Source organism: Ancylobacter tetraedralis (assembly GCF_014195655.1).
Taxonomy (GTDB): domain Bacteria; phylum Pseudomonadota; class Alphaproteobacteria; order Rhizobiales; family Xanthobacteraceae; genus Ancylobacter; species Ancylobacter tetraedralis.
Genome location: NZ_JACICD010000006.1, coordinates 57672 through 173014, shown reverse-complemented (window position 1 = coordinate 173014; position 115343 = coordinate 57672). Strand labels below are relative to the sequence as shown.

The window sequence follows — 115343 nt, the reverse complement described above, 5'->3', positions numbered from 1 at the left end:
CGGACCCTGGTCGCCTTCAAGTTCCGCAATGCCGGGCAGGTCTGCACCTCGCCGACGCGGTTCTTCGTGCACGAAGCGCTCTACCAGCCCTTCGTCGAGCGCTTCGTCGAGCTTGCCTCGGTGCTCAAGGTGGGCAACGGCCTGGAGCCCGGCATCCAGATGGGCCCGATGATCGCCCGCCGCCGGCTGGCGGTGATGGAGGAACTGGTCGGCGATGCCGTGGCCAAGGGTGCCGAATTGAAGCTCGGCGGCCGTCGCATCGGCAATCAGGGGCATTTCTTCACCCCGACCGTGCTGGCCGACGTGCCGGAGACGGCGGCGATTATGTCGAGCGAGCCGTTCGGCCCGATCGCGCCGATCACCCCGTTCGCCGATTTCGACGACGTCATCGCCCGGGCGAACGCGCTGCCCTACGGGCTGGCCTCCTTCGTCTTCACCCGCTCCGGCGCGCTTGCCGCCCGGACCGAGGAAGCGCTCGACGCCGGTCTCGTGGGCGTCAACCACATGGCGGTCTCCACGCCGGAGACGCCGTTCGGCGGGGTCAATGAATCCGGCTACGGCTCGGAAAGCGGCATTGAGGGGCTCGACGCCTTCCTGCGCACCAAGTTCGTCACCGAACTCGCCGCGCTCTGAGCGCAAACGACACGCAGGCGCACACCACCGGTGCGCGCCTGCGATCTGCCGCTGTTCAGCGCAGGCGGGCGACGATGCTCTTGGTGCGGCAATAGCTGCGCAGGCCTTCCATGCCCTTCTCCCGGCCAAAGCCGGATTTGCGGTTGCCGCCGAACGGGACTTCGATGCCGCCGGCGAAATACTCGTTGATGTAGACCTGCCCCGCGTCGACCCGCCGGGCGAAGCGCTGCGCCTTGTCGAAACTGGCCGTGTAGATGCCGGCCACCAGCGCGAACTCGGTGGCGTTGGCGACATGGATGGCTTCATCGAGGTCGCCGACGATCTGAACCGCCAGCACCGGGCCGAAAATCTCCTCGGTCACGATCGGATCGTCGAGGCCGCGCGCCAAAACGATGGTGGGCGCGAAGAACCAGCCGCCTTCCGCCCCGGCCGGATGAACGATGCCGCCGCCGGCGAGGATCCCGTTGCCGGCCGCCTCGGCGCGCCGCACATGGGCGTCGATGCGCTCAAGTTGCAGGGCGGAGTTGACCGGGCCGACATCGACGGCGTCGAGCCCATGGCCCAGCCGCAGCTTCTCGACCCGGGCAACGAGCCGCGCCAGGAATTCATCGGCGATCGGCCGCTCCAGCACGAGGCGCGAGCCGGCCGAGCAGATCTGCCCGGCATTCTCGTAGATCGCCTCCAGCACGCCCTCCAGCGCGATGTCGAGATCGGCATCGGCCAGCACCACCAGCGGCGACTTGCCGCCGAGTTCCAGCACCAGCCGGGTGACGTTTTCCGCCGCCGCCTGCATCACGCGGATACCGGTCGGCACCGAGCCGGTGAAGGTGATGTGATGGATGCCGGGATGGGCGACGAGCGGCGCGCCGGCCCGCGCGCCGGTGCCGGTGACAACGTTCAGCGCGCCGTCCGGCAGTCCCGCGCGGGTGGCGAGTTCGGCCAGCATCAGCGCGGTGAAGGGGGTCTGCTCGGCCGGCTTGGCGACGATCGCGCAGCCGGCCGCCAGCGCCGGGGCGATGCCGCGCGCGGCGGTGGAGAGCGGGTAGTTCCACGGGATGACCTGCGCGCACACGCCGACCGGCTCGTCGAGGGTGAAACCCAGATAATTCCGGCCCAGCGGCAGGCTGGCGCCCTCCAGCTTGTCGGCAGCGCCGGCATAATATTCGAAGGCGCGGATGACGCCGCGCACATCGCCCTGCGCCTCGCTCAGCCGCTTGCCGCTGTCGAGACACTCCACCAGCGCGAAGCGGTCCGCCTCGGCACGCAGGAGGCTGGCCATGCGCTGGAGCACGCGGCCGCGCTCGGCGGGGGAGGCGTCGCCCCACGCCCCGGTGAAGGCGGCGCGGGCCGCGGTGACGGCGCGGTCCACGTCCTCGGCGTCGCCATTGGCGAAGGCGGCGAAGGGCGCGCCGCGGCCGGGATCGGCGCTGTCCATGCGGGCGCCGCTGGCCGGCGGGGTCCAGCGGCCGGCGATGAAATGATCGCGCGGCAGACCGGTGAGCGTGCCGGTGGCGCGGATCTCGGCCATGCCCTCGGCGAGGGTGGGGGCGGCGAGGGTGGGGTTGGCCAGGGAGGCGCTCATGCCTCCACCTCGCTCACCTGATAGGTGGCGGCTTCCAGCCAGGCGGGTTCGATCTCCATCCCCCAGCCGGGCCCGGCGGGGATCTCGACCTTGCCGTCCCTGGCCTGCAAGGGGTTGCGCAGCACGCCCGCTTCCCAGGGGTAGTAGTCCGCGCCCTCGATGGAGAATTCGACATAGGGGCCGGCATTGGCCAACGCGCCCATGATGTGCAGGGTGAAGCACGTCACCATGAGCTGGTTGGCGGAATGCGGCGTCACCTGGATGCCGGCCTCGGCCGCCATCTGCGCCACCTTCAGGAAGCGCTCGACGCCCCCGACATAGCTCACGTCCGGCTGCACCACGTCGACCACGCGGTTCTCGATCATGTAGCGCCACAGCATCAGGTCGCAATCCTGCTCGCCGCCGGTCACGTCGAGGTCGAGCGCGGCGGTCACCTCCCGCGTCCAGTGGTGCTCCCAATAGGGGCAGGGCTCCTCGAAATGGACGACGCCGTGATCCTGCAAAAAGCGGCCGACCGCGATCGCCTTGCCCGGCGAATACGCGCTGTTGCCGTCCACCAGCAGCCGCGCCTCGTCGCCCAGCGCCTTGCGCACCATCGGCACGATCGCCTCGGTGCGGCCCGGCCATTCGTCGAGGTCGTGGCCGCATTCCCGGCCGACGCGGAACTTGAAGGCGGTGTAGCCACACTCGCCCTGCAGGCGCTTCAGCCGCTCGGCCTCGGCCTCGGGGGTGATCTCGCCGCGCTTCATGCTGGAGGCATAGACCGGGAAGGGGCGGGGCGTGCCGCCGAGCAGCTCGCACACGCTCTTGCCCTCGACCTTGCCGCGCAGGTCCCACAGAGCCGTGTCGAGCCCGCCGAGCGCGCGGAACAGGTAGGAGCAGGGGAACTTGTGCTCGCGCTCGGGGATCCGCTCCACCAGCCCGCGAATGTCGTCGGCCTCCGCGCCCAGCGCATGCGGGGCGATCTGGCGGTGGAAAACCTGGGCGGTGATGTCGGCATTGTAGGTCGACATCTGCCCCCAACCCTGACGGCCGTCCTCGCGCGTCACCCGCACGAAGCCGACGGCGCGATTGGAGAAGGTTTCCAGACGTTTGATCTTCATGAGGCTGACGCTTTCCCGCGAGTGGTCACCTTGGCAAAGCCGAAGGCATGGCGGATATTCGGTCGTAAATGGTCTGGAGCTAAGGGCCATTCTGGATATTGGGGCAGACCACTTGAGCGCAGCGACAGCCGGCGCGGGAGCCGCGTCATGGTGAAATGGGCCGAAGGCGTGCTGCTGCAGGCGATCCCGATCGACCGCGACAGCGAACAGCCGCTGACGCTGCAGATCGCCGCCGGCCTGCGCGAGATGATCCTCGGCGGCGCGCTGAAGCCCGGTGAGCGGCTGCCCGCCACGCGTACGCTGGCCGAGGAACTGGGCGTGGCGCGGGCGACCATCGTCGAGAGCTTCGAGCGGCTGGTGGCGGAGGGGCTGCTGGAGACGCGCATCGGCTCGGGCACCTTCGTCAGCCTGGTGGTGGATGCCGAGCGTCCGCGCCCGCCACCGCGCGCGCCGGTGGTGCCGATCCAGAGCGCGCGGCTCGCCCGCTCGATGACGCAGGCGGCCGAGCGCTTCGTCGCCCGGCTGCCGCACGAGCCGCGCCCCTTCACCACGGCCCTGCCGGCCTATGACGCCTTCCCCATGGGGGAATGGACGCGGCTGGCGGCCCGGCACTGGCGCAACCCCCGCCATCAGGTGCTCGGCTATCCCGACCCGAGCGGCTACCGCCCGCTGCGCGAGGCGATCGCCGCGCATCTGCGCACCAATCGCGGCATCCACTGCGACTGGAACTGCATCTTCATCGTCGCCGGCGCGCAGCACGCCTTCCAGCTGATCGCCGGAGCTTTGATCGATCCGGGCGACACGGTGTGGTTCGAGGATCCCGGCGCCATCGGCGCGCGCAACTCGCTGGTCATGCAGGGCGCGGGACTGGTGCCGGTGCCGGTGGACGATGGCGGGCTGAACGTGGAAAGGGGGCTGGAACTGGCCCCGCATTTCGCGCTGGCTTTCGTCACACCCTCGCACCAGCAGCCGCTCGGCGCCAAATTGAGCCTGGAGCGTCGCTTCGCCCTGCTCAAGGCCGCGGCCGCCTCCAGCGCCTTCGTCATCGAGGATGACTGGGACGGCGAATTCTGCTTCGAGGGCCAGCCTTTGCCGACGCTGAAGGGCGTGGATGCCGCCGAGCGGGTGATCTATGTCGGCACCTTCTCCAAGTCGCTGTTTCCCGCGCTGCGGCTCGGCTACCTGCTGGCGCCGCCCTCGCTGGTGCCGACCTTCGAATCGAGCCTGGCCGCGACCTCGCCGGGCGTGCCGACCGCGCTGCAGGCGACGGTGGCGGACTTCATCGCCGAGGGCCATTTCGCCACCCATGTGCGGCGTATGCGCCGGCTCTATGGGGAGCGCTACCAGACGCTGGTCGAGGCGGCGCAGACGCTGCTGGGCGACTGGCTGGACATCGTGCCGACCACGACCGGCATGCACACGGTCGGCTTCTTCAAGCAGGGGCTGGACGCCGAGCGCGTCTGCGCGGAGGCGGCGCGGCTGGGGCTGACGGTGGCGCCGATCAGCCGCTTCTGCATCGCGCCCTATCCGCGCCAGGGCGTGGTGCTGGGCTTCTCCGGCTTTTCGCCGGCGCAGATCCGCGCCGGGATGCCACTGCTGCGCCAGGCGGTGCTGGCCTGCGCGGGCGCGGCGGGGGCCGCCGGAATCAGCTGACTGGACTGGACGTTTTTCCCACAATGGACCTGCCGGGCATGCCAATCACACCGTAACGTCGCCATGAGACGATCCGCGGCCAGGGGGCCGCCAGAAGATCGATCCAAGAACTTTCGGAGATGAACATGCGCGACGTGAAAGGGATTATCGTCGGTCTCCTCGCATCGGTGATGCTGACGGCGGCGGTACCGGCGCGGGCCGAGACGCTCCGCCTGCTCACCTGGGGCGACTATGCGCCCGAGGCGGTGATCAAGAAGTTCAAGGACGCGACCGGCATCGATGTCGAGGTCACGATCTCGAACAACGAGGACATGATTTCCAAGCTGCGCGCCACGGGCGGCGCCGGGTTCGATCTCGCCCAGCCCAGCCAGGACCGCATCCTCGGGCCGCAGACCGATTTCAGCATCTACAAGCCGATGGACCTCTCGAAGATCAAGGCTGAGCTGTTCCTTCCCGAATTGCTGGACGCCTCCAAGAAGAACACCGCCATCGACGGCAAGGTCTATGGCGTCGCCCATCTGTGGGGCACGTCCGGGCTGGTGGTGGACGCCAGGAAGGCGCCGGATATCAAGAGCTTCCTCGATCTGTGCAAGAGCGAGTACAAGGGCCGGGTGTCCATGCGGCTGAAGCGCCCGGCGCTGCTCGGCATGGCCTTTGCGCTCGGCGAGGATCCCTTCGCCGCCTATGGCGACAAGGCGAAGTACCAGGCCATCATCGACAAGGCCGGCGCGGCGCTCGCCGCCTGCAAGGCCAATGTGAAGGCCTATTGGAGCGGTTCCGACGACCTGCTCAACATGATCCGCTCCGGCGAGGTGGTGGCGGCCGAGGCGTGGGATTCCACCGGCTTCAAGCTGAATGCCGAGAACCCCGACATCAATTTCGTGGCGCCCTCCGCCGGCGCGCTGGGCTGGATCGACACCTTCGCCCTGCCGGCCAAGGGCAAGAATGACGACGCCGCCTACAAGTGGATCAACTTCGTCATGCAGCCGGAAATCGCGGCGATGATCGTCGATTCCGCCGGCAGCTTCTCGGCCTCCAAGGGCTCGGACCAGTTCGTCTCGCCCAAGCTGCGCGCCGCCTTCCAGCAGGCCTTCCCGCCGGAAGTCATCGCCAAGATCAAGTGGTTCCCCGCCGTGCCCGCCGGTCTCGAGGAGATGGAAGGCAAGGTGCTCGACAAGGTGGCCGCCGGCAACTGACGCCGCCGACCGCTGTTCCGGCCGGGCGCGTCCCGGCCGGGGCATCCACGCGAGGGCAGGCCGACCGGGTCGGCTGCAAGGTGCCGGGCGCGTTCCGGCCGAAGGGCGAGATTTTCGGATAAAAGCGCATGGCCAATGATCTGGAGTGCCGCGCACTCGTCAAATCCTACGGGGCCTTCACGGCGGTGAACGGCGTGTCGCTCGCCGTGCCCAAGGGCTCGTTCTTCTCCATTCTCGGCCCGTCCGGCTGCGGCAAGACCAGCCTGATGCGGATGATCGCCGGCTTCATCGAGCCGACCGCCGGCGAGATCCTGATCGGCGGCCGCTCCATGCGCGGCGTGCCGCCCAATCGCCGGCCGGCCAACATGGTGTTCCAGCACCTGGCGCTGTTCCCCATGATGAACGTGGCCGACAATATCGGCTACGGCCTGCGCCGGCGCGGCATGGCGAAGGCCGAGATCGCGCGGCGGGTCGGCGCGGTGCTGGAGCGCATCGATCTCGCCGATTCCGGCCCCAAGCGCATCGACCAGCTCTCGGGCGGGCAGAAGCAGCGTGTCGCCATCGCCCGCTGCATGGTGCTGGAGCCGACCGTGCTGCTGCTGGACGAGCCGCTGGGCGCGCTCGACCTCAAGCTGCGCGAGCACATGAAGGTCGAGCTGAAGCAGCTGCAGCACCAGTTCGGCACCACCTTCGTCTACATCACGCATGACCAGTCGGAAGCCCTCGTCATGTCCGACCAGGTGGCGGTGATGAATGCCGGCCGCTTCGAGCAGGTCGGCACGCCGGAGGATCTGTACTACCGCCCGGCCACGCCCTTCGTCGCCGGCTTCGTCGGCGACAGCCACCGCTGGGGCGGGCGCGTCACCGCGCAGGCGGGAAGCGACCTGCGCGTCGCCACCAGCGCCGGGCTGGCGCTGCGGGCGACCGCCGTTGTCCCGCTGGCGGAAGGGGCGGCCGCCAGCGTGTTCGTGCGGCCCGAGGCGATCGAGGTGCGGGTGGCCGACGGGCGCTCCGATCCGGCGCCGGCCTCGGCCGACGTCAACGTGTTCGCCGGCCGGCTGGAAAGCCTTCTGTTCAACGGCGCCAACAGCCGGGCGATGATCCGGCTGGAGCGCGGCGACCTGATCGGCGCCGTGCTGCCGCAGAACCTGCTCGGCACGCGGCTGGGCGAGGGCGCCGCAGTGGAAATCCGCTTTGCCGCCGCCGCGACGCTGGCCTTTCCCGCCGGAGGGGACGCGCCATGAATGCGCCCCTGAATCCGGCGGCCTCGGGCGCCGCGGCGCCGCGTGAGGAAGGCGCGGCGGCGCGGCGCCTGTCCTTCATCCTCGTCTTCGCGCCCTTCGCCTTGTGGATCGCGCTGGTGATCCTGGTGCCGCAGCTCAACCTGTTCTTCCTGTCGCTGCGCGAGAAGGTCGGTCCGCAGGTCTACGCGCTGGGCCCGCGCAACTACACCGAGCTGTTCGGCGAGAGCGTCTATGTGCTCACGCTGGTACGCACGGTGGTGATGTCGCTGCTGGCGACGTTTGCCACGCTGATCATCGGCTTTCCCATCGCCTATTACATCGCCAAGATCGCCCGCGGACGGGCGCGCACCATGCTGTTCATGAGCTGCCTGCTGCCCTTCTGGGTCAGCGAGCTGGTGCGGGTGTTCGGCTGGATGCTGATCCTGCGCGAGACCGGGCTGCTGTCGCGGCTGCTGCAGGGCCTCGGTCTCGTCGATGGCCCGGTGGAACTGCTCTATAACGACGTCGCCGTCATGGTTGGCCTCATCTACACTTCCATGCTGTTCATGGTGGTGCCGCTGGTCTCCACGCTCGACAGCCTCGACGATGCGCTGGTGGAAGCGGGCTATGACCTCGGCGGCAACGGCTTCGTCGTGCTGTGGGAAATCGTCATTCCGCACGCCAAGCCGGGCATTGTCGCCGGGGCGATCATCGTCTTCATGCTGAATCTCGGCAATTATCTCACCCCGACCCTGCTCGGGGGCAAGAACAGCCAGTGGTTCACCGCGCAGATCTATTCGCAGTTCATCACCCGCTTCAACTGGGAGTCGGGCTCCGCCTTCGGCTTCGTGCTGCTCGTCACATCGAGCCTCATCGTGTGGCTCGCCCTGCGCGCCAGCGGCCAGACCCTCTCGGGCACGATCGGAAAGGGCTGAGCCATGCTGCCGTCGATTCCCGCGCCCCGCCTCGTGACCTTCGCCTACCGGGCCTATGTGGCGCTGTTCTTCGTCTATCTCGCCGTGCCGCTAATCGTGGTGGCCGTGTTCGCGTTCAACGATTCGCTCTATCCCTCGCTGCCGTGGAAGGGCTTTACGCTGGACTGGTTCTTCGGGGCGAGCGCGCCGAAGATCGGGCTGTTCCATGATCGCGCCATCCTGCGCGGGCTGGTCAACTCGCTGCTGGTGGCGTTCGCCACCACGGCCGCCTCGGTACTGGTGGGCACCACCACCGCCTTCCTGTTCGAGCGCTACGATTTCCGCTTCAAGGGCGTGTGCTACATGCTGATGCTGGCGCCGCTGGTCATTCCCGGCGTCATTCTCGGCATTTCGATCCTCGCCTTCTCGTCGCAGATCGCCAATGCGGCGGATGACGCGTTCGGCCTCGAGCTCAACGCGCTGCGCCCCGGCCTCCTGCTGGTCGCGCTCGGCCAGTTCTCCTTCATCGCCACCATCGCGACGCTGGTCATCTCCTCCCGGCTGCGCAAGTTCGATCGCTCGCTGGAAGAGGCCGCGCTCAATCTCGGCGCCAGCCCGTTCATGGCCATCGTCACGGTGACGCTGCCCTATCTGGCGCCGGCGCTGATCGGCTCGGCGCTGGTGGCCTTCCTCATGTCGTTCGAGAACTTCAATACCACGCTCATGCTGGTCGGCTCCGACGCGCCGCTGACCATCACCATGTTCGACCGCATGAAACAGGGCTCGACGCCGGTGCTGAACGCCGTCTCGGTGTTCCTCATGCTGGGCTCGGCGCTGCTCGGGCTCGTCTCCGTCATGGCGCAGCGCGGCGGCAAGGGGACGGCGGAATGAGCGGGGTGAGCGAGGACGAGGTCGACTACATCGTCGTCGGCTCGGGTTCGGCCGGCTCGGTCGTCGCCGGGCGGCTGGCCATGGACGGGCGTTTCCGCGTGCTGCTGCTGGAGGCTGGCCCACGCGACCGCTCGCCGTGGATCCACCTGCCGATCGGCTACGGCATGTCGTTCTACAATCCGCGCGTCAACTGGATGTACCGCACCGAGCCGGTGCCCGGGCTCGACGGGCGGGTCATCTACCAGCCGCGCGGCAAGGTGATCGGCGGGTCCAGTTCGATCAACGCCATGGTCTATTCGCGCGGCCAGCCGAGCGATTTTGAGGCCTGGGCGGCGATGGGCAATCCCGGCTGGGGCTGGGACGAGGTGCTCGCCGCCTATCGCCGCATCGAGAGCCATGCGCTGGGGGGCAGCCGCTGGCACGGCGGCAGTGGCCCGCTGGCGGTGAAGGACATATCGCGCGAGGCGCATCCGCTGGCGCATGTCTTCGTCGACGCGGGGCAGCAGGCCGGCCATGCCTTCAACCCCGATCTCAACGGCGGCAGCATCGAGGGGGTCGGCTACTACCAGATCAACACGAAGGGCGGTTTCCGCATGTCCGCCGCCCGGGGCTGGCTATGGCCGGCCATGCGCGCCAGGGCGCTGCGGGTGGAGACCGGAGCGCTGGTGACCCGCATCGATCTCGAGGGCCGGCGCGCGGTCGGCGTCACCTATGAGCAGGGCGGGGCGACGCACGCGGTGCGGGCGCGACGCGAGGTGGTGCTGTGCGGCGGCGCCATCAACACGCCGCAGCTGCTCATGCTTTCCGGCATCGGGCCGGGCGAGCCGCTGCGCGCCCTCGGCATCCAGGTTCGGCACGCGCTGCCGGCGGTGGGCGCGCATCTGCAGGATCACCTGTGCCACGACCATGTCTATCGCTCGCGCCTGCCGAGCCTGAACGACGACCTGTTGCCGCTCGCCGGCAAGATCCGCGTCGGCCTGCGCTACCTCATGACGCGGAGTGGTCCGCTGGCGCTGAGCGTCAACCAGGCCGGCGGCTTCGTGCGCTCCACGCCGGACGCGCCGCAGCCGGACATCCAGCTCTATTTCTCGCCGCTCTCCTATGAGCGCGCCGTGCCGGGCGTGCGGGCGCTGATGAAGCCGGATGCCTTTTCCGGCTTCTCCATGAGCATCTCTCCCTGCAACCCCACCAGCCGTGGCGCGATCGTGCTCGCCTCGCCCGATCCCTATGCGGCCCCCGAGGTGCGGGCGCGCTATCTCGATACGGAAGAGGACCAGCGGGTCGCCCTGATCGGCGTGCACATGCTGCGCCGTCTGGCGGCGACGCCGGCGCTCGCCGCGATTATCGCGCAGGAGATCAAGCCCGGGCCCGAGTGCATGGAGGAGGCGGACCTGCTCGCCGACATACGCGCGCGGGGCTATTCGGTGTTCCATCCCTGCGGCTCCTGCCGCATGGGCCCCGATCCCGCCAGCTCGGTGGTCGATGCGCGGCTGCGCGTGCACGGGCTCGCCGGGCTGCGCATCGTCGATGCCTCGATCTTTCCGCTCGTCACCTCCGGCAACACCAACGCCCCGGCCATGATGGTGGGCGAGCGCGGCGCCGACTTCCTGCTTGAGGAGGCGCGCTGACGCGCCCACGGGGCGGGAGCCGGCGCCGCCGGTCAGGGCGTCTCGCGGTCAGGCGGCCTCGCGCCAGGTCTGGCGAAGCACTCGCAGCCAGTTTTCCCGGCAGATCTTCGCGAGCTCGTCATCGGTGAAGCCATCGGCGGCGAGCGCGGCGATGAGTGTCTGCTGGCCCGCCGCGTCGCCGATATCGGCCGGGATGGTCGCCCCGTCATAATCCGAGCCGAGGGCGACGCAGTCGATGCCCATGCGCTCGACCATGTGGCGGATATGGGCGACCATCCGGGCGATCGGCGTATCGGCATTCTCCTGCCCGTCCGGCCGCAGCATGGTGGTGGCGTAGTTGAGGCCGACCACGCCCGCACTTTCGCGCACGGCATCGAGCTGGCGGTCGGTCAGGTTGCGCGCCACCGGGGTGAGCGCGTGGGCGTTGGAATGGCTGGCCACCAGCGGCTGGTCGGTGGTCTTCGCCACGTCCCAGAAGCCCTGCTCGGTGATGTGGGCGAGGTCGACGACAATGCCCAGCCGGTTGCATTCGCGTACCAGTTCGAAGCCGGCCGCCGTCAGGCCCGGTCCGGTGTCCGGGCTCATGGGATAGGCGAAGGGCACGCCATGGCCGAAGATGTTGTGGCGGCTCCAGACGGGCCCCAGCGAGCGCAGGCCGGCGGCGTGGAAGCTCTTCAGCACCGACAAGTCCGCGCCGATCGGCTCGCAGCCTTCCAGATGCAGCACGGCGGCGAAGGTGCCGGCCGTCATGGCGCCACGGATATCGGCCGTGCTGCGGCAGATCTTCCACAGCCCGGCCTGTTCCAGCTGGAAGGCGATGGTGCCGATCTCCAGCGCGATATCGAGCGCCCGCAGCCGGTCCAGCGGGCCGGGCATGGGGGTGATATAGTGCCCGTCGGCGTCGGGCGTCTTCAGGATCAGTTCGCCCGAGGGAATGTAGATCGCGCAGAACCCGCCGGCCAGCCCACCGCGCTGGGCGCGGGGTCGATCGATATGGCCGGCGCTGGTGCCGTCGGCGAATTCGCGCAGCGGGTCGAGGCCGCGCGCGGCGTGGCTCCACAGCCGCAGCAGGACATCATTGTGACCGTCGAAGACCAGTTGTTTGGGAAAGGACATGCTGAACCCATTGCCGCGAAATGCCCGACCGACCTCGGCTCGGATGCCGCCGGCCGCGAATCGTGGGGCGATTTGAGCCACGCCGCTGTGGCTTTTGCCAGGCGTTTTGCGCGAGGTCGGCCCCGCATGCCGCCTTGAACCCATGTCGGGGCGGATCCGGCTCTAGACGGCGGGCGCCAAAAGGTTAAGTTCGCGCCGCCCGCGGCTCCCCGCGCCGCCGGGCGGCGGGTCGAGCCGGGCCATGGCGCTTGTCGCGCACCGGCCGCACCGCCCGTGAGCCTATCTGCCGACGAAGGACACCGCGATCGTGCTCGATCTTCTTCCCGCTTTGCCGCAACTCTCGCTCGCCAAGGACAAGATCCGGGTGCTGCTGCTCGAAGGCGTCAATGACAGCGCCGTCGAGACCCTGACGGTGGCCGGCTATTCCAATGTCACGCGCCTGCCCAAGGCGCTCGACGGCGATGCCCTCAAGGATGCGATGAAGGGCGTGCACCTCCTCGGCATCCGCTCGCGCACCCAGATCACCGCCGACATTCTCGAGGCGGCGGACCGGCTGATCGCCATCGGCTGTTTCAGCGTCGGCACCAATCAGGTGGATCTCGGCGCCGCGCGCGCCCAGGGCATCCCGGTGTTCAACGCGCCCTTTTCCAACACGCGCAGCGTCGCGGAACTGGTGATCGGCGAGATCGTCATGCTGCTGCGGCGGATTCCCGAGCGCTCGCGCGCCGCCCATGACGGGCTGTGGGACAAGTCCGCGCACAATAGCCACGAGGTGCGCGGCAAGACGCTGGGCATTATCGGCTACGGCAATATCGGCACCCAGCTGTCCAACCTCGCCGAGGCGATGGGCATGAAGGTGATCTATTACGATCACGTCTCCAAGCTGCGCCACGGCAATACCGAGTCGGTCGGCAGCCTGCACCAGCTGCTGGCGCAGAGCGATGTCGTCAGCCTGCACGTGCCGGAGACGGCGGCGACGCAGAACATGATCGGCGCGGCGGAATTCGCGGCGATGAAGGACGGCGCCTATTTCATCAATAACAGCCGCGGCACGGTGGTCGATCTCGCCGCCCTTGCCGAGGCGCTCAAAGCCGGCCGGCTGCGCGGGGCGGCGGTGGATGTGTTCCCGGTGGAGCCCGGCTCCAACAAGGAGCGCTTCGTCTCGCCGCTGCAGGGTTTGGACAATGTCATCCTCACCCCGCATATCGGCGGCTCCACCGAGGAGGCGCAGGAGCGCATCGGCTCGGAGGTCGCGCGCAAGATGGTGGATTACAGCGACAGCGGCACGACCCTGGGCGCGGTGAATTTCCCCGAGGTGCAGCTTCCCGCGCGCCCGCTCGGCACGCGCTTCATCCAGGTGCAGCGCAACCTGCCGGGCATGCTCGGGCGGCTCAACGAGGTGCTGGCGCGCCACCAGGTGAACATCGCCGCTCAGTATTACGAGACCTATGCCGATGTCGGCTATGTCGTGCTGGACGCGGACGCCTCCGCCGCCGACAGCGAGCGCGTGCTGGCCGATATCCGCAAGCTGGAGGGCACGATCCGCGCCCGGCTGCTCTACGAATACAAGGTGTGAGCGGGGTGCCCGCCGCCCGGTTGATCGGGCGGCGGGCACAGCCTCACGGCTGCGGCTCGAAGTCGCCGGGCCGCCACGACTGGTCGAACCACGGCTCCAGCGGGCCATAGAGCCGCAGCAGCACGTTGTAGCCCTTGCCGGGCAGGGTCTGCACCCAGTTGCCCTCGTGGCCGGCCGGCGCGGTCGGGCCGAACCAGACGGTGGCACCGCCGTCGGCGTTCTTCTTGAGGTTGGGCAGCGTGCTGTCGACGCCGGCCAGCTTCTGGTCGGTGGGCAGCAGCGAACGCGTGTTGTTGTCATAGGCGGTGAAGGCCCAGAAGGCGTTCACCGGCACCGGGCCCGGCAGCGTGACCGAATAGGTGCGGGCGCCGTCGAGATACTCACCTTTGGCGTCGCGCAGGCCCACCGCATAGGCCGAGCCGGTGCCGGGCTGCGCCTGGGTCATCGCCGGGGTGATGCCGGTCGCGTAGTAGAAGAACAGGGTGCGTGCGTCGAGCAGGCGCGCGGCGCCGTCGAGGAAGCGGTAGCTGCCGCCGATGAAGGCGGTGAGCCATTGCCGGTCGGTGTAGATCTTCGCCGCCGGGTCGCGCGAGGCGAACAGGTCGGCGCGGGCGATGCCGTTCGCCACGGCCACCGAATCGGTGAGGATCGCCTTCAGCCGGGCGTCCGGCGCGAAGGGCTGGCCTTTTCGGATGCCGATTGCCGCGTAGAGGCCGACCTCGTCGGGATCGACCCAGTTGGCCGGCTCGTTCTGCACCACGCTGTTCAGCTCCTCGAAGAAGCTGAAGTCATTGGCGCTGATGGTGTTGAACCGGACGCCGGAGAGGTTGACGAAGGTGGTCGCTGGCGGCTTGGCGGCCTCGGCGAGCGGAAACACTGCCGCCTCCGCCTTCACCCCGGCCACGGCCGCGGCGATGTCGCCCTTCTCGACGAAGGCGCGGTAGAATACGACGATCCGGTTGGTGCGCGGCTTCGCGATGTGGAAGCCCATCTTCGGCAGCGGGCCGGTGTAGCCCGGCGGCACGAACAGGTAAGTGCCGCCGCGCCCCTGGTCGGGCCCGGTGAGGCCCACATCGGTCACCCAGCGGAAATCGGCGTCGTCGGCCGGTCCGAGCACGCGCGGGGGCACCCGCACCACCATCGGCCCCGCGTTCAGATCGAGGCAGAACAGAGTGTAGACCGTCGTCGTGTTGGCGGTGAGGAAGAGCGAGCGCGCGTCGAGCAGGTCCTCGGCGATGCCGATGCCGCCATTGGGTTTCACGCCCGCCTCGTCGAGGCCGCGGCAGATGGCATGGACCGAGGTTGCGGAGATGCCCTTGAGGAAGGCGTCGATGCCGCGGGTGAAGTCCAGCTGGTCACGCAGCAGCTGGACCGTGGGCGCGTCGGGCGCGCCATCCTTGAAGCGCAGCGTGCCGATGCGGGTTTCGACCGTGTCCGGCGTGGTGATCTTCGCCGGCACGTCGGGCGCATAACGCGGCGCGGCGCTGCCGCTCGCCGTCTGCGCCCGGCCGAGGCCCGGCGCGAGCGCGAGAAGCACGGCGGCAAGGCCGGCTGACAAAAAGTGGCAACAGCTTTTCATGTCTGGCGAATCCCCCCTGTTTCCCACCGCCGGCGATTGGCCATGCGCCTCCTTTGCAGGCGCCGCCGGGTGTGGGCTATCGATCATTGTACATCAGGAAGGGGGCCGGCGACTTGATAACGCGCAACGATTGGTTGACGGAGCGGGACAGAAATCCTCGCCCGCAGCGCTCAGCGCCGCTTGAAGGCGTCCAGCAGCGCGGCGCCGAGCGCACCCTGCGGCTCGCGCTTCATCCAGGTGCAGCGCAACCTGCCGGGCATGCTCGGGCGGCTCAACGAGGTGCTGGCGCGCCATCAGGTGAACATCGCCGCTCAATATTACGAGACCTATGCCGATGTCGGCTATGTCGTGCTGGACGCGGACGCCTCCGCCGCCGACAGCGAGCGCGTGCTGGCCGATATCCGCAAGCTCGAAGGCACGATCCGCGCCCGGCTGCTCTACGAATACAAGGTGTGAGAGACGGGGCGAGAGGCCGGCGCAGGTTCGGCCTCTCGCGGACTGTCCGGTTGCCCGAGACGGGTGCGCATTCTTCAGGGCGCGTGCCTGGCCGTTTCGGCGGACGTTTTCTGTCAGGGCACTGCCGCGTGGTAGATCCGGCCGCCTTTCAGATGGCCGTGCCGTTGCGTCAAGGCCGGAACGCCTGACGGGATCCTCCTGGATCCGGCTCGCGAGAGCCCCCGGGAAACGACCAATAAGCTGCCATCCGATGCCTTTCCGGCTTGCCCGCAGGCCGTCTCCCACGGCGATTGCGGGAAGGTCGTTGCATTCCGCAACGGTGTTGCCGAAATCTGTGCGCTCATCCGTTTGCTGTCGGTCATCATGATCAGGCGGCTGTTCCGAAGCCGTTCTTCAGGACCCTGACCCGCCTGCGCATCCCTGTGGGATGGCGGATGGCGACGGATCCGGAGAGGTCCACCGCACCTGCCCCTCCGACATCCGCAAAATAGGGAAATCACCATGCACCCGCTCCGAAGCCTGCGCGAGGCTGGATCTCCCACGCCCGAGCAGGTCGCCAAATTGCTGGCCGAGAACGTGGTTTTCAACAGCCCGGTTCTCATTCGCGCGATCGAGGGGCGTGATGCCGTCTCTTTCGCCATCGCGAATTCGTCCCGCAGCCGGGACAGCGTCGGAAAATACGTTCTCGAATCCAAGCTCGACGCTCGAACGACCTTTCTCAGATGGGAAGGCACGATCGACGGCCACAAGCTGGAAAGTCTTGAAATCCTTGTCGACGATGAGAATGGGCAGCTCGTGGAGCGAACCATCGCCTACCGGCCATTTCCGGCCGTGCAGATCTTTCGCGACCGTATGCGTGCCAATGCGGGCGGCAAGATCCCCGATGACATGTGGGACTATCCGGTCTGATCGTTCGTCCGCGCCCGCGCGTCGCGGGGAACCGCCCGGCACGGCCGGGCGGCCGGTGGATTAGCGCTTCTTGAAAGCGTCCATCAACGCCGCCCCGAGCGCACCCTGCGCCTCGCGCGGGGCCGGCTTCCCTGCCGCCGGCTTGGGCGGGGCGCCGCGACCGGGTGCGACCTGGTTGTCCCTGTTGTCGCGCGGTGCGCGCTCTAGCTGTCGCGATGCACTGCCCGATGCGCTGCCCGGCCCCGCATCGCGCCGCATCGATAGCGAGATGCGCTTGCGCTTGATGTCGATCTCCAGCACCCGCACCTTCACCACATCGCCCACCTTCACCACCTCATGCGCGTCCTTGATGAAGCGGTCGGCGAGCTGGGAGACGTGCACCAGCCCGTCCTGATGCACGCCGATATCGACGAAGGCACCGAAGGCGGCGACGTTGGTCACGGTGCCTTCCAGCTCCATGCCGGGCTTGAGGTCCTTCATGTCGTCGATGCCGTCCGCGAAGGTGGCGGTCTTGAAGGCCGGGCGCGGGTCGCGGCCGGGCTTGTCCAATTCGGCGATGATGTCACGCACCGTGGGCAGGCCGAAGCGCTCGTCGACGAACGCGCGGGGGTCCAACTGGGAGAGGGCGGCGCTGTCGCCCATAAGCGTGCGCAGGTCGCGCCCGCAGGCCTTCACGATCTTGCGCGCGACGCCATAGGCCTCCGGATGCACCGAGGAGGCGTCGAGCGGCTCGGCGCCATCCCGGATGCGCAGGAAGCCGGCGCATTGCTCGAAGGTGCGCGGCCCGAGGCGGGTGACATCCAGCAGCTGCTTGCGGCTGGCAAAGGGGCCGTTGGCATCGCGATGGGCGACGATGGCCTCGGCCAGCGCGGTGCCGAGGCCCGAGACGCGCGCCAGCAGCGAGGCGGAGGCGGTGTTGAGATCGACTCCGACCGCGTTCACCGCATCCTCCACCACCGCGTCGAGCGCGCGGGCGAGGTGATACTGGTCCACATCATGCTGGTACTGGCCGACGCCGATCGACTTCGGCTCGATCTTGACGAGTTCGGCCAGCGGATCCTGCAGCCGGCGGGCGATGGAGACGGCGCCGCGCAGCGAGACGTCGAGAGTGGGGAATTCCATCGCCGCGGCCTCGGAGGCCGAATAGACCGAGGCGCCGGCCTCCGACACCACCACCTTGATCGGCTTGGGCGACGGCAGGTCGCCCAGCATCTCGGCCACCAGCTTCTCGGTCTCGCGGCTGCCGGTGCCGTTGCCGATGGCCACCAGCTCCACCTTGTGCTGGCGGATGAGGCGGGCAAGCTCGCCCTGCGTGCCGCGCACGTCGTTCTTGGGCGGGAAGGGGTAGACCGTGGTGGTGGCCACCAGCTTGCCGGTGCCGTCGATAATGGCGACCTTGACGCCGGTGCGGATGCCGGGATCGAGCCCCATGGTGGCGCGCGAGCCGGCCGGCGCCGTGAGCAAGAGGTCCTTGAGATTGCGGGCGAACACATTGATCGCCTCGGTCTCCGCCTTCATCCTGAGGTCCGTCATCAGGTCGAGCGAGAGGTGCAGCGCGAGCTTCACCCGCCAGGTCCAGCCGGCCACCTCCATGAGCCACACGTCGCCGGGCAGGTTGGCGCCGATCGAATAGGCCTCCGCGATCATGCGCACCACGGGCTTGAGCGGGCGCGGATCCTCGGCGTCGACCTCGATCTCCAGCGTCAGCATGTCCTCGTTGCGCCCGCGCAGCATGGCGAGCGCGCGGTGGCTGGGCACGGCCGCCCATTTCTCCACATGGTCGAAATAGTCGGAGAACTTGGCCCCGGCCTCCGCCTTGCCCTCGACCAGCCGGGACCGCAGGCTGGCATTCTGCCTGAGATAACCGCGCAGCCGGCCCAGCAGCTCGGCATTCTGCGCGAACTGTTCGGAGATAATGTCGCGCGCGCCGTCCAGCGCGGCTTTCACATCGACCACCTCGTCGGTGAGATAGGCCTGCGCCAGCTCGGCCGGCACCGGCGCTCGGTTGGCGAGAATGGCTTCCGCCAGCGGGCCGAGCCCGCGCTCGCGGGCGATCTCCGCCTTGTTGCGGCGCTTGGGCTTGTAGGGGAGGTAGATGTCCTCCAGCTCCGCCTTGGTCGTGGCACCGACAATGGCGGCTTCCAGCTCGGGGGTGAGCTTTTCCAGCTGGCGGACGGCCTGCAGGATGGCCCCGCGCCGGGCTTCCAGCTCGCGCAGGTAGATCAGCCGCTCTCCCAGCTGGCGCAGCTGGGTGTCGTCCAGCCCGCCGGTCGCTTCCTTGCGGTAGCGCGCGATGAAGGGGACGGTCGCGCCCTCGTCCAAGAGGGCGATGGCGGCCAGCGCCTGCTGCGGGCGCGCGCCGATCTCGCTGGCGATCTGCCGGGCGATGCGGTCGGCGAGGGAAGAGGTATCGGTGGTCATGCGGCTCACGGAATCGCTGGCAGGGCCGGGCAGAATAGCCAGCCGCGCCGGCAAACGCCACGCCGGTCGGCCGGATCGCCGCACGAGCGATACCCCGGCACCGCTCGACGCGCTGCCCCCCGGCGCGCCGGGGGATCCGTGCGGCCGGATGGGGCCAGGGCCCGCCGGCCCGCCGGCGCAAGCGTTCGCCAAGGCGTTTGCCGGGCGTTACGGCCCGTGATTTGCACGCTGGCGGGCGGGTCCGGCCTTGCGCTATGGCTGGCATTGTCCACAGCCGCCAGAAATCGGGGAGGCCGCCCGTCGTGCCTGATATCGACCTCATCGTCCGGGAAATCGCCGAGGAAATGCGGGCCCGGCCCGATCGCGGCGACGTCGCCACCTATATTCCCGAACTGGCCCGCGTCGACCCGGCCGGGTTCGCGCTCGCGGTGGTGGATGTCGATGGCCATGTCGCGGTGGGGGGCGATGCGGATGTCGCCTTCTCCATCCAGAGCATATCCAAGGTGTTCACCCTGACGCTGGCCCTGGGCAAGGCGGGCAACCGGCTGTGGGAGCGGGTGGGGCGCGAGCCCTCGGGCAGCCCGTTCAACTCCATCGTGCAGCTGGAGAACGAGCGCGGCATTCCGCGCAATCCGTTCATCAATGCCGGGGCGATCGCGGTGACCGACGTCATCCTGTCCGGCCACCAGCCGAAGGAGGCGCTCGGCGAGATCCTGCGCTTCATGCGCTTCCTCGCCGACGATCCCACCATCTCGATGGACGATGCGGTGGCGGCGTCCGAGCAGCGCACCGGCTTCCGCAACCGGGCGCTGGCCAATTACATGAAGGCGTTCGGCGTGCTGGAGAACCCGGTCGACTACACGCTGGGCGTCTATTTCCACCACTGCGCCATCGCCATGTCCTGCCGGCAGCTGGCGCTGGCGGGGCGTTTCCTCGCCCATGGCGGGCGAAATCCCGCGACGGGGCATTCCGTGGTCTCGCCCGAGCGCGCCCGGCGCATCAACGCCATCATGATGACGTGCGGCCATTATGACGGGTCGGGCGAGTTCGCCTATCGCGTCGGCCTGCCGGGCAAGAGCGGGGTGGGGGGTGGAATTCTGGCCATCGCGCCGCGCAAGGCCTCCATCGCGGTGTGGTCGCCGGGGCTGGACGCCAGCGGCAACTCGCATCTGGGGCGGATCGCGCTCGAACGGCTCACCCAGCGGCTGGGCTGGTCCGTGTTCGGCTGATCGCGGCACGGCAGGACCGACAGCGGAAATCGGGCCGAGGGGAGGGAAGAGGGCCGGGCGTACGGGACGCTGGTCCTCTTCAGTGCTCAAAAACAGGGCGCGTCGCGCATACGGATGTCATCGGCTGCGCGGTCAGTTCTTCGGGTTGCGTTCTTCCTTCATGGCTTCCTCATGGTACCAGCTGCCAAAGGCCACGCTGGCGAGGTTGGCCGGCATCTCGGCCGTCTGACGGGCCACCGCCTGACGCGCGGCAAGGCCGGCGCGGCCACCGGTGGGGAACGGAACGATCTGGGCGCTCTCGCGCTGGGTCGGGGTATTCATTGTGTTTCTCCTTATTGGGCTGCGCGTTCCCGCGTCAGCCGCCAATGGCAATATAGCATCTTATGCATGGCGTTTGCGCAATATGCATATTTTGAGATCACAAGAAGATCAAAATTTGTGCAGTGCCGAACGCGTCTGCGATGGGCGTTGGTTCAACGCGGGATGAGCCATGCGGGTTCCTCCGCCCGCTGCGGTGCACCCGGCGCATGGGGACCGCCGGGCTGCGCCAAGCCGCGTGAATTCAGGCGAATCGCCATGGCACGGGATCCCGGCGCGCGCCGCCGCCGGCTGCCGCCCGGGCGAATGGAAGGCCCCGCGCGACCGGTTGGGGCGAATTGGCACGCGGCATGCTTGTAGGATGGATAGCCGTTGACGGTCGATCCTTCCTCACGCGGCCGGCAGAGCGACGTGGGTTCTTCGGCACCCGGTCACAAGCTATGAGAGACACGCAATGACGAAGTACAAACTCGAGTACATCTGGCTCGACGGTTACAAGCCGACGCCGAACCTGCGTGGCAAGACGCAGATCAAGGAATTCGACCACTTCCCCACGCTCGAGGAACTGCCTCTCTGGGGTTTCGACGGTTCGTCCACCATGCAGGCCGAGGGTCGCAGCTCCGATTGCGTGCTGAAGCCGGTCGCGGTCTATCCCGACCCGGCCCGCAAGAACGGCGCTCTGGTGATGTGCGAAGTCATGATGCCGGACGGCGTCACCCCGCACGCCACCAATGCCCGCGCCACCATCCTGGATGACGAAGGCGCCTGGTTCGGCTTCGAGCAGGAATATTTCTTCTACAAGGACGGTCGCCCGCTCGGCTTCCCCGAGCATGGCTATCCCGCGCCGCAGGGCCCGTACTACACCGGCGTCGGCTTCAAGAATGTCGGCGACGTCGCCCGCGAGATCGTCGAGGAGCACCTTGAGCTCTGCCTGGAAGCTGGCATCAACCACGAAGGCATCAACGCGGAAGTCGCGAAGGGCCAGTGGGAATTCCAGATTTTCGGCAAGGGCTCCAAGAAGGCCGCCGACGAAGTGTGGATGGCCCGCTACCTCCTGCTGCGCCTTACCGAGCAGTATGGCGTCGACATCGAGTTCCACTGCAAGCCGCTCGGCGACACCGATTGGAACGGCTCGGGCATGCATGCGAACTTCTCGACCAAGTACCTGCGCGAAGTCGGCGGCAAGGACTATTTCGAGGCGCTGATGGCCGCCTTCGAGAAGAACCTCGATGACCACATCGCCGTGTACGGTCCGGATAACCACCTGCGCCTGACCGGCAAGCACGAGACGGCGCCGTGGAACAAGTTCAGCTATGGCGTCGCCGATCGCGGCGCGTCGATCCGCGTGCCCCACTCGTTCATCAAGAACGACTACAAGGGCTATCTTGAGGATCGCCGCCCGAACTCGCAGGGGGACCCCTATGCGATCGCCTCCCAGATCCTGAAGACGGTCTCGGAAGTCCCGACCAAGGCCGCCGTCGCGGCGTGATCTTCCAGCGGGGTGCCGCGCTTGCGCGCGCCCTCCGCTTCTCCCGAACTCCCGGACGGGCTGACCGTCTGCCTCAAGCCAGTCCCGGAAACGGGGCTGGCTTTTGTTTGTTCAGGCAGATCCAGTTGTCGGCCCGGCGCCGGCCCTTTATCCGCATGCCGCGTCAGGGCTGGCTCTATCCGGGATTGCCTCCGGCGCGGGAGCGAGGGGCGCGCGCTCGCCTCACAGATAGGGCGAGGCCAGCCAGATGGCGCGGTTGCGCAGCCGCTTGAGGAAGGGACGCGCGCGCAGGGTCTGCAGCGTCTCCGGCGTGGCCGAGCCCATCATGGCGGTGATGCGCGCCTCCACCGCCCCGGCAATGGCGGGGTCGTAGAGTTCGAGGTCGAGCTCGAAATTGAGCCGCAAGCTGCGCGGATCGAGGTTGGAGGAGCCGACATAGGCCCAGACCCCGTCCACCGCCATCAGCTTGGAATGGTCGAACATGCCGCCGGCGCGCCATACCCGGCAGTCGCCCTCCAGCACCTGGTCGAGCTGGGCGGTCATGGCGTAGTCGACCAGTTTCAGGTTGTTGGCGGAGGGGATGACGATGTCCACATCGACCCCGCGCCGTCCGGCCACGGAAAGGCTGCCGATCAGTTGCAGGTCGGGCAGGAAATAGGGTGAGCAGAGCCGCACGCGGTTCTGCGCCATGGCCAGCGCGCCCATGATCACGCTGTGCGCGGAGGCAAGGTTGAGGTCGGGCCCCGAGGGCACCACGCGCACCGCCACGTCGCCGCAAGGCGGCCCCTCGGGCGCTTCCGCCCAGGCCGGGCCTTCGAGAATTTCGGCCGTGGTGAAGGTCCAGTCCTCGGCGAACACCGCGAGAAGCTGCTCCACCGCCGGGCCCTCGACGCGGAAATGCGTGTCGCGCGCGGCATCGGCGCCACCATAGCGGCGGGTGAACTGGGCACGAATGTTCATGCCGCCGGTGAAGGCCAGCGCGCCGTCGACGATCAGCATCTTGCGGTGGCTGCGCAGATTGGCATAGGGCAGCCGCAGGCCGATGAGATTGCCCATGAACAGGTCGACATTCACTGCGCCATCCTGCAGCCGGCCGACGATCGGAGGACGCGAATAGCGCGCCCCGATGGCGTCGATCAGCACCCGCACGGCAACGCCGCGCTGGTGCGCCTCGATCAGCGCGTCGGCGAACTCGGCGCCGACCGGGTCATTGTCGAAAATGTAGGAGGAGAGCGCGACATGCCGCCGGGCGCCGCGTATGGCGGCGAGCATCTCGGGGTAGGCCTCATCGCCGCTGTCCAGCAGCCGCACCGCGTTGCCGGTGGTCAGCGGAAAGGCGCTCACCCGGTCGCCGAGCCGCTTCATGGCGGAGAGGCTGGGCGACAGGGCGATGGCGATGGGCGGACGCTCATGGTGCCGGCGCCGGTCCTGGCTGGCGCGGCGGCGCTTGGCCGCGGTGCGGCGGATGCGGTTGATGCCGGCGACGAGATAGAGGAATGCCCCGATCACCGGCGAGAGCAGGATGACGCCGACCCAGCCGGTGGCCGCGCGCACATCGTCCTTGGTCATCGCCGCATGGATGGCCGCGACGAGGCCGATGGCCGTGCTGATCACCAGCGCGATATGCGGCCAGTAGGTCGACAGGAAGCTGTACGTCTGGCTGTTCAAGACCCGGTCCTGCGGCTCCGTGCGGGGGTGCGATCATGCGCGCGGAGTTTGAACAATTCGGCAACGGGGGCCGCGCCGGGCGCGGGGCTCCCGCCGCAGGAAAGCCCCGGGGCGCGAACCCCGGGGTTTTTGATGCAGGGCGCCGGGCCTCGCGTTCAGACCGCCTCGCGTTCAGACCGCCTCGCGTTCAGACCGCCACCCGTTCAGACCGCCGCGCGGAGGGGAGCGGCGGGCGTGTCGGCCGCCGCGTCCGTCGGCTCAAGTGCGTTGGCGATGGCGTCGTCCACCCGCTCCAGCCAGACGAAGTCCAGCCGCTCCCGCGCGTCCTGAGGAATGTCCTCATAGTCGCGCCGGTTGCGGGCGGGCAGCATCACGCGGGTCAGCCCCGCCCGCGCCGCCGCCACCACCTTCTCCTTGATGCCGCCGACCGGCAGCACGAGACCGCGCAGGGAGATCTCGCCGGTCATCGCCGTGTCCTTGCGCACCGTGCGGCCGGAGAGCAGCGAGACCAGCGCGGTGAACATGGCGACGCCCGCGCTCGGCCCGTCCTTCGGCGTCGCGCCGGCGGGCACGTGAACGTGCACGTCGTTGGTCGCGAACACCGCCGGGTCGATGCCGAACTCGGCGGCGCGGCTCTTCACCAGGCTCATCGCCGCCTGCGCGCTTTCCTTCATCACGTCGCCGAGCTGGCCGGTGAGGATCAGCCCGCCGCGCCCCGGCACCTTGGTCGCCTCGATGAACAGGATGTCGCCGCCGACCGGCGTCCAGGCAAGGCCGGTGGCCACGCCCGGCACGCTGACACGCAGGGCCACCTCGTCCTCGAAGATCGGCGGGCCCAGCAGGTCGGGCACGCCCTCGGCCGTGATGTCGGCGTGCGTCACGCTGCCCTCGGCGATGCCGACCGCGACGTGACGAACCGCGCGTCCCACTTCACGCTCCAGGTTGCGCACGCCGGCCTCCCGCGTATAGGCGCGGATGATGGTCTGCAGCGCGTCGTCGGCGACGGTGACCTGCTCGGGGCTGACGCCATTGGCCGCCAGCTGCCGGCGCACGAGGTAGCGCTTGGCGATCTGCAGCTTCTCGCTGTCGGTGTAGCCCGACAGGGTGATGATCTCCATGCGGTCGCGCAGCGGGCCGGGGATGGTGTCGAGCATGTTCGCGGTGGCGATGAACACCACGCGCGACAGGTCGAACGGAACGCCGAGATAATTATCCCGGAAGGTGCCGTTCTGCTCGGGGTCGAGCACTTCCAGCATCGCCGCCGACGGGTCGCCCTGGATGCCGGAACCCATCTTGTCGATTTCGTCCAGCATCATCACGCAGTCGCGGGTGCCCGCCTTGCGGATGCCCTGGATGATGTTGCCGGGCAGCGCGCCGATATAGGTGCGCCGGTGACCGCGGATCTCCGCCTCGTCATGCACGCCCCCTAGGCTGACGCGGATGAACTTGCGGCCAAGCGCGCGGGCGATCGACTGGCCGAGCGAGGTCTTGCCGACCCCGGGAGGGCCGGCGAAGCACAGGATCGGCGCCTTGCCGTTCGGCGCGAGCTTGCGCACGGCGAGATATTCGATGATGCGCTGCTTGATCTTGGGCAGGCCGAAATGGTCTTCGTCCAGAACCCGGCGCGCCTCGCCGATGTCGATCGGCGCTTCCTCGGGGAGCTTCCACGGCAGGGCGATCAGCCAGTCGAGATAGGTGCGGATCATGCCGTATTCGGGCCCGGCGTCGGACATGCGGCGCAGCCGGCCCAGCTCCTTGCGGGCCATCTGCTCCACGTCGTCCGGCATGCCGGCCTCCGCGACCTGCGTCTCCAGCTCGGCGATTTCCTGGCTGTTGCCGCCATCCTCGCCCAGCTGCTTCTGGATCGCCGCCATCTGCTCGCGCAGCAGAACCTCGCGCTGGCGCTCGTCCAGCGATGCCCGGGTCTGCCGGCCGATCTCCTGCGACAGGCGCAGAACCTCGATGCGGTGGGCCAGCAGCCGCGAGACCTTGTTCATGCGCGCGACGATGTCGACCGTCTCGAGCAGCTCCTGCTTCTCGTCGGAGGAGATGTCGATATAGGCCGCGACGAGGTCGGTGAGGGCGCCGGGCGATTCCGCCCCGCGCACGGCCGCGACCAGTTCGCCCGGCACCTGCGGCAGCAGTTCCAGCGCCTCGGTGGCCTGCCCCTGCAGGTGGACGAAGCGCGCCTCGATCTCGGACGTGCTCTCCTCGACCTCCTCCACCCGTGTCACGCGGGCGGTGACGAAGGGGCGTTCCTTGACGAATTCTTCCACGCGGAAGCGCTGCTCGCCCTGGCAGACGAGGTGATGCGTGCCGTCCTGCGCGGTGACGTAGCGCAGGATGTTGGCGACGACGCCCATGCGGTGCAGGTCGCCGCTCGCCGGCTCCTCCTGCTGCGGATCGCGCTGCATCAGGATGCCCACCGGGCGCCCCTCGCGGATCGCCTGCTGCACGGCCGCGAGCGAGGCCGGCCGCTGCACCGCCACCGGCATGACGACGCCGGGGAACAGCACGAAATTGCGCACGGGCAGGATGATCAGCTGGTCCGCGGGCACGCTGCCATTGCCATTCGCGGCGCCGCCGTTTCCGCCGGCATCGGCCGCATGGACGGGCGCGATCGTCTCATAAATGGGGTGTGTCATGATTCTATCCCCGCTCTCAAACCTTGCGCAGCACGACGGCGAGGCAGCCGTTCACGACACGCGGATGGGCGACCTCGTAGCGGCCGGGCGGCAAGGCCAGCTGGCGCTCGAAACGACCCTGCGGCAGTTCCATGCGGTGGATGGTGGCGCGATGGAGCTCCGGCGGCAGCACGCGCTCTCCGGCAATGGTGAGCACGCCGCCATTGATCGCCACGGTAATGCGATCGGGGTCGACGCCCGGCAGCGCGGCGAGCACGAGCAGTTCGCGTTCCGTCTCCAGCACATCGACCGGGGGCTCCCAGCGAAGCGCACCGGGACGGCGCGCGGGCTCCGGCGCCGGCTGGAACATCTGCCGGTGCATGCGCTCGGCGCGGTTCAGCATGTCGAGCGCTTCCGACCACATCCAGGCGCGGGGGTCAGTCTTCTTCATGGGGTTCTCCTGGGCAGGCCGGGGGACGCCGCCCTCGGCTTGCGAGGCTCATATGGTGACGGTTCGCCGTCGCGCCAGAGAGCCGAACAGCGCCCCGTCCGCCTGTCGGGCGCTCTCGAAATAGGCATGCGATTTCGCTGGGCGGGCAGCTCTCCCCGGGCGCGCCACCGCGTTCTCCGCATGTCTGCCCCCGGCAGCGAAAAAATGTCGCGGCCTGGAGATTCATGACCCGTGAGCGTGCGGCGGCCTTGCGCGGGCACGATCCGGTGGCATCGGTCATCCGGACGGTGCATACCGGCCCGAGAGGCATTGTCGCAGCGGCATTAATGAAATATTACCTAAACAAATCTAGGGTCGACGCGTTCAGCGCCGCCAACCGGCCGGAAAAGAGCCGGGATCTTGGGGGACTGTTCGAAGGAATGGACTGCCCGTACAGTTCGGGTCTCGGCTCGGGCTGCTGACGCATCCGTTTGATTCGCCACCTATGTAGAGACGCCTATGCGCTTTGTCGGAACCTTCCTCATCGGCTCAGCGAGTTTCGTCGCGATGGCGGTGGCGGCAGCTTGGGTCTCCAACGCGTTCCTTCCGACCCGCGCCGATGCCGCCCGTGTCGACCCCGAGCTGCAGCTGCGGCCGGCGGTGCCAGCCGTGACCACCGAAGTGGTGGACGGGCCGGCGCCCGCCCCGGTCCACACGGTGATGGATGTCCGCAATTTCCGCGCCGCCGGCGAGATCGGCCAGCCGGATGGCTGGCTGTTCAACCCCGCGCTGACGCCGACCCGCCCGACCGTCATGGCCGCCCTGCCGGCGGCGCCACCCACATCGCCGCCGACGGTGGAGACGGTGAGCGCGGTGCCGCTGCCCATGGCCAATCCGCTCTATGCCGGTCGCGTGATGCCGGGCGATGAGCCCGAGGACACGCTGACCCTCGCTCCCCTTCCGCCGAAGAAGCCGCTTCTGCCGCTCGCGGCCGCGCCGACCGCAGCTTCCACCTCCGCCTCGGCTTCTGCCGAGCTGGCGATGCTGCCGCCGACCATGGAGGAGGACATCGCGCCGGACGAGCCGTCGACGCCTCCCGCCGCCGCGCCGCCGGAAGTCTCCGATGAACTGCGCCTGCCCACAGCCGGGGACAAATACGCGATCTACGATATCCGCGCCAAGAAGCTCTACATGCCGGGCGGCAAGAAGCTGGAGGCACATTCGGGCTATGGCGACAAGTTCGACGACCCGCGCCATGTCGCGGTGAAGATGCTCGGTCCCACCCCGCCCAACCGCTACAAGCTGACCATGCGCGAAGCGCGCTTCCACGGCGTCGAGGCCGTGCGCATGACGCCGATCGGCGATGGCAAGATGTATGGGCGCAACGGCATCCTGGTGCATCCCTACATGCTCGGCCCGCGCGGCGATTCCAATGGCTGCGTGTCGGTGGCCGAGTACGAGACCTTCCTCGCCGCCTTCAAGCGCGGCCAGGTGAACGAGATGATCGTGGTCGAATCCATGCCCAAGACCTCCACCCCGAGCAACTCGCTCATCTCCTGGCTCACCGGCAAGCGCGGCTGAGCGATGGCCGCGGCGCGGCGGCCGGCCGGCGGTGCCTCTGCGCCTTAAGTCGGGGGCGCCCGGCGCAGCGGGTGACTTGAATCGTCTGCCGCAGGGCTGCGATGCTCGCGTGTCCAGCCATGTGGAGGAACGCGTGCCCGATCGGGATTTCAGCCAAGGTGCGGCCTATGTGAAGGGCCGGTTCGTCCCGCTCATGGAAGCCGCGGTGCCGGTGACGGATTGGGGCTTCACCCGCTCGGACGTGGTGTATGACGTCGTGCACGTCTATCACGGCGGTTTCTTCCGGCTTGCGGACCATCTCGACCGTTTCGAGCGCGCCATGCAGGCCCGTCATCTCGCCCCGCCGGAGACGCGGGCGCAGATGGAAGACATCCTGCACGCCTGCGTCGGGCTTGCTGGGCTCAATGATGCCTATGTCTCGATGATGGCGCTGCGCGGTCGTCCGCGCGTGCGCGGCTCCCGCCGCCCCGCCGATTGCGACAATCATTTCATGGCCTATGCCGCCCCGTGGATCGACGTCATCCCGCCCGAAGTGCAGGCGCGCGGCGCGCATGTGCTGATCGCCTCGGTGCCGCGGGTGCCGGATGGCAGCGTCGATCCCACGGTGAAGAACTTCCAGTGGGGCGACCTGACCACTGGCCTGCTGGAGGCGCATGGGCAGGGTTTCGACACCGCCGTGCTGTGCGATGCCGAGGGCTTCCTCACCGAAGGGCCTGGCTTCAACGTCTTCGTCGTCAAGGATGGGCGCGTGCTGACGCCCGATCGCGGCAGCCTGGAGGGCATCACGCGGCGCTCGGTGCTGGAAATCTGCGCCGATCTCGGCATTGAGGCGACGATCGCGCCCATTCCGCGCGCGCTGCTGGAGAGTGCCGACGAGGTGTTCGCCACCACGACGGCGGGCGGGGTGATGCCGATCGCCCGGGTCAGCACCGGCCACACGACGCATATTCTCGGCAATGACCGGCCGGGCCCCATCTCGGCCGCGCTGCGCGAGGAATACTGGCGGCGCCACGAGGCCGGCTGGCACCTGACGCCGGTGCGCCGCGACCTCGCCGAGACGGCGCTTGCCCGCTAGGCTGCGCGGCCCTTTTTTACTTCCCCTGTCCCGTTTCCCGCGAGTGCCATGTCCACGCTTCACGCCGGCTACTTCACGCAAGGCCTCGACGCCGATCCCGAACTGGCCGCCGCCATTCGCGGTGAACAGGGCCGCCAGCAGGACGGCATCGAGCTGATCGCCTCCGAGAACATCGTCTCGCGCCTTGTGCTGGAAGCGCAGGGCTCGGTGCTGACCAACAAGACCGTCGAGGGGCTGCCCTATGGCCGCTATTATGGCGGGGCGGAATTCGCCGACGCCATTGAGGCGCTGGCGGTCGAGCGGGCGAAACAGCTGTTCGGCTGCCGCTTCGCCAATGTGCAGCCCCATTCCGGATCAAACGCCAATGCCGGCGTGTTCCTCGGCTTGCTGAAGCTGGGCGATACCATCCTGTCCATGGATACGGCGGCGGGCGGGCATATCAGCCACGGCCACCCCGCGACGCTGACCGGGCGCGACTACACGATCGTGCGCTATGGGGTAAGCCGCGAGAGCGAGCGCATCGAGCTGGAGGAACTGCGCGCGCTGGCGCTGGCGCATCGGCCCCGGCTCATCGTCGCCGGCGGCTCGGCCTATCCCCATGCGCTGGACTTCGCCGGCATGCGGGCCATTGCCGACGAGGTCGGCGCGCTGTTGATGGTCGACATGGCGCATTTTGCCGGGCTGGTGGCCACCGGGCTCTATCCGCACCCGTTCCCCCACGCGCATGTGGTGACCTCCACCACCTACAAGTCGCTGCGCGGCGCGCGCGGCGGCATCGTGCTGTGGAATGACGAGGCGCTCAGCGACCGCATCCAGTACGGCATCTTCCCCGGCGTGCAGGGCTCGGTGATGATGCATATCGTCGCCGGCAAGGCGGCCTGCTTCGGCGAGGCGCTGCGGCCGGAATTCACCGCCTATAACCGCGCCGTGCTGGAAAATGCGCGGGTGCTGGCCGACCGGCTCGCCGGGGCGGGGCTGCGCATCGTCGGCGGTGGCACCGATTGCGGGCTGATGCTGGTGGACCTCTCGGACGCCGGCACCACCGGCGACATCGCCGCCAAGGCGCTGGAGAAAGCCGGGCTGGCGGTCAACAAGAACCTGATCCCGTTCGACCCGCGCCCGCCGGAGGCGCCCTCGGGCCTGCGCCTCTCGTCCAATGCCGGCACGGCGCGCGGCTTCGGCACGGCCGAGTTCGCCACCATAGCGGAATGGATCACCCGTATCATCCGCGCCCCGGCGGATGCGCAGGTGATCGCCGAGGTCGGCGGGCAGGTGCGCGCGCTGTGCGCCCGCTTCCCGATCTATCGCTGAGGCCGGGCCAGGGGCGCGCGCAGGTCAAGTCCGTGCGAAGCCGAGGACCGGGCGTTGTGCGCCGGGCACGGGGCGGCTAGACCACGCGCTCGCCATCCCGCACCGCGCGAGCCGCTCCATGACCGATGACAGCCCCGCCGCCCGCCTCGAACAGCGTCTCGCCGCCCGCCGCGCGCGCATCGGCGTGATCGGGCTCGGCTATGTCGGCCTGCCGCTGGCGCTGGTGGCGGTGGAGGCCGGCTTCCCCGTCACCGGCTTCGACATCAATCCCCAGCGTGTCGCCGACATCGCCAGTGGCCGGCAGGTGATCAAGTACATTCCCGCCGCGCGGATGGCGGCCGCGCTCGCCACGTCGCGTTTCGCGGTGACGCAGGATTTCGCGCCGCTCGCGGATTGTGATGCCATCCTCATCTGCGTGCCGACGCCGCTCACCCGCCAGCGCGAGCCGGACCTCTCCTTCGTGGAGGAGACCGCCCGCGCCATCGCCCACACGCTGCGGCCCGGCCAGCTGGTGGTGCTGGAATCCACGACCTGGCCGGGCACCACGGTGGAGGTTGTGAAGCCGATCCTGGAAGCCGGCGGGCTGGTGTGCGGGCAGGATTTCTTCCTCGCCTTCTCGCCCGAGCGCGAGGATCCCGGCAATGCGCATTACTCCACCGCCACCATTCCGAAAGTGGTGGGCGGCGAGGGGGAGGCGGCCGGCCGGCTGGCGAGCGCGCTCTATCGCGATCTCGTCACCCGCGTGGTGCCGGTATCCTCGACCCAGGTCGCCGAGGCGGCGAAGCTGACCGAGAACATCTTCCGCTCGGTCAATATCGCGCTGGTGAACGAACTGAAGACCGTCTACGGCGCCATGGGCATCGATATCTGGGAAGTGCTGGAGGCGGCGGCGACCAAGCCGTTCGGCTTCATGCCGTTCTATCCCGGCCCGGGGCTGGGCGGGCACTGCATCCCGATCGACCCGTTCTATCTCACGTGGAAGGCGCGCGAGTTCGACATCGAGACGCGGTTCATCGAGCTGGCCGGGCAGATCAACACGCGCATGCCCTATCTCGTGGTCGACAAGCTGGCGGAAGCGCTGGATCGGCTGGCCGGGCGCGGGCTCTCGGGCGCGCGCATCCTCGTGCTCGGCGTCGCCTACAAGAAGAACGTGGACGACGTGCGCGAGAGCCCGGCGCTCAAGCTGATGGAACTGATCGACGAGCGCGGCGGGGACTGCGAGTTCCACGACCCCTTCGTCGCGGCGCTGCCGCCGACCCGGCGCCATGGCCGGCTCAGCGGCAAGCGATCGGTGGCGCTGACCGCCGAGCTGCTGGACAGCGTCGACGCGGTGCTGGTCGCCACCGACCATGACGAGGTCGACTACGCGCTGGTGGCGGCCCACGCGCGCGTGCTGGTCGACACCCGCAACGTGTTCGCGAAGGCGGGGCTCTCCCCCGCCGGTCTCGTCAAGGCGTGAGGGCCGACTTTACCCCCGCCCCCAGCGTGGCGCAGAGTTCGGCGCTGGCGACATCGGTGCAGGCCGGCCCGCGGCGGAAATCGTCGTACCAGAGCTTCCAGATGCCGTCCTGGCCGGCCCTGTAGGGGCCGAACTTGAAATACATGTGCTCGCCGAGGCCATCGCCCTCGTGGCCGATCTTGCCCTCCACCGTGACGATCCATTGGCCGTTGGCCACGATGTCGATGCGCCCGTCGCCGCCGGGGCCGGGCTTCACCTGGAACACGAAGTCGATCCAGCCCGAATCCAGTGCCGGCAAGGTGCCCCCGCGCGGGGTGATGACGAGGTCTGGCGAGCAGCCGGGAAAGCCGATCTGCGCCGGTGCATGCTCGCCCGGCGCGGCGGCGACCAAGGTACGGAACTGCCCGAATTCGTCGGGCGTGCCGGCCGGCGCCTCGCCGGGCCGGCACGCGGTCGGCCGCTCCGCCGTGCCGGTCGGCTGGAACGTGCCGGTGTCGGTGTCGACGGTGGCGACGAGACGCCCGTCGACCAGCCGCAGTGCCAGAAGCGGTGAGTAGTCGCCATGCGCGCCGGGAATGATCTCGCGCTTCCACTGCGCCATCACGTAGCGATGCGGCTCGGTGGGGATGGGCGTCGCCATGCGCATGGACAGTGCGTACCAGACCGGCTCGCCATAGAGCACGAGCACTTCCGGCTTCTCCCACACCTCGGCGCGCTCGCTGCACAGCCCGTTCTGCTTCTTGCACTGCGAGCGCACGGAGAGTTCGATGGCCTGCTTGCCGCTTCGCACGATCTCGGACTCAAACGCGTAGCTGCCGGCCTCCTGCTCGTGGTTGTCCTTGTAGTAAAGTCCGCCGCCCGGCGCGAAATCCGTGCCCTCGAAGCCGTCGAACAGCACGAGGTCGCGCCCGTCCTGCCCGGCTGAAGCGGGGAGCGCGGATCCGGGCGCCGCGACAAGCAGCGCGAACCCGCAAAGAGCGAGCCGCTTCAACGCACTGCGCCGGCCGGGGTAGAGCGGAATGGTTGCGATCATGATAGCCTTCTCAGGATTTGGTGATCGTGCATGCGCGTGGGTGGTCGGCTGCCTATTTATGACGATCGGAATTTTAGGTTCTGCCAGCGAAGGGCGCAAAGGCCTTGTCCCTCAATTTCTTCAGTTATGTCTGGCACCACAGCCGGCGGGAGCAGTTGATCGTCCTGATCTTCGTGGTGGCGTCGCTGCCCTTCTACTGGTGGTCGCTCGACGTGCCCAAGCGCATCGTCAACGAGGCTATCCAGGGTAACGTCTTCAAGCACGGCGAGGCGGGCGCGCGCCTGTTCGACTATTCGCTCTCGCTGCCCGATTTCCTCGGCGGCGCCACCTGGCAGATCACCGATGGCCTGCTGCTGGCGCAGGTGCCCTACCTGTTCGCGCTGAGCATGGTCTTTCTCGTGCTCACGCTGATCAACGGCTGGTTCAAATACGTCATCAACATCCGCAAAGGCGTGCTCGGAGAGCGGATGCTGCGGCGGCTGCGCTTCGAACTTTTCGAGCTGGTCATGCGCTTCCGGCCGGAGGATGTGCGCACCACCAAGTCCGCCGAGGTCACCTCGATGATCAAGGACGAGGTGGAGCCGATCGGCGGCTTCTTCGGCGAGGCCTTCATCACGCCGGCCTTCCTCGGCACCCAGGCCATCACCGCGATGGCCTTCATCCTGGCGCAGAACATGTGGCTGGGCACGCTGTCGCTCTCGCTCATCCTGGTGCAGGGCGTGGTGATCCCCTATCTGCGTCGCGAGCAGATCCGCCTCGGGCGGATGCGGCAGATCGAATCGCGCCGGCTGGCCGGGCGCATCGGCGAAATGATCGATGCGGCGCCGGCGCTGCACGTGTTCGGCGTGGCGCTCTACAGCGCGGCCGAGATCGGCCAGCGCCTGGGCACGCTGTTCCACATTCGTCTGCAGCTCTACCGCCGCAAGTTCGCGGTGAAGTTCCTCAACAACCTCCTGTCCCAGCTCACCCCCTTCATCTTCTACACGCTGGGCGGCTATCTCGCGCTCAAGGGGCGGCTCGACATCGGCCAGCTGGTGGCGGTCATCGCCGCCTATCGCGACCTGCCCGGCCCCATCAAGGAACTGATCGACTGGGACCAGCAGCGCGCGGACGTGACGGTGAAATACGAGCAGGTGGTGGGAGCCTTCTACAAGGATACCCTTCTGCCGCCCGATCCGGTGCGGGAGCCCGAGCCGATCCCGCGCGACGCGCCGATCACCATCGTGGGGCTGCGGGTGATGAACGGGCGCGGCCTCGTGCAGATCGACCGCATGTCCGCCGCCATCGGCCGGCCGGGCCGCGTCGCGCTGGTGGGCGCCGCCGGCAGCGGGCGCGATATCCTGCCGAAGGTGCTGGGGCGGCAGATCACCGACTACCAGGGCAGCGTCACCATCGGTGGGCACGAGGTGGGGGCGATGTCGGACCGCGAGGCGAGCGCCGTGATGCTCTATGCCTCCGGCGAACCCTTCATCATGTCCGGCTCGATCCGCGACAATCTGTGCCTCGCGCTGCGCCGGGCGCTGCCGGTGCCGGACGAGCCGAAGGATGCCGATGCCCGCTACTGGCGGGAGGAGGCGCTCGCCACCAACAATCCGATCGTCTCGCCCGATGCCGACTGGATCGACTACCATGCCAGCGGCCTTTCCGGTCCGGCCGATCTCGACGCCGCCATCATCCAGGCGCTGCGCACCGTGCGCGGCTATGACGACATCTTCCGCGTCGGCCTGACCAGCAAGCTGGGCGACGACCTTGGCGAGGATCTGGCCGAGCGCCTGCTGGGCGCGCGAGGCGCCATTTACGCGCGCTATGAGCAGCTGGGTCTGGCCAGCTATGTCGAGACCTTCCAGCCCGAGCGCTTCAACGCCAATGCCACGATCGGCGAGAACCTCTTGTTCGGCGTGTCGATCGGCAAGCGGTTCGAGGCGGAGAAACTGGCCCACGATCCGTTCGTGCGGTCGATCATCGCCGCCGAGGCGCTGGTGGCCCCGCTCACCAATATCGGCCTCAAGATGGTGGAGACGGTGGCGGAGGCCTTCCAGGGCCTCGCCGCGGACAACCCGCTGCGCGAGCGCTACTCGTTCATCGACGAGGCCGAGCTCAGCGAATTGTGGCCGCAGTTGCAGGGCACGTGGCAGCGTGGCCAGCGCCGCCAGTTCTCGCCGGAACTGCGCGACAAGCTGGTCGGCTACGCGCTCATGTATGTGGAGCCGCGCCACCGGCTCAGCCTGATCGACGAGCACCTCGTCGCCCGCGTGCTGCGCGCGCGCGGCAGTTTCCGCGACTTCCTGCCGGCCAAGGATGCCGGCGAGATCGAGTTCTACGATCCCGAGCGGCTGATGCCGGCGGCGACGATCCGCGACAACCTGCTGTTCGGCCGCATCCGCTACGGCAAGATGCACGCGCGCGACAAGCTGCTGGACGCCGCCCATGCGGTGCTCGACGAACTGGGGCTGGAGAGCTTCGTGGTCTCCAAGGGCCTTGAGCAGGATGCCGGCCCGGGCGGCCGCCTGCTGTCGGTGCAGCAGCGGGTGACGGTGCATCTGGCCCGCGCTCTGCTGCGCCAGCCCGACATTCTCATTCTTGACGACGCTCTCTCTAGCTTCGGAGCGAGTGAGGCGCATATGATCATGGAGAATATCTTCGAGGCGATGGCGGGCCGGACCGTCATCGTCGCGCAGTCGAACGATGATGATCTCGACGCGTTCGATCTGGTGTTGACATTCGAGGGAGCCAAGCTGGCGGGAGCCGAGCGAAAGGGCTCCCCGTCCGGCACGCAAGCTCAGGAGGGTCGGCCAGTGGCGCCGGTTCGCGAGCCACAACCGCAGGAGGCTGTGAAATGACCATCGAGGACGAAGTCCGGTCGCTTCAGAAGTTCCGCATGTTCCGCGATGTGGAGGGCGCCAAGCTGAAGCTGCTCGCCATGATCAGCGACCGTGTCGTGTTCCAGCCCGGCGAGGTGATCTACGCGCAGGGCGATGCGTCCGATGCCGTCTACATCGTGCTGGACGGCCAGTTCAAGGTGTCGCTCGTCACGGCCCACGGGGTGATCGACTTCGCCGAGCATGTGCGCGGCGTGCTGCTCGGCGAGGCCGGCGTGCTGTGCGACCAGAACCGCATGGCCACCATCACGGCGGAGACGCCGGTTGTCGCGCTCCGGGTCGATCGCGAGCCGTTCCTCCAGCTCCTGAAGGAATCGCGCCCGTTCAACCATGCGGTCGTGCGCGAACTGGGCCGCCAGATCATGGAACTCAACAATATCTGTGCCCAGCTGGTGGAACGTCTTCCCAAGGGGACGCCGGCCGTCGATGCAGGCCACAAGGTCGCCCTTACGGCGACTCATGAACAGGTGCATTGACGGTCACCCATGTCGCTGAGTTCGACGACCAGACCGGATGAGGATACCGGGCACAAGCGGACGCACCTGCGCGACGTGCCATGGGCGTGCGGGGCGCGGCAATGGTCCGGCATCATCCTGTTCGCCTTCGTGCTGACCCACCTGCTCAACCACGCCGTCGGCGTGTTCGGGGTCGAGGCGATGCAGCATGTCCAGCAATGGCGCTGGTTGATCTGGCAGTCGCTGCCCGGCACGCTGCTGCTATACGGCGCGGCGCTGGCGCATATGGGCCTCACCGCCTACCGGGTCACGCTGCGGCGCACCTGGCGCATGCCGCGCGACGAGGCCTGGCAGATCATGTCCGGCCTCGCCATTCCGCTGCTGGTCGTCAACCACGTTGTGCAGACGCGCATCGCCCATACCTGGTTCGGCGTCGATACCGGTTACCAGGCGGTGCTGTACAAATTGTGGCCCGGCGCGGTGTTCTCGCAGAGCCTGCTGCTGGTGGTGGCGTGGAGCCATGGCGTGATCGGGATGCATCACGCCATGCGTTACCAGAACTGGTACACCGCGCGCTGGCGCATTGCCGGGCTCGTGCTCGCCGTGCTCATTCCCTGCCTGGCGCTGATGGGGTTCATTGCCGGCGGGCGCGAGGCGGCGCTGGGGCCCGCGCCGGAAGCGCTGACCGCCGCGCAGGCTGGGCGCCTGGCCATGGCCGGGGGCACGCTCTACTGGGGCGTGGCGGGCTTCGTCGCCGCCTTCGCCGGTCTCATCGGCGTGTTCTATATCCGCCGGCGGGTGGGGGCGATCGTCACCATCACCTATCGCGGCTTCGGCCGGGTGGAGGTTCCGCGCGGCACCTCGGTGCTGGAGGCGAGCCGCATCAACCATATTCCGCACCCCTCCTCCTGCCGGGGGCGTGGGCGCTGCGCGACCTGCCGTGTGCAGGTGCTCTCGGGCAGCGAGCATGTCGCCGAGCCGTTCGGCGGCGAGCGCATGGTGCTGGCCAGCCTCGGTGCGCCCGAGAATATCCGCCTCGCCTGCCAGCTGCGCCCGACGCAGGACCTTGGCGTGCGCATCCTGATGCCGGTGCTCGGCCGGCGCTTCGATGTCGACCAGGACGAGGCGGCGATGGAATGGGCGCTGGAGCGCGAGGCCACGATCCTCGTGCTCGATCTTCGCGCGTTCACCACCTTGACGCACAACCGGCTTCCTTATGAGATCGCCGTGCTGGTGAACCGCTTCTCCTCGGAGATGCGGCAGGCGGTGGAGAGCCATGGCGGTCGTGTGGATCAGATGTATGGCGACGGGTTGATGGCGGTATTCGACACGTCGGACAAGAAATCCACGGGCGCCCGTGCCGCGCTGCGGGCGGCGCGGGACATGTCGCGCGTGCTGGAACTGCTGAATGGCGAGATGCGCGGAGCGCTGCCCATCCCGATCCGCGCCGGCATCGGCATTCATACCGGCCGCGTCGTGCTGGCGCGCGTGAGCGACGGGCTCGGTGCCAATGAACTGCACGCCATCGGCGACACGGTGGCGGTGGCGGCGACGCTGGAGAGCGCCTCCAAGGAATTCCTGTCCGACTATGTCGTCTCGAAGGAGGCGGCGGAGGCGTCGGGCTTCGATTTCTCCCGGCTGACCGCGCGCGAGGTGACGATGGACATCAGCGGGGCGAGCATTTCGGCCTATGCGATCGCCGATGCGGCCACGCTCGGCGAGGTCATGGCGGGCAAGGCGGTGCTCGGCATTCTCAACATGGCGAGGGCCTGAGGCGTGGAGCAGCCCGGTGCCGCCGATGTCCTGCGCATCGAGAACCTGCGCATTTCCTTCACGCTGCACGGCCAGCCCAACGAGGTGGTGAAGGGCGTGTCGCTGCGCGTTCCGGCCGGGCGCACGGTGGCTCTGGTCGGCGAGAGCGGATCGGGCAAGACGGTGATCTCGCAGGCGGTGATGGGCCTGCTGCCGCGCAACGGCTTCATCACCGAAGGGCAGATCCTGTTCGCCGACCCGGCCAAGCCGGGCAAGTTGGTCGACCTCGCCAGCCTCGACCGCGACGGCCGCAAGATGCGCAGGCTGCGCGGCGGGCGGATCGGCATGGTCTTCCAGGAGCCGATGTCCTCGCTCTCGCCGGTGCATACGATCGGCAACCAGATCGAGGAGGCGCTGCAGCTTCACCGTCCACATCCGCGCCGCGAGGCGCGCGCGGTGACCGAGCGGATGCTCGATCTGGTGGGTTTCCGCGATCCGCACCGCTCCTACGACCAGTATTCGTTCGAGCTGTCGGGCGGCCTGCGCCAGCGCGCCATGTTGGCGATGGCGCTGATCTGCCGGCCGGCGCTGCTGATCGCCGACGAGCCGACCACCGCGCTGGACGTCACCATCCAGGCGCAGGTGCTGAAGCTGATGAAGGATCTCCAGCAGGAGATCGGCATGGCGATCCTGCTCATCACCCATGACCTCGGCGTGGTCGCCAACATGGCCGACGAGGTGGTGGTGGCCTATCGCGGGCAGGTGATGGAAGCGGGCACGGCCGAGGACATTTTCCGCCGGCCGCAGCATCCCTATCTCAAGGCGCTGCTCAAGGCCTCGCCGGATTTCGACATGAAGCCGGGCGAGCGGCTGGTGGCGCTGCGCGACATTGCCCCGGTGCTGCCGCGCGAGTTCGCCCGGCGCGCCGACGAGATCCCGGCGCGGGTGACGGAGCTGATCCGGCCGGCGGCGCCGCCGGTTCTGCTTAGCGTGCGCAACCTGCGCAAGACCTACGGGGGCAAGAAGGGTGCCGGCGTCGTCGCGGTGGACGATGTCAGCTTCGACGTTCTGCGCGGCCAGTGCCTCGGTCTGGTGGGCGAGAGCGGCTCGGGAAAGTCGACCGTCGGCCACATGATCATGCGCTCGCGCAGTGCCGATTCCGGCTCCATCATCGTCAACGATGCCGCCGGCCCGATCGATGTGCGTGCGCTGGAGGGGGCCGCGCTCCGGGCGTTCCGCCCGCGCATGCAGATGATCTTCCAGGATCCGGTCTCCTCGCTGTCGCCGCGCATGACCGTGCTCGACATCATCCGCGAGCCGATGATCATCCAGGGCGCGGGCACCGACGCCGAGCAGAAGCGGCGCGCGGTGGAGTTGATGGAGTGCGTCGGGCTCGACCCGCGCTTCCTGAGCCGCTACCCGCACAGCTTTTCGGGCGGGCAGCGCCAGCGCATCGGCATCGCCCGCGCCATCGCGTTGAACCCCGAGCTGATCATCTGCGACGAGCCGGTCTCCGCGCTCGACGTCTCGGTGCAGGCGCAGGTGCTCAACCTGCTCAAGGACCTGCAGGCCTCGCTCGGGCTCACCTATCTGTTCGTCTCGCACAATCTGGCGGTGGTCCACTACATGGCGGCCCGCATCGCCGTGATGGCACGCGGGCGCATTGTCGAGATCGGCCCGCGCGATGCCATCTTCGAGCGGGCGGCGCATCCCTACACGCAGGCGCTGCTGAAGGCGGTGCCGCTGCCGGATCTCGATCGCCGGCTCGATTTCGCGACCTGCGTGCCGAGCGCCAGCATGTCCGATCCGGCCAACTGGCCGGAGACCTTCCGCGGCGGCGCGCCCGGCCAGCTCGCCATGGTGGATCTGGGCGGTGGGCATCTGGTGCTGGCCGATCCGGCGTGCACCCTTCGCGACCTGACCGCGGCATGAGGAGCCGATGATGCTGAAGCGGGGGCTTCTCCGGATCGCCGGGCTGCTGGCGGCGCTGGTCCTGTCTGCGGCGCTCGTGCCCGCGGTGAGCGGCGTGGCGCGCGCGGAGGCGATCGACCTCTCGCTTGAGCCGCCCGTCTTCGTGCGCGACATATGGGAGGGCCGTCTGCCCCCGCTGGCCCAGCGGCTGCCGCAGGTGCCGCGGGTGATCGACCTCAAGGCGGCCGGCAAGGAACCGGGCCGCTATGGCGGCACGTTGCGCGCGCTGATGGGCGACCAGCGCGATATCCGCTTCGTCACGCTCTACGGCTATGCGCGCCTCGTCGTGTTCGATCTGGAAGGCCATATCGTCCCGGACATCCTGCTGAACGTGGATGTCGAGGAGGGGCGCCGTTTCACCCTGCATCTGCGGCCGGGGCATCGCTGGTCCGACGGGCAACCCTTCACCTCGGAGGATTTTCGCTACTGGTGGGAGGATGTCGCCAAGGATCCCAAGCTCAATCCCGGTGGGCCGCCGCTGCAGATGCTGGTGGAGGGCGAGCCGGCAACCTTCGAGGTGATCGACGAGACGACCGTGCGCTACAGCTGGTCGAAGCCCAATCCCGGCTTCCTGCCGGCGCTGGCGGGCGCGCAGCCGCTGGTGATCGTCATGCCCGCCCATTACATGAAGCAGTTCCACCAGCGCTATGCGGACCCGCTGAAGCTCTCGAGCCTCATCAAGGAAGTGCGGGTGAAGGACTGGACGGCGCTGCACGACCGCATGTCGCGCTCCTACCGGCCGGAAAACCCGGATCTGCCGCTCCTCGGCCCATGGATTCCGCGCACCTCTCCGCCGGCCGAGTTCTTCGTGTTCGAGCGCAATCCCTTCTTCCACCGGGTCGACGAGCGCGGCCGCCAGCTGCCCTATATCGACAAGATAACCATCTCCATCGGCACCGCCTCGCTGATCGCGGCCAAGGTGGCGGCCGGCGGGGCGGATCTGCAGGCGCGCTATCTCAGCTTTGCCGACTACACCTTCCTCAAGGAAGGGGAGGCGCGCGGTGGCTACAAGGTGCGCCTGTGGGAACGCGGCGAGGGCGCCTATGTGGCGCTGATGCCCAACCTCAATGTCAAGGATCCGGGCTGGCGCGCGGTGCTGCGCGACGTGAACGTGCGCCGCGCGCTCTCCGTGGGCATCAATCGGCGCGACATCAACCAGGTCATCTTCTTCGGGCTCGGCCACGAAGGCGCCAACACGGTGATCCCGGGCAGCGCGCTCTACGATTCGAGATATGACCGGGCCTGGGCGCAATATGATCCGGCGCTGGCGAACAAGCTGCTGGACGCCGCCGGGCTCGACCGGCGCGACGATGACGGCATCCGCCTGTTGCCCGACGGGCGGCGCGCCGAGATCACCGTCGACACCGCGGGCGACAGCACCGAGCAGACCGACATTCTCGAACTGGTCGGCTATGACTGGCAGAAGATCGGCATCAAGCTGCACGTGCACAGCGCGCAGGCCAACCTGCTGCGGCGCAGCGTCATCGCCGGCAACGTGATGATGACGATCTGGCCCGGCCTCGACAATGCGGTGCCGGGCCCCGACATGCCGCCCGATGCGCTGGCGCCGACCAACTCCATGCAGTTCCAGTGGCCGCTCTGGGGGCAGTATGTCGACAGCAGCGGGCGCGAAGGCGAGAAGCCGGAAGATCCGGCGGCGGCCGAACTGGCCGACCTCGCGCTGCAGTGGCGCCGGTCGGTGAGCACGCAGGAGCGGCGCGCCATCTGGAAGCGCATGCTGGAGATCAATGCCGACCAGGTCTTCACCATCGGCGTGATCAACCGCACCTCGCAGCCAGTGGTGGTGAACCGCCAGCTGCGCAATGTGCCGGAAACGGCGATCTACAGTTTCGAACCCGGCGCCTATTTCGGCATCTACATGCCGGACACCTTCTGGTTTGACGATGGCACCTCCGGCCTTGAAGTGACGAGGGACTGAGGATGCTGCTGCGCTATATTCTCCGCCGTATCCTCATCATGATCCCGACGCTGCTGGTGACCAGTGCGCTGATCTTCACGGTGATGGAGCTGCCGCCGAGCGATTATTTCGAGACCTATGTGGCGGAAATGGCCGCGCAGGGCGAGAAGGCGGATACCAGCCGCATCGAGTTCCTCAAGCGGGAATACGGCTTCGACCGGCCACCGATCGAGCGCTACTTCTACTGGATCGCCAATTTCGTGCAGGGCGATTTCGGCTACTCGTTCGAATACGAGATGCCGGTGCGCGACGTGGTGGGCGACCGGCTGGCGCTGACCATCCTGGTGTCGTTCTGCACCATATTGATGACCTGGATCGTCGCCTTCCCGATCGGCATCTATTCCGCGACCCACCAATATAGCTGGGCTGATTACGGGCTCACCTTCATCGGCCTGCTGGGCATCGCCGTGCCGCATTTCCTGCTGGCGCTGATCTTCATGTATTTCGCCAATGTCTGGTTCGGCCTGTCGATCGGCGGGCTGATGGACCCGGTCTACCTGAACCAGCCGATGAGCTGGGAGAAGGCGCAGTCGATCCTCGCCCATCTGTGGATCCCGGTCCTCATCATCGGCGCCGGCGGCACCGGCTCCATGGTGCGCGCCATCCGCGCCAACCTGTTGGACGAATTGCAGAAGCAGTACTACGTGACCGCCAAGGCGAAGGGCCTGCCGCCGTTCCGCGCGCTGACCAAATACCCGCTGCGCATGTCGCTCAATTTCTTCATCTCGCATATCGGCGACGTGCTGCCGGCCATCGTTTCCGGTTCGGAACTGACCGCGGTGGTGCTCTCGCTGCAGACCACGGGGCCGCTGCTGCTGCGCGCGCTGCAGAGCCAGGACATGTATCTGGCCGGCTCGTTCCTCCTGTTCCTGTCCTGTCTCACGGTGGTCGGCGTGCTGATCTCCGACATCGCGCTCGCCTTCCTCGATCCGCGCATCCGGCTTCAGGGAGGCAGCACCAAGTGAACGCCGACGCCGCCCTGTCCGACGCCGCCCCGCCTGCCGCGAAGCTGCCGCCCTCCGGCGCGCCGATGACGCATTATGTGGCGACCGGCCCGTTCGATCCGAACGCGACCGAGCCGATGACCAAGGCGCAGGAGCGGGTCTATCTCGCGTCCCAGCTCACGCTGATGTGGTGGAAGTTCCGCCGCCACCGGCTGGCGCTGATCTCCGGCATCTTCCTCCTCGTGGTCTATTTTTCGATCCTGTTCTGCGAATTCCTCGCGCCCTACGACTACCAGGCCCGGCATACCGACTTCATCCGCAGCCCTCCGCAGGGCATTCACCTGTTCCACGAGGGCAGCTTCATAGGCCCGTTCACCTACGGGCTCGACTACAAGCTCGACCTCGACACGCTGCGGCGCACCTACACGCCGGACGAGAGCCGGATCTACCCGGTGCGCTTCTTCTGCCGCGGCGACAGCTACCGATTCTGGGGCCTCATCGAGGGCAACCTGCACCTCATGTGCCCGGGCGAGGGCGGCACGCTGTTCCTGCTGGGCACCGACCGGCTGGGGCGCGACATGCTCTCGCGCATGATCTATGGCGCGCGCATCTCGCTCACCATCGGCCTCATCGGCGTGGCGGTCAGCTTCTCGCTCGGCATCGTCATTGGCGGCCTTGCCGGCTATTATGGCGGTATCTTCGATCTCCTGACCCAGCGCGCCATCGAGGTGGTGCAGTCGCTGCCACATATCCCGCTCTGGCTGGCCCTGTCGGCGATCATGCCGCCGGACTGGAGCCCGATCCTGGTCTATTTCGGCATCACCGTCATTCTCGGCCTGATGGACTGGACCGGGCTCGCGCGCGCCGTGCGCTCCAAGCTGCTGTCGCTGCGCGAGGACGAATATGTCGTCGCCGCCCAGCTGATGGGCGCGCGCACGCCGCGCATCGTGTTCCGCCATCTGGTGCCGGGCTTCATGAGCCACCTCATCGCCATGGCCACCATCGCCATTCCCGGCATGATCCTCGGCGAGACGGCGCTGAGCTTCCTCGGCCTCGGCCTGCGCCCCCCCATCACCTCCTGGGGCGTGATGCTGAACGAGGCGCAGAACATCAACATCGTGGTGCTCTACCCTTGGCTGATCCTGCCGGTCGTGCCGGTGATCTGCGTCATCCTCGCCTTCAACTTCCTCGGTGACGGTCTGCGTGACGCAGCCGATCCCTATCGCTGACGGGGGAGGGGCCATGTCCACGCTGTCACGGCTCGAGAAGACGCTGTTCCGCCTTCAGGCGCAGCATGCCTGCCTCGCCCATGCCTTCGCCGCGATCGCCAACCGGCCGGGGCCGGTGGTGGAGTTGGGCCTCGGGCTGGGGCGCACCTTCGACCATCTGCGCCGCCATCTGCCCGATCACGAGATCCATGTGTTCGATCGCGTGAACGGCGCCTATGAGGACTGCCAGCCCGACCCCGCGCTCCTGCATCTCGGCGAGATCGAGGAGACATTGCCGGCGCTCGCCGGCCGGCTGGCCGGCCGTGTGGTGCTGGCCAATTCCGATCTGGGCTCGCACGACCGCGACGGCAACCGGCAGGTGGCGGGGATGTCGGCGCGGCTGCTGCCGCCTCTCATGGCGCCGGGTGGCCTCATCCTCTCCGACCTGCCGCTGGCGCTGGAGGGGTTCGAGGCGCTTCCCCCGCCCGAGGGCGTGCGGGAAGGCTGCTATTACCTCTACCGCCGCTCCGCCTGAGCGGCGAGGAGCACGCGCGGGCTGATGAAGCGCACGGTGCCCGAGGCCAGCAGCCGGTCCATCACCTCGCCGAGGAGGCGATCGATCCAGCCGTCATGGACGAGATGATGGGTGAGCAGGCCGATCGGTTCGAGCACGTCCGGCGGGCTCGCCAGTTCCTCCTCGATCCGCCGCACCAGCCCGTCGAGCAGCCCGGCCTCTTCCACTAGCCCGCCGCCGGCCCGCCAGTCGATCGGGTCCCAATGGGTGTTGAGCCGGAGCGGTGCCGCCGGTCCGTCCGGGGGGCGGCGTTTGTAGGTGGAGAGCGCCGCGATCCCCAATGCGGGGAGGCGTTCCACCAGTTCCGGAGCGATGCGGTTCCACGGCGGCACGAAGACCGGCAGCACCCGCGTCCCGAACAGCGTGTCGAGCCGCGCCCGGCCGGCCTCGATGTCGGCGATCATGGACGCGAGTGGGCGGTGCGCGCCGAATTCGGCCTTCTTCTCGCCCGCCGGCGCGTGGTTCGCGTGCGCCCAGCCATGCAGCAGCACGTCCACCTGTGTCTCGCCGGCGAGCCGCTCGGCCAGCGCGGGCGTCGCGCGGGCGGGGATCACCGCCAGCGACAGCGGCACGGCCCATCGGGCACGCGCGGCGAGCAGAGCCTCCAGCGCCGGTGTCGGGGCGACGGCATCGTCGTCGCGCCACCAGAAGGCGAGAGTGCGGCCCGCCGTTCGCGCGCGCGCCAGCGTGGCCTCCAGCCGGGCGAAGGCGTCGTTCGCGGCCCGTCGGCGGGCGATCGCCGCCTCGACCCCCGCGGCGGTGCGGGCGGCGCCGTCGCGGCCGATACCGGACCAGTCGGGGCGGGGCTCCCCAAGCGCCACGCGCACCGCGGCGGCGAGTTCCGCGCCGGTCAGCGTCGCGGCCGCGAGCATGCGCACGAGGCCGCGCCGCGCCAGTTCGCCCGCGCGCTGGGTCTGCTCCCGCTCCGCGCCCTCCGCGAAGGGCACGAGGATGGCGCGAGCCTTGGCGGCCGCGAGGTCGAGCACGGTATTGTAGCCGGCCTGGCTGATGGAGAGCGCGGCGCGGGCCAGCAGCGCGGGAAAGTCCGGCCGCGTCCGCTCGACCCGCATGTTGGCCGGCGCCTCGGCCTCCAGCGTCGCGAAGGCCTCCGCTGGCACGCCGGAACCCACCAGCAGCCGCCATTGCCGCTCCGGAATGAGCCCTGCCGCTGCCAGCGCATGACGCGCGAGCGGCAGGCCGGCCGCCGAGCCGCCGCCCGAGACGATGACCTCGTCCGTGCCGTCGCTGCCGCCTTCCTCGAAGGTGCGGGCGCCGTCATGCACGTAGCCGGTCTCGATCAGCCGCCGCTCCAGCGCCGGCGGCACCGGCCAGGAGGCGCTGAGCGGGACCAGCGCGGCCGCGCCGTGGAACAGCACGCCATCATAGACGGTGGCGAGCGTGGCGAGCGCGCCCTCGGCCTTCTCCGGCGTTGAGGGCGGATTCAGCACGTCGCGGATGGAGGCGAGGATCACGGGGCGGGGCGTCGCGGCGCGGGCATGGGCGAGCAGCGCGTCGAACTCCGCCGCGAGCGAGCGACGGCCGAACGGGTAGAGCTCGGTGAGGAGCGCATCGGGCCGAACCGTGTCGAAGGCCTCAATGAGCGCGTCGCGCCGTGCCGCCAGATGCGCGGCATTGGCAACAAGGCCCGGCGCGGCGTAGAGCGTGCGGAAATCGGTGCCGACACAATGCACCGGGGGCAGCTGGATCCGGTGGCAGCCGGTCGTGTCGACCGTTGCCGCCACCCGTCCGCCGGAAGCGATGGTGACCTCCATCCCCGCCGCCGCCATGGCCCGGCCCACCGCGGCCATGCGGGCGAGATGGCCGACGCCCAGCAAATGGGTGACGACGATGAGCACGCGCGAGGGTGTCCCCGCAGGGGTATCGGTCGCGCTCATGCCGCAGTCTCCGGCAGCGCGATGCCGCTGGCGCGGAAGGCCTGCGCGAGCGTTGTCGCGGCGGCGGCCAGCGTGCGCTCTGCGCCGATGAAACGGGCGGCGGCCTCGCCCATGGCGCGGCGGCGGTCCCCGTCCGCGATGAGCTGCGCCACGGACGCGCGAAAGGCCGGGATATCGCCGGGCGGGGTGAGCAGGGCGGTCTCGCCCGCCTTCACCGCGTCGGCGATGCCGCCATGGTTGCCGGCGACGCAGGGCAGGCCGTGCGCCTGCGCTTCCAGATAGACGACGCCGAACGCCTCGTTGACACCGGGCCAGACGAACAGGTCGGCGGCGGAGAACATCTCGCCGAGCGCGGCCCGCCCGGCAATGCCGCCGCGAAAGCGCACCCGCGCGCCGAGCGGGGCCAGCGCCGCCTCCACCTCCGCCCGCACCGGCCCGTCACCGACCACGTCGAGCGTCCAGCCATCCCCTTCAAGCCCGGCCAGCGCCGCGCCGAGCTGGCGATAGGAGGTGAGCTTGTCGCCGGGGCGCATCATGGCGACGGTGAGGAGGCGCACCGGCCGGCTTTTCGAAATGGCACGGTCCCGGCGAGGATTCGGCCATTCGGCGGGGTCGATGAAGGGCTTGAGGTCGAAAATGCGCTGCTGCGGCGATTTCAGGCGGTCGAGCATGTCGCGGTCGGCGGCGGTGGGGGGGAGCAGCAGGCCGGCCGCCGCGATGGCGGCCTCCGCCCGCGCATGGCCTTCCGCGAAGGGGCCGCTGGCCCGCTTGGGCGCCCGCGAGGGTTCGGCGATCACATAGGGCACGCCGAGCGCGGCGGCGAGCCCGGGGCCGATGAGATCGGGCGCCTTGTAATAGACGTGGTAGGTGAAGACGCAGGCGATCCGCTCCTCGCCATGCCGCGCCACAAGGCGGCGGATCTCTGCGCGTGCCCGTTCATCCAGCGCCGGCCAGCGCGCGGGATCGGGATCGGGCGCGAAGCTGGTGAGGTCTGAGGCAAGTTCGACGGTGTAGCCGAGCCGCTCCAGCAGGCGCAGGAACAGCCGCGCCATGGTGCGCTCGCCCGAGGGCACCGGATGGTCGGGCGCCTTCAGGGGCGCAAGAAACAGGCAGCGCATCTATTCAGCGCCCGGCCGCCAGGGGTTCGGCCGGAACTGCCGGCGGGGCCACGGGCCGACCGCCGGCGCCTTGCGAGGAGGCGGCAAGCCGGGCTTCCAGCCGGTCGATGCCCGCATCGAAGGTGAAATCGGCCGTCAGCCGCGCCAGCGCCGCAGCGCCGAGCCGCAGGCGCTGCGGGGCATCGCCGATCAGCGCCGCGAGCGCCCCGGCGAGCGCTTCGGCGTCGCCCGGGGGCACGAGGCGGCCGTTCACGCCGTCATCGATGAATTCGGGCACGCCGGCGAAACGGGTGGAGATGGCGGGCAGCGCCTGCGTCGCCGCCTCCATCAGCACGTTGGGCAGGCCGTCGCGGTCGCCATCCTCGCCCGGCTGGCTGGGCAGCACGAACAGGTCCGCCTCGCGCAGCGCCGCGACCACGGCCGTCTGGGCCTGACTGCCGCGCCAGTCGATGCGCTCCGACAGGCCGAGCCGCTCCGCCTGCGCCTTCAGGCCGGCGAGTCGCTCGCCCGAGCCGATATGGACGAGGTGCCAGTGCAACTCTGCCGGCAATTGCGCGAGGGCGTCGAGCAGCTTGTCGAAGCCCTTCTTGGTGACGGCCCGCCCCACGGCGACCAGGCGCACCGGGTCGGCGGGGTCGCGCCCGTCGGCCTGGCGGGTGCGCGGCGGGGGGCTGGGGAAGCGGGCGAGATCGAGCCCGTGATAGACCAGCTCCACGCGCCCGGCCGCGGGCCCGGCGACGCGGCGCAGCTCGTTCCAGCCATCCGCCGTGCAGGCGACACCCCAGCTGGCATCCGCGATCTTCTCCGCCCGCTCCCATTCCGGCGTGGTCCAGATGTCCTTGGCGTGGGCGGAAAAGGAGTAGCTGCGGCCGGTGAGCCGCGCGGCATAGCGCGTCACCGAGCCCGGCGTGTGCAGGAAATGCACGTGCAGATGGCGGATCCGCGGGTCGATCTCGCGCGCCAGCACCAGCGCCTGGCCGAGCCGGCGTAGGCGGCCGGCGCTCGGGTCGCGCCGCAGGTCGCGCAGGAAGAGGCGCAGCGTCGGGCGCCAGGCGAGATGGCGCAGCGCGTGCACAAGGCCCTTCCAGACGCGGCGCGGATCGTCCTTGAGATATTCCGGAAGGTAGAGGAGGCGGGCGGCGATCTCCTCATGCATCGGGTGGCGGTAGCGATCGGTCGGACGGCGCAGCGACCAGATGTCGAAGGCGAAGCCGCGCCGCTCCAGCTCCAGGATTTCCTGGGCGATGAAGGTTTCGGACAGGCGCGGGTAGCCTTTCAGCACGATGGCGATGCGCGCAGGCGTCCCGCCGGCGGGGGGCGACGCGGTGGCAGCGGAGGGCGTCGTCGTCACCTCAGCCCCCGAGGCCGATGGAGGCGCCGCAGGCGTCCGCCGGTTCCTCGATATAGGGCGCCAGATGGTTCGAGATGCTGGCGAGCCCGTCCAGCATGCCGGGCGTGGCGGCCTGCGAGGGCGGCTTCTGGTGGGCGAGCGCCTCGAGCGCGCGGGCCATCACCTGCGGATCCCGCGTCGCCGCGCCCTCTTCCACCGGATCGACCAGCATGCGCATCAGCCCGAGCTGTTCCGCCCGCGTGGCGCGGATCAGCTGCTCCTGGCGCGGGCGCGAGCGGGGCACCAGCAAGGCCGGCTTGTCGAAGGAGAGGATCTCGCAGAACGTGTTGTAGCCGCCCATGGCGACCACCGCGGTGGCCCGGCTCATCAGCTGTTCGATCTTGGGATCGAACACGATGGCGTCGACCTTGGACAGCCGGTCGATGCGCTCCTGGAAATGGCTGCGCTGAGTGTTGGACAGGAACGGACCGAACGCGATCACCGCCGGCAGGGGAATGTCGGGATTGGCCTCATAGGCTGAAATCACCCAGTCGATCAGTCCCGCGCCGTCGGCGCCGCCGCCCGTGGTAACGAGGATGAAGGGGCCCTTGGTGCTGCGCGGATAGCGCACGCCGGAATTGCCGACCGGCACCGAGCGGCGCAGATAGCCGGTATAGACGATACGGGCATGCAGGTCCGCCGGCATCGGCATGGCGTCGAGCGGGCGATAGAACGCTTCCGAGCCATAGACCAGCACGTCGTCGTAATAGTCGGTCATGGCGCGGACCGCGCCCTTGTCGTGCCATTCGGCGCGGATGATCTCGGGGCTGTCGAGCACATCGCGCACGCCGATGATGCGGCGCGTGCCCATGGCACCCATCAATTTGAGGCTCGGCACCAATTCGCCGCGGAAGCCGGCCGGCTCCTTGTCGGCGATGAAGATATCGGGGCGGAACGATTCTGCGGTCTGGCGGATCAGTGATTCGCGGATGGCCGTGACCTCGGCGAGGTCGAGGCGCAGATTGGCGCTGCCATAGCTGCCATTCTCGCTCTTGGCGATGCCGGGCACATGCACGAAGTCGATGCCGGGCGCGAAATTGAAGCTGCCGGCGAGCGCCGAGCCCGAAATGATGAGGACCGACACGTTGCCATGGGCGCCCACGAGCGCATTGGCGATGGCGCGCGAGCGACGGATATGTCCCAGCCCGTAGGTGTCGTGGCTGTACATGAGGATGCGCGGCGTCTTCTTGCCCGCCCGAATGGCTTCCGGCGGCGACGCTGGGCTGGGAACACGTTCCATCAATATACCCGATAGGGGGGAGGCCACCGTGAAGCGGCAACCGGTCCGATGATACTGCCAGTTCTACATGGCCTGTCGCAGGATCGTAAGATAGGCCGGCTGCCTATGTCGAGGCGGTGAGGGAAATCCCCTATGACCTTTGCGGCATCTCGCCCCGCAGGGGGCCCTTCCGCCGGCCCCGAAGGACCGGCGGACCCGCCGGTGCCTCCGCTCCGGTGTCCGGATGCCGGCTCACTCCGCCGGCTGGCGGGCAATGCCGGCGCCGTGATCCTCGCCGCCATAGCCGTGATGCACCCGCGCCTTGCCGCGGAACACCCAGTAGGCATGCGCCTGATAGGCGAGGACGATGGGCAGGATGACGGCGACGCCCACGCCGACGAACAGAAGGGCCTGCGGGTCGGCGATGCCGTCCCACACCGTGACGTGGCGGGGCACGACATAGGGAAACAGGCTGATCACCAGGCCGAGGAAGCCGAGCAGGAACACCGCGATGGCGCCGAGGAAGGTACCGGTTTCCCGCCCGGTCCAGATGCCGCGCCAGATCGTCAGCAGCACGCCGATGGTGACGAGCGGCACCGGCGCGAGGAAGGCGATGTTGGGCCAGGCGAACCAGCGCGCCGCCACTTCCGGCACGCTCCAGGCGCTCCACGCGCTGACCAGCGCCATCATGGCGGCCGTGAGGATGAGTGCGGCATGCGCCACTTCCCGCGCGAAGACCTGGGTCGCCCCGTCGGTCTTCCAGATCAGCCAGCCGGCGCCCAGCAGGGCATAGCCCCCGAGCAGCCCCGCGCCGCAGGCAAGACCCAGCAGGGTGACGAAATCGAAGGTGCCGCCCGCGAACATGCCGTCCTGCACGTTCACGCCGCCGATCAGCCCGCCGAGGATGAAGCCCTGGCACAGCGTTGCCACGATCGAGCCGGCGGAGAAGGCGATGTCCCACACCCAGCGGAACTCGATCGTCTGCAGGCGGAATTCGAAGGCGATACCGCGGAAGATGAGGGCGAACAGCATGAAGATGATCGGCAGGTAGAAGGCCGGCAGCAGCACGTAATAGCCCGCCGGGAAGGTGGCGAGCAGCAGCGTGCCGCCCATCACCAGCCAGGTCTCGTTGCCATCCCACACCGGTTCGACCGTGGCCATCATCAGGTCGCGGTCGGCCTCGCGCGGAGCGATCAGGAACAGGATGCCCACTCCGAGGTCGAAACCGTCGGCCAGCACGTAGACCGTCACGCAGAACGCCACCGCCGCGGCGAACAGCACATGGATCTCGTTGAGATGCGCCAGCATGGGTCAGGCTCCGTGCGGGTTGTCGAGGGAGAAGGCGGGGGCCAGCGGCGCGCCGACGGTGGGCTGGACGAGCGGGCCGCCGACCAGTGTCGTGCTCGCGCGGTCCATGCCAGGGTGCAGGCGCTCGATCTCGCGATCGCCGGTGCCGGATGCCGGGCCGCCAGGCTGGGGCCCGCGGATCGCCACGCGTCCGGCGAACCACAGGAAGCTCAGCAGCAGAAGATGATAGATGACGATGAAGCCGATGAGGCTGAGCGTCACGGCGTTGGCGGTGACGGGCGAGACCGCATCGGCCGTGCGCAATTGGCCATAGACGACCCAGGGCTGGCGCCCGGCCTCGGTGGTGGTCCAGCCGGCCAGCACGGCGAGGAAGCCGAGCGGGGTGGTGGCCATGGCGAGGAACTGGAACCAGCGTGTCCCGTATAGCCGGCCGCGCCAGCGCAGCACGGCGCCGGTGATCGCGGTTGCGAGCAGGATGAGCGCGATGCCGACCATGATGCGGAAGGCGAAGAACACCACCGGAACATTGGGCCGGTCCGATGCGGGAACCGCCTTCAGGCCCTGGACCTCGCCATCCCAGGAATGGGTGAGGTAGAGGCTCGCCAGATGCGGGATCTCGATGGCGTAGAGGTTTTTCGCCGCGTCCATGTCCGGCCAGGCGATCACCGTCATGGCCGGGCCGCGCGTGGTGTCCCACAGCCCTTCCATCGCCGCCAGCTTGGTGGGCTGGTATTCGAGCGTGTTGCGCCCGTGCATGTCGCCGATGAAGATCTGCAGCGGCACCAGGATGAGAGCCAGCCACATCGCCATGGAGAAGGCGAGCCGGTTGGCCTCCACATAGTGGCGGCGCCACATGTGGAAAGCCGAGACGCCCGCCACCACGAAGGCGCCGGTGATGAGGCTCGCGCACACCATGTGGGCCAGCCGGTAGGGGAAGGACGGTGAGAAGATCACATCCCACCAGCTCACCGTGTGGAAAATGCCCTGGGCATCCGCCACCGCGCCGGACGGTGTCTGCATGAAGCTGTTGGAGGCGATGATCCAGGTCGCGGAGAGTAGCGTGCCACCCGAAACCATGCAGCACGCGAAGAAATGCGCGCCCCGGCTCACCCGGCCCTGGCCGAACAGCACGATGCCGATGAAGCCGGCCTCCAGGAAGAAGGCGGTGAGCGTCTCATACGTGAACAGCGGACCGATGACGTTTGAGACCGATCGCGAGAAGCCGGCCCAGTTGGTGCCCACCTCGTAGCTGATCACCACGCCGGTGATGACGCCCATGCCGAAGGCGAGCGCGAAGATCTTGAGCCAGAACTGCATCAGGTCGCGGTAGAGCACCCGACCGGTGCGCCACCACAGGCCGCTGAGCAGCGTGATGAAGCAGGCGAGGCCGATGGTGAGCGTCGGCCACAGGATGTGATAGCCGATGGTGAAGGCGAACTGCGCGCGGGCAAGAGCGACGGGATCCATGGTCAGGCGGCCTCCGTCCGGGCTTGCGAGCGGATGATGCGGATGGGGATGCCCTTGTAGGAGGGCGTGAAGCTCTGCGGATCGTGCGCGCCGAGCGGAACCAGCGGGTTGGTCTCGGGGTAATAGGCCGCGCAGCTCCCGCTCGGGAAGGCGTGGGGCACCACCTTGAAGCCGCGCACGACGCGCTCAATGCCGTCCGCCCAGACGGTGACGAGGTCGACCCGATCATCCGCCTTCAGGCCGCGCTTTTCCATTTCCGCCGTGCCGAGGAACAGCACGTCACGCTGGCCGAACACGCCGCGATAGCGGTCGGAGAGCGAATAGATCGTGGTGTTGTACTGGTCGTGGCTGCGCACGCTGGTGAGCCACAGCACATCGGGATCGTGCTGGGCAGGGTCTTCGCCGAGGCCGGCATAGAGCAGGAAGTTGGCCTTGCCCGAGGCGGTCGCCCAGATGCGTTCGCGCGCGGAGGAGACCAGGTGGAAACCGCCTGGCACGCGGATGCGGGCATTGTAGCCCTCGAAAATGGGAATCACCGCCTCGATGGCGTCGCGGATCGTGTCGTAGTCGGCGATGAAGCCTTCCCAGTCCACCACCGAGCGCCGGCCCAGCGTGGCCCGGGCCATGCCGGCGATGATGGCCGGCTCGCTCTTGAGCTGGTCCGAGGCCGGCGGGTTCATGCCGGTGGAGGCGTGCACCATCGACATGGAATCCTCCACCGTGATGGATTGCGGGCCGGTCGCCTGCACGTCGATCTCGGTGCGGCCGAGGCACGGCAGGATCAGCGCCTCGCGGCCGTGAATGAGATGGCTGCGATTGAGCTTGGTGGCGATGTGGACGCTGAGGTCCAGCTGGCGGAAGGCCTGGTGCGTCTGCTCCCAGTCGGGAATGGCGGCGACGATGTTGCCGCCGAGGCTGACGAAGACCCGCACCTCGCCCTTCACCATCGCCTCCAGCGCGGTGACGACGTTGTGGCCGTGCTTGGCCGGAGGGGTGAAGCCGAAGCGCTTCTCCAGCTGGCCGAGGAATTCCGGCGTGGGGATCTCGGTGATGCCGACGGTGCGGTCGCCCTGCACGTTGGAATGGCCGCGCACCGGGCACAGCCCGGCGCCGTCCTTGCCCATGTTGCCCTTGAGCAGGCAGAGATTGGCGAGCTGCTGCACGCCGCCGGCGCCGTGCCGGTGCTGGGTGATGCCCATGCCGAACACCACGATGGCCCGCTCGGCCTTCATGTAGATCTGCGCGGCTTCCTCGATCACCGCGCGGGTCAGCCCGGAATGGCGCTCGATGTCGTCCCACTGCGTGGCCTTCACATCCGCCATCAGCGCGTCGATGCCGGCGGTGTGGCCGCGGATGAAGTCCCAGTCCAGCACCTCGATGCCGTGGCTGGCGCGGGCTTCCTCGTCGGCCTCGACCATGACCTTCATCAGGCCCTTGATGACGGCGATGTCGCCGCCAACGCGCACCTGGTGCAGCCGGCCGCTGATCGGCGTCGAGGTCAGGGTGGCCATTTCCAACGGGTTCTGCGGCGACTGGAAGCGCTCCAGCGCCCGCTCGCGGAATGGGTTGAAGGAGATGATGGAGGCACCGCGCCGCGCCGCGTCGCGCAGGCTCGTCATCATGCGGGGTGAGTTGGTGCCGGGGTTCTGGCCGAAGATGAAGATGCAGTCGGTCTTGTCGAAATCGTCCAGCAGCACCGTGCCCTTGCCGACGCCGAGTGATTGCGGCAGCCCGACGCTGGTCGCCTCGTGGCACATGTTCGAGCAATCGGGGAAGTTGTTGGTGCCGAATTCGCGCACGAACAGCTGGTAGAGGAAGGCCGCCTCGTTGGAGGCGCGGCCGGACGTGTAGAAATCCGCCATGTCGGGGTTCGGCAGGGCGGCGAGGTGCCGGCCCACCGTGGCGAAGGCTTCCGCCCAGCTCACCGGCAGGTAGCAGTCGCTCGCCTCGTCATAGGCCATGGGGTGGGTGAGCCGTCCCACCATTTCCAGCTCGTAGTCGCTCCAGGTGGACAGCTCGGCAACGGTGTGCGCGGCGAAGAATTCCGGCGTGCAGCGCTTGGCGGTGGCTTCCCAGGCCACGGCCTTGCCGCCGTTCTCGCAGAATTCGAAGGACGACGTGTGCTTGGGGTCCGGCCAGGCGCAGCCGGGGCAGTCGAAGCCCTCCGGCTGGTTCATGCGCAACAGCGTGGTCGCGCCCTTGACTGGAATCTCCTGCTCGACGAGGTGCTGGGTCAGCGCCTTGAGCGCTCCCCAGCCGCCCGCCGGTTCGTCATACCGTCGGATGCTCTTTTTCCCGGACATGGATCGATCTCCACTCATAACCCCATTGCAGACGATGATGCGGGGAGCGGGGTCCGGGTTCTTTCGCAATGGCCCCCATTGTTGCGGGATGACACACCGCCGGCACGGCGGTTCGAAAACCGAAGCACCCGAGCGGCATCCGTCGCGGCGTGCAGGACGACGGGTGCAAGACGAAGCGTGCAGAGCGATGCATGCAGGACGATGCATGCAGGACGCGAAAAACCCCGCTCCGTTCCGCAACGGGCGGGGCTTTGCCAGGGGCCGGCCGGGAAAACAGGGAGCGCCGGCCGCTATTTTCCCGGCCGCGTCGCCTCCCGCGGGGCCGAGACCGATGCCATGCTCTCCAGCACGCCGTCGCGGCGGATGAAGCCGTGGAACAAAGCGGCGCCCGCGTGCAGCGCGATCAGCCCGAAAAAGGCGAAGGCGAGATAGAAATGCGCGTTCCACAGCACCGTGTGCAGCGCGTCGCTGGGCGCCAGGATGGCCGGCAGCTGGATATGGCCGAGCAGCACGACCGGATAGCCGCCGGCCGACAGCATGCCCCAGCCCAGCAGCGGCATGCCGATCATCAGGGCATAGAGCCCGTAATGCGAGAGATGCGCGCCGAGCTTGATCAGCGGCGGCAGGTCGGCCGGCAGTGGCGGCGCACCGACGACGAGGCGCACGGCGAGCCGGATCAGCGCGAGCAGCAGGATGACGAAGCCGAGCGTCTTGTGGGTCTCGACCAGCGGCAGGTATTTCGGGGTGACGGTCGAGTTCATGCCGACGCCGATGAACAGCATGGCCAGGATGCAGGCCGCCATCAACCAGTGCAGCAAACGCTGGAGGGCGGAGAAGCGCGGGGTCACGGACGTGGATCTCCCGGTCACGGCGTTCCGGGTCATGGCGCTGGCTGTCATGGTTTGGCTCCCGTCGTGGCGGTCGCGTTATAGGGATAGTCCTTCACTTCCGACGTGCGCAGGTTGAACGAGCGGGCATAGGCCGCCGAGCGGGCCGCCGGGAAGGGATCATCGGAAACGGCGATGCCGTCGGGCAGGATGGTCGGGTCGAAATTGATGTCGCGGCACGGCCCGTCGCGCTCGTCCTCGATCTTCTGCACGACCAGCGTGCCGGCATCGATGGTGCGCCGGCCCGCCGGCCAGACCTTCGAGGGATCGTTGGTCGGGTCGCCCGCCTCGGCCAGTGTGATCACCAGGTTCCAGCGCTGCGGGCCGGACGCCACGCGCTGGGCGATCTCCTGTTCCAGGTGATCGGGGCCGAGTGCGGTCAGCTCCGCGTCGGTGATCGGCGTCACCGTCGCCTGCGGCACGTAGGACCAGCGCACGGCGTGACGGGCGCCGGAGGCATCGACGAAGATGAAGGCGTTCAGACTGTTGAAGGCGTCCTCGGCATAGCTCGCCGTCCAGGGCGCGCCCTTCGCCCAGCCGACGAAGGTGCCGAATTCCGGGTTGGCGGCGATGAAGCCCTTCATCGCCTCCGGATCCTTGCTGTGCGAGGCGGTGAGCAGGTCGTAGAAGGCCTGCGGCGTCGACACCGGGAAGAACGGCGGGTCGATCATGGCGGCGCGCCAGAGCGTGCCGTCCGGCGCCGTCAGCTGCAGTCCCAGCCCGCGCACCCGCACCGTGGCGTCCGGCGCGTTGGGATCGGCGGTGCCGAGATTGAAGCGGCCGAGCGCGGGATAGGTGCCGGCGGCAAGAAGGCCGGCGCGCGAGAGTTCGGCACCCTTGCCGTTCGATTCGAACACGCCGGTGAAGCAGATGCCCTTGGCGTGGTTGCGTCGGTGGCCGAGCGCGGGCCCGCCGGGCGGGGCGAGCGCGGCGACGAGCCTGGTGGGCGTGAGGCGGCCGGGCGACAGCCAGCCCGCCGTATAGGCGAAGGCGCCGGTAGCCGCGGCGATGACGGCGGCGCCGATGGCGAATTTTGCCACATCGCCTCGTCGGATAGGTGTTCCCGGCATGATCCACTCCGCCGCTGGCTGTCGTGATGACCGGCCGGGTAGATCCCCGGCATCGCACCCTATCCATTACCCGGATCGCACGCCGGATATTCCCCGTTTGTCATAATGATTCCAAAAAAGCATGGCGTTTGCCCGCTGGGCCGTCACCCCTTAGCCGTCGGCGGCGGTCTGGAAGGCTTCCTCGGCGAGGTCGATCTCGCGCAGCAGCTTGTGGGCGAGGTCGGCGGTGATGCGATGGCCCCGCGCCAGGTTGACGATGGCGGCGCGCTCGGCCGTCAGCCCGACGACATGCAGGCGCTCCTCCTCGTGCAGCGTGCCGGCGGGGGTAAGGGCTTGCGCCTCCGGCTGCAGCTGCGCGAGGCGGTGCTGGTAATAGTCGGCCACCTGCGCCACCGCCGCGAGGCTGTCGCCCTTCGCGCCGCCATCCACGGCCCCGGCGCGGGCCAGCGCGGCGATGGCGGCCTTGGCCGCCTCGATCCGCGCGTCGCGCTCCTGCTGGTCGGGGTGCGGCTCGAGCGGCATCGAGACGCCGCGCAGCAGGCTGGGCAGGCTGGCATTGGCGAGCAGCAGAGAGACGAGGATCACTCCCGCGGCGATGAGGATGGCGAGGTCGCGCGAGGGAAACGGCGCCCCGTCCGGCAGCGCCAGCGGCAGGCTCAGCGCGCCGGCCAGCGTGACAGCGCCGCGTACCCCGGCGGTGGACATGGCGAGGGTGAGCCGCCAGTCGGGCTTGCGCCGGCCGCCGGCCTGCTCGGCATGGCGACGCAGCCAGATGGTGATCGACACCCACACCCAGCCAAAGCGCAGCACGGCGAGCGCCACCGACACCGCCAGCACATACATTGCCAGCCAGCCGAGCCCGGCATGGCCGCTCTCCACCGAGCTGGCGTGCAGCCGCGCGACGATGCCCGGCAATTGCTCGCCCAGCAGCAGGAAGATCGAGCCGTTGAGGGCGAATTGCAGCGTCTCCCACACAGCGTTGCGGCGGATACGGGTGACAGCGAGCGTCTGCGCGCTGAGTTCGATCCGGCTCATCATGATGCCGGCCGCCACCGCCGCCAGCACCGGCGAGCCATGGACCGCATCCGCCAGAAGATAGGCGCCGTAGGGCGTCAGGAGGCTGATGAGGATCTGCGAGGAGGTGTCCTCGCCGATCCGCCGCGCGATCCACATCTTGGCGAGAGAGATCATCCGGCTGAAGGCCAGCCCGATGGCGATGCCGCCCGCCGCCGCCCAGACGAGGTCGGCGATCGAGGACCAGATGGGAAAGGTGCCGGTCATCGCCACCGTGACGGCGAGCCGCAGGCAGACGAGGCCGGACGCGTCGTTGAACAGCGCCTCGCCTTCGAGGATGCGCAGCACCCGGCGCGGGATGGGCACGTTGGTCACCATGGCGGTGGCGGCGACGACATCGGTCGGCGACAGCACCGCCGCCAGCGCGAAACACACCGGCAGCGGCATGGCCGGAATCATCAGGTTGAGCAGCAGCCCCACGCCGAGCACGGTGAGGAAGACCAGCCCGAAGGCCAGCGCCAGGATGGTGACGGCATTGTCCTGCAGGTCCTGCTTGGGCACGCGCCAGCCGTCGAGAAACAGCAGTGGCGGCAGGAACAGCACGAAAAACATCTCCGGCTCGAGCTTCACGCCGAACGAGGTGGTGAGGCCGATCGCGGCGCCGGCGGCGATCTGCACCAGCGGCAGCGCGATGCGCCCGCCCAGCGCGCGGGAGAACCAGTGCGTGACGACGACGCCGACGATGAGGACAAGGATGATCGTGATGGCGTTCATGGCGGCGCGGCGTGCTCGGCGGGGCTCGGAGGACGGCGCGCGGGGGCCATTCCGGCGTTCGCGCTGGTGCCGGGGCGTTCGCCATGCGCTCGTCCCGCCTCCCAAAAAAAGAGGCGGCGTCGGAGGTGGATCCGGCGCCGCCGCGAAAGGGAGAGGGGAGGGACGACAGCGTGGCTGTCGGAAGGCACTATCGCGCAGCTTGCCGGCGGGTTCTTTCCATTCGGCATCGTCAATGCGGAATCGACCGCCGCGCCCGAGCTTCCGCCTGCCCTCGCCGCACCTGCGCGAAGGCGATGAACCCGGCCCCGCGCACCGCCAGATCCGCGCCGATGATGGCGCCCAGCAGCCCGAGCGGCGCCGCCGGCCACAGGGCCAGCATGAGGATGCCGGCATCCATGCTGGCGAGCGCGCTGACCACCAGCCAGCTCTCGCCCCGCCGGTGGCGCAGGGGCCAGGCGGCGGCAAGCCGGCACCCGCCCGCGAGGGTCGCCAGCACGCCGAGAGCCAGCGTGTGCTGGAGCGCGGCGAGGGAGGGATCGGTGAGCATCAGTACGCCAGCAAGGGTGAGGGCCAGGCCCCCGGCAAGCCGTGCCGGCCACTGCGCCCGGTCGGCGCTGGCCAGCGCGTGCGCCACCTCGGCCGCGCCGGCCACCGTCATCATGGCGGCGACGGCGGGCAGGGCGGCGGGCGAGCCGCTGAGGTCGCGGGCGGCGATACCGGCCGCCGTCAGCTGGAGGAGGCCGAGTGCCAGATAGCCGCCCCACCGGCGCGACTGCGCCCTGGGGGCGGCCGAGGCGGTGTCACGGGCGAAATGGCCGGCGGGCAGCACGTTCGCCATGGGGATCTCCTGTCGCGAAAGGGTGCCGCAGCGTCCGCCTGGAGCGGCTTGGCTTCTTTCCCGATCGCGGGCGTCCTTGCCGGATGACATGACGCCGTGCGATGCCGCCCGGACAGGTCTGACCGTGGCGGCACGTTTCGCCCGTTCAGCCGATTTCCAGCGAGCGGCCGAGCCGCTGGCCATAGGCGACGATGGCACGTCCCGCCGGGGCCCGCGCGGCCTCATAGGCCGCGAGCGCCGCGGCGAGGTCATCATGCCCGCTCAGCGCGTCGCGCAGGGCGAAGGCGTCCCCGGCCGCCTTGGCGACGCCCATCGCGGTGTGGGGGCGGGCAACGAAGGCGGCATCGCCCATCAGCGCGATGTGAGGCGAGGTCAGGTGCGGGGCGGCATAGTCGAAGATGGCGTGGAGGAAGGGTGCGCGTTCCGCCAGCACCGCCGCGTGGAAGGCGGGCGGCAGCGCGCGCCCGGCATCGGCGCGCAGCGTCTCCACGGCCTCGGGCCGCACCCGGCCCGGCGCCAGCGAATAGGGCCGGCGCACGCCGTCGATGTCGGTCAGGGCGGCGTCCAGGGCTTCGGCCGCCACGCCGCGATACCACACCCAGTTGTAGCGGCGCTCGCCTGGCGTCGTGGAGCCGTCCGCGCCGGGCACGAGATAGCCCAGCATGTGCGCGCCCGGCGCGTCGAAGAAGGCGAAGCGCCCGAACAGCTGGCGGGCGGCGTCCTCCGGCATGTCGCGCTCGGGCACCAGCCCGCGCCACGTGACATAGCCGACATAGGCGGGCTGCGAGCCCGGCCCGGCGACCGTGCCGCGCACCCGCGAGCCGATGCCGTCCGCGCCGATCAAAAGGTCACCCCGCTCGATGCCGCCATCGGCGAAGCGTATCCATGCCCCGTGCGCGTCCTCGCCGAGCTCCACCGCCTGCCGGCCGCCGACATAGCGCTCGGCGGGCAGCAGATCGCGGAAGGTGCGGAACAGCACGTCCCAGGAGAGCTGGGTCTGCGGGGCGTGCTGGCGCTGGAGGACGGCACCGGAGCGGTCGAGGTGGATGCGCTCCTGTGCCACCACGCCGAAATGGGCGAGGCGCTCGACACCGACCTCGCGCAGGATGTCGAACACCTCGCGCTGGGCGACGAGGCCGGCGCCCCGCCCCTCCAGCCCGTGCACGGAGCGTTCGAACACCGTGACGTCGAAGCCGGCGCGGTGGAGCAGGTTGGCGGCGAACAGGCCGCCGATCGAACCGCCGACGATCAGGATGCGGGTGGGCTTCATGGTGGTGTCCTTCCCTTAGATCAGCCCCGGGGACGGAGCGCTTCGCGCAGTTGCACCCCGGCGGCCAGCGCCGCGAAGCCGGTGCCCAGCAGGCTCACCGCGGTCCAGCCGCCGGCGTTCCAGGCGAGGGTGGAGGCCGCCGAGCCCGCCGCGCCGCCGAGGAACATCGCCCCCATCAGCACGGTGTTGAGCCGGGCCCGCGCCGCAGGACGCAGGGCGAAGACGATGTGCTGGTTCGAGACGAGGGCGCTCTGCATGCCGAAATCCAGCAGCACGACGCCCACCACCAGGCCGATCAGCGAGCCCCACAGGCCGAACACCGCCCAGGAGGCCAGCGTGACCAGCGCGCCGACCAGCACCGTGCCCGCCGCGCCATGCTTGTCGGCAAAGCGACCGGCGAGCGGGGCGGCGAGGATGCCGACCGCGCCGACCAGGCCGAACAGGCCGGCAATATCGGCGCCGAAGCCGAATTGCGGCTGCTCCAGCTGGAACGCGAGGATGGTCCAGAAGGTGGTGAAGGCCGCGAACAGCGCCGCCTGCGTCACCGCCGCCCGACGCAGCGCGGCGAATTCGGTCCAGAGATGGCCGATCGAGCGCAGCGCCTTTGCGTAGCTCATGGTCGAATCCGGCGGGCTGTGCGGCAGGATCGCGGCCATCAGCGCGGCCGCCGCGAGCGCCATCGGCACCGCCAGCCAGAACATTTCCCGCCAGCCGCCATGGGTGGCGACGAAGCCGGCCAGCGTGCGGCTGAGCAGGATGCCGGTGAGAATGCCGGCCAGAACGGTGCCGACCGTGGCGCCGCGCTTTTCCGGCGCCGCCAGATGCGCCGCCAGCGGCACGATCTGCTGGGCGACGGTGGAGAGCAGCCCGATCATCAGCGACGCCGCCACCATGGCCAGTGAGGCCGGTGCCACCGCGGCGAAGGCGAGGGCAACGGCCAGCAGCGTGAACTGGATGACGATCAGCCGGCGGCGCTCCACGAGATCGCCCAGCGGCACCAGCAGGAACAGGCCGGCGGCATAGCCCAGCTGCGTCGCCGTGGGGATGGCGCCGGACAGGCGGCCGGGCAGGTCCTGCTCGATCACCGCCAGCATGGGCTGGTTGTAATAGATGTTGGCGACGGCCACGCCAGCGGCGGCGGCCATGGCGAAAGTGGCGCCGAAGCCGAGCACCGCGCCGGCGGCCGACGGCTTGGCATCGGCCTTCTTGGGTGGGGCGGCTTTGGTCGACCGCTCGCCGCCGAGCGTGTTCTGCATGGACATGGGAAGTCTCCCGGCCCCGGCCGAAAAAGTGGCGGGGGAAAGTGGGTTGGGTTGGGTTACAGATAGACGGGCGGCAGTTTTGTTATAGTTCTGTTCTTTGATCTTCAGTCGTATCGGATTTCGTTAGAATGGATTTCGCCGCTCTCTCCCTGCTCATCGAGACCGTCACCGCCGGCAGCCTGGCGGAGGCGGCGCGGAGGCTGCGCCTGTCGCCGATGAAGGCGACGCGGCTGATTTCCGCGCTGGAGGACGAACTCGGGGTGCGGCTGCTCCACCGCACCACGCGGGCGCTCTCGCTCACCGACGAGGGTCTGGTCTTCCTGCCGCATGCCCGCGCGCTGGTGGAGGAGCAGGCCGCGGCTCTGGCGAGCGTGCGCGGCGCGACTGCCGGCGCGCGCGGACTTCTGCGGGTGAGCGCCTCGCTGGCCTTCGGCCGGCAGGTGCTGGCCCCGCTGGTGGCGCAGTTCATGGCGACGCATCCCGAGGTTCAGGTGGAGCTGCGGCTGACCGACGCGCTGGTCGACATCGTCGCCGAGGGCATCGACCTTGCCATCCGCATCGCCGAACTCGGCGACAGCACGCTCATCGCGCGGCGGCTCGCCGACAATCCGCGCCGGCTGGTGGCGTCGCCCGCCTATGTCGAGCGCTTCGGCGCGCCGGCCACGCTGGCGGACCTGTCGCGCCACGCCTGCCTGACCAGCATCGCCCAGCCGCAATGGAGCTTCGACACCGCGACGGGCAATCATGTCGTCCGGCTCGCCGGCCGTTTCACCACCAATTCCATCGATGCCATCCACGAAGCCTGCCTCGGCGGGCTGGGCATCGCCAATCTCTCGGAATGGAATGTGCGGGAGGATCTCGCGCAGGGCAGGCTGCGCGCCATCCCGCTTGACGATGCCACCCCCGAACCGCTCGCCCTCTGGGCGGTCTATCCCAGTCGCCGGCTGGTGCCCGCCAAGGTTCGGCTGTTCATCGAGGCGCTGGCGCTGCGGCTGAAGCCGGGGAGCGCGGGCGCTCAGGCATAGCTGTCGCCCAGCCGCTCGATGGTGTCGACCAGCGTGTCGAGGTCGACCGGGCCGTCATAGCGCTGGCCGTTGATGAACAGGCAGGGCGTGCCGTTCACGCCGCTGCGCAGACCCCCGCGGAAGTCGCGGCGGATCTTCTCGTCATACGCCCCCTCGAAGGCGGCGAGCACGACGGCGCGATCCAGCCCGAGCGCGTGGCCATAGGCGAGAAGGCTGCGGTCATCGAGCGCGTCCTGGTGCTCGTAGAGCATGTCATGGGCTTCCCAGAACTTGCCGATCGACGCCGCCGCCTCGGCGAAGGCCGCCGCGCGGGAGGCGTGCGGATGGGCCTCGGTGAGCGGGAAATTGCGGAACACGAAACGAAGCCGGCTGCCGAGCGCTTCCTGCAGCGCCTTGAGCACCGGGTAGGCCATGCCGCAATAGGGGCATTCGTAATCGCCATATTCGACCAGCGTGACGGGCGCATCCTCAGGCCCGGCGGCATGGTCGTCGGTGCTCACCGGCGGATTGAGCTGGCTCATGACGCGGCTCCCGTGGACGGCGAGTGGGCCGCCATCTCGTCCAGCGCGCCGAGTATGCCGTCGGCACCGGGATTGATGCCCACCGGCGAGACGTGGCTCCAGGCGATCTTGCCCGCGGCATCGATGACGAAGAGCGCGCGTTCCGACGTGCCCTCATGAGCGCGGTAGACGCCATAGGCGCGCGCGACCCCGCCCTTCGGCTCGAAATCGGCCAGGAGCGGGAAATGCAGCTTGCGCTCGGCGGCAAAGGCGCTGTGGCACCACACGCCGTCGGTGGATATGCCCACCAGCTGCGCCCCGAAATGGCGGAACTCCGGCAGCACCTCGTTGTACAGCGCCATCTGGTCGCCGCAGACCGGGCTCCAGTCGGCGGGGTAGAAGGCGAGGATGACCGGCGCCCCCTTGAGGTCCGAGAGCGAGAGGTTCTGGTCGGGCGTGGCGGGCAGGGTGAAGTCCGGCGCCGTTTGGCCGGGCGCGAGCGCGGTGCCGGAATGCTGCTGGTCCATGGTCGGGCTCCTTGGGCGATGTCGGGCCGTGCGCCGCCAACCTCTCCCCGCCGGGCGTGGAGCCGGCGGGTGAGGTGGTGCCGCGGCACGCCGCACCCGTTCGATGGGACCAAGGCTAGGGGCTGGCCTGCCGCTCCGGAATCGCCCGTTCGGTTGCCGGACCCATACGTTGGGGTGCCTTGTTCCGCCCGATTGCCGGAGAGCGCCACCAACCGCCCGCGCCGGGAAGGTCAGACGATGAACTCGACCACCCCGCCATCGACCCGGAGCGCGGCGCCCGTGGTGGCGGAGGCAAGCGGCGAGGCGATGTAGACCGCCATGTTGGCGACCTCTTCCACCGTGGCGGGCCGGCCGATGATGGAGGAGGGCCGGTGCGCCTTGACGAAGTCGATGCCCGCCTGTTCGAGCGTCTTGCCCTTGGCCACCTCGTCCTTGAGCATTTCCGCCACACCCTCGGACAGAGTAGGGCCCGGCAGGATCGAATTGACCGTCACCCCCGTGCCGGCCATGCGTTTGGCAAGGCCGCGGGCGAGCGAGACGTCGGCGGTCTTGCTGACCCCGTAATGGATCATCTCGACGGGGATGTTGTAGCCGGATTCCGAGCCGAGGAAGAGCATGCGCCCCCACCCCTTCGCCGCCATGCCGGGCAGATAGGCGCGGGCGATACGCACGCCGCTCATCACATTCACCTGCCAGTGCCGGTCCCACACCGCGTCGTCCGCCGCGAAGAAGTCCACCGGCTGGAAGATGCCGAGATTGTTGACCACGATGTCGAAGGCGGGCTCGGCGGCAACCAGCGCGGCCAGCCCCTCGGGCGTGGCGAGATCAATGGCGCGCCCGCGCGCCTTCGGCCCCAGCTTCGCCACGGCCGCCGCCACCTTGGGCTCGGTGCGTCCGTTGATCACCACGCTCGCGCCGGCTTCATCGAGCCCCTTGGCGATGGCGAAACCGATGCCCTCGGTGGAGCCGGTGACGAGGGCAGTCTTGCCCGAGAGATCGATCTTCATGGGTTGTCCTTTGCGCGCCTGATTGCGGGTAGCGCCTCATCTGGGGAGCTACCCCCGCACCAGCACAGGGCCCATCACAGGGAAATGACCACCTGCACCCCGGCGGCGTGAAAATCGCGCTCGGCGGCATCCTCGGTGGTGCCCCCCTCGCCGAGCGGCAGGGCGATGGCGCGCGACAGTTCCTTGATGATGACCGCGTCGAAACCGAGCTTCACCGCATCGAGCGCCGACCAGGCGGCGCAGAAATCATAGGCGAGGCCGACAAACACGCAGCGCCGCACGCCCTTGTCGCGGAGATAGCCGGCAAGGCCCGTCGGGGTGCGGTGATCGTTCTCGAAGAAGGCGGAATAGGAATCCACGCTCCGGTGCCAGCCCTTGCGCAGGATGAGATGGGCGCGGCGCAGCGCGCCATCGTGGAGGACGGGGTGAAATTCGGCGCCGGCCGTGCCCTGCACGCAATGGTCCGGCCACAGGATCTGCGGGCCATAGGGCATCGCAAGGGTGCTGAACGGTGCCGCTCCCGCATGGTTGCTGGCGAAGGATGTGTGATCGGCCGGATGCCAGTCCTGCGTCACCACCACCAGCGGGAATTGCGCGCTCAGCCTGTTGATGCCCGGCAGGATCTCGTCGCCGCCGGCCACCGCCAGCGCGCCGCCGGGGCAGAAATCGTTCTGCGGGTCGACCACCACGAGGGCGTCGGCGGGACGGGGTTGGAAAGCCGCCATCGGATCCTCTGCTCCTGCATCGACTGCATCAACATACCGAATTGTTGCGGCGATCCGTCAGGCCATTCTGACACGCGCGACCGGTTTCGGCGGCGGGTCTTACTTTCGGTAGATTGACGCACCGTCCTCGCCTGCGCACCCTTGCGGCTGAATTCTAGGCATGCACAGGCAAGAGGCGAAAATGACCAACTCGCTGGATCGCGCGTTGCGGGAGCGGGCGCTGCGCGTGGTTCCCGGTGGCATGTGGGGGCACATGCACGCCAAGGATCTGCCCGAGGGCTACCCCCAGTTCTTCGCCCGCGCCGAGGGCGCCAGGCTGTGGGATGTCGACGGCAACGAATATCTCGACTTCATGTGCAGCTGGGGGCCGGTCATCCTCGGCCACCACCACGGTGAAGTCGACGCCGCCGCGCTCGCCCAGCTGCAGAAGGGCGATGCCATGAACGGCCCGGCGCAGGCCATGGTGGAACTCGCGGAACTCATGGTCGAGCTGATCCCGCATGCCGACTGGGCGCAGTTCGAGAAGAACGGCACGGACGCGACCACCACCGCCGTCACCATCGCCCGCGCCGGCACCGGCAAGCGCAAGATTCTCGTCGCCCAGGGCGCCTATCACGGCGCGGTGCCGTGGTGCTCGCCCTCCCTGGTCGGCGTCACCAGCGAGGACCGCGCGCATATTCTCACCTACACCTATAACGATGTCGACAGCCTGAACGCGGCGGTGGAGGCGGCCGGCGGCGACCTGGCCGGCATCATCGCCAGCGCCTTCCGCCACGATTATGGCCAGGACCAGGAACTGCCGACGGTCGCCTTCGCGCAGGCCGCGCGTGCGGCGGCGGATGCGGCCGGCGCGGCGCTGATCGTCGACGACGTGCGCGCCGGCTTTCGCCTCGACCTCGGCGGCAGCTGGGAGCGGGTGGGCGTGCGCCCGGACCTCTCCGCCTGGTCGAAATCCATCGCCAACGGCTACGCGCTTTCCGCCGTGACCGGCAATGACCGGTTCCGCGCGGCGACGCAGTCGATCTTCACCACCGGCTCCTTCTGGTGCGGGGCGGTGTCGATGGCGGCGGCGGTGGCGACGCTCACCATCCTGCGCCGCGACAACGCCATCGCCCATATGGAAGCGATGGGCACCGCGCTGCGCGAGGGACTGGCCGCGCTGAGCGCCAGCTACGCCATCCCGCTCCGCCAGACCGGCCCGGTGCAGATGCCCATGGTGCTGTTCGAGGACGATGCGGATCGGCGAAAGGGCTTCGCCTTCTGCGCGGCGGCGCTCAAGGCCGGCGTCTATTTCCACCCGCAGCACAACATGTTCCTGAGTGCCGCCCATACGGGCGCGGACATCGCCCGGGCGCTGGAGGCGGCCGAGCTCGGCTTCCGCGCCGTGCGCGCGCTGGCTCCCGTCGCCGCCTGACGCTTCCCGCGAAACGCTTCCCGCCGATCCATTCCGCCTGTCCGCCCTTCGTCCGGAGACATTGCCCCATGGCCAGACGTTCCCGCCTCGCCCCGTCAAGGTCCTTTGCGACGTCGCTCGCGACGTCCTTTGCCGCGTCCCTGCTCGCCTCGGTATTCTTCCTGCCGCTCGATGTGCGGAGCGCACCGGCCGCCGACGGGCCGCTCGTGGTGGCGCGGGCGATGGACGTCAATTCGCTCGACCCGGCCCGCGCCTATTGCGACACCTGCCAGATCTACCTGTCGGCGGTCTATGCGACGCTGCTGACGCTCGCGCCCGACAACCAGACCATCATCCCCATGCTCGCCAAGAGCTGGGAGGTCAGCCCTGATGTGACCACCTTCACCTTCCACCTCGACCCGGCGGCCACCTTCTCCGATGGCTCGCCGGTGACGGCGCAGGACGTGAAATGGTCGCTGGAGCGGCTGAAGAACATCAAGGGCGGGCCCGCCTATCTGATGGACAGCCTCAAGTCGATCGAGGCGAAGGACCCGGCGACCGTGGTCATCACGACCGAAACGCCGAATTCGGAATTCCTCGGCATTCTCGCCGCGCCCTATACCGGCATCATCAATGCCAAGCTCGCCGCCGCCAATGGTGCCAACGCCAATGCGGACGCGGCGACCTCCGATGCGTCCGACACCTGGTTCCTCGCCCATTCCGCCGGCGCCGGCCCCTTCGTGCTGGAGAGCTACACGGCCGACGACGCGCTGCGCCTCGCCCGCAACGACAAATATTGGGGCAAGAAGCCGGGCGTGCCGGGCGTCGTGCTGAAGCAGACGGCCGATGCGGTGACGCAGGCGCAGATGCTGCAATCCGGCACCGCCGATATCGCCATGCAGATCGACCCCGACACGGCCAAGACGGTTTCCGTGCCGGACGCCACCTTCAAATCGGTGCCCTCGTTCAATTTCGTCTATGCCGCGATCAGCCCGGCGGCCAAGGGCGCGCCGGTGCCGCTGACGTCTGACGTACGCCAGGCCATCGCGCTGGCGCTCGACTACAAGGGCGCCATCGACTTCACCGTGGGGGGCGAGGGCAAGGAGCAGTCCTCCGCCATTCCCAACGGCTATCCCGGCACGAAGGACCTGCCCGCGCCGGTCACCAATGTGGAGAAGGCGAAAGAACTCCTCGCCAAGGCCGGCCATCCCGACGGCTTCGCGATGGAACTCGAATTCCCGGCCATGAACGTCTACGGCGTCGACCTGTCGCTGCTTGCCCAGAAGGTGCAGCAGGATCTCGGCAAGGTCGGCATCAAGCTGTCGCTGAAGCCGGTGCCCTTCACCGTGTGGATCAGCGACATCAACGATCCCGGCACGCCCTTCGCGCTCGGCTTCTTCGCCCCGGACTATTTCGGCAGCGCCCAGTATGTGCAGTATTTCGGCATGCTGCCCGACATGCCCTGGGCCAACCGCGCCGGCGTCGGCAAGCAGCCCGGCCTCGACGGCAAGGAACAGCTGGCGCTGTACCACAAGGCGCTGGCCGCGACCGATGTGCCGGCGCAGGAGGCGGCCTATCGCGATCTCGCGCTCAAGATGATCGACGACAAGATCATCCTGCCGCTGGTCAGCCCGAACCTCATTCTCGCCTATCGCAACGATGTGAGCGGGGTGCGCTACAGCGCCTGCTGCAACCTGCCGCTCGGCGAGATCGAGAAGAAGTGAGAGGCTGAGAGCCCGCCATGCTGAAGGTCGTCGTGCGGCGATTGCTGGTCATGCCGTTCCTGCTGCTCGGGATCGTCACGGCGACCTTCCTGCTGGCGCAGTTCACCAAGGGCAACCCGCTGGTCTCCATCATCGGCGCGCGCAATCTCGACAATGCCGAGGTCGTGGCCGCCGCCAAGGCGCGCTGGGGCCTCGATCGCTCGGTGCCCGAGCGCTACGCGATCTATGTGTGGAACCTCGCCCATGGCGATCTCGGCACGTCGTTCCGCACGAAGCAGCCCGTGTTGAAGGATCTGGCGCAGCGGCTGCCGGCGACGCTCGAACTGGTCATCTGCGCGATGATCGTCGGCGCCGCCGGCGGCATCGCGCTGGCCATCGTCTCCGCCGAGTTCCAGAACAGTCTCGCCGACCATGCCGCGCGGCTGCTGGCATTGATGGGCTCGTGCCTGCCGGTGTTCTGGCTCGGGCTGATCGCGCTGTTCCTGTTCTCCGTCCAGACACGATTGCTGCCCGGCCCCGGCCGGCTCGACATCCGCGCGGTGGCGCCGCCCACCGTGACCGGCTTCATGCTGGTCGATACGCTGCTGGCCGGCAATGTGGCGGGCTTCATCGATGCCGCACGCCACCTCGTCCTGCCCTCGCTGGTGCTGGGCTGGTCGGTCATGGGCATCGTCGCGCGCATGGTGCGGGCCTCGATGCTCGACGTGCTGGGGCAGGATTACATCACCATGGCGCGTGCCAAGGGCGCCGCGCGGCTGCGCGTGCTGGTCCACCACGCGCTCGCCAATGCGCTGATTCCGGCATTGACCATTCTCGGCTTCACCTTCGCCTATCTCATCACCGGCTCGGTGCTGGTGGAGACCATCTTTTCCTGGCCGGGCATCGGCTCCTATGCGGTCGAGGCGGCGCGCAGCCTCGATTATCCCGCGATCACCGGCGTGACCATCCTTGGTGGCCTCGGCTTCCTGATCGCCAACCTCATCACCGATGTCGCCTATGCCGCGGCCGACCCGCGCATGCGGGAGGCCACGTGATGCTGATGGGGCCGGCGATGCATCGGGACGTCCGCCCGCGCCCGCGCCTTGCCGGGGCGATCGGGAGCTTCTTCGCGCGCCTCGGCTGGCGGCAGGTGCCGGTGATCTTCGCGGCCGTGGTGCTGCTCGCGCTGGTGCTGGTGGCACTCACCATCCCGCTCTGGACGCCCTATGACCCGATCGACCTCGCCGGCCGCCGCCTGCAGCCGCCCAGCGCGGCGCACTGGCTGGGCACCGATGCGCTGGGGCGCGACGTGCTGGTGCGCACGCTGTTCGGGGCGCGCTACTCGTTGCCCATCGCCGCCGCCGTTCTGGTGGTGGCGGTTGGCATCGGGGTCACGCTCGGCGCGCTGGCCGGCTTTCTCGGCGGCATCGTCGACAACGGGCTGATGCGGCTCGCCGACATCACGCTGGCCTTTCCCCCCGTGCTGCTGGCGATGGCGATCGCCGCGTCGCTGGGGCCAGGTCTGGTCAATACCGCGCTGGCGCTCATCATCGTCTGGTGGCCGATCTATGCGCGGCTGATGCGGGCGCAGGTGCTGAACGTGAAGAAGCTCGACCATGTCGATGCCGCCATCGTCGGCGGGGTCACGCCCGCGCGCCTGCTCACGCACCACATCATGCCGCTGTGCTGGAGCCCGATCTTCGTCAACATGACGATGGATGTCGGACAGGTGATCCTGCTGGCCGCCGGCCTGAGCTTCATCGGCCTCGGCGCCCAGCCGCCGACTCCGGAATGGGGGCAGATGATCGCCGAGGGCGCGTCCAATTTCTATTGCTGGTGGATCGCCCTCGGGCCGGGAATGGCGATCTTTCTCGTCTCGCTCGCCTCCAATTTCCTGGGCGACGGCCTGCGCGATGTCGCCGATCCGCGCACGCGTCAGGGAGGTTGACCATGGCCGCGCCGCTGCTCGACATCAAGGGTCTCGCCGTCACCATCCCAACCCGCGCCGGCGAGCGGGCGGCGGTGTCCAATGTCGATTTTTCCGTCGATCGCGGCGAGGTGGTGGGGCTGGTCGGCGAATCCGGCTCCGGCAAGAGCCTGTCCATGCTGGCGGTGATGGGCCTGCTGCCGCGTCATTTCGGCGTTTCCGGCTCCATCCGTTTCGATGGCGAGGAGATTGCCGGCGCGCCCGAGCGGCGCCTGCGGGCGCTGCGCGGCCGGCGCCTCGCCATGGTCTTCCAGGACCCGATGACGGCGCTCAACCCGGTGAAGACCATCGGTGCGCAGATCACCGAGATGATCCGCCTGCACAATGCCGGGATGTCGCGGGCGCAGGTGCGGCAGAAGGCGCTTTCGCTGCTGGAGGCGGTGGCCATTCCCGCGCCGGAACGGCGCTTCGACCAGTATCCGCACGAGTTCTCGGGCGGCATGCGCCAGCGCGTGGTGATCGCCATCGCCATCGCCAACGACCCGGACCTGTTGATCGCCGACGAGCCGACCACCGCGCTGGACGTGACCATCCAGGCGCAGATCATCGAGATCTTCGCCCGGCTGCGCGCCGAGCGCGGCATGGCGATCGTGCTGATCACGCATGATCTCGGTCTCGTCGCCGGCCTCGCCGACCGCATGAACGTGCTCTATGCCGGGCGCATCGCCGAGCGTGGGCCGGTCGGGCCGCTCTTCGCCGCGCCGCGCCATCCCTATACGGCCAGCCTGCTCGCCGCCGTGCCCTCGATCGACGATGTCAGCGAGCGGCTTCATGCCATTCCCGGCACCCCACCCTCGCTGAGCGAGCGGCTGCCCGGCTGCGCCTTTGCGCCGCGCTGCGATTTCGCCGTGCCGCTGTGCCGGACGAGCCTGCCGGACCTCACGCGCATCGGCGGCTCGGTGGTGGCCTGCCACCGCGCGAACGACCCCGCGCTCGCCACGCTGCTGAAGGAGCCGGCCTGATGGGCACCGCCGCCACACGCTTGGAGGACGTTCCGCTGCTGGCGGTGGAGGACCTGTCGGTCGAGTTCCCGGTTCGGCGCGGCCTCGTCTTTCCGCGCAAGGTCGGCGCCATCGGCGCGGTGGCGGGGGTGTCGCTGAAGGTCGAGCCGGGAGAGACGCTGAGCATTGTCGGGGAATCCGGCTGCGGCAAGTCCACCCTCGCCCGCGCCATTATGGGGCTGGTGAGGCCGAGCGCGGGGCGCATCCGCTTTCGCGGCACCGATCTGGTGGGGCTGACGGCGGCGCAGATGCGGCCCTATCGCCGCGACATCCAGCTGGTGTTCCAGAACCCCTATGCCTGCCTCAACCCGCGCATGAGCGCCTGGCAGAACATCGCCGAACCCCTGCGCATGCTGGGCCTGCCGCGGGAGGAGCGCGACCGGCGGGTGGTGCGCGCCATGCAGCAGGTGCAACTGCTGCCCGAGCAGGCCGACCGCTATCCCTTCGCCTTTTCCGGCGGGCAGCGCCAGCGCATCGGCATCGCCCGCGCGCTGGCGGTGGAGCCCGACATCATGGTGCTGGACGAGCCGGTCTCGGCGCTCGACGTCTCGGTGCAGGCGGGGGTGCTGAACCTCCTCAAGGACATCCAGCTGCGCACCGGCATCGCCTATATCTTCATCGCCCACAACCTCGCCGTCATCCGCCACATGTCGGACCGCGTGGCGGTGATGTATCTCGGGCGGGTCGTCGAGAGCGCGCCGCGCGATCGGCTGTATCGCGTCCCCGCGCACCCCTATACGCAGGCGCTGCTCTCCGCCGCTCCCATCCCCGACCCGGTGCGCGAGCGCGCGCGGCAGCGCCTTGTGCTGACCGGGGACGTGCCAAATCCCGCCGAGCGCCCTTCCGGCTGCGGCTTTCGCACCCGCTGCCCCCGGGCGCAGGCCATCTGCGCCGAGGTCGATCCGGCGCCCGCCGAGCGCGCGCCGGGCCATCAGGTGTGCTGCCACTTCCCGGGGTGAGCTCCGCGCGCGGCCCGGCCGGCTGCCCCCGCATGGCCGCCTTCTTGCTTGATGCCGGGGATCGTTCGCTCGATACGGAGGAAGATCATGTCCCATCCGTCGGGATCTGTGTCCCCGTGCGCCGCGCAGGAGCAGGTCGCCCATATACGCGGCGTCGCGCTGGGCACGTTCCAGGCGTCGTCGGCGGTGCTGTACTGGATCGACGACCGACGCCACATGGTGGTGGCCGATATCGTGGGACCGGGCCTTCGCCATATCGACCGCTATATCCGCGACATGAAGCCGTTCGACCCGCTCAACATCGAGCGTCTCGTTTCCTCGGGCAAGCGCATCGCCACGATGAGCCAGGATCGGCACCTCGCCCCGGCCAGCGAGTTCGAGCATTATTGCGGCTACCTGCGCGACAGCGAGGTGAGCGATGTGCTCGACTTCGTGTTCTGGCGCGACGGCGAGCCCTTCGCGGGGCTCGGCATCCTCAAGGCGCCCGGTGATCCTTCCATCACCGAGGAAACGCTGCGGATTGCCTCATCGCTGCAGCCCTATCTCGAATTCAACCTCGGCAACCATCCCCGCCGCCGCGATCACCGGCGCCAGCAGCAGTTGCGCGTGGTCTACGGGCTCACCGGCCGGGAGATCGAGATTGCCGAACTGATCAGCAACGGGCTGACCAACCACGACATTGCCGGCACGCTCGACATCGGCCTCGGCACGGTGAAGACGCATCTTCTGCACGTTTTCCAGAAGCTCGACGTGTCCAACCGCACCATGCTCTCGACACGCCTCGCCGGCATGGGAGATGAGCCCGCATCCGTTTCCTGAGGCGGCCCTCAGGCGAAGCGCTGCCTCAGGCGAAACGCTGCTTCAGGCGAAGCGTTTGGCGCCGGCGACGCAGAGCACCACGGCTCCCGTCGCCAGGACCATCGATCCCGCGACCGGCTCGCCGAGCAGCAGGCCGGCCAGCGCCAGGCCGAAGAAGGGCTGCAGCAATTGCAGCTGGCCGACCCCGGCAATGCCGCCCAGCGCGAGGCCGCGATACCAGAAGAGGAAGCCGATCAGCATGCTGAACACCGAGACATAGCCCAGCCCGAGCCAGGCTGGCCCGCCAATGCCGCTCCAGTCCACGGGGTGGGTGAGGGCGGCAACGGCCGCCATGGCCGGCAGCGCCAGCACCAGCGCCCAGGAGATCACCTGCCAGCCGCCCAGTCGCCGCGAGAGCCGGGCCCCCTCGGCATAGCCGAGCCCGCACAGCAGGATCGCCGCGATCATCAGCAGATTGCCGGCGGGCGAGGCGGCCCCGCTATGGGCCAGCGCGAAGCCGGCCACCGCGGCGGCGCCGAGCAGCGAGAACAGCCAGAAGGCCGGCCGCGGCCGCTCCCCGGCCCGCACCACGCCGAACAGCGCGGTGGCGAGCGGCAGCAGGCCGATGAACACCACCGAATGCGCGGATGTGATGTGCTGCAGCGCCAGCGCCGTGAGCAGCGGGAAGCCGACCACCACCCCGAGCGCCACCACCGCGAGCGGGGCGAGATCTGCCCGCGCCGGGCGCGGCTGGCGCAGGACCCGCAGCAGCGCCGCGCCGAGCAGCGCGGCGATCACCGCGCGGGCCGAGGTGAGGAACAGCGGCGTGAAGCCGCCGACCGCCACCCGCGTCGCCGGCAGCGAGCCGCTGAAGATGAGCACGCCGATAAGGCCGCTGCCCCATCCCTCGCTCGTGCGCTGCATGCCGGCCTCCACCCTGTCCGCTCCGCCCGGCCAATAGCGCGGCATGCATTGCGGCGACAGGCACGCTTCCATACGGTGAGGCCGAACAGTATGGCGCAGACGAGCCATACAGTTAAAAGAGTTCCCGCGCGACAAGGGGCGGCGGGGAACATGGAGGCGGTGGATTTGGCGGCAGATGACAGCACGGCGGGAACCGTGGCCGCTGGCACCGTGGCCACGGGCTCCGTGGCGACGGACAATCTGGCGCCGCGCATCATGGCGATGTCCCGCACCGAAGCGGTGATGGCCGAAATCCGCCGCCGGCTGGCGGGTCGCGCCCTCACGGCCGGGGAGAAATTGCCCTCCATTCGCCGGTTCGCGCGCGAGATGCGGGTCTCGCCCTCCACCGTGGTGGAGGCCTATGACCGGCTCGCCGCCGAGGGGCTGATCCGCTCGCGCGCCGGTTCCGGCTTCTTCGTCGCGGGCGGCGTGCCGCCGGTGGCCCTGGCCGATGCCGGGCCCCGGCTCGACCGGGCGATCGATCCGTTATGGGTGTCGCGCCAGTCGCTGGATGCGCCGCCGGACATGTTGCGTCCGGGCTGCGGCTGGCTGCCGGCGGACTGGATGCCCGGGCCGGCCATCCGCCGGGCGATCCGCGCGCTCGCCCGCGCCGATGACAGGGTGCTGACGGAATATGGCGGCACGCGTGGCTCCCCCGCGCTGCGCCAGTTGCTGGCGCGCCAATGCGCGACCGAGGGGCTCGATGTGGGAACCGACCAGATCCTGCTCACCGCCTCGGGCACGCAGGCGATCGACCTTCTCTGCCGCTTCCTGCTCAATCCGGGCGATACGGTTCTCGTCGACGATCCCTGCTATTTCAATTTCCAGACGGTGCTTCGCGCCAGCCGGGCGAAGATCGTCAGTGTGCCCTATACGCCAGCGGGACCGGACATGGCACGCTTCATGGAGGCGCTCGCCACCCACCGCCCGCGCCTCTACATCACCAATTCCGCGCTGCATAACCCGACCGGAGCGACGCTGTCGCCGCAGACCGCCCATCGCCTGCTCACCGCCGCGGCGGCGCATGATCTGACCATCGTGGAAGACGAGATCTTCGCCGATTTCGAGCCGGAGCCATCCCCGCGCCTTGCCGGGCTGGAGGGGCTCAACCGCGTGATCCGCATCGGCAGCTTCTCGAAGACGCTGTCCGCCTCGATACGCTGCGGCTACATCGTCGCCCGGGCGGACTGGATCGAGGGGCTGCTCGACCTGCAGGTGGCGACCGGTTTCGGCGGGCCGAGCCCCGTGGCGGCCGAACTCGTGCTCGGCACGCTCGGCGATGGCAGCTATCGCAAGCATCTCGCGGCGCTACGCGGTCGGCTGGCGCGGCGGCGCCGGGAAATGCTGGACGCGCTGGAGGGGCTGGGTTTCACCGCCTGGACCCTGCCGCGCGGCGGGTTCTACCTCTGGTGCCATCTGCCGGAGGGGCGGGACGCGGCTGAACTGGCCCGCGCCGCGCTGGCCGAGCGGGTGGTTCTCGCGCCCGGCAACGCGTTCAGCGTCATGCAGTCGGCCGGCGATCTCATGCGCTTCAACGTCGCGCAGATGAATCCGGACGTGCTGCGCGTCCTCGGCCGGGCGCTGCGCTGACGGCGATCGGGGCCGTTCCCGGTGCGCCGCCCGACAACGCCCGGTGTCGCCCGCCGCCGTTCAGGCAGGGGTCACGCGCCAGATGCAATCGCCGACATCGTCCACCACGAGGAGGCCGCCGCGCGTGTCGACCAGCACGCCGACCGGACGGCCGAGCGCCTTGCCGTTGATCAGGAAGCCGCCGAGAATTTCCTCCGGCGCGCCGCCCGGCTTGCCCTCCGTGAAGGGGATGAAGATCACCCGGTAGCCCGAGGGCGGGTTGCGGTTCCACGAGCCGTGCTGGCCGATGAACACGCCGTTGCGGAAGCGCGCGCCGAAGCGGTCGTCGTCGACGAAGGTGAGGCCGAGCGAGGCGGTGTGGCAGCCGAGCGCGTAGTCGGGCTTGATCGCCTTCGCCACCAGGTCGGGGCGCTGCGGGCTTACCCGCGTGTCGACCACGCCCCAGTAGGAATAGGGCCAGCCATAGAAGGCGCCGTCCTTCACCGAGGTCATGTAGTCGGGCACGAGGTCGTCGCCGATCTCGTCGCGCTCGTTGACGCTGGTCCAGAGTTCGCCGGTCACCGGGTTCCAGTCCATGCCGACCGGGTTGCGCAGGCCGCCGGCGAACACGCGCACCGCGCCGCTGGCAATGTCGACCTCGAGAATCGCGGCGCGGTTCTCCTCCTCCGCCATTCCGAATTCGGCGACGTTGGAGTTGGAGCCGACGCCGACATAGAGCTTGGTGCCAGCCTTATTGGCCACCAGGCTCTTGGTCCAGTGGTGGTTGCGCCCGGCCGGCAGGTCGCAGATCTTGACCGGCGCGGCGGTGATGCGGGTCGCGCCCGGTACATAGGGGAAGCGCACCACCGAATCGGCATTGGCGACATAAAGCTGGTCGCCGATCAGCGCCATGCCGAAGGGCGAGAACAGGTTTTCAAGGAAAGGCGTCTTGATCTCCGCCACGCCGTCGCCGTCCGCGTCGCGCAGCAGGGTGATGCGGTTGGCACTGGTGACGCCCGCGCCGGCGCGCGCCATGACCCAGCCCATGACCCACCAGCGCAGGCTGAACACGCCGGGCGGGGAAGGCGGGGCGGCGGTCTCCGCGACGAGGATGTCGCCATTCGGCAGTTCATACACCCAGCGTGGGTGGGCAAGGCTGTCGGTGAAAGCTCCGACCTTGAAGCCGGCCGCTGGCCAGGGCTTCTGGCCCGGCGACCAGCCGACGGCGGCGGCGACCTTCATGATGGGGATCAGCGTCGGCTTCGGCGTCGGCAAGTTCGGAACATCGCCATAGCCAGCCTCTTCCGCGAGGGCGGGAGTCTTGCGCAGATCGGCGAGGAAATGGGCCACGCCGGTGACGCAGGCGCCCAGAAAACCGGCGATCTTGACATAGTTGGCCATGGCCGGCTCCAGCTGGGAATGACACGACATCTGACTCGGATGCCCGGGCCCGCGCAAGCCTTCCCGCGAAAAAACCCCCACCCCTGCCGGGGAGCTATAGCCGGCTACGCGTCACTCGTGCCTCGCGTCACTCGTGTCTCTTTTGCCGAAATCGCTGGCGAAGGTCTCCGCGATGGCGAGGATCGCGGCGTGCACGGGCCCCGAGGTGATGGTGGGGATGACCGAGGCATCGACGATGTGCAGCCCCTCGAAGCCGTTGAGCTTCAGATCGGCATCGACCACCGCGTCGGTGTCCGCCCCCATGCGGCAGGTGCCGACCGGGTGATGATGGGTGATGACCGCGCGGGCGAGGAAGGCGTCGATCGCCTCTTCGCCGCGCACGTCGAGGCCCGGATAGATCTCCTCCGCCCGCCAGTCGTCCAGCGCGCTGGCATGGCCGATCTCGCGCGCCAGCTCCAGCGCGCGCCGTGCCAGGCGACGGTCGTGCTCGGTCGCGAGGTAGGCCGGATCGATGAGCGGGGGCGCGTCGAGGTCCGGGCCGGTGACGGCGAGGCGGCCGCGCGAGGTGGGGTGGGTGACGCCGGACAGCAGCGTATAGGCCGAGCCATAGGCCGGCGCGGCGAAGCACTCCGACACGGTCGGCGCGGCCACGCAGCCCAGCACCACGTCCGGCGCGCCGTCCGCCCGGGTGGGGTCGTCGGCGTTGAGGTACATGAGCGATTCGGAGTGCTGCAGATTTGACGGCGGCACCGGGCGGCGGGCGCGATAGACATTGCCGGCGGTGAGCAGATGGTCGTGCAGATTGCCACCGACGTCCTTGCGGTCGGCGCGGCAGGCGATGCCGGCCGCCTTCAGCTCCGCCGCCGGGCCGATGCCGGAGCGCATCAGCAGCAGCGGCGAGGCGACGGCGCCGGTGCTGAGCAGGAGGCGCCCGGCGTGGATCGCTTGCGTTTCGCCGCCGATCTCGACGAGCACGCCGGTGATCCGGGTGCCCTCGATGATGAGGCGGTGCACGCGCGCGCCGGTGACCAGCGTCAGGTTCGGCCGGCCCAGTGCCGGCGTCAGGTAGGCGTCGGCCACGCTGACCCGGCGACCGTCGCGGATGGTGAGCGAGTTCGGCGCCACGCCGTTGAGCGGGCCGGCATTGTGTTCGCCGAGGAACGGCACGCCGCGGGCGAGGCCGGCCGCCATGTATGCGGTCACGACGGGGCTCAGTTCCTTGCCCGGGAGATAGACGGTGAGCGGGCCCTCGTCGCCATGCTGGGCGCTCGCTCCCTTCGAGAAGCGCTCGCTGCGGCGGAAGCCCGGCAGCAGGCCGGCATGCGACCAGCGGGCATCGCCGGTGGCGGCGGCCCAGGGTGCGAAATCATCCGCATGGCCGCGCACATGCGCCATGGCGTGCAGGCAGCTCGACCCGCCGACGATGCGCCCGCGCGGCCAGGGATGGATGCGCCCGGCCGTGCCAGGCTGCGGCACGGTGCGATAGGCCCAGTCATAGGGCCGATCCTGCAATACCGGCCATTTCAGCGGATCGGCGATGTCGGGATCGGAAGGGTGCTCGCCCGCCTCGATCAGCCCTACCTTGAGATCGGGATCCTCCGACAGGCGCGCCGCGAGAACGCAGCCCGCCGAACCGGCGCCGATCACCAGCACATCGAAGGTTTTCATCGCAGTCTCTCCACGGACGTCAGGCAAGGAGGGGGCGTTGGCGCGCGGCGGAGCGCCGGCGGCCGGTCATCGAGAGGTAAAAGGAGGTGGAAGGCGGGGCGACTACGGGGAGCCGCCGGGCGCCAGCCGGCCCATGATCTTCTGCTGCAGCGTGGCGAGGTGCTGCCACATGGCCCGCTCGGCCGCTTCCGGGTCGCGCGAGGCGATCGCGTCGGCGATCTGCTGGTGCTCGCAATCGCGCAGCCGCACGCGCTCGGGCACCAGCGTGGCGTCGCTGTCGGTGTAGCGCAGCCGGCCGTCGCTCGCGACCCGGTGCAGCAGCACGTAGAGCTCGGAGGCAAGCGCGTTGCGCGCGCCGGCGGCGATGGCCTTGTGGAAGACCATGTCGGCGGCGATGGGGTCGGCATCCGGCGCCGTGGTGGCCGCGCGCACGATGCGGTCGATCTCCACCGGGCTCGCCCGGAGCGCGGCCAGCCGCGCCAGCGAGGGCTCCAGCATCAGCCGCAGTTCCATCACCTCCAGCGGGTTGGTCGAGTTGATGAGGTTGCGGCTGCTGTCGATGCCAGGCGTGGTCGAGGCGCGCCGGCCCGCGCGTGCCGGCTCCAGTTCGCCGCGTGCGCGCAGCACGCCGAGCGCGCGGCGCAGCGTGTGGCGCTTCACGTTCAGTTCCTCGGCCACCGTCCGCTCCGGCGGCATGCTGCCGCCGCGGGCCAGAATGGCGCGAATCGAATCGACCAGTTCCTCGATGCCCGCCGGTTCCCGAGCGCCGGTGGCGGCGGTGCCGCCGCGGCCCTGGGGCTCGGGTGTCCGGCGCGGCTTGCGCCCGGTCTTGTCCGCTATCGCGTCCATCGAAGTCATGTCCGTTCTCGTGTGGGAGCCGCCGGCCGCTGCGATTCTGTCGGATCGGGCAGCGTGGATCGGCCCCGCCGCGAAATGTACGGGCGGGATCGCCCATTTACAATATTGGTTGCCGGCTGGTCGAGGCCGCGCGGCACTCTTCGGTTGCCGATACACCCCGGGCGTTGTGGACGGCGCCCCGCCTCGTCCCCGGCGCAAAGGCCCCACGCCACTGCGCGCCCGAGGCAAAAGCGATGCGGCCAGTGCCCTGCGCGGGTTAAGGTTCGCGGCGCCAAGCCTGTTGCTCTCGGCAACGGGTGGTGCCAATCTCGAACCATTGTCGGCATTTCGGTCGCGTTTTGGTTGGCAATGCCCGCTGCGCCACCGAAGGACCGGCAGTCCCGATAACCATCCAGAGCAAAACCATGCGTTACGCGCCCAGCGACCTGCCGGTCTTCACCCTCACCACCGGCCCAGTCGACGCCTATCCCGCCGTGCTGCGCGGCCTCGCCGCCACGGTGCTCTATGACTACGATCCAGCCTTCCAGGCGACCTACCAGCGCGTCACGGAGAAGCTCGCCCGCGTGGTGAAGAGCGAGACCATGCCGGTCCTGCTGCAGGGTGAGCCGGTGCTCGGGCTGGAGGCGGCGGCGGTGTCGCTGATCGGGCGCGACGATGTGGTGCTGAACCTCGTTTCGGGCGTCTATTCCAAGGGCTTCGCGCCCTGGGCGGCGCGCTCGGGCGCCGAGATCGTCGAACTCGCCGTGCCGTATAACGAGGTGATCGATCCCGCCGCGGTCGCCCGCGCGCTGGCCGCGCGGCCGGATGTGACCGTGGTCGCGCTCTGCCACCATGACACGCCCTCGGGCACCATCAACCCGGTCGCCGAGATCGGCGCGGTGGTGAAGGCGCATGGCGCGCTGTTCCTGGTCGATGCCGTCTCGTCCTTCGGCGGCATGAAGGTCGACGCTGAATCGGCCGCCATCGATCTTCTCGTCACCGGGCCCAACAAGTGCCTGGGCTGCCCGCCCGGCCTGACGATCCTGGGCGTGTCCAACCGCGCCTGGGCGAAGATGAAGGCGAACCCGCAGGCGCCGCGCGCGTCCATCCTGTCGATCCTCGACTGGGAAGACGCCTGGCGCGCCGACAAGCCCTTCCCCTTCACCCCCTCGGTAGCCGAGATCAACGGGCTGGAAGCCGCCATCGACCTCTACCTCGCGGAGGGGCCTGAAAAGGTGTGGGCCCGCCATGCGCTGACCGCCAAGGCCTGCCGTGCCGGGCTGAAGGCGATGGGCCTTCCCATCTGGCCGGCCGATGAGAGCTTCGCCTCGCCCACCGCCACCGCCGTGCGCACGCCGAAGGGCATCGACGAGGCCGTGCTCCGGGCGGAAGTGCGTGCCCGCTACGGCGTCGTGCTGTCCTCCGGGCGCGGCGAGACGCTCGGCAAGCTCACCCGCATCGGCCATATGGGTCCGACCGCGCAGCCGCTCTATGCCGTGGTGGCGCTCACCGCGCTCAGTGGCGCGCTGGGCGCGCTCGGCCACAAGGTCGATGTCGGCGCCGGCGTCGCGGCTGCGCTGGCCGTCATCGACGCGGGCTGAACCGAGCGGGCGGGGCGCGTTCATCGCGCGCCTCGCACATAATGGGTGCCGAGCGCCAGCGGCAGGCTGGCGCGGCGGCCGAACAGCACCAGCACGGCGAGCACGGCGGCGAAGGGCAGCATCTGGATCACGTCGGTCGGGATGCTCACCCCGGCCACCTGCAGCGCGGTGGTGGCGGAGAGGCAGGCGCCGAACAGCAGCGCGCCGGCGAGCACGAAGAGCGGGCGCCCGCGCGCCTGCATGGCCAGCACGATGCCGATGAAGCCGGCGCCATTGGTCATGAACGGCACGAAGATGCCCGCGCCGACCTGCGACATGAAGGCGCCGCCCACGCCGGCGAGGAAGCCGGTGGTGAGCACGGCAAGGGTGCGCACGCGGCCGACATCGACGCCGGCCGCATCCAGCGCCGCCGGCTTGTCGCCCGCCGCCTGCAAAGCAAGGCCCGCCTGGGTGTAGCGGAACACATAGGCTGTCACCGCCACGGCGAGCATGGCGAGATAGACGATGGGCGGCCGGTCGAACAGCGCCGGGCCGAGCACGGGAATGTGCGACAGGCCGGGAATGGCTAGCGTCTCCACCGCCGGCAGGCGCGGATAGCTCTGCGCGAACTGGAAATGGTGCAGCAGCGCGGTGAGGCCCTCGGCGCCCAGCGTCAGGGCGATGCCGATGACGATCTGGCTGAGGCCGAGCCGGATGCAGAACAGTGCCATGGGCGCGGCCACCAGCATGCCGCCGATGCCGCCGCCGAGGAAGCCGAGCCAGATCGAGCCGGTATCGTAGGCGACGAGGAAGCCGAGATAGGCGCCGAACAGCATCATGCCCTCGATGCCGATATTCAGCACGCCGGCCTTTTCCGAGATCTGCTCGCCAAGGCCGGCGAGCATGAGCGGCAGGCCGGCGGTCAGCGCGCCGAGGACCAGCGAGGTGAGGAAAGCGTCGGTGAACAGGGCGGTCATCGCGTCTCTCCCTCTACTTGCCGGCCGCGCGGCGGCGCTGGTCGAGATATTCGGTGATGCCGAGCATGACGAGCAGGATCGCCACCACGACGAGGGTGAAGAAATTCGGCACGCCGGTGCGTCGCGCCGCGCTCTCGCCGCCGATCGACAGAACCGAGAACAGGAACACGAAGGCGATGGAGGCGAAGCCGTTGAAGCGCGCCAGGAACACCAGCGGAACCACGGTGAGGCTGTAGGCCGGGTTCCAGTCGGCGCGCACATTGCCCTGGACGCCCATGATCTCCACCGCGCCGGCCAGTCCCGCCAGCGCCGCCGAGATGGCGAAGGTCGCCACCGTCAGCGCGGGCACCGACAGGCCGGCATGGATGGCCGCGCGGGGATTGGCGCCCACGATGCGCAGCTTCAGGCCGAAGGCGGTGCGGGTCATGACGAGGTGCACCACGATGATGGCGACGAGGCCGATGATCAGCCCGCTCGAAATGGTGGTGTCGAACAGGCGCGGCAGCCGGTCGGCGACGATCAGCGTGCGGGTCTGCGGCACCGTGGTGGCGGGGTCGCGGAAGAACAGCTTCACCAGCACATTGGCCAGCGAGACGCCGAGAAAGGTCATCATCAGCGTGGTGATGATCTCGTTGACGCCCTGATAGGCCTTGAGCAGCGCCGGCAGCACCGACCAGGCGGCCCCGACCATGGCGCCGACCACGAGCCCGATGACCAGCACCAGCCAGACCGGCAGATAGGGCGCCAGCAGCGGCCCCAGCGCGGCGACGATCACCGCGCTGAGCAGGAACTGGCCGTCGCCGCCCAGATTCCAGATACCCGCCCGGAAAGCGACGATGAGCCCCGCCGCTATGAGCAGAAGCGGGCCCATGCGGGTCAGCGTGGCCTGCAGGCCATAGGGGTTGAGAAGCCCGCGCTCGACCACGTAGCCGTAATAGGCGACCGGGTTGACGCCAAGCGCCAGCAGCACGAGGCCGGACAGCAGAACCGCACCGATCACCGGGCCGAGCGCCAGGACGAGAAGGTGCGCGCGCTCGCGCCAGGCGCCGCCGCGCGGGGCGAGGAGGGCATCGCTGCCGATCTCGGGGGCTGCAATTTCCGTGGTGTCGCTCATGGCGTGGCGCCGCTCATCAGTTCGCCGACCCGGTTGCGGGCGGCGGCATCATTGTCGACCATGCCGACCACGCGGCCGCGTGACATCACGGCGATGCGGTCGGCGAGTTCGAGCACTTCCTCGAGGTCGGTGGAGATCAGGATCACCGCGAGGCCACGGTCGGCTGCCTCGCGGATGCGCTGGCGGGTAGCGCGGATATTCTGCACGTCGAGCCCGTAGGTCGGCTTGGCGAAGATCACCGCCCGCGCTTTGCCCGAAAGCTCGCGCGCCAGCAGCGCCTTCTGGATGTTGCCGCCGGACAATTTGCCGATCGCGGTCTCGATGCCCGGCGTGCGCACGTCGAACTCGCCCACCATGCGCCGGGCATGGGCGGCGATGGCCTCGGGCTGCTCGATGCCGTGGCGCCAGAAGGGGGCCTCGCCCACCTGCTTGAGCAGGAGGTTGAGCGAGATCGGGAAGGTGCCGACCGTGCCCTCGCCGAGCCGGTCGTCGGTGACGTAGCGCAGGCCGAGCCGGCGGCGGCCGCCGACATCGAGCCGCTCGATCGCCTGGCCGCCGAGGCGGATGCGGCCGGCCGCCAGCCGACGCTGGCCCGCCACGGCCTCGGCGAACTGCTTCTGGCCGTTGCCGTCGATGCCGGCAATGCCGACGATCTCGCCGGGCGAAACGTCGAGGTCGATGCCGGCGACCGGCACCGAATCATCCTCGACGGCGAGCCCCTCGATCTGCAGCAAAGGCTGGCTGGACGGGGCGCGGCGCGGGTGCGACGCGGTGGCCTGCGCGGCGGCATCCGCGCCGAACATCAGCCGGATGATCTCGGCGGTCGCGGCGGCGGGGCCGAGCGCGGAGAGCCGCTCGGGGGAAATCTCGTCCACCCGCCGGCCGAGCCGCAGCACGGTGATGCGATGGCCGAAGGCGAGCGCCTCGTTGAGCTTGTGGGTGATGAACACCACCGCGATGCCGAGCTTGACCAGCCGGCCCATCAGCGCGCCGAGGTCGTCGGCTCCCTTGGGGGTGAGCATGGCGGTCGCCTCGTCGAGGATCAGCACGCGCGAGCCGCGCATCAGCGCGCGCACGATTTCCACCTGCTGCTGCTCGCCGAGCGAGAGCGAGCCGACCTTGGCGTTCGGATCGATGGTGACGCCGATATCGGCGCACACCGCCGCCATCTTGCGGGCGAGGCCCTCGCGGTCGGGACGCGACCACCAGCGGCCGCCGAGCGCCATGTTGTCGACGACGCTGAGCGAGGGCACCAGCATGGAATGTTGGAACACCGTGCCGATGCCGAGTTCCAGCGCGCGGGCGGGGGAGGAGATGCGCTGCTCATGGCCGTCGATCAGCACGCCGCCTTCGTCCGGCAGCTGCAGGCCCGAGAGCATGCCGACCAGCGTCGACTTGCCGGCGCCGTTCTCGCCGAGCAGCACGTGCACCTCGCCCGGCCACAGGTCGAAGGAGACGCGGTCATTGGCCACGACGCCGGGAAAGCGCTTGGTGACATGGTCGAGCGTGACGATCGGCCGGGCCGCGCCATGGGGGTGGGCCGGGCCGGGCGAAGGGACCTTGCCATTCGCGTTGGCCGTGGCCGCGTGAGCGCTGAGGGTCTGGGTCATGATCCGAACAATGCCCGGCTCCGCCTTCCGCCGGCGCGAAAGCCCGGACGTGCGGCAAGCGGTGGCCCGTGGATGACGGGCGTTACGACAAGGATGGGCGATAGGTCTCGCGGCGAGCCGGCGCGGCGGGGAGCCGCCGCGCCGGAACGTGGCATCACGGCGTGGTCGGCAGCGCCGTGACCATCTTGTGCACGGTGTCGGCGTCGTAATGCGCGGTCACCTTGATCTTGCCGTCGATGATGTCCTTCTTGATCGCCTCGATCTGCGTCCAGACATCGGCCGGGATGTGGCTGGTCTTGAGCAGCGTGACCGAGCCGTCCTTGAGGTTGATGTCGTAGTTGCGCGAGCCGTACTTGTCGGCCTTCAGGTCGGCGATCATCGCCGCATAGACCGGGGTGAGGTTCCACACCACGGAGGAGAGCAGGTTGCCCTTGTCGATGGCGGTCTTGTCGCCGATCACGTCGATGAAGTAGACCTTGCCGCCATTGGTCGCCTTGTTGGTCTCTACCGCCTGCAGCATGCCGAAGCTGGAGCCGTTGCCCTGGCCGAAGATGACGTCGGCGCCGGCCGCGATCAGCGCCTCGGTGACGCGCTTGCCGCCAGCGGCGTCCGAATAGGCCGCCGGTCCGATCACCGCGTAGCGCACATTGATGCTCGGCTTCTCGGCCTTGGCGCCTTCCGCGAAGGCGGCGGACTGCGAGTTCCACGACGGCGGCTCGCCCGACACCACGATGCCGACCGTGCCGGTCTTGCTGGTCTTGGCGGCGAGGCGGCCGGCGAGATAGGCACCCTCATGGCCGCTGGCGGTGTAGTCGGCGACCGCGCCGGCCTTGCGGGCATCCGGGCGGTCGACGATGGCGACCGGCACCTTCAGCTCCTCGCCGATTTCCGGCGCCGAGGTGTTGTAGCCCGAGGCATGGGCGATCAGGAGGCCGGCGCCGTCCTGCGCCATTTCCCGCAGGGTGGGGCGCACGTCGCCATAGCCGAGATTGTCGGCCACCAGCACCTCGACGCCAGCCGCCTTGCCGGCGGCCTTGGCGGCATCGACGCCCTGCTGGTTCCAGCCATAATCCGTGCCCGGCTCGGGTGTCAGGATGGCGATCGACTTGATATCCGCCGCATGCGCGATCGACACCGAGCCGAGCAGCGCCAGCGCGAAACTGTGCAGGATGATCTTTCTCATGGAAGGTTCCTTTATTGGCTGCATGGAATTTATGTTCCATGGTTGAGCGAATTATTCTATCAGAAAACGACGAAAACTCGGAGTTTTGGCGGATGCTGAAGTTTTTTATTGCAGTTATTCTTATTTTGTTGCCTTCGATGGCGCTCCCCGCGCAGGCGGAAGAGGTCCTCGTGGTCGAGCGGGGCGTCGAGGGACTGGTCGCCGTCCCCTTCCGTATCGCCAACGATACCGATCGCCCGGTCGCCTGCGCCGCGGCGATCGCGCATTGGTACTCGGCGCAGATCGGCACGGCCGCGCCGCACGGGCGGCTGGAAGCCTCGCTCTGGTCGAAGCCGGCGAGCGGTGAGGTGTTCCTGCTCAACGCCACGCAGGATCGCATGCCGGTGCAGCGCCTGTGGTGCGGCTATGTCGGCGAGGATGTCTCGACGCGCAGCGAGATCGCGCTGGCACGCCGCGCCGGAGCGCCCGAGCCGGCCATCGACCTTGTGTGCGGCCGCGATGGCGGGACGACAGCGCTCGCCTGCCGGCCGGGCGCGCAATGACTGGTCGGGTGCTGGTCCGGCGCTCATCATGCCGACGTCTCCCGCGATGGCGCTCGCCGTGACCCGGCGTCCGTCGTCTTTCAACCAAAAAAGCCAGAACCACCGGTTTTGGTCAAGCGAATCGGCGGCGGAAATGGTCAACCGATTTTGGTTGTGAGGGCCGAGTCTGGTTTGCGTGCACAAGTTTTGCGCAGCATATTGGCATTGTTCTGGGGCGGCTTCTCATAATTTTCGCCATTCGCGGGCGCGTGCAGCGCAATATTGTTCCATATCGCGGCAGAGTGAACGAATATTAGGCGGTCAAATGCCGTCTGGGAGGGGCTTGACCATTTCGGTGGTTCAATGGTTGGATCGTCGCCACCCGGAACCGACACGGGGCGCGTGCCGACGAGTCATCGTCAGCGTGCCGCCCCGCCGAAAGGCCCGACGACATCATCAGAACGCGTTTGGGAAACGGGTCCTTCAGAGGAGAGCGGACGATGAACGCGCAGACGCCGAAGCGGGAACTTCCCGTTGGCCACAAGCTCAAGACCGGTGAGGAATTCAAGACGTCGCTCGACGACGGTCGCGCGCTGTGGGTCGGCGGCAAGCGCATTGCCAAGGTGTTCGACGATCCGGCGCTGTCGGCCGGCGTCGATCTCATCGCCTCGATGTTCGACGACCAGTTCAAGCCGGAATTCGCGGACGCCACCACCTATATCGACGATAGCGGCGCGGTGGCGAGCCGGGCGTGGCAGGTGCCGCGCACGCAGGCCGACCTCGCCGACCGTCGCAAGATGATCGAATATACCAGCCTCAAGACCGCTGGCACGTTCGGCCGGCCGCCGGATCTGGCGCCCGCCATCGCGGTCGGCCTGCTCGCCTATCTCCCGACCTTCCAGGCGAAGAAGTCGCTGATCGACGGCTGTTCGCCCGATTTCGGCGAGAATATCGAGCGCTATGTCGCCTATGGCCGCGACAACAACCTCACGGCGTCAGAGAGCCTGACCGGGCCGCAGAACGACCGCTCCTCGCCGAAGGGCGCGGAAGCCTCGCTGCTGAAGGTCAAGAGCGTCGAGAAGGGCGGCATCCGAGTCTCCGGTGCCAAGACGGTGGGCTCGATCTCGGCGCAGGCCAACGAGATCTTCTTCACCAATCTCGGCGGCATCCGCGACACGCCGGCCGAAGCCTGCATCTGGGCCTCGGTGCCGATCAACTCCGAGGGCATCAAGCTGATCTCGCGCGAGATGGTGTCCCATCCCGGCGCCGATCCGTTCGATCACCCGGTCGCCCGCCTCGGCGAGGAAGCCGACCAGCTGATCATCTTCGACAACGTCTTCGTGCCGAAGGACCGCATCTTCAACCTCGGCGACCCCACGGCCATGTCCTATTACGGGCCGGTCTGCGTGTTCGCGCACTGGCACGTGCTGACCCGCCTCGCGGTGAAGGCCGAGCTGTTCGTCGGCGCCGGCCAGCTGGTGCTGGACGTGCTCGGCACCGCGCATATCCCGGCGGTGCAGGGCATGCTGGGCGAGATCATCCAGTACGCCCAGACGCTGCGGGCCTTCATCACCGCCGCCGAAGCGCTGGCCAAGCCCACCGAGGGCGAGGTGATGGCGCCTGATGTGGGCATGCTCACCGCCGGCCGGCTCTACTCGATCGAGGAATACCCGCGCATCATCCACATCCTGCAGGAACTGTGCGGCCAGGGCCTCGTCATGCGCTTCGGCAAGGCGGCGTTCGACAACCCGGAAATCGGCCACCATCTCGACGAGTTGCTGCCCGGCAAGGGTGTCAGCGCGGCGGTCAAGGAGCAGCTGATGAACTTCGTGTGGGACATGACCTCCTCGTCCCTCGCGGGCCGCGTGGCGCTGTTCGAGAACGTCAATGCCAGCCCCGCGCCGCGCCTGCGCGAGCGTCTCTATAACGAGGTGAAGCGCGAGCGTTTCACCCAGCAGGTGAAGACCCTCGCGGGCATGCCCTGATCCGCGGGCTCTCGCCGGACCGCCAGCCCCCGGGCGGTCCGGCACCCTTTCGTTGAGACGCCTGTTCCCGCCGACGCATGACCGGAGGCTCGACGTGGCCCACCACGTAGCCGACACTGACGCTTCCCCCGCGCATGATCCGGTGGAGGCCTTCTACGCCGCCTATAACGGCCATGATGCCGCCGCCGCCGCCGCGCTCTATGCTGGGGACGGCTGGCATGAGGAAGCCCATAACGGCATGCGCCGGGAAGGGCGCGCGGCGCTGCAGGCCGGCCTCGACCGCTTCTTCGGCTTCCTCGCGCAGGCGCATTGGCAGGTGCGCGAACGCATCGACGCGGGTACCCAGGTCGCCGTGGTCTACACGCTGACCGGTGCGCTCGCCGTCGACATCAAGGGCCAGCCGACCCGCGGCCGGCCGATCGAACTGAAGGGCGTGCACCTGTTCGACATCGCCGACGGCGCCATTCGCGGCACGCGGGACTATTGGGACCCCGCCGCGTTCCAGCGGCAGATCGCGGAGATGACGGCATGAGCACGCCGGTTGACGGCTCCCACGATGGCGGCTTTGCCGACTACGAAAAACATGACGCCACCGGCCTCGCGCAGCTGGTGCGCGCCGGCGAGGTGACCGCGCACGAACTGCTCGATGCCGCGCTGGCGCGCATCGAGGCGCATGAGCCGCAGCTGCACGCGCTGGTCCATCGCTTCGAGGAGAAGGGCCGGCAGGCGATCGACGAGGGCCTGCCCGTGGGGCCGTTCACCGGCGTGCCCTTCCTTCTCAAGAATACCGGCTTCGAGATGGCCGGCACCATCCTCTCCACCGGTTCGCGCCTGTTCAAGGATGCGGTGTCGGCGCGCGACGGTACGCTGGTCGCCCGCTACAAGGCGGCCGGCCTCGTCATCCTCGCCAAGACCAACACGCCGGAATTCGCCCTGAGCTTCACCACGGAGCCGGAAGCGTTCGGCCCCTCGCGCAACCCGTGGGATACGCGGCTCAGTCCGGGCGGCTCGTCCGGCGGCTCCACCGCTGCGGTGGCCGCCGGCTATGTGCCGATGGCCAACACCTCGGATGGCGCCGGTTCCACCCGTTTGCCGGCATCGCATTGCGGGTTGTTCGGCTTCAAGCCGAGCCGCATGGTCAACCCGCTCGGGCCCATCGCGGTGGAAGCCATCGCCGGCATGTCCACCCCGCATGCGGCGAGCTGGAGCGTGCGCGACAATGCCGCGCTGCTGGACGCGAGCGGCGGGGCCGATATCGGCGATCCCTATCTCGCGCCCGTCGGGCCGGAGAGCTACCTCTCGCAGGTGACGCGCGAGCCGCGCCCGCTGCGCATCGGCTTCACCCCTGTCTCGCCGCTCGGCACGCCGGTCGATCCCGATTGCGTGCGGGTGGCGCAGGAGGCCGCGAAACTGTGCGAGGAACTTGGCCACACCGTGGAGATTTGCGATGCCGGCTATGACGCCCATGCGCTCAAGGCCGCCTGGCGCATCATCGTCGGTGCCAATGTCGCGCCGGCCGTGGCCATGCGCGGGCAGGCACTGGGCCTTGCCGATCCGCTCAGCTACCTCGAAAGCGTCAATGCCGAATGGGTGGAGGAAGCGCGCGGCCTCCCGGCGACCGCCTATGTCGGCGCGGTGAACGTGCTGCACCAGATGGCCCGCTCGCTAGGCCGCTTCTTCCAGAGCTACGACGTGCTGCTGTCGCCGACCGCCGGCGAATTGCCGCCCCCGCTCGGCACGCTGGCCAGCGCGGGCAAAAGCCTCGACGCCTTCTACGACGCGTTCTGGACGCATGCGCCGTTCACCTGCGTGTTCAACGCCTCCGGCTGCCCGGCGATGAGCGTGCCGCTCGGCACCTCGGCGACAGGACTGCCGGTGGGCGCGCATTTCGGCGCCGGCTTCGGCAAGGACGGCCTGTTGTTCCAGCTGGCCGGGCAATTGGAGCGGGCGCGGCCCTGGTTCGGGCGCCGCCCGTCCCTCGGCCGTCGCGGAGATCACGGATGAGCGACACGACCTCTTTCAGCGACGGATCCCCGGCGGACCTGTCGGCCCGCGAGACCGCCGGGCTTGTGGCCAGCGGCCAGCTTTCCGCCGAGGCGGTGAGCGCGGCGTTTGCCGATCGTATCGCCGCCCGCGAGCAGGACGTGCAGGCTTTCGCGCATTTCGATCGCGAGCGGGCGCTCGCCGAGGCGCGCGCCAATCGTGGTGGGCCGCTGGCCGGCGTCACTTTCGGCGTCAAGGACGTGATCGACACCGCCGATATGCCGACCGGCTACGGTTCGGCGGCCTATGAGGGCAGCCGGCCGCCGTGGGATGCGCCGATCGTCGCGCTGACCCGGCAGTTCGGCGGCGTGGTGATGGGCAAGACCGTCTCGACCGAATTCGCCATGTCGAGCCCGGGCAAGACCCGCAACCCGCATAATACGGCGCACACGCCGGGCGGCTCGTCTTCCGGCTCCTGCGCCGCCGTGGCGGCTGGCATGGTGCATGCCGCCTTCGGCACGCAGACTTCCGGCTCGGTGGTGCGCCCGGCCGCCTATTGCGGCGTGGTCGGCTACAAGCCGAGCTTCGGCACGCTCAACCGCACCGCCGCCAAGGCACTGTCGGACAGTCTCGACACGATCGGCGTCATCACACGCGACGTGCGCGACGCGGCCTTCGTCACCGCCGCGCTGGCCGAGCAGCCGGCGCTGGCGCAGGGGCGGGTGCCGGGCGCGCCGACGGTCGGCCTCTTCCGCACCTCGCGCTGGCATCAGGCCGAGCCGGCGACGCGGGCGGCGCTGGAGCGGGCGGTCGCCGCCATCCGCGCGGCCGGGGGAGTGGTGCGCGACATTGCGGTGCCGGATGATTTCGACCGGCTCTACGCGCTGCATGACGCGGTGATGGGCTGGGAGACGCCGCGCACGCTGAGCTTCGAGCGCTGGATTCTGGGGGAGCGCATCTCGCCGATCACCCGCGCCTTCATCGAGACGCTGGCGCAGGCGACCCGCGCCGATTACGACGCCGCGCTGGCCCGGCTGAAGGACCGCGACGCCATTGTCGAGCCGCTGCTGGCGGGCTGCGATGTGCTCATCACCCCGGCCGCGCCCGGCGAGGCCCCGGCGGGGATGCCCACGGGCGATCCGGTGTTCAACAAGGTATGGACGCTGCTGCATACGCCGGCCCTTACGGTGCCGGCGGGCCTCGGCCCGAACGGCCTGCCGGTCGGGGTGCAGGTGGTCGGGCGTATCGGCGACGATGCCGGCACGCTGGCGGTGGCTGCCTTCCTCGAAGACGCGCTGAAGGCGCTCCAGCCATGACATTATGCGCCTCGCACGACCATGCCGGCGGGAGGATGGCGCCCGCCCATTCCCACCACGCCGACCCGGCGCTGACGGATGCCTTTCGCCATGCGATGGGGCGGCTCGCCGGAGCGGTGAGCGTCATCACCGCCGGGCATGGTAGCGAGGCGCGTGGTCTCACCGCCACCGCCGTGTGCAGCGTCTCCATGGCGCCGCCGACGCTGCTGGTCTGCGTCAACCGCAATGGCGAGGCCCACCGCACCATTGCCGAGGCGGGGGCCTTCTGCGTCAACGTGCTGGCCGAGCACGACCGGCCGATCGCCGACCGTTTCGCCGGCAGACACGGCCATGCGGGGGCTTCGAAATTCGGCGATGGCGAATGGCTGTCGCTCGCCACCGGCGCCCCCGCGCTGGGCGACGCGCTGGTCAGCATCGATTGCAGCATCGCCGAGTGCGTCGATGCCTATACCCACACGGTGTTCTTCGGGACCGTGCGCGCCGTGCGCCTGGGCGCCGCCGCTCCACCCCTCGTCCATTTCGACCGCGCCTATCGCACGCTGGCCTGAGGCCGGCGCCCGGGGCCACATTTCGTCCAACCTCCTGAGGATTCCCAAAAGGGAAGGCAATCATGGCAATCAGTGACCTGGCGCTCATCGACGCGTGGAAGGATGTGCTCACCCTGTCGAAGCTGACCGCGGGCGAGCAGGTCTCGCTGCTGGTCAGCGACGACAGCAACCCGCAGCTCGTTTCCACCGCGCGCATCGCGGTCGGCCAGCTCGGCGGCGTGCTCACCATCCTGCAGCTGCCCCCGCTCAATGGCGACGTGGCGCTCTCGCGCGACAAGTCCGGCTATGTCGGCCACACCGCGCTGAAGGGCAATCGCCCGGCGCTGGAGGCGATGAAGCATTCCGACCTCGTCATCGACACGATGATGCTGCTGTTCTCGCCGGAGCAGGAGGAGATCCTCAAGACCGGGGCGCGCATGCTGCTGGCCTGCGAGCCGCCCGAAGTGATGCTGCGCATGAAGCCGACGCTGGACGACGCCCGCCGCGCCACCGCCGGCGCGGCCCGTCTTGCCCGGGCGAAGACGATGACCGTGACCTCGAAGGCGGGCACCGATTTCCGCTGCAAGGTCGGGCATTACCCGGTGCTGAAGCAGCAGGGCTTCGTCGACGTGAAGGGCGGCTGGGACCACTGGCCGAGCTGCTTCGTCGCCACCTGGCCGGATGAGGGGTCCTGCGAGGGGGTGATCGTCATCGATACCGGCGACATCCTGCTGCCGTTCAAGCGCTATGCCCGCGAGCCGATCCGCATCGAGATCGAGGGTGGCTGGATCCGCAAGATCGTCGGCGGCTTCGAGGCCGAGTACCTGCGCACCTATATGGAGAGCTTCAACGACCCGGATGCCTATGCCATGGCGCATGTCGGCTGGGGCCTGCACAAGAAGGCGCACTGGACCACGCTCGGTCTCTATGACCGCGAGGCGGGGCTCTCCATGGATGCGCGCTCCTTCTATGGCAATTTCCTGTGGTCGAGCGGCCCGAACACCGAGGCCGGCGGCACCCGCGACACGCCCTGCCACATGGACATTCCGCTGCGCGGTCATTCGCTGTCGCTCGACGGCGAGCCGATGACCATTGACGGCCGGGTGATCCCGGAAGACCAGGCCTGAGGGGAGGCCTGTTTCTCCTCTCCCGATGGGGAGAGGGGTGGCGTGAGGGGCCTCTGACGGCTCCGCGACCGTGCTTCCCCCTCACCGACCCGCCGCGCGGGCCACCTCTCCCCGGCGGGGAGAGGCAGAGAAGCCGGTGCGAGCGATGTCTACGCTTTTGCCGCCGCGGCGGCCTTGGCGTCTTCCTCGGCGAAGACTTCGCGGGCGATGCGGAAGCTGTCCAGCGAGGCCGGCACGCCGCAATAGATCGCCACCTGGAGGAAGACCTCCCGGATCTCGTCGCGCGTCAGGCCGTTATTGAGGGCGCCACGCACATGGAGCTTGAGTTCGTGCGGACGGTTCAGCGCGGCGATCATGCCGAGATTGAGCAGCGAACGGTCGCGCCGCGCCAGGCCCTCGCGGCCCCACACCTCGCCCCAGCAATATTTCGTCACCAGCTCCTGCAGCGGACGGGTGAAGTCGTCGGCTTCCGCCAGCGACTTGTCGACATAGGCGCTGCCAACCACGGCGCGGCGGATCTGCAGTCCCTTTTCAAAGAGGTCGTCGGTCATTGAGAAGTCTCCGGGTCGTTGAGGGGGGAAGAGGGCGGGGCACCGAGTGCAACCTGCGCCGCCCGTGCGACATGGCGACCGGCGCAGTCGGCCGCCTGCGCGCCCTCGCGCCGGCCGATGGCTTCCACCAGCGCGTCGATCTCGGCGAGCGAGGCGTGTTTGCGGGCCGGGTCGGCCAGCGAGCGGGCGCGCAGCAGGCTGATGCGGGCGTTCAGCCGGTCGAGCAGATCACGCGCTACCGGGTTGGCGGCGCCCGCGCACAGGGCGCGATAGAAGTCGAGCTTGGCGTCGAGAATGCCGCCAAGTGCACCGGCCGCATAGGCGCGGGAGAGCGCGGCGTGGGCGCCGGCGAGCGCCTGCAGCGCCTCCTCATCCGCCCGCTCGCAGAATTGGCGGGCGACCAGAGCTTCCAGCGCCGCGCGCACGGCATAGATGTTCTCCGCCTCGTCCCGGCTGAGCACGGCCACCGAGAGGCCGCGCGCGCCGGCGACCAGCAGGCCGTCCGCCTCCAGCTCGCGCAGCGCTTCGCGCAGCACGGTGCGGCTGACGCCGAGCTCGGCGGTCAGGTCCTTCTCGATCAGCCGCTGGCCGGCGGGCAGCCGCCCGGTCTCGATCAGCCGGCGCAGCGTCGCGGTGAGCTTGCGGCGCAGCGGGGCGCTTTCCTGTCCGAGTGGGCCGATGCCGAGGGGCGCGTTCATTCAGCGGGCCAGCAGGAACGGGTCGATGGCGGCGTGGAAGGCCTCCGGCCGGTCGAGATTGGCGAGATGGCGGGCGCCTTCGATCTCGGCATAGCCGGCGCCGGGAATGAGCGCGGCGATCTCCTGCGAGAGCTTGGGCGGGGTGCGGTTGTCGCGCGAACCGACGACGACGAGGGTCGGCACCGCGATCTTCGCGTAGAGGTCGACGACATTGGCGGTGAACACCGACTGCGCCGCCTCGATATAGGCCTCCGCGCTCATGCCGGCGATGCTCGCGGTGAGTTCCCCGGCATGGGCGGGGTCGCCATCCTCGACCAGCGTGTCGGCGGTGTACTGGCGGGCATAGGCCTCCATCGAGCCCGCGCCGATCGCCGTGGCTATCGCGGCGGCACGGGTGGCGCCGGCCTCGCCCTGGTTGGCGAAGCTGTCGGCGATGACGAGGCGCGAGACCAGATGCGGGGCGATGTCGGTGAGATGCGCGGCGATCGGCCCGCCCATCGAGATCGCCACCACGCGGGCCGGCGTGGCACCGAAAGCCTCCAGCACGGCGGCCATATCCGCGGCGACATTGCGCACGGTGAAGCCGCCATTGCGGCTGGAGCGGCGATGGCCGCGCGCATCCACCGCGATCACGTCGAAATGCGCCGACCAGCGGCGGATCTGCTCGCGCCACAGCCAGGAGGCCGTGCCGAGGCTGTGGATCAGCAGCAGCGTCTCGCCGCTCCCGGCGCGGTCAAAGCCGAGACGTTCTCCGTTCAGGTCGATCGACGCCATCGGGCGGGCTCCTCGTCGTGCAGGGTGCGGCCGGGCCGCATGATTCAGTCGTTTGTGTATTATCGTCGTACATTAATACAAGTCAAACACCGCACCACCCGGCCCGGCAACGGGACCGCGGCGGGCATCGCAGCCTCAAGGAGAGCCTCATGAAGATCCAAGCGCATGGCGACGGCATTTACGGCGTCGAGTTCACCCGCACCGCCGATGGCAACCATGTCTCCTCGGCTCAGCTGATCGAATTCGCGCGCGCGCTGGATCAGGTGCTGGCGAAGCCCGACCTGCGCGCCGTGGTGATCTCGGGCGAGGGCGAGCATTTCTGCGCCGGGCGCGTGGGCGCCAAGGGCCTGACCTCGGCCGCCGACGTGCAGGCCGATCTCAACCTCATCCTGGAGGTCAACAACCGCCTTCGCTCGTCGCCGGTGCCGTTCGTGGCGGCGGTGGAAGGCAAGGCGCTGGGCTTCGGCTGCGGCTTCTCCACCCAGTGCGACATCACGATCGCCGCTGACGATGCGGTATTCGCGCTGCCCGAGATGTCGCACAAGCTGCCGCCGCTCATCGTGCTGTCCTATTTCACCACGTTCGTGCCGTTCAAGAAGGCGTTCGAACTGTCCCTGACCAGCCGGCATTTCGGCGCGGCCGAGGCGAAGGAAGTCGGCATCGTCACCGAGATCGTCGCTCCCGGCAGCGCATTGGCGAGGGCCATCGAGTTCGCCCGGATCATTGCCGCGCTCGATGCCGAATCGGTCACGCTGCTGCGCGAATTCTCCCGCCGGGTGGCGGGGCTCGGCGACGACAGCGAGGCGCGCAACGGTGTCGCCACCATGGCGATCGCGCTCGCCGCGCGCGCTCATTGAGGGGCGTGGCGTGCATCAGCGGGGTGTCGAGGAGGCGGTCATGAACGGGGATAGCGTGCTGTTCATCGGCGCCGGGCGGATGGGCGGGCTGATGGCCGGCCGGCTGGCCGATGCCGGCGTCGAACTGGCCGTGGCCGACCTCTCGGAGGAGGCGCTGGCGCCGTTCCGGGCGCGCGGCATTCCCGTCGCCCACCGCGCGGCGGATCTGCCCGGCGCGGTGGTCATCACCATGCTGCCGACCGATGCCCATGTGCGGGCGGCGCTGCTGGGGGAGGGGGGCGCCTGCACCCGCCAGCCGCGCGCGGTGGTAGTCGACATGTCGACCGCCTCGCCCGCCAGCACGCTCGCGCTTGCCGGCGAGTTGGAGGGGCGGGCGATGGTGCTCGATGCGCCGGTGAGCGGGGGCATGGCGCGCGCGCGCGCCGGCACGCTGACCGCCATGGTCGGCGGCGCGCAGGAGGCCTTCGCACGGGTGCGCCCGCTACTGGCGCATATGTGCGGCGAGGTGATCCATGTCGGGCCGCTCGGGTCCGGCCATGTCATCAAGGCGCTCAACAACTACCTGTCGGCCGCGACGCTGTGGAGCGCCAGCGAGGCGCTGATCGTCGGTCAGCGGCTCGGCCTCGACCCGGCGGTGATGCTGAAAGTATGGAGCGCGGGCTCGGGCACCAGTCACGCCACGCAGGTGAAGCTGCCTGATCATGTGCTGACCGGCACCTATGATTTCGGCCAGACGCTGACGCTGTTCTGCAAGGACATCGCGATCGCCGCCGATCTCGCCCGGCGCGCCGAGGTGGAGACGCCGACGCTCGACGCCCTGTTCGCCTTCTGGTCCGCCGCGCGTGACCGGCTCGGCGGACAGGAAGACATCACCGCCATCGCCCGGCTGATCGGCGAGAGCGGCCACGGGCCAAACTCGATGCTCGGCTTGAGGCCCGATCCCGCGCCGGAGCAGGAGTGACGTTCAAGTCCTGTCGGCTCCCGGACCCGAAGCTCCCGGATACGTGCCGTCATCCCCCTGTCACGGGATGAGTCAGTGCGTGCCGGAAAAGCGCTTGACAAAGGCGGGCATTCACGCCAGCCTAATTAAAGAGCGGCGGGCAAAGATGCCCATTGTCGCGGCAGTCTTGATGAACATTTCCAACGACGGTGCTTCTTGGCAAGCGCTGCAGGTTGGCGGCAACGACGCCCACGGTCCTTTGACCGGCGGGCGTTTTTTGTTTTTGGGTGGAGCGCGAACGTGTCCAGGCACTACCGCATAGGGGTCATGTTCTCGACCACGGGACCCTACAGCGTCGTTCCCCGTTCCATGCTGAACGGGGCGCTGCTGGCGGTGCGCGAGGCGCTGCCGGGCCTCACGGTCGAGCCGGTGGTGGTCAATCCGGGTGGCGACCTCGCCGCCTATGCCGCGCTGAGCCGGGAATTGCTGCAATCGGGCATCCGCCATGTGGTGGGCTGCTACACCTCCTCCAGCCGCAAGGAGGTGATTCCGTGCTTCGAGAAGCATGACGCGCTGCTGTGGTACCCGTCCCATTACGAGGGATTCGAGAGTTCCAACAACGTCATCTATACCGGCGCCTCGCCCAACCAGCATGTGCTTCCGCTGGTTGACTACATGCTGGCCCATGTCGGCCCGCGCGCCTTCTGCATCGGTTCGAACTACATCTGGGCGTGGGAGAATACCCGCATCTTCCGCGAGGCGATGACGGCGCGCGGCGCCCGGGTGCTGGCCGAGCGCTATGTGGCGGTAGGCGACACCGAGATCGACCAGGTGGTGGAAGCCATCCTGGAGGCGCGGCCGAGCTTCGTGTTCAACAACCTGATCGGCACCAGCAACTACGCCTTCTTCCGCGCCTTCCGCGCCGCCTGCAACGCCCGCGGCATCGACCAGCCCCGCACCTTCCCGGTCGCCAGCTGCACGCTGTCCGAGCCGGAGCTGGAGGAGATCGGCGAGGGCGCGGTGGAGGGGCATCTCAGCTCGAGCGTGTATTTCTCCTCGCTCGCCACGCCGGCCAACCGGGCCTTCACCCGCGCCTATCGCGAGGCGTTCCCGGAGGGGCCCTCGACCTCGGCCGATGCGGAAGCCTCCTATATCGCCATGAAGCTTCTCATGCTGGCCCTTGCCGAGGCCGGCAGCGACGATGTCGAGGCGGTGAAGGCGGCGGTCACGCGCCAGCATCTCCTCGCCCCGCAGGGCGGGGTGCGCATCGATCCGCAGACCCTGCACGCCTATCTCACGCCGCGCATCGGCATTTCCAACGATGACGCCCGCTTCGATATCCTGGTCGAGGCGGCGGGGCCGGTGCCGCCCGATCCCTATCTCGTCCAGTCGTCGCCGCGCTATGCGGTCGCTTCCCGCAACGCGTCGCTGAGGGTGATCAAGTGATGGCTCCTCGACTGCTCCAGAATTTCAACGGCGGCCGTGCGCACATTGTCACGGCCAATCCCACGGCGGTCGAAACGCTGCTGGCGACGCTCGGCAAGCTCGGCGTGAGCGCGAGCGTGCCCGAACTCGTGGACGGGCGCGCCGACATCGACCTCGCCGCGCTGCAGGCGGAGCGCGACATTCTGTTCGTCGATGGCGACCTCGACAATCCGCTGGCGCTCGACATCGATGCCGGCGCGCGCCAGCCGGCGGTGCCGGTGATCGGCCTTGTCGGGGTGGAAGCCCCGAGCCGGCTGAAGCAGCTGGTCCATCTCGGCGCCACGGCCTTCCTGCGCAAGCCGGTGCAGGGCGGGGCGGTCTACACCGCGCTGTTTCTCGGCATCAACCAGTTCCTGTTGCGCGGCGACCTCCGGGCGCGGCTCGACGACATGGATCGCCGCCGGCGGGGTCGCCGTGCGGTCGTGAAGGCCATCATCGCCCGGATGACCGATGCGGGCGTCGATGATGACGAAGCCTATGAGTGGCTCCGTCGCGAAAGCATGCGCTCGCGGCAGAATCTCGAAGATTACTGCGATGCATTCATGAAAAAGAGGGCGCCAGCCCTCGAACAACCGGGCCACGAATCCCTCCGGGGCGTGGCGCGGAAATAATATAACCTTTCACAGGAGTAAGACATGACTGGGAAGACCATGCGGGGGCTGCGTGCCGCAGCCCTCACGGGGACGCTTTTGCTCAGCGTCGCCCAAGGATTCACCCCTGCCTTCGCTGCCGACCCCATCAAGCTCGGCGTGCTCGAGGATCAGTCCGGCGACTTCGCCGCGGCGACCATCGGCAAGGTGCACGCGATCCAGCTCGCGGCGGAAGAGATCAACAAGGCCGGCGGCATCGATGGCCGCCCGCTGGAACTGGTGATCTACGACACCCAGTCCGACAATACGCGCTACCAGGAATTCATGCGCCGCGTGCTTCAGCGCGACAAGGTCGATGCCGTGTTCGCCGGCTTCTCCTCGGCCTCGCGCGAGGCCTATCGGCCGATCGTCAACCAGTTCGATGGCTTCGCCTTCTACAACAACCAGTATGAAGGCGGCGTGTGCGACGCCAACATGGTGGTAACCGGCGCGGTGCCCGAGCAGCAGTTCTCCACCCTCATCCCGTGGATGATGGAGAAATACGGCAAGAAGGTCTACACGCTCGCCGCCGATTACAATTTCGGCCAGATCTCGGCCGAGTGGGTGCGCAACATCGTCAAGGAACATGGCGGTGAAATGGTCGGCGAGGACTTCATCCCGCTCGGCGTCTCGCAGTTCTCGCAAAACATCCAGAACATCCAGAAGGCCAAGCCCGACTTCGTGGTGACGCTGCTGGTCGGCACCGCGCAGGCCTCCTATTACGAGCAGGCCGCCGCGGCCAGCGTGAACCTGCCGATGGCCTCCTCGGTCAATGTCGGCCAGGGCTATGAGCACAAGCGCTTCAAGCCGCCATCGCTCAAGGACATGTACGTCACCACCAACTATATCGAAGAGGTGGATACACCGGAATCCAAGGCGTTCGTCGCCAAGTTCAAGGCGAAGTTCCCCAACGAGCCCTATGTGAACCAGGAGGCCGAGAACTCCTATCTCGCGGTCTATCTCTACAAGCAGATGGTGGAGCGCGCGAAGTCGACCAAGCGCGAGGATATCCGCAAGGTGATCGCTCAGGGCGACGTGTGCATGGACGCGCCGGAAGGCAAGGTGTGCATCGACCCCAAGAGCCAGCACATGTCGCACACCATCTACCTCGCCAAGGTGGAGGCCGATCACTCCATCACCTTCCCGAAAGTGTGGGCCGACATCAAGCCCTACTGGCTCGGCGAGGCGGGTTGCGACCTGACCAAGAGCGACCCGAGCGCCCAGTACACTCCGTCCAACCCGCCGCCGAAGCCCTGATCGGCGCGTGACGATGCGCACCGGCGGCGCGGTTAGGCTGGTTCAACCTCCTCGGTCCATCCGCCTCCATCCGCCGCTCGTGCCGGCCCCGACCCGACCCCCCTCCGTGGTCGGGGCCTCCTTCTTCGCGCCGGGTTGTCTTCCCCGCGCCGCCTTTCCCCCGAACCGCAAGGCTGCCCGCCGATGGATGTCGGAACCCTCGCCTTCTCCGCGCTCTACCAGTTCGGCGACGCCTTCGCCTTCCTGGTGCTGTCCGCCTGCGGGCTGGCCGTCATCTTCGGGATGATGGGCGTGATCAATCTCGCGCATGGCGAGTTCATCATGTGCGGCGCCTATGTCACGGTCTCCGCCGCTCATGCCGGCGTGCCGCTGCCGCTCGCCATCCTTCTCGGGGCGGTCGTCTCCGGCCTGGTCGGGGCGGTGGTCGAGATCGTCGTCATCCGTCATCTCTACGACCGGCCGCTGGATACCATCGTCGCCACCTGGGGCCTCAGCCTCATCGGCACGCAGGGCACGCTCATCCTGCTCGGCTCCACCATGGCCGGGGTGGGCACGCCGTTCGGCAGCTTCCCGGTGGGCGGCTATTCCTATTCGGTCTATCGGCTGGTGCTGTTCGCCATGGCGGTGGCCGTGCTCGGCGGCCTCTACGCGCTGTTCAACTGGACGCGGTTCGGCGTCATGGCCCGCGCCACCATCCAGGTGCCGCACATGGCGGCGGCGCTCGGCGTCGACACGCGGCTGGTCTACAGCCTGACCTTCGCGCTCGGCGCCGGGCTCGCCGGGCTGGCCGGCGGGCTCTATGCCCCGACCATGACGCTGGTGCCGACCATGGGCACCACCTTCATCATGGAAGCCTTCGTGACCGTGGTGGTGGGGGGCGCCGACGTGTTCCTCGGCACCGCGCCGGCGGCGGCGCTGCTCGCCGTGGTGAAGGCGACCATGACCTCCTGGTACGGCCAGCTGTTCGGCCAGATCGGCCTGCTGGTCGCCGTCATCATCGTCATACGCGTCCTGCCGCGCGGCATTTCCGGGCTGCTGCTGCGCGAGCGCGCCTGAGCGCACACACGGGAACTGGGACACGAGAATCACACGATGAACGCGCTCACCCGCTTCTTCCGCCGTCTGGAGGGCCCGCAGACACTGGGCCGCGGCCCGCTGTTCTGGCTCGGCTTCGTCGTCGCCGTCGCCTGCGCGATGGCCTATCCGCTGGTCTCGGACGGCTATACGGTCGGCAACACGGTGTATTTCTTCACCTGGATCTTCATGGCGCTCGGCCTGTGCCTGATCTGGGGCTATGGCGGCTCGCTTAGCTTCGGGCAGACGGCATTCTTCGGCATCGCCGGCTACAGCTATGGCATCCTCACCATCAATTTCGGCTCGGCCTACGGCTTCACCTTCGTCGCGCTGGTCTTCGCGGTGTTGCTGGCGGCGCTGTTCGCGGCGCTGATCGGCTATTTCCTGTTCTTCGGACGCATCTCGGGCGTGTTCCTCGGCATCGTCACCCTGTCGGTGACGCTGGTGCTGGAGCGCTTCATGGCACAGACCGCCGGCCCGGAATGGAAGATCGGCAGCGCCCGGCTCAACGGCTTCAACGGCATGAGCAACATGCCTCCGCTCACCCTTCCATGGCCGGGCGGCGACATCGTGCTGTTTCCCGATGTCGAACTCTACTATGTCGTGCTCGCCATGCTGGTGGTGATCTACCTCGCCTTGCGCATCCTGGTGAATTCGCGCTTCGGCAACGTGCTGGTGGCCATCCGCGAGAACCCCGAGCGCGCCGAGATGCTCGGCTATGACATCCGCAAGTACCAGCTCGGCACCTTCGTCATCGGCGCGGCGCTCGCGGGGCTGTCGGGCGTGCTCTACACTTCGTGGGGCCAGTACATCACGCCCTCCAGCATGGGCATGACGGCCGCCGCCCTGCCCATCGTGTGGGTCGCGGTCGGCGGGCGCTCGGATCTCACCACCACGCTGATCGGCACGGTGACCGTGCTCGCCGTGTTCCAGGCGCTCACCATCCACGGCAGCCAGTACGCGCTTGTGGTGATGGGGGCGATGCTGGTGCTCACCGTGCTGCTGGCGCCGAGCGGGCTCATCTTCGCGCTCGCCCGGCTCATCGCCCGACCCTTCGCCAAGCGCCAGCCGGGAGACCTGTGATGCCGCTTCTGGAGACACGCGCGCTCAACAAGAGGTTCGGCGGCCTGCACGTCACCAACAATGTCGACCTCGCGCTGGAGACCGGGCAGGTGCATTGCCTGATCGGGCCGAACGGCGCGGGCAAGTCGACCCTGTTCCGCCTCATCCTCGGCGAGCACCCGCCAAGCTCGGGCGCCATCCTGTTCGCCGGCGAGGACATCACCGCGCTCAAGCCGTTCCAGCGCATCCGCCGCGGCATGAGCGTGAAATTCCAGGTGCCGGGCATCTTCAAGGCGCTGAGCGTTCGGCAGAATCTCGAGATCGCGATGCAGCACCATTACGACCCGGCGAGCCTCTCGCGGGAGATCGGCGCGCTGCTCGACTTCCTCAACCTCACCGCCGACGCGGGGCGGCTGGCCGGCAACCTGTCGCACGGGCAGAAGCAGTGGCTGGAGATCGGCATGGCGGTCAGCCTCAAGCCGCGCCTGCTGCTGCTCGACGAGCCGACCGCCGGCATGTCGCCGGAGGAGACCCATGCCACCGGCGAGATGGTCAAGCGGCTCAACGCCGAGGGCATGACGGTGCTGGCGGTGGAGCACGACATGGCCTTCGTGCGCCAGGTCGCGGACCAGGTCACGGTGCTGCATCTGGGCAAGGTGTTCGCTCAAGGAACCATCGACGCCATCGTCGCCGACGAGCGGGTGGCGGCCATCTATCTCGGGCAGGCGACAGCGCAGGAAGCGGCACACGACACGTCTCATGCACAGACCGGGGGCGTCCATGCGTAAGGAAGTCATGCTCTCCACGCTCGGCCTGCGGGCCGGCTATGGCGGCAAGCCGGTGCTGCAGGGGCTCGACCTCGACGTGCGCGAGGGCGAGATCGTCGCGGTGATCGGGCGCAACGGCGTGGGCAAGTCGACGCTGATGAAGAGCCTGATCGGCTTGGTGCCGGCCATGGAAGGCTCGATCGTCTATCGCGACAAGCCGGTGGAGGGCCTGTCCGCGTTCAAGCGCGCTCGGCTCGGCATCGGCTACGTGCCGCAGGGCCGCGACGTGTTCCCCCGCCTCAGCGTGGGAGAGAACATCGCGGTCGGCGGCATGCGCAAAGGCGGCGTCTCGGACGCCGACCGCCGGCGCGTGCTCGGCTATTTCCCGATTCTGGAGGAGCGCTGGGCGCAGCGCGCCGGCACCCTCTCGGGCGGCCAGCAGCAGCAGCTCGCCATTGGCCGCGTGCTGGTGGCCAACCCCTCGCTCATCCTGCTCGACGAGCCGTCCGAGGGCATCCAGCCCAACATCGTGCAGGACATTGCCCGCATCATGGTGCAGCTCAACAAGGATACCGGCGTCACCATCGTTCTGGTCGAGCAGAATATCGACATGATCCGCGCGATGGCCCAGCGCTGCTACGTGCTGGACAAGGGCCGCATCGTCGCCAAGCTCGAACGCGAGGCGCTCGCCGATGGCGAGGCCATGCGTCGCCACCTCGCCGTCTGATCGCGACAGCCAGAAACCAAGGAGAAAACCATGTCCTGGCTCGAAAATTCCATCATGGCGCGCAAAGGCCTCGCCAAGGGCCAGCCGGGCGCGTCCCACACCCTGACCGAAGCGGAGCAGGGCACCTATCACTATGTCTACGGCCCCTATGTCTCCCCCGTGCTGGAGGTCGATCCGGGCGCGGTGGTCGCCGCCGAGACGCATGACGCGTTCGAGGGCAAGATCCGCCACGAGACCGACAACCCGCTGGAGATCCTCAACTTCCCCTATCTCAACCCGCAGAATGGGCCGATCTACGTCAAGGGCGCGGAGAAGGGCGACACCATCGCCATTTACATCAAGAGCATCGTGCCGCGCGGCGAGCAGCCGGTGGGCACCACGCTCATCATGCCGGATTTCGGCGGGCTGGTGCCGACCAAGGACACCGCCATGCTCAACGCGCCGCTGCCGGTGCGGGTGAAGAAGCTGCATGTCGATGCGCAGACCGGCACGAAGTGGAACGACACGATCACGCTGCCCTACGTGCCCTTCATCGGCACCATCGGCACCTCGCCGGAGATCGAGGCGATCACCTCGCTTCAGCCGGACTATTACGGCGGCAACATGGACCTGCCCGATGTCGGCGTCGGCGCCGTCGTCTACCTGCCGGTGAACACCAAGGGCGGCCTCGTCTATCTCGGCGACTGCCACGCCACGCAGGGCGACGGCGAATTGTGCGGTGTCGCGCTGGAGCACCCGACCGTCACCACCATCCAGATCGACCTGATCAAGGGCTGGACCATCTCCACCCCCCGCCTGGAGACGGAAGAGTTCATCATGTCGATCGGCTCCACCCGGCCGATGGAGGACGCCACCCGCATGGCCTATCGCGACCTCATCCGCTGGATGGCGGCCGATTTCGGCTTCGACGAGATCGAGGCCTATATGCTGCTGACCCAGTGCGGCCGCGTGCGGCTCGGCAACATGGTCGATCCGAAATACACGATGGGCGCCTCGATCCTGAAGTCGTACCTGAAGCCCTGAGCGCCGCCCGCGCCCTCTCCCCGCCGGGGAGAGGGCCATGCTGGGCCTGGCGCTCGCCAACATCCCTCATCACCGCCCTCTTTCGCCAGCCACTTCTCCCCGCGGGGAGAGGAAGGCCGCGCCGCGTCTTGCCCGGAGAACCAACATGCCCAGCCCGCTCAAGGTCGCCGCCGTGCAGTTCGAGCCGACCCTGTTCGAGAAGGAGCGCAACATCGCGCGCCTTGTCGCGATGGTCAGGCAAGCCGCCGAGGCCGGCGCGGACCTGATCGTGACGCCGGAAATGGGCACGACCGGCTATTGCTGGTTCGACCGCGCCGAGGTCGCGCCCTTCGTCGAGACCATCCCCGGCCCCACGACCGGGCGGTTCGCGCAGGTGGCGCGCGAACAGGGCTGCCACATCGTCATCGGCATGCCGGAGGTCGATCCCGCCACCGGGCTCTATTACAACGCCGCCGTGCTGATCGGGCCTTCGGGCGTGGTCGGCACCCATCGCAAGACGCATCCCTATATTTCCGAGCCGAAATGGTCGGCGCCGGGCGATCTCGGCCATCAGGTGTTCGATACGCCGATCGGCCGCATCGCGCTCCTGGTGTGCATGGACATCCATTTCATCGAGACCGCGCGGCTGGCCGGGCTCGGCGGGGCCGACATCATCTGCCACATTTCCAACTGGCTGGCCGAGCGCACCCCGGCGCCCTACTGGATCACCCGGGCGGTGGAGAACAGCTGCTATCTCATCGAGGCCAATCGCTGGGGGCTGGAGCGCACGGTGCAGTTCTCCGGCGGCAGCTGCGTGATCGGGCCGGACGGCGCGATCGAGGCGGTGATCGATGGCGGCGACGGCATCGCCTATGCGCAGATCGACCTGGAGCGGGCGCGGGCGCGGCGCATGCTCGGCGAGAGCGTGTTCGAGCAGCGCCGGCCGGAGCTTTACATGGAGCTGCCGACCCACACCCATAGCTGGAACCCGCTCGATTTCTTCGCCCTGTACGGCCACCGGCCGCTGCCGCCCGGCCGGCGCTCGCGCGTCGCGGTGGCGCAGTTCGCCCCCACCGGCGATGTGAGCGCCAATCTCGCGCGCATCGAGGAACTGGCGGCGCAGGCCGCGCACGAGACGGGGGCTGAACTGGTGGTGTTTCCCGAGCGCGCGCTCACCGGTCTGGAGGCTCCCGCCGCGGTGCGGCTGGACGGGCCGGCTTTGGCGCGCCTGATCGCGATCGCCGCCCGCCACCGCGTGCATATCATCGCGGGTCTGGCGGAGGAGGATGACGCGGGGCTTTACAACAGCGCCGTGCTGGTGGGCCCGCAGGGCGTCGTCGGCCGCCATCGCAAGCTGCATCTCGACGCGTCCGACCATAATTGGGCGACGCCGGGCGCGGACTGGGGCGTGTTCGACACGATGTTCGGCCGTGTCGGCGTACTGATCGGCCATGACGCCGCCTTCCCCGAGGCGGGGCGCGTGCTGGCACTGCGCGGCTGCGACCTCATCCTCTGCCCGGCGGCGCTGCGGGGCAACCTTACCGCCGCGCATGCCGGCTCAACCGTGGCGCAGAATTACCCGATCCCGACCGGTGCGGACCCCCATCACTGGCACCTGATGCGCGCCCGCGCCGGCGAGAACAACGTGTTTCTCGCCTTCGCCAATGTCATCGACGAGAGCGCCGGCTATCGCGGCAAGAGCGGCGTGTTCGGGCCGGACACGTTCGAATTCCCGCGTCGCGAGGCGATCCTGGGCGAGGGTGAGGGCGTGGTGGCCGCCGAGATCGACACCACCAACCTCGATACGCGCTACCCCACCAATGTGGTGCGCCGCAAGGATCTGGTGACGATGCGCCAGCCGCACCACTATTTGCCGCTGATCCGCTGAGCGGTCACAGAGGCGGCCGGGCGGAGATTGCCGCCCGGCGCGCTGTTCAGGCCGCGCTCACAGGCCGGTCGAGGGCAGGAAGGTGAAGGCGGGCGTGGGGACGAACTTGTCGGCCGCGTTGCCGGAATAGACCTTGCCGCCGGCGATGGTCAGCTTCTTCACCGGTGCGCCTTCCTTCAGGTCGAGATCGGTGAGCGGCACCCAGAAGGAGTTCGGGCTGGTCGAGCTGTCGAAGAAGTAGATCTTGTGGGTCTGGTCGGAAATGGTGCGCCAGAGCGTGGACGAAATGTTCGGCTGGCCCGGCGTGGTGATGCCGAGCGGCACGCTGACGGAGCGCATCACGCCGAGCACGCTGGCGGCCGCCTGATACTCGAACTTCTGCTCCGGCACCGCGCTGATATAGTTCGGGTCGACCTTCTTCGGGATCGCGTCGACGAGGAACGAGGCGCGGGCGAAGCGGTCGGCGGCGCGGTTGGTGCCGGGCAGGAAGGTGAGGCCGCCAATGCCCTTCCAGTAGGCATTGAGCGCGAGCTGCTGGTCGAAGCTCGGCGAGTTGGTCATCACGTTGTACTGCTTGCCGTGATGCACCACGAGCTTGCCGCCGATATACTCGAAGATCGCGGAATCGCCGGTGGCGTCGGAAATGGCGAGGTGCAGCTGCGCGCCCTGGCCGTTGGGCAGCTTCGGCGCGATGACGCGGAACGGCTCCTTGGACAGCGCTTCCACCGCTTCGGCGACGGTGCCGAAATTATCGAGCGCATACTGCGCCCACACGCTGATCGAGATGGCGGGCTTGCCATCCGGCTGGCCATAGTCGGATTCGGCGAGATAGAGCAGGTTGGCGACCAAGCCCGCCTCGTTCATGCCATCCGCCGAGCCGACATCGTAGCCGGAGGCGATGACGCTGCCATATTTCGAGGTCCATTTCGGCGTGCCCGCCCCGCCGGCGCCGTCGCGGGATATGCCCTTGGGGAATGCCCACAGGTTGGTGTGCATGTCCTCGGCCCAGTCCATCGACCGACCGGTGATGACGAGGCCATTATCGGCCACATACATCGCGCGCGTGCAAGCAAGCGCCGGGGCGACAGCGGCGAAAGAGAATGCAACCGCGGATGCCGCGGCTACGAAACGTGAAATCCGGTTCATTACACACCGACCTTGTTCAAGTGTCCAATATAGTTGGGACACGGCCACGACTGTGGCGTGACAGGAATACCACTTCCGTGGCGCGCGGTCGATTTCACGCTGAGCCACGCCATGCCCGGCGCATTCCGGGCGACCGGAACAACCCAGATCGCCCGGACAACCTGCCGGTCGGACTTGAACGCTGGCGAGGGCTCCCCGTGTCCGGATCGGGTCGCCTCCTCAATAGACGGCGCGTCCGCCGGAAATGTCGAAAACCGCTCCGGTGGAGAAGGCGCAGTCTTCCGATGACAGCCACGCGATCAGCGCGGCCGCCTCCTCTACCGCGAGGAAGCGGTTCATCGGAATCTTCGAGAGCATGAAGTCGATATGCTCCTGCTTCATCTGGTCGAAGATCTCGGTTTTCGCCGCCGCCGGGGTGATGGCGTTGACCAGCACGTTGGACGTCGCCAGTTCCTTGGCGAGCGATTTGGTCAGCCCGATCAGTCCCGCCTTCGACGCGGAATAATGAGAAGCATTCGGGTTGCCCTCCTTCCCCGCGATGGAGGCGACATTGACGATGCGACCCCAGCCATTGGCCAGAAGATGCGGGACCACCGCCTTGGCGGTGAGGAACGGCCCGATCAGGTTGACGTCGATGACGCGTCGCCAGGTCTCGCTGTCCAGTTCCCACAGCTTGCCATTGCCACCGGTGATGCCGGCATTGTTGACCAGAATGTCGATCTTGCCGTGGGCTGCCGCAGTGGCCGCCGTCGCGGCCTGCACCGAGGCCTCGTCCGTGAGTTCGACGACGTGGGTCGACACGGTGCCGAGGGCCTTCAAGGCGGTTGCCGCTGCGTCGAGCCGCGCGCCGTCGATGTCCCACAGAGCGACGCGGGCGCCGGAGGCGAGGAAGCGCTCGGCGGCGGCATAGCCGATGCCGCGCGCGCCGCCGGTGATGATGGCCGCGCGCCCGTTCAGGTCGATGACGTTCATAACCTGTTTTCCTTTCAGGCCGCCGGAACGGTTGTCTGCTGCTGTTCGCCGAGGCCGGAAATGGCCAGGCGCATGGTCTGGCCGGCTTTCAGATAGACCGGCGGCTTCTGCCCGAGGCCGACCCCTGGCGGCGTGCCGGTCGTGATGATGTCGCCCGGCTGCAGGCTCATGAACTGGCTGATATAGGAGACGATGAACGGGACGCTGAAGATCATCGTGCGCGTGGAGCCGTTCTGGTAGCGCTTGCCGTCCACCTCCAGCCACATGTCGAGCACATGCGGATCGGGGATCTCGTCGGTGGTCACCAGCCACGGGCCGACGGGGCCGAACGTGTCGCAGCCCTTGCCCTTGTCCCATTGACCGCCACGCTCGATCTGGAAGGCGCGCTCGGACACATCGTTGACGATGCAATAGCCGGCCACGTGATCATAGGCCTCCTCGACGCCGACATATTTCGCCGTCTTGCCGATGACGATGCCGAGTTCGACCTCCCAGTCGGTCTTTTCCGAGCCACGCGGGATTTCCACATTGTCATAGGCGCCGACAATGCAGTTCGGCGGCTTCATGAACAGCACCGGCTCGGTGGGGATCGCCATGCCCGCTTCCTCGGCATGGTCGGAATAGTTGAGGCCGACGCAGACGAATTTGCCGACGGAGCCGACGCAGGCACCGATGCGCGGGGAGCCCTCGACCGCCGGGAGCGTCGCGGGATCGAGCGCGCGCAGCTTCGCGAGGGTTTCCGGCAGCAGCGCGGCGCCGGCAATGTCGGGCACGTGCGCGCGGAGATCGCGCAGCACGCCATGGCTGTCGAGGAGCGCCGGGCGCTCCGCCCCGATTGCCCCGTAGCGGACCAGTTTCATCGAATCCTCCTCTTCATTGTCGTCGTCGCGGCCTCACGGGGGCGCGCGTTCGGTCTGCCAATTGGACGCGCCTTCACTCGGGGGCGAACAGCGCCGCCGGCGCATGGGTGAAGCGGGCCAGGGCGTGCGGGTCGAGCGAGACGCCGAGGCCCGGACGGGCGGGAATGCGCAGGTAACCCTCGTCATCGACCGTGAACGGCTCGCGGACGATGCCATCGACATAGGGGCTGCCGCCGATGAACTCGACGAGGTCGCAATGGGGCATGGCGCTCGCCAGTTGCAGGTCGGCGGCAAGGCCAAGCGCGGTGTTCCAGCCATGTCCGACATATTTCACGCCGAATTCGTCGGCGAGCCAGGCGATGCGCCGCTGCTCGCTGATGCCGCCGACCTTGGTGACATCGGGCTGGACGATGTCGAAGGCGCCCCTGGCCAGCCAGGGCAGGAAGCTCTGGCGGCGGGTGAGCACCTCGCCGCCCGCGATCGGCACCGGGCTGGCGCGCCGCAGCACGCAGAAATCCTCCAGCGCGTCCGGCCGCAGCGCCTCCTCGAACCAGCCGACGCCATAATCCTTCAGCATCTGCGCGGTGTTGAGCGCCCATTTCAGCCCTTGCGGCCAGTGCGCATCGGAGGCGCCGGCATCGACGAAGAGCTGCGCATCGGGCCCGGCCGCCTCGCGTGCCGCGCGTACGATCGCCTCGTCGAGCCGCGCATCGTCACGGCGGCCGAACGGACCCCAGCCGATCTTGAAGGCGCGGAAGCCGCGTTCGCGATGGGGGGCGATGACATCGGCCATGCGCGCGGGCTCCTCCATGAGCAGGGAGCAATAGGGCTTCACCCGCTCGCGATAGGTGCCGCCCAGCAGCCGGCCGACCGGCTGCCCGAGCGCCTTGCCGAGAATATCCCACAGCGCGATGTCGATGCCGCTGATGGCATGGGTCAGGCTGCCGCCGCGTCCCATCCAGAAGGTGTTCTGGTGGAGTTTCTCGGTGACGCGCTCCGGCTCCAGCGCGTTCTCCCCGCGCCACAGCGGCTCCAGCACCTCCACCGCCGCGCTCGCCAGCCGCCCGTCGGTGAACACGCTGCCATGGCCGGTGAGGCCTTCCTCTGTGTGCACGGCGATGAGCGCATGCACGGAATCCTCCGGCCGGATCTCCGCCGACCAGCCTCCCTTGGGGCTCTCGCCGAAGAGCGGGGCGACATGGATCGAGCGGATCGTCACCTTGGGCAAGGCGGGCAGGGAAGAGGCACTCAACGGACGGCTCCTGTTCATTTGCGGCTGGCCGACGCCCAGCCGCGCTGCGACCAGCGCTCCAGCCGCCGGACCAGCAGCGCGGCGGGGTAGCCGACGGAGAAGTAGAGGATCGCTGTGACGGTATAGACAGTGAAATACTGGTAGTTGCGCGCGGCGATGATCTGGCCGGAGAACATCAGTTCCTGCACGGTTACGACCGAGGCCAGCGCGGTGTCCTTGAACAGCGCGATCAGATAATTGCCCAGCGCCGGCAGCACGACGCGGAAGGCCTGCGGGAAGATGACCTTCACGAAGGTGACGGTCGGCTTGAGACCGAGGCTCTGTGCCGCCTCGTACTGGCTTCTCGGCACCGCCTGGATGCCGGAGCGATAGACCTCGCTCATGAAGGCGGAATAGTTGACCGTGAGGCCGATAATGGCGGCGGTCATCGGCTCCAGCCGGATGCCGGCGCTGGGCAGCACGTAATAGATGTAGATCAGCTGCAGGATCAGCGGCGTGGCGCGGATGAACTCGACATAGAAGTCGGCCGGCCAGCGGATCCAGCGCCGCGGCGACAGCCGCGCCAGCGCGATGGGAATGGCCAGCACGCCGGCGAGCAGGATCACGACGACGGTGAGGAAGGTCGTTACCGCCAGACCCTGCAGGAAGACCGAGCCGTAATCGTGGACGACCGAAAAATCGAGCAGGTTCATGAGACGTGGCGCCGGGGATTGGGAATGATCAGGCGAGGATGGCCCGGGTCATGCCGGTGTCCCCGGCGGGCATTGGTCAGAGCGGGAAGAAGAACAGGTTGCGGTTGGTGAGGCCGTATTTCTTCAGCACGGCGGTCGCCAGCCCGTTGCCGCGCACTTCCGCCAGCCCCTGGCTGAAGGCGCTGCGCAGCGAGCAGTCGTCCTTGCGCAGGGCATAGCGGGCATAGCCGTAGCCATATTTGAAGATCAGCTCGTCCGGGATGGCGACGCCCGCGACGATCTCGATCGGCGAAGAGCCGTTGGCCTTCATGAACTCGATGATCTTCACGTCGTCGTCGAGGATGGCGTCGACCCGGCCGGTGGAAATGGCGGCGAATTCCTCGGCGTCGGTCTGGAAGGGCGTGACCGCCACGCCGATCTTGCGCAGATACTCATCCGCCGCCGAGCCGGCGATGGCCCCCACCTTCTTGCCCTTGAGCGTGTCGAACGAGGTGATGCCGGCCGGGTTGCCCTTGGCCACCACGATGGCCGGGCCGTACCACCAGGCCGGGCCGGAGAAGGACACCGCCTTCAGGCGGTCGGGCGTGACGTGGATATTCGCGGACACGATGTCGATGCGCTTGGCCAGCAGCGCCGGTATGAGCTGGCCGAACGGCATCACCTCATATTTGAACTTCGTGACGCCCGCCCATTTCAGCGCCGCCTCGACCAGCTCGATATCGAGGCCGCCGGCCTGCTTGGTGGCGGGGTCGAGCGAGGAATAGGGCGGGGAGGGCGAGAAGCCCAGCGTGACACCGTCCGTCCTGGCCTTGGCCAGCGAGGGGTCGCCGCAATTGTCGAACAGCGGCGGCGCCTCGAACTGGAATTGCTGCGCCATCGCGCCTGCACTGAACGCGCCTGCACTTGCCACGGCCACGAACAAGGCCGCCAGAACCGATTTCAGCATGGCTTTCTCCTCTTTTCGGAATGGCCGGCTTGCCGCCGACACGGTTGTTGATAAAAATATGACTTCTTGAGATTATCCTGTCCAGACAGTTCGCGGTGTGCGGTGCATCAAAATACAAAAATATGACTTATGGTGAGTTTCTCGCTCCGCCATGCCGCGCCCGGGGGGTGACGGCGCGCGCTCCGGCGTCGCGGCTCGGCGACCGGGTCGGCAGCGCGTGCACGCGCTTTGCATGGACAGGCGCGCCATGTGCCTATACCGGGGCACGCCCGGCCCGTCCGTGCGATCCTCGCGGCGCTGGTCGCGGTTGCCCCCTGGAAGCGGTTGGTCGTTGGAACATGGAGAGCAAGCTTGGTGGAACGGTCGTCCATGTCCCGTCGCCGCGCTGAGGCCGCCGATGCGTCCGGCACTGCGGGCGAGGAGCGCCCGCTGCGTCCGACGCGGCCCTCGGGTTACCGGATCAGCGGGCTGCAGGGGCATGTCATCACCGAGCTTGGCCGCGCCATCGTCTCCGGCCGCTTCGCGCCGGGTGAATTGCTGCCGCGCGAGCCGCAGCTGATGGCCGAATTCTCCGCGAGCCGCCCCTCGTTGCGCGAGGCGCTGAAGGTGCTGGCCGCCAAGGGCCTCATCGAGATGCGCCAGAAGGTGGGCACGCGGGTGCGCCCGCGCGACCTGTGGAACACGTTCGACAGCGACGTGCTGGCCTGGCACCTCGGCGACGAGGGCGCCGGCCCGGGCCAGCGCGACAGCATGCTGCGCGATCTCATCGAACTGCGGCAGGTGATCGAGCCGACCGCCGCGCAGCTCGCCGCCGGCCGCGCCACGATGGAGGACCTGCGCCGAATCCGCGCCGCCGTGCAGGCGATGGAGGCGGCGACGGGCGACATGGCGAGCTATGCCCGGGCCGATGTCGCGTTCCACATGGCGGTGTTCACCGCGAGCCATAACGCGCTGTTCGCCCAGTTCGCCCATCTCGTGGCCGATTTCCTGCGCCTGAGCTTCTCCATCCAGCAGGAGGCCCTCAACGAGCGCGACAACCGCATCGAGGATGACGTCGCCCAGCACCGGCTGGTGTTCGAGGCGATCAATAGCGGCGAGGGGGAAA

At 68.6% G+C, this 115343-nt stretch carries 98 protein-coding genes (2 of these 98 cut by a window edge); 54 read left to right on the top strand and 44 right to left on the bottom strand.

Going from position 1 to position 115343, the window contains the following annotated elements; genetic code table 11:
- Window positions 1-633: the final stretch of an NAD-dependent succinate-semialdehyde dehydrogenase gene (locus FHS55_RS16195; RefSeq protein ID WP_183190816.1), read on the top strand. Its footprint begins 822 nt before the window's first position; only the last 633 of its 1455 coding nucleotides appear in the window; the start codon falls outside the window, past its left edge; the stop codon is at window positions 631-633.
- Window positions 634-688: 55 nt separating this feature from the next.
- Here the strand turns inward: FHS55_RS16195 and FHS55_RS16190 are convergent, their stop codons facing one another.
- Window positions 689-2215, bottom strand: coding sequence for an aldehyde dehydrogenase family protein (locus tag FHS55_RS16190; RefSeq protein ID WP_183190815.1), 1527 nt, complete (start codon window positions 2213-2215; stop codon window positions 689-691).
- Window positions 2212-3318 carry a mandelate racemase/muconate lactonizing enzyme family protein gene (locus FHS55_RS16185; protein ID WP_183190814.1) on the bottom strand — a complete coding sequence of 369 codons (1107 nt, stop codon included), beginning with the start codon at window positions 3316-3318 and terminating at the stop codon, window positions 2212-2214. The genes FHS55_RS16190 and FHS55_RS16185 overlap by 4 nt, the downstream gene beginning before the upstream one ends.
- A 147-nt stretch (window positions 3319-3465) precedes the next feature.
- Between FHS55_RS16185 and pdxR the strand changes: the two genes are divergently transcribed.
- The 6 genes from pdxR (at window position 3466) to FHS55_RS16155 (ending at window position 10823) form a co-directional block, all read left to right on the top strand.
- On the top strand, window positions 3466-4971 hold the full coding sequence (gene pdxR / locus FHS55_RS16180; protein ID WP_210287024.1) for a MocR-like pyridoxine biosynthesis transcription factor PdxR: 1506 nt from the start codon (window positions 3466-3468) through the stop codon (window positions 4969-4971).
- A 125-nt stretch (window positions 4972-5096) separates the two neighbouring features.
- Entirely contained in the window at window positions 5097-6167 is a 1071-nt protein-coding gene (locus tag FHS55_RS16175; RefSeq protein ID WP_183190813.1) for an extracellular solute-binding protein, read from the top strand.
- Window positions 6168-6295: 128 nt separating this feature from the next.
- On the top strand, window positions 6296-7411 hold the full coding sequence (locus FHS55_RS16170; protein ID WP_183190812.1) for an ABC transporter ATP-binding protein: 1116 nt from the start codon (window positions 6296-6298) through the stop codon (window positions 7409-7411).
- Window positions 7408-8325, top strand: a complete 918-nt coding sequence (locus FHS55_RS16165) for an ABC transporter permease (RefSeq protein ID WP_183190811.1) — start codon at window positions 7408-7410, stop codon at window positions 8323-8325. Before FHS55_RS16170 ends, FHS55_RS16165 begins: the two co-directional genes overlap by 4 nt.
- Window positions 8326-8328: 3 nt before the next feature.
- Window positions 8329-9195 carry an ABC transporter permease gene (locus FHS55_RS16160; protein ID WP_183190810.1) on the top strand — a complete coding sequence of 289 codons (867 nt, stop codon included), beginning with the start codon at window positions 8329-8331 and terminating at the stop codon, window positions 9193-9195.
- Window positions 9192-10823 (top strand): GMC family oxidoreductase, encoded by a 1632-nt coding sequence (locus FHS55_RS16155; protein ID WP_183190809.1) that lies wholly within the window; start codon window positions 9192-9194, stop codon window positions 10821-10823. The genes FHS55_RS16160 and FHS55_RS16155 overlap by 4 nt, the downstream gene beginning before the upstream one ends.
- Before the next feature lie 48 nt (window positions 10824-10871).
- Here the strand turns inward: FHS55_RS16155 and FHS55_RS16150 are convergent, their stop codons facing one another.
- The gene (locus tag FHS55_RS16150; RefSeq protein ID WP_183190808.1) at window positions 10872-11939 is read right to left on the bottom strand and encodes a dipeptidase; all 1068 of its coding nucleotides are present in this window, start codon (window positions 11937-11939) and stop codon (window positions 10872-10874) included.
- A 307-nt stretch (window positions 11940-12246) separates the two neighbouring features.
- Between FHS55_RS16150 and serA the strand changes: the two genes are divergently transcribed.
- Complete coding sequence (gene serA / locus FHS55_RS16145) at window positions 12247-13515, top strand: phosphoglycerate dehydrogenase (RefSeq protein ID WP_425485824.1); 1269 nt, start codon at window positions 12247-12249, stop codon at window positions 13513-13515.
- 43 nt (window positions 13516-13558) lie between these two features.
- Here the strand turns inward: serA and FHS55_RS16140 are convergent, their stop codons facing one another.
- Entirely contained in the window at window positions 13559-15094 is a 1536-nt protein-coding gene (locus FHS55_RS16140; protein ID WP_183190807.1) for a DUF1254 domain-containing protein, read from the bottom strand.
- 180 nt (window positions 15095-15274) lie between these two features.
- Here FHS55_RS16140 and FHS55_RS16135 point away from each other — a divergent pair, with 180 nt between their 5' ends.
- Together FHS55_RS16135 and FHS55_RS16130 are read left to right on the top strand one after the other, a co-directional pair.
- Entirely contained in the window at window positions 15275-15550 is a 276-nt protein-coding gene (locus FHS55_RS16135; protein ID WP_183190806.1) for a hypothetical protein, read from the top strand.
- A gap of 501 nt (window positions 15551-16051) precedes the next feature.
- Window positions 16052-16459 carry a hypothetical protein gene (locus FHS55_RS16130; RefSeq protein WP_183190805.1) on the top strand — a complete coding sequence of 136 codons (408 nt, stop codon included), beginning with the start codon at window positions 16052-16054 and terminating at the stop codon, window positions 16457-16459.
- A gap of 60 nt (window positions 16460-16519) precedes the next feature.
- Here the strand turns inward: FHS55_RS16130 and FHS55_RS16125 are convergent, their stop codons facing one another.
- Window positions 16520-18880 (bottom strand): Tex family protein, encoded by a 2361-nt coding sequence (locus FHS55_RS16125; protein WP_183190804.1) that lies wholly within the window; start codon window positions 18878-18880, stop codon window positions 16520-16522.
- Between the two features lie 254 nt (window positions 18881-19134).
- On the opposite strand from FHS55_RS16125, the gene FHS55_RS16120 reads away from it, so the two are divergent.
- A complete protein-coding gene (locus tag FHS55_RS16120) occupies window positions 19135-20109 on the top strand; it encodes a glutaminase (protein ID WP_183190803.1) in 975 nt (324 codons plus the stop codon).
- Window positions 20110-20241: 132 nt separating this feature from the next.
- Here the strand turns inward: FHS55_RS16120 and FHS55_RS16115 are convergent, their stop codons facing one another.
- Window positions 20242-20430: a DUF2735 domain-containing protein gene (locus FHS55_RS16115; RefSeq protein ID WP_183190802.1), complete on the bottom strand. Its 189-nt coding sequence runs from the start codon at window positions 20428-20430 to the stop codon at window positions 20242-20244.
- A 451-nt stretch (window positions 20431-20881) separates the two neighbouring features.
- Here FHS55_RS16115 and FHS55_RS16110 point away from each other — a divergent pair, with 451 nt between their 5' ends.
- On the top strand, window positions 20882-21916 hold the full coding sequence (locus tag FHS55_RS16110) for a glutamine synthetase beta-grasp domain-containing protein (protein ID WP_183190801.1): 1035 nt from the start codon (window positions 20882-20884) through the stop codon (window positions 21914-21916).
- A 222-nt stretch (window positions 21917-22138) separates the two neighbouring features.
- Here the strand turns inward: FHS55_RS16110 and FHS55_RS16105 are convergent, their stop codons facing one another.
- The 3 genes from FHS55_RS16105 to FHS55_RS16095 form a co-directional block, all read right to left on the bottom strand.
- Window positions 22139-23584: a phospholipase D-like domain-containing protein gene (locus FHS55_RS16105; protein ID WP_183190800.1), complete on the bottom strand. Its 1446-nt coding sequence runs from the start codon at window positions 23582-23584 to the stop codon at window positions 22139-22141.
- A gap of 203 nt (window positions 23585-23787) precedes the next feature.
- Complete coding sequence (gene lon, locus FHS55_RS16100; protein WP_183190799.1) at window positions 23788-26229, bottom strand: endopeptidase La; 2442 nt, start codon at window positions 26227-26229, stop codon at window positions 23788-23790.
- Window positions 26230-26245: 16 nt separating this feature from the next.
- Window positions 26246-26659, bottom strand: coding sequence for an Hsp20/alpha crystallin family protein (locus FHS55_RS16095; RefSeq protein ID WP_183190798.1), 414 nt, complete (start codon window positions 26657-26659; stop codon window positions 26246-26248).
- 224 nt (window positions 26660-26883) lie between these two features.
- On the opposite strand from FHS55_RS16095, the gene FHS55_RS16090 reads away from it, so the two are divergent.
- The 5 genes from FHS55_RS16090 to FHS55_RS16070 all read left to right on the top strand — a co-directional run bounded on the left by FHS55_RS16090 (window position 26884) and on the right by FHS55_RS16070 (window position 32064).
- Window positions 26884-27120, top strand: a complete 237-nt coding sequence (locus FHS55_RS16090) for a hypothetical protein (protein ID WP_183190797.1) — start codon at window positions 26884-26886, stop codon at window positions 27118-27120.
- A 37-nt stretch (window positions 27121-27157) separates the two neighbouring features.
- Complete coding sequence (locus FHS55_RS16085) at window positions 27158-28219, top strand: DUF2778 domain-containing protein (RefSeq protein ID WP_183190796.1); 1062 nt, start codon at window positions 27158-27160, stop codon at window positions 28217-28219.
- Window positions 28220-28352: 133 nt separating this feature from the next.
- Window positions 28353-29294: an aminotransferase class IV gene (locus tag FHS55_RS16080; protein ID WP_343056189.1), complete on the top strand. Its 942-nt coding sequence runs from the start codon at window positions 28353-28355 to the stop codon at window positions 29292-29294.
- Between the two features lie 48 nt (window positions 29295-29342).
- Complete coding sequence (locus tag FHS55_RS16075) at window positions 29343-30605, top strand: serine hydroxymethyltransferase (RefSeq protein ID WP_183190795.1); 1263 nt, start codon at window positions 29343-29345, stop codon at window positions 30603-30605.
- A 118-nt stretch (window positions 30606-30723) separates the two neighbouring features.
- Window positions 30724-32064: a nucleotide sugar dehydrogenase gene (locus FHS55_RS16070; protein ID WP_183190794.1), complete on the top strand. Its 1341-nt coding sequence runs from the start codon at window positions 30724-30726 to the stop codon at window positions 32062-32064.
- Here FHS55_RS16070 and FHS55_RS16065 read toward each other — a convergent pair.
- Window positions 32054-33097: a polysaccharide lyase family 20 protein gene (locus tag FHS55_RS16065; protein ID WP_183190793.1), complete on the bottom strand. Its 1044-nt coding sequence runs from the start codon at window positions 33095-33097 to the stop codon at window positions 32054-32056. The genes FHS55_RS16070 and FHS55_RS16065 overlap by 11 nt on opposite strands.
- A gap of 104 nt (window positions 33098-33201) precedes the next feature.
- Between FHS55_RS16065 and FHS55_RS16060 the strand changes: the two genes are divergently transcribed.
- The 8 genes from FHS55_RS16060 (at window position 33202) to FHS55_RS16025 (ending at window position 44819) form a co-directional block, all read left to right on the top strand.
- Window positions 33202-35937, top strand: a complete 2736-nt coding sequence (locus FHS55_RS16060; protein WP_183190792.1) for an ABC transporter transmembrane domain-containing protein — start codon at window positions 33202-33204, stop codon at window positions 35935-35937.
- Window positions 35934-36452 carry a Crp/Fnr family transcriptional regulator gene (locus tag FHS55_RS16055; RefSeq protein ID WP_183190791.1) on the top strand — a complete coding sequence of 173 codons (519 nt, stop codon included), beginning with the start codon at window positions 35934-35936 and terminating at the stop codon, window positions 36450-36452. The genes FHS55_RS16060 and FHS55_RS16055 overlap by 4 nt, the downstream gene beginning before the upstream one ends.
- 9 nt (window positions 36453-36461) lie before the next feature.
- On the top strand, window positions 36462-38204 hold the full coding sequence (locus FHS55_RS16050) for an adenylate/guanylate cyclase domain-containing protein (RefSeq protein ID WP_183190790.1): 1743 nt from the start codon (window positions 36462-36464) through the stop codon (window positions 38202-38204).
- Window positions 38205-38207: 3 nt separating this feature from the next.
- Window positions 38208-40115 carry a dipeptide ABC transporter ATP-binding protein gene (locus FHS55_RS16045; protein ID WP_183190789.1) on the top strand — a complete coding sequence of 636 codons (1908 nt, stop codon included), beginning with the start codon at window positions 38208-38210 and terminating at the stop codon, window positions 40113-40115.
- Between the two features lie 7 nt (window positions 40116-40122).
- On the top strand, window positions 40123-42093 hold the full coding sequence (locus FHS55_RS16040) for an ABC transporter substrate-binding protein (RefSeq protein ID WP_183190788.1): 1971 nt from the start codon (window positions 40123-40125) through the stop codon (window positions 42091-42093).
- A gap of 5 nt (window positions 42094-42098) precedes the next feature.
- The gene (locus FHS55_RS16035; protein ID WP_183190958.1) at window positions 42099-43097 is read left to right on the top strand and encodes an ABC transporter permease; all 999 of its coding nucleotides are present in this window, start codon (window positions 42099-42101) and stop codon (window positions 43095-43097) included.
- 65 nt (window positions 43098-43162) lie between these two features.
- Window positions 43163-44305, top strand: coding sequence for an ABC transporter permease (locus FHS55_RS16030; protein WP_183190957.1), 1143 nt, complete (start codon window positions 43163-43165; stop codon window positions 44303-44305).
- Window positions 44306-44318: 13 nt separating this feature from the next.
- A complete protein-coding gene (locus FHS55_RS16025) occupies window positions 44319-44819 on the top strand; it encodes a class I SAM-dependent methyltransferase (RefSeq protein ID WP_183190787.1) in 501 nt (166 codons plus the stop codon).
- On the opposite strand, the gene FHS55_RS16020 is transcribed toward FHS55_RS16025, so the two are convergent.
- The 13 genes from FHS55_RS16020 to FHS55_RS15960 all read right to left on the bottom strand — a co-directional run bounded on the left by FHS55_RS16020 (window position 44801) and on the right by FHS55_RS15960 (window position 62556).
- Entirely contained in the window at window positions 44801-46753 is a 1953-nt protein-coding gene (locus FHS55_RS16020; RefSeq protein WP_183190786.1) for a glycosyltransferase, read from the bottom strand. The genes FHS55_RS16025 and FHS55_RS16020 overlap by 19 nt on opposite strands.
- Window positions 46750-47871, bottom strand: a complete 1122-nt coding sequence (locus FHS55_RS16015) for a glycosyltransferase family 4 protein (protein WP_183190785.1) — start codon at window positions 47869-47871, stop codon at window positions 46750-46752. The genes FHS55_RS16020 and FHS55_RS16015 overlap by 4 nt, the downstream gene beginning before the upstream one ends.
- A gap of 4 nt (window positions 47872-47875) precedes the next feature.
- Window positions 47876-49222 carry a glycosyltransferase gene (locus FHS55_RS16010; RefSeq protein ID WP_183190784.1) on the bottom strand — a complete coding sequence of 449 codons (1347 nt, stop codon included), beginning with the start codon at window positions 49220-49222 and terminating at the stop codon, window positions 47876-47878.
- A 1-nt stretch (window position 49223) separates the two neighbouring features.
- Window positions 49224-50501 carry a glycosyltransferase family protein gene (locus FHS55_RS16005; RefSeq protein ID WP_183190783.1) on the bottom strand — a complete coding sequence of 426 codons (1278 nt, stop codon included), beginning with the start codon at window positions 50499-50501 and terminating at the stop codon, window positions 49224-49226.
- 231 nt (window positions 50502-50732) lie between these two features.
- The gene (gene cydB, locus FHS55_RS16000; RefSeq protein ID WP_183190782.1) at window positions 50733-51788 is read right to left on the bottom strand and encodes a cytochrome d ubiquinol oxidase subunit II; all 1056 of its coding nucleotides are present in this window, start codon (window positions 51786-51788) and stop codon (window positions 50733-50735) included.
- Between the two features lie 3 nt (window positions 51789-51791).
- Complete coding sequence (locus tag FHS55_RS15995; RefSeq protein WP_183190781.1) at window positions 51792-53255, bottom strand: cytochrome ubiquinol oxidase subunit I; 1464 nt, start codon at window positions 53253-53255, stop codon at window positions 51792-51794.
- A 2-nt stretch (window positions 53256-53257) separates the two neighbouring features.
- Entirely contained in the window at window positions 53258-55558 is a 2301-nt protein-coding gene (locus FHS55_RS15990; protein ID WP_183190780.1) for an FdhF/YdeP family oxidoreductase, read from the bottom strand.
- A gap of 290 nt (window positions 55559-55848) precedes the next feature.
- Entirely contained in the window at window positions 55849-56442 is a 594-nt protein-coding gene (locus FHS55_RS15985; RefSeq protein ID WP_183190956.1) for a cytochrome b, read from the bottom strand.
- Window positions 56443-56453: 11 nt separating this feature from the next.
- On the bottom strand, window positions 56454-57515 hold the full coding sequence (locus FHS55_RS15980; RefSeq protein WP_183190779.1) for a catalase family peroxidase: 1062 nt from the start codon (window positions 57513-57515) through the stop codon (window positions 56454-56456).
- A gap of 150 nt (window positions 57516-57665) precedes the next feature.
- A complete protein-coding gene (locus FHS55_RS15975) occupies window positions 57666-59303 on the bottom strand; it encodes a Na+/H+ antiporter (protein WP_183190778.1) in 1638 nt (545 codons plus the stop codon).
- 229 nt (window positions 59304-59532) lie between these two features.
- A complete protein-coding gene (locus FHS55_RS15970) occupies window positions 59533-60141 on the bottom strand; it encodes an HdeD family acid-resistance protein (RefSeq protein WP_183190777.1) in 609 nt (202 codons plus the stop codon).
- A 145-nt stretch (window positions 60142-60286) separates the two neighbouring features.
- Complete coding sequence (locus tag FHS55_RS15965; RefSeq protein WP_183190776.1) at window positions 60287-61411, bottom strand: FAD binding domain-containing protein; 1125 nt, start codon at window positions 61409-61411, stop codon at window positions 60287-60289.
- Window positions 61412-61431: 20 nt separating this feature from the next.
- A complete protein-coding gene (locus FHS55_RS15960) occupies window positions 61432-62556 on the bottom strand; it encodes an MFS transporter (protein ID WP_183190955.1) in 1125 nt (374 codons plus the stop codon).
- Between the two features lie 245 nt (window positions 62557-62801).
- Between FHS55_RS15960 and FHS55_RS15955 the strand changes: the two genes are divergently transcribed.
- Window positions 62802-63698: a LysR family transcriptional regulator gene (locus FHS55_RS15955; RefSeq protein ID WP_183190775.1), complete on the top strand. Its 897-nt coding sequence runs from the start codon at window positions 62802-62804 to the stop codon at window positions 63696-63698.
- On the opposite strand, the gene FHS55_RS15950 is transcribed toward FHS55_RS15955, so the two are convergent.
- From FHS55_RS15950 to pncA, 4 genes are all read right to left on the bottom strand, one after another.
- Entirely contained in the window at window positions 63689-64219 is a 531-nt protein-coding gene (locus tag FHS55_RS15950; RefSeq protein WP_183190774.1) for a DsbA family protein, read from the bottom strand. The genes FHS55_RS15955 and FHS55_RS15950 overlap by 10 nt on opposite strands.
- On the bottom strand, window positions 64216-64725 hold the full coding sequence (locus FHS55_RS15945) for a redoxin domain-containing protein (RefSeq protein WP_183190773.1): 510 nt from the start codon (window positions 64723-64725) through the stop codon (window positions 64216-64218). The genes FHS55_RS15950 and FHS55_RS15945 overlap by 4 nt, the downstream gene beginning before the upstream one ends.
- A 230-nt stretch (window positions 64726-64955) precedes the next feature.
- On the bottom strand, window positions 64956-65732 hold the full coding sequence (locus tag FHS55_RS15940; RefSeq protein ID WP_183190772.1) for an SDR family NAD(P)-dependent oxidoreductase: 777 nt from the start codon (window positions 65730-65732) through the stop codon (window positions 64956-64958).
- A 74-nt stretch (window positions 65733-65806) separates the two neighbouring features.
- On the bottom strand, window positions 65807-66457 hold the full coding sequence (gene pncA, locus FHS55_RS15935) for a bifunctional nicotinamidase/pyrazinamidase (protein WP_183190771.1): 651 nt from the start codon (window positions 66455-66457) through the stop codon (window positions 65807-65809).
- A 181-nt stretch (window positions 66458-66638) separates the two neighbouring features.
- On the opposite strand from pncA, the gene FHS55_RS15930 reads away from it, so the two are divergent.
- The 7 genes from FHS55_RS15930 (at window position 66639) to FHS55_RS15900 (ending at window position 74319) form a co-directional block, all read left to right on the top strand.
- Entirely contained in the window at window positions 66639-67871 is a 1233-nt protein-coding gene (locus FHS55_RS15930) for an aminotransferase class III-fold pyridoxal phosphate-dependent enzyme (protein ID WP_183190770.1), read from the top strand.
- A 68-nt stretch (window positions 67872-67939) separates the two neighbouring features.
- Entirely contained in the window at window positions 67940-69574 is a 1635-nt protein-coding gene (locus tag FHS55_RS15925; RefSeq protein ID WP_183190769.1) for an ABC transporter substrate-binding protein, read from the top strand.
- A 17-nt stretch (window positions 69575-69591) separates the two neighbouring features.
- Window positions 69592-70608, top strand: coding sequence for an ABC transporter permease (locus FHS55_RS15920; protein WP_183190768.1), 1017 nt, complete (start codon window positions 69592-69594; stop codon window positions 70606-70608).
- A 5-nt stretch (window positions 70609-70613) separates the two neighbouring features.
- Complete coding sequence (locus FHS55_RS15915; RefSeq protein ID WP_425485828.1) at window positions 70614-71501, top strand: ABC transporter permease; 888 nt, start codon at window positions 70614-70616, stop codon at window positions 71499-71501.
- A 2-nt stretch (window positions 71502-71503) separates the two neighbouring features.
- Complete coding sequence (locus FHS55_RS15910) at window positions 71504-72502, top strand: ABC transporter ATP-binding protein (RefSeq protein ID WP_183190767.1); 999 nt, start codon at window positions 71504-71506, stop codon at window positions 72500-72502.
- On the top strand, window positions 72502-73500 hold the full coding sequence (locus FHS55_RS15905) for an ABC transporter ATP-binding protein (protein WP_183190766.1): 999 nt from the start codon (window positions 72502-72504) through the stop codon (window positions 73498-73500). The genes FHS55_RS15910 and FHS55_RS15905 overlap by 1 nt, the downstream gene beginning before the upstream one ends.
- Before the next feature lie 87 nt (window positions 73501-73587).
- Window positions 73588-74319, top strand: coding sequence for a helix-turn-helix domain-containing protein (locus FHS55_RS15900; protein ID WP_183190765.1), 732 nt, complete (start codon window positions 73588-73590; stop codon window positions 74317-74319).
- Window positions 74320-74361: 42 nt separating this feature from the next.
- On the opposite strand, the gene FHS55_RS15895 is transcribed toward FHS55_RS15900, so the two are convergent.
- A complete protein-coding gene (locus FHS55_RS15895) occupies window positions 74362-75222 on the bottom strand; it encodes a DMT family transporter (protein WP_183190764.1) in 861 nt (286 codons plus the stop codon).
- A gap of 282 nt (window positions 75223-75504) precedes the next feature.
- On the opposite strand from FHS55_RS15895, the gene FHS55_RS15890 reads away from it, so the two are divergent.
- The gene (locus FHS55_RS15890) at window positions 75505-76851 is read left to right on the top strand and encodes an aminotransferase-like domain-containing protein (protein WP_183190953.1); all 1347 of its coding nucleotides are present in this window, start codon (window positions 75505-75507) and stop codon (window positions 76849-76851) included.
- Window positions 76852-76911: 60 nt separating this feature from the next.
- Here FHS55_RS15890 and FHS55_RS15885 read toward each other — a convergent pair whose 3' ends face one another.
- The 3 genes from FHS55_RS15885 to FHS55_RS15875 form a co-directional block, all read right to left on the bottom strand.
- Window positions 76912-78231, bottom strand: a complete 1320-nt coding sequence (locus FHS55_RS15885; protein ID WP_183190763.1) for a PQQ-dependent sugar dehydrogenase — start codon at window positions 78229-78231, stop codon at window positions 76912-76914.
- A 111-nt stretch (window positions 78232-78342) separates the two neighbouring features.
- Window positions 78343-79899: a GMC family oxidoreductase gene (locus FHS55_RS15880; RefSeq protein ID WP_183190762.1), complete on the bottom strand. Its 1557-nt coding sequence runs from the start codon at window positions 79897-79899 to the stop codon at window positions 78343-78345.
- A gap of 102 nt (window positions 79900-80001) precedes the next feature.
- Complete coding sequence (locus FHS55_RS15875) at window positions 80002-80757, bottom strand: FadR/GntR family transcriptional regulator (RefSeq protein WP_183190761.1); 756 nt, start codon at window positions 80755-80757, stop codon at window positions 80002-80004.
- Window positions 80758-81161: 404 nt separating this feature from the next.
- Between FHS55_RS15875 and ppaT the strand changes: the two genes are divergently transcribed.
- Window positions 81162-82337, top strand: a complete 1176-nt coding sequence (gene ppaT / locus FHS55_RS15870) for a pyridoxamine--pyruvate transaminase (protein ID WP_183190760.1) — start codon at window positions 81162-81164, stop codon at window positions 82335-82337.
- A 20-nt stretch (window positions 82338-82357) separates the two neighbouring features.
- Here ppaT and FHS55_RS15865 read toward each other — a convergent pair whose 3' ends face one another.
- The 4 genes from FHS55_RS15865 to FHS55_RS15850 all read right to left on the bottom strand — a co-directional run bounded on the left by FHS55_RS15865 (window position 82358) and on the right by FHS55_RS15850 (window position 87200).
- Complete coding sequence (locus FHS55_RS15865; protein ID WP_183190759.1) at window positions 82358-83293, bottom strand: putative B6 ABC transporter permease subunit 1; 936 nt, start codon at window positions 83291-83293, stop codon at window positions 82358-82360.
- 13 nt (window positions 83294-83306) lie between these two features.
- On the bottom strand, window positions 83307-84407 hold the full coding sequence (locus FHS55_RS15860) for a putative B6 ABC transporter permease subunit 2 (RefSeq protein WP_183190758.1): 1101 nt from the start codon (window positions 84405-84407) through the stop codon (window positions 83307-83309).
- Window positions 84404-86017 carry a putative B6 ABC transporter ATP-binding protein gene (locus FHS55_RS15855; protein ID WP_183190757.1) on the bottom strand — a complete coding sequence of 538 codons (1614 nt, stop codon included), beginning with the start codon at window positions 86015-86017 and terminating at the stop codon, window positions 84404-84406. Before FHS55_RS15855 ends, FHS55_RS15860 begins: the two co-directional genes overlap by 4 nt.
- A 154-nt stretch (window positions 86018-86171) precedes the next feature.
- A complete protein-coding gene (locus FHS55_RS15850; RefSeq protein ID WP_183190756.1) occupies window positions 86172-87200 on the bottom strand; it encodes a putative B6 ABC transporter substrate-binding protein in 1029 nt (342 codons plus the stop codon).
- 137 nt (window positions 87201-87337) lie between these two features.
- On the opposite strand from FHS55_RS15850, the gene FHS55_RS15845 reads away from it, so the two are divergent.
- From FHS55_RS15845 to FHS55_RS15815, 7 genes are all read left to right on the top strand, one after another.
- Complete coding sequence (locus FHS55_RS15845) at window positions 87338-87742, top strand: hypothetical protein (RefSeq protein WP_210287022.1); 405 nt, start codon at window positions 87338-87340, stop codon at window positions 87740-87742.
- A gap of 479 nt (window positions 87743-88221) precedes the next feature.
- Complete coding sequence (locus tag FHS55_RS15840; RefSeq protein ID WP_183190754.1) at window positions 88222-89706, top strand: 4-hydroxyphenylacetate 3-hydroxylase N-terminal domain-containing protein; 1485 nt, start codon at window positions 88222-88224, stop codon at window positions 89704-89706.
- 94 nt (window positions 89707-89800) lie between these two features.
- Complete coding sequence (locus tag FHS55_RS15835; RefSeq protein WP_183190753.1) at window positions 89801-90238, top strand: nuclear transport factor 2 family protein; 438 nt, start codon at window positions 89801-89803, stop codon at window positions 90236-90238.
- On the top strand, window positions 90235-91710 hold the full coding sequence (locus FHS55_RS15830) for an amidase (RefSeq protein ID WP_183190752.1): 1476 nt from the start codon (window positions 90235-90237) through the stop codon (window positions 91708-91710). The genes FHS55_RS15835 and FHS55_RS15830 overlap by 4 nt, the downstream gene beginning before the upstream one ends.
- Window positions 91707-93005, top strand: a complete 1299-nt coding sequence (locus FHS55_RS15825) for an amidase (protein ID WP_183190751.1) — start codon at window positions 91707-91709, stop codon at window positions 93003-93005. The genes FHS55_RS15830 and FHS55_RS15825 overlap by 4 nt, the downstream gene beginning before the upstream one ends.
- A complete protein-coding gene (locus tag FHS55_RS15820; protein WP_183190750.1) occupies window positions 93002-93553 on the top strand; it encodes a flavin reductase in 552 nt (183 codons plus the stop codon). Before FHS55_RS15825 ends, FHS55_RS15820 begins: the two co-directional genes overlap by 4 nt.
- A gap of 62 nt (window positions 93554-93615) precedes the next feature.
- Window positions 93616-94659, top strand: coding sequence for a 2,5-dihydroxypyridine 5,6-dioxygenase NicX family protein (locus tag FHS55_RS15815; protein ID WP_183190749.1), 1044 nt, complete (start codon window positions 93616-93618; stop codon window positions 94657-94659).
- 149 nt (window positions 94660-94808) lie between these two features.
- On the opposite strand, the gene pcaC is transcribed toward FHS55_RS15815, so the two are convergent.
- From pcaC to FHS55_RS15800, 3 genes are read right to left on the bottom strand one after another with little or no spacing between them, the layout of a single operon-like run.
- Window positions 94809-95210: a 4-carboxymuconolactone decarboxylase gene (pcaC, locus tag FHS55_RS15810; RefSeq protein WP_183190748.1), complete on the bottom strand. Its 402-nt coding sequence runs from the start codon at window positions 95208-95210 to the stop codon at window positions 94809-94811.
- Window positions 95207-95908 (bottom strand): GntR family transcriptional regulator, encoded by a 702-nt coding sequence (locus FHS55_RS15805; protein ID WP_183190747.1) that lies wholly within the window; start codon window positions 95906-95908, stop codon window positions 95207-95209. The genes pcaC and FHS55_RS15805 overlap by 4 nt, the downstream gene beginning before the upstream one ends.
- Window positions 95909-96682 carry an alpha/beta fold hydrolase gene (locus FHS55_RS15800; protein ID WP_183190746.1) on the bottom strand — a complete coding sequence of 258 codons (774 nt, stop codon included), beginning with the start codon at window positions 96680-96682 and terminating at the stop codon, window positions 95909-95911.
- A 149-nt stretch (window positions 96683-96831) separates the two neighbouring features.
- Here FHS55_RS15800 and FHS55_RS15795 point away from each other — a divergent pair, with 149 nt between their 5' ends.
- The 11 genes from FHS55_RS15795 to FHS55_RS15745 all read left to right on the top strand — a co-directional run bounded on the left by FHS55_RS15795 (window position 96832) and on the right by FHS55_RS15745 (window position 108370).
- Window positions 96832-97539 (top strand): enoyl-CoA hydratase/isomerase family protein, encoded by a 708-nt coding sequence (locus FHS55_RS15795; protein WP_183190745.1) that lies wholly within the window; start codon window positions 96832-96834, stop codon window positions 97537-97539.
- 40 nt (window positions 97540-97579) lie between these two features.
- Window positions 97580-98500, top strand: coding sequence for an NAD(P)-dependent oxidoreductase (locus tag FHS55_RS15790; protein ID WP_183190744.1), 921 nt, complete (start codon window positions 97580-97582; stop codon window positions 98498-98500).
- 279 nt (window positions 98501-98779) lie between these two features.
- Complete coding sequence (locus tag FHS55_RS15785) at window positions 98780-99925, top strand: transporter substrate-binding domain-containing protein (RefSeq protein WP_343056185.1); 1146 nt, start codon at window positions 98780-98782, stop codon at window positions 99923-99925.
- Window positions 99925-100575 (top strand): ANTAR domain-containing response regulator, encoded by a 651-nt coding sequence (locus tag FHS55_RS15780; protein WP_183190743.1) that lies wholly within the window; start codon window positions 99925-99927, stop codon window positions 100573-100575. The genes FHS55_RS15785 and FHS55_RS15780 overlap by 1 nt, the downstream gene beginning before the upstream one ends.
- Before the next feature lie 24 nt (window positions 100576-100599).
- A complete protein-coding gene (locus tag FHS55_RS15775; protein ID WP_183190742.1) occupies window positions 100600-101850 on the top strand; it encodes an urea ABC transporter substrate-binding protein in 1251 nt (416 codons plus the stop codon).
- A 183-nt stretch (window positions 101851-102033) separates the two neighbouring features.
- On the top strand, window positions 102034-102906 hold the full coding sequence (locus tag FHS55_RS15770; protein ID WP_183190741.1) for an ABC transporter permease subunit: 873 nt from the start codon (window positions 102034-102036) through the stop codon (window positions 102904-102906).
- Between the two features lie 36 nt (window positions 102907-102942).
- Window positions 102943-104007: a branched-chain amino acid ABC transporter permease gene (locus tag FHS55_RS15765; protein WP_183190740.1), complete on the top strand. Its 1065-nt coding sequence runs from the start codon at window positions 102943-102945 to the stop codon at window positions 104005-104007.
- Window positions 104007-104774: an ABC transporter ATP-binding protein gene (locus FHS55_RS15760; protein ID WP_183190739.1), complete on the top strand. Its 768-nt coding sequence runs from the start codon at window positions 104007-104009 to the stop codon at window positions 104772-104774. Before FHS55_RS15765 ends, FHS55_RS15760 begins: the two co-directional genes overlap by 1 nt.
- Window positions 104767-105480: an ABC transporter ATP-binding protein gene (locus FHS55_RS15755; protein ID WP_183190738.1), complete on the top strand. Its 714-nt coding sequence runs from the start codon at window positions 104767-104769 to the stop codon at window positions 105478-105480. Before FHS55_RS15760 ends, FHS55_RS15755 begins: the two co-directional genes overlap by 8 nt.
- A 30-nt stretch (window positions 105481-105510) precedes the next feature.
- Window positions 105511-106503, top strand: a complete 993-nt coding sequence (locus tag FHS55_RS15750) for an acetamidase/formamidase family protein (RefSeq protein WP_183190737.1) — start codon at window positions 105511-105513, stop codon at window positions 106501-106503.
- A gap of 145 nt (window positions 106504-106648) precedes the next feature.
- Window positions 106649-108370 carry a nitrilase-related carbon-nitrogen hydrolase gene (locus FHS55_RS15745; protein ID WP_183190736.1) on the top strand — a complete coding sequence of 574 codons (1722 nt, stop codon included), beginning with the start codon at window positions 106649-106651 and terminating at the stop codon, window positions 108368-108370.
- A gap of 57 nt (window positions 108371-108427) precedes the next feature.
- Here the strand turns inward: FHS55_RS15745 and FHS55_RS15740 are convergent, their stop codons facing one another.
- From FHS55_RS15740 to FHS55_RS15715, 6 genes are all read right to left on the bottom strand, one after another.
- Window positions 108428-109516 (bottom strand): linear amide C-N hydrolase, encoded by a 1089-nt coding sequence (locus FHS55_RS15740; RefSeq protein ID WP_183190735.1) that lies wholly within the window; start codon window positions 109514-109516, stop codon window positions 108428-108430.
- Between the two features lie 219 nt (window positions 109517-109735).
- Window positions 109736-110488 carry an SDR family NAD(P)-dependent oxidoreductase gene (locus tag FHS55_RS15735; RefSeq protein WP_183190734.1) on the bottom strand — a complete coding sequence of 251 codons (753 nt, stop codon included), beginning with the start codon at window positions 110486-110488 and terminating at the stop codon, window positions 109736-109738.
- Window positions 110489-110502: 14 nt separating this feature from the next.
- Entirely contained in the window at window positions 110503-111348 is an 846-nt protein-coding gene (locus FHS55_RS15730; protein ID WP_183190733.1) for a fumarylacetoacetate hydrolase family protein, read from the bottom strand.
- A gap of 73 nt (window positions 111349-111421) precedes the next feature.
- On the bottom strand, window positions 111422-112600 hold the full coding sequence (locus tag FHS55_RS15725; RefSeq protein ID WP_246340196.1) for a mandelate racemase/muconate lactonizing enzyme family protein: 1179 nt from the start codon (window positions 112598-112600) through the stop codon (window positions 111422-111424).
- A gap of 14 nt (window positions 112601-112614) precedes the next feature.
- On the bottom strand, window positions 112615-113292 hold the full coding sequence (locus FHS55_RS15720; RefSeq protein ID WP_183190731.1) for an amino acid ABC transporter permease: 678 nt from the start codon (window positions 113290-113292) through the stop codon (window positions 112615-112617).
- A 76-nt stretch (window positions 113293-113368) separates the two neighbouring features.
- The gene (locus FHS55_RS15715; protein WP_183190730.1) at window positions 113369-114238 is read right to left on the bottom strand and encodes a substrate-binding periplasmic protein; all 870 of its coding nucleotides are present in this window, start codon (window positions 114236-114238) and stop codon (window positions 113369-113371) included.
- A gap of 369 nt (window positions 114239-114607) precedes the next feature.
- Between FHS55_RS15715 and FHS55_RS15710 the strand changes: the two genes are divergently transcribed.
- Window positions 114608-115343 carry the 5' portion of a FadR/GntR family transcriptional regulator gene (locus tag FHS55_RS15710; protein ID WP_246340195.1) on the top strand. 68 nt of this gene lie beyond the right edge of the window, so only the first 736 of its 804 coding nucleotides appear in the window; it begins with the start codon at window positions 114608-114610; the stop codon falls past the right edge of the window.

Coding starts and splice junctions, on each gene's coding strand:
- FHS55_RS16040 (WP_183190788.1), top strand. CDS start 40,123: ATGATGCTGAAGCGGGGGCTTCTCCGGATCGCCGGGCTGCTGGCGGCG.
- FHS55_RS16110 (WP_183190801.1), top strand. CDS start 20,882: ATGACGAAGTACAAACTCGAGTACATCTGGCTCGACGGTTACAAGCCG.
- FHS55_RS15915 (WP_425485828.1), top strand. CDS start 70,614: ATGGGGCCGGCGATGCATCGGGACGTCCGCCCGCGCCCGCGCCTTGCC.
- FHS55_RS15795 (WP_183190745.1), top strand. CDS start 96,832: ATGAAGATCCAAGCGCATGGCGACGGCATTTACGGCGTCGAGTTCACC.
- FHS55_RS15945 (WP_183190773.1), bottom strand. CDS start 64,725: ATGGACCAGCAGCATTCCGGCACCGCGCTCGCGCCCGGCCAAACGGCG.
- FHS55_RS16025 (WP_183190787.1), top strand. CDS start 44,319: ATGTCCACGCTGTCACGGCTCGAGAAGACGCTGTTCCGCCTTCAGGCG.
- FHS55_RS15750 (WP_183190737.1), top strand. CDS start 105,511: ATGTCCTGGCTCGAAAATTCCATCATGGCGCGCAAAGGCCTCGCCAAG.
- FHS55_RS15980 (WP_183190779.1), bottom strand. CDS start 57,515: ATGCCGGGAACACCTATCCGACGAGGCGATGTGGCAAAATTCGCCATC.
- FHS55_RS15860 (WP_183190758.1), bottom strand. CDS start 84,407: ATGAGCGACACCACGGAAATTGCAGCCCCCGAGATCGGCAGCGATGCC.
- ppaT (WP_183190760.1), top strand. CDS start 81,162: ATGCGTTACGCGCCCAGCGACCTGCCGGTCTTCACCCTCACCACCGGC.
- FHS55_RS16030 (WP_183190957.1), top strand. CDS start 43,163: ATGACGCATTATGTGGCGACCGGCCCGTTCGATCCGAACGCGACCGAG.
- FHS55_RS15960 (WP_183190955.1), bottom strand. CDS start 62,556: ATGGCCGCCGCCGCTGGCGTGGCCGTCGCCAACATCTATTACAACCAG.
- FHS55_RS15965 (WP_183190776.1), bottom strand. CDS start 61,411: ATGAAGCCCACCCGCATCCTGATCGTCGGCGGTTCGATCGGCGGCCTG.
- lon (WP_183190799.1), bottom strand. CDS start 26,229: ATGACACACCCCATTTATGAGACGATCGCGCCCGTCCATGCGGCCGAT.
- FHS55_RS15975 (WP_183190778.1), bottom strand. CDS start 59,303: ATGAACGCCATCACGATCATCCTTGTCCTCATCGTCGGCGTCGTCGTC.
- FHS55_RS16170 (WP_183190812.1), top strand. CDS start 6,296: ATGGCCAATGATCTGGAGTGCCGCGCACTCGTCAAATCCTACGGGGCC.
- FHS55_RS16120 (WP_183190803.1), top strand. CDS start 19,135: ATGGCTGGCATTGTCCACAGCCGCCAGAAATCGGGGAGGCCGCCCGTC.
- FHS55_RS16085 (WP_183190796.1), top strand. CDS start 27,158: ATGCGCTTTGTCGGAACCTTCCTCATCGGCTCAGCGAGTTTCGTCGCG.
- FHS55_RS15875 (WP_183190761.1), bottom strand. CDS start 80,757: ATGACTTCGATGGACGCGATAGCGGACAAGACCGGGCGCAAGCCGCGC.
- FHS55_RS15855 (WP_183190757.1), bottom strand. CDS start 86,017: ATGACCCAGACCCTCAGCGCTCACGCGGCCACGGCCAACGCGAATGGC.
- FHS55_RS15735 (WP_183190734.1), bottom strand. CDS start 110,488: ATGAACGTCATCGACCTGAACGGGCGCGCGGCCATCATCACCGGCGGC.
- FHS55_RS15825 (WP_183190751.1), top strand. CDS start 91,707: ATGAGCGACACGACCTCTTTCAGCGACGGATCCCCGGCGGACCTGTCG.
- FHS55_RS15990 (WP_183190780.1), bottom strand. CDS start 55,558: ATGTCCGGGAAAAAGAGCATCCGACGGTATGACGAACCGGCGGGCGGC.
- FHS55_RS15925 (WP_183190769.1), top strand. CDS start 67,940: ATGGCCAGACGTTCCCGCCTCGCCCCGTCAAGGTCCTTTGCGACGTCG.
- FHS55_RS15995 (WP_183190781.1), bottom strand. CDS start 53,255: ATGGATCCCGTCGCTCTTGCCCGCGCGCAGTTCGCCTTCACCATCGGC.
- FHS55_RS16165 (WP_183190811.1), top strand. CDS start 7,408: ATGAATGCGCCCCTGAATCCGGCGGCCTCGGGCGCCGCGGCGCCGCGT.
- FHS55_RS15715 (WP_183190730.1), bottom strand. CDS start 114,238: ATGCTGAAATCGGTTCTGGCGGCCTTGTTCGTGGCCGTGGCAAGTGCA.
- FHS55_RS16160 (WP_183190810.1), top strand. CDS start 8,329: ATGCTGCCGTCGATTCCCGCGCCCCGCCTCGTGACCTTCGCCTACCGG.
- FHS55_RS15900 (WP_183190765.1), top strand. CDS start 73,588: ATGTCCCATCCGTCGGGATCTGTGTCCCCGTGCGCCGCGCAGGAGCAG.
- FHS55_RS16150 (WP_183190808.1), bottom strand. CDS start 11,939: ATGTCCTTTCCCAAACAACTGGTCTTCGACGGTCACAATGATGTCCTG.
- FHS55_RS16140 (WP_183190807.1), bottom strand. CDS start 15,094: ATGAAAAGCTGTTGCCACTTTTTGTCAGCCGGCCTTGCCGCCGTGCTT.
- FHS55_RS15770 (WP_183190741.1), top strand. CDS start 102,034: ATGGATGTCGGAACCCTCGCCTTCTCCGCGCTCTACCAGTTCGGCGAC.
- FHS55_RS15820 (WP_183190750.1), top strand. CDS start 93,002: ATGACATTATGCGCCTCGCACGACCATGCCGGCGGGAGGATGGCGCCC.
- FHS55_RS15800 (WP_183190746.1), bottom strand. CDS start 96,682: ATGGCGTCGATCGACCTGAACGGAGAACGTCTCGGCTTTGACCGCGCC.
- FHS55_RS15895 (WP_183190764.1), bottom strand. CDS start 75,222: ATGCAGCGCACGAGCGAGGGATGGGGCAGCGGCCTTATCGGCGTGCTC.
- FHS55_RS16015 (WP_183190785.1), bottom strand. CDS start 47,871: ATGCGCTGCCTGTTTCTTGCGCCCCTGAAGGCGCCCGACCATCCGGTG.
- FHS55_RS16095 (WP_183190798.1), bottom strand. CDS start 26,659: ATGAAGAAGACTGACCCCCGCGCCTGGATGTGGTCGGAAGCGCTCGAC.
- FHS55_RS15775 (WP_183190742.1), top strand. CDS start 100,600: ATGACTGGGAAGACCATGCGGGGGCTGCGTGCCGCAGCCCTCACGGGG.
- FHS55_RS16070 (WP_183190794.1), top strand. CDS start 30,724: ATGACCGATGACAGCCCCGCCGCCCGCCTCGAACAGCGTCTCGCCGCC.
- FHS55_RS16175 (WP_183190813.1), top strand. CDS start 5,097: ATGCGCGACGTGAAAGGGATTATCGTCGGTCTCCTCGCATCGGTGATG.
- FHS55_RS16005 (WP_183190783.1), bottom strand. CDS start 50,501: ATGGAACGTGTTCCCAGCCCAGCGTCGCCGCCGGAAGCCATTCGGGCG.
- FHS55_RS15840 (WP_183190754.1), top strand. CDS start 88,222: ATGAACGCGCAGACGCCGAAGCGGGAACTTCCCGTTGGCCACAAGCTC.
- FHS55_RS15765 (WP_183190740.1), top strand. CDS start 102,943: ATGAACGCGCTCACCCGCTTCTTCCGCCGTCTGGAGGGCCCGCAGACA.
- FHS55_RS16115 (WP_183190802.1), bottom strand. CDS start 20,430: ATGAATACCCCGACCCAGCGCGAGAGCGCCCAGATCGTTCCGTTCCCC.
- FHS55_RS16050 (WP_183190790.1), top strand. CDS start 36,462: ATGTCGCTGAGTTCGACGACCAGACCGGATGAGGATACCGGGCACAAG.
- FHS55_RS15880 (WP_183190762.1), bottom strand. CDS start 79,899: ATGAAAACCTTCGATGTGCTGGTGATCGGCGCCGGTTCGGCGGGCTGC.
- pcaC (WP_183190748.1), bottom strand. CDS start 95,210: ATGACCGACGACCTCTTTGAAAAGGGACTGCAGATCCGCCGCGCCGTG.
- FHS55_RS16190 (WP_183190815.1), bottom strand. CDS start 2,215: ATGAGCGCCTCCCTGGCCAACCCCACCCTCGCCGCCCCCACCCTCGCC.
- FHS55_RS15720 (WP_183190731.1), bottom strand. CDS start 113,292: ATGAACCTGCTCGATTTTTCGGTCGTCCACGATTACGGCTCGGTCTTC.
- FHS55_RS15950 (WP_183190774.1), bottom strand. CDS start 64,219: ATGAGCCAGCTCAATCCGCCGGTGAGCACCGACGACCATGCCGCCGGG.
- FHS55_RS15930 (WP_183190770.1), top strand. CDS start 66,639: ATGACCAACTCGCTGGATCGCGCGTTGCGGGAGCGGGCGCTGCGCGTG.
- FHS55_RS15970 (WP_183190777.1), bottom strand. CDS start 60,141: ATGGCGAACGTGCTGCCCGCCGGCCATTTCGCCCGTGACACCGCCTCG.
- FHS55_RS15805 (WP_183190747.1), bottom strand. CDS start 95,908: ATGAACGCGCCCCTCGGCATCGGCCCACTCGGACAGGAAAGCGCCCCG.
- FHS55_RS15790 (WP_183190744.1), top strand. CDS start 97,580: ATGAACGGGGATAGCGTGCTGTTCATCGGCGCCGGGCGGATGGGCGGG.
- FHS55_RS15985 (WP_183190956.1), bottom strand. CDS start 56,442: ATGACCCGGAACGCCGTGACCGGGAGATCCACGTCCGTGACCCCGCGC.
- FHS55_RS16020 (WP_183190786.1), bottom strand. CDS start 46,753: ATGAGCGCGACCGATACCCCTGCGGGGACACCCTCGCGCGTGCTCATC.
- pdxR (WP_210287024.1), top strand. CDS start 3,466: ATGGTGAAATGGGCCGAAGGCGTGCTGCTGCAGGCGATCCCGATCGAC.
- pncA (WP_183190771.1), bottom strand. CDS start 66,457: ATGGCGGCTTTCCAACCCCGTCCCGCCGACGCCCTCGTGGTGGTCGAC.
- FHS55_RS16125 (WP_183190804.1), bottom strand. CDS start 18,880: ATGACCACCGATACCTCTTCCCTCGCCGACCGCATCGCCCGGCAGATC.
- FHS55_RS15920 (WP_183190768.1), top strand. CDS start 69,592: ATGCTGAAGGTCGTCGTGCGGCGATTGCTGGTCATGCCGTTCCTGCTG.
- FHS55_RS15865 (WP_183190759.1), bottom strand. CDS start 83,293: ATGACCGCCCTGTTCACCGACGCTTTCCTCACCTCGCTGGTCCTCGGC.
- FHS55_RS15830 (WP_183190752.1), top strand. CDS start 90,235: ATGAGCACGCCGGTTGACGGCTCCCACGATGGCGGCTTTGCCGACTAC.
- FHS55_RS15740 (WP_183190735.1), bottom strand. CDS start 109,516: ATGAACCGGATTTCACGTTTCGTAGCCGCGGCATCCGCGGTTGCATTC.
- FHS55_RS15845 (WP_210287022.1), top strand. CDS start 87,338: ATGGCGCTCCCCGCGCAGGCGGAAGAGGTCCTCGTGGTCGAGCGGGGC.
- FHS55_RS15755 (WP_183190738.1), top strand. CDS start 104,767: ATGCGTAAGGAAGTCATGCTCTCCACGCTCGGCCTGCGGGCCGGCTAT.
- FHS55_RS15885 (WP_183190763.1), bottom strand. CDS start 78,231: ATGGCCAACTATGTCAAGATCGCCGGTTTTCTGGGCGCCTGCGTCACC.
- FHS55_RS16130 (WP_183190805.1), top strand. CDS start 16,052: ATGCACCCGCTCCGAAGCCTGCGCGAGGCTGGATCTCCCACGCCCGAG.
- FHS55_RS15890 (WP_183190953.1), top strand. CDS start 75,505: ATGGCCGAAATCCGCCGCCGGCTGGCGGGTCGCGCCCTCACGGCCGGG.
- FHS55_RS15955 (WP_183190775.1), top strand. CDS start 62,802: ATGGATTTCGCCGCTCTCTCCCTGCTCATCGAGACCGTCACCGCCGGC.
- FHS55_RS15815 (WP_183190749.1), top strand. CDS start 93,616: ATGGCAATCAGTGACCTGGCGCTCATCGACGCGTGGAAGGATGTGCTC.
- FHS55_RS16075 (WP_183190795.1), top strand. CDS start 29,343: ATGTCCACGCTTCACGCCGGCTACTTCACGCAAGGCCTCGACGCCGAT.
- FHS55_RS16055 (WP_183190791.1), top strand. CDS start 35,934: ATGACCATCGAGGACGAAGTCCGGTCGCTTCAGAAGTTCCGCATGTTC.
- FHS55_RS15910 (WP_183190767.1), top strand. CDS start 71,504: ATGGCCGCGCCGCTGCTCGACATCAAGGGTCTCGCCGTCACCATCCCA.
- FHS55_RS16185 (WP_183190814.1), bottom strand. CDS start 3,318: ATGAAGATCAAACGTCTGGAAACCTTCTCCAATCGCGCCGTCGGCTTC.
- FHS55_RS15905 (WP_183190766.1), top strand. CDS start 72,502: ATGGGCACCGCCGCCACACGCTTGGAGGACGTTCCGCTGCTGGCGGTG.
- cydB (WP_183190782.1), bottom strand. CDS start 51,788: ATGCTGGCGCATCTCAACGAGATCCATGTGCTGTTCGCCGCGGCGGTG.
- FHS55_RS16090 (WP_183190797.1), top strand. CDS start 26,884: ATGACCCGTGAGCGTGCGGCGGCCTTGCGCGGGCACGATCCGGTGGCA.
- FHS55_RS15850 (WP_183190756.1), bottom strand. CDS start 87,200: ATGAGAAAGATCATCCTGCACAGTTTCGCGCTGGCGCTGCTCGGCTCG.
- FHS55_RS16155 (WP_183190809.1), top strand. CDS start 9,192: ATGAGCGGGGTGAGCGAGGACGAGGTCGACTACATCGTCGTCGGCTCG.
- FHS55_RS16065 (WP_183190793.1), bottom strand. CDS start 33,097: ATGATCGCAACCATTCCGCTCTACCCCGGCCGGCGCAGTGCGTTGAAG.
- FHS55_RS15780 (WP_183190743.1), top strand. CDS start 99,925: ATGGCTCCTCGACTGCTCCAGAATTTCAACGGCGGCCGTGCGCACATT.
- FHS55_RS15730 (WP_183190733.1), bottom strand. CDS start 111,348: ATGAAACTGGTCCGCTACGGGGCAATCGGGGCGGAGCGCCCGGCGCTC.
- FHS55_RS15760 (WP_183190739.1), top strand. CDS start 104,007: ATGCCGCTTCTGGAGACACGCGCGCTCAACAAGAGGTTCGGCGGCCTG.
- FHS55_RS15745 (WP_183190736.1), top strand. CDS start 106,649: ATGCCCAGCCCGCTCAAGGTCGCCGCCGTGCAGTTCGAGCCGACCCTG.
- FHS55_RS15940 (WP_183190772.1), bottom strand. CDS start 65,732: ATGAAGATCGATCTCTCGGGCAAGACTGCCCTCGTCACCGGCTCCACC.